Genomic DNA, 115,343 nt, shown 5'->3' with positions numbered 1-115,343 from the left:
ACTATTGCCGATTGTTCTGCGTCCGCGTTTGCTGTTCCAGCGTCTGGGGCTGTAGGCTGCTCCGGCTGAACAGCTTCCTTCGCATCATCGGGCTTAGAAGGTGGATTAGGGGTAACTGGCGCTTCCGGCTTATTCCCCTGTTCATTACTCGCTTGCTTGCTGTCTGGAGCCGTTGCATTCGCTTCAGTGCTTGCCTCCGCCTTCGCTTCAGCCTTTGCCTTCTCAACCATCTGCTGCATTTCCTGCTCCGTATATATCGGCTCATTCAATTGATCCGAGTCTGGGAGCTTCGCGGTCTGCTGTCCCATCGTCATTAATTGAAGCAATAAAGCACCTGCAACAATACCCGCTCCAAGCCCGGATAGAAAGCGTCGGTCCTTAAGCACGTACGCCCTCCTCCTGCTTGGCCAGCTGAATAATGAGCTGAACTTCGCCTTTATTCATATTGAGCTTACGGCAAACAACATCGATTGACTTGCCGCTGTCGTAGAGCTCGAACAATTCCGGATAACGCATACGAATTGTATCACGCGGTACAGGTACTTCTTCTGCAGCAGCAAATGGTTGGACAAATGCAGCATCCACTGCCTCGTGAGCAGCCGTCTGCGCCTGTCCGATCACTGGCTGTACCACTACTTTCTCTAAACGGGACTCCAGTTCTGCGCACCGATGCTCCAGATCAATAATTCGGCGTTCACGGATAGCAAGCTGTTCGGCATTATCCGTCTGTGCACGTTTCACAAGGTCGACCAGTTCACGGTTGTCCGACTCCATATTCTCCATGAACTGTTCGAGTGCGATTTCCATATTGGTCGTCGTTTGTGCCGGAGGTTGCTCTTCCTTTCTACGAGGAAGCGTCCACGACAGAACTAGTATAAATGCGCCCAATAACGCAACATATCCCCATGGCTGCATATTCATCTTCTCTCCTGCTTCTTGCCGAAGGATAGACTGCGGCAACTTGCTATATGACTGAACTTGATAATTTATAGAGAAACATCGAAACTCTTACCTTTATAAGGGTGCAAATCCGATGGCTTGCGTTGGGGCTCAGCACCATCATGTGCATCGGTTTGACGGTTGCCCCTTTGCCTCGAATCACCTCGCTGCTGACGCTCTTCCCCGCTTCGAATCGAACCTTTGTCCGCTTTCTCAGCCGCTGCGTTGCGATGACGCGCATGATCCGTCTCTTTCGTAAAGCTGTCAGCAGCAAAGGAATGATCCGCAGCCGGTTTATTAAGCGCTTGGCTATGCGTAATGCTCTTATCCGGCATATTGGACATGGATACTTGAAAGTCGATTGGACGATAGGACAAGCTGAGCCCTCCCTTCAAACGCCATTTGCTCTAACAGCTGCTTGCTAACTAGATCGAGATAATGCTGACATCTCCATCTTGCAGGCGGAAGCAGCAGCGTTGGGTTGAATCCTTTACAAATCGGGTATAGCGGCCTATGACGATTTTGGATCCGCCATAGCACACATTCGCAACATCAACTCGAGCGGAATCTGAATCCTCCAGCGCCTTCTCGATCTCAAAAATGCGCTCGCGTTTCATATCAATCTGATCATTCGTTTGCCTCTTAGTCGCGCCTAGCTTCACTCGCAGCGCAAGCTTGTCATCTGACAGCTGGCCGGAAGAGGCAAGTTGGTCGAGCAAACTTAAAGCCTTCTCGGTTTTGTCGATGCTGTCGACCAACTGTCGAACGGAAGTCCGAAGCTCTTGCAGCTCGGTTCGCAGCTCCGGCAGCACTCCTACCTCGATTACGGTTGACGTGGACGTCGTATTACCGATCGTCCGTGCAGCAACTCTTTCGCCTGCTTGTACCACACCGCCAACGATAAGACCTTTCGCTCCCGAACAGATAACCGACTTGCCCGCTTTGAGCTGCGAATGCATGATGCTTTGGCTGACGATAATATTCTCGCCCGCTTGCAGTCGCCCATCTTGCACGAATGACAATTTAATGTTGCGATTCGCTTTGAGATAACCTTTGTCGCTAGCCATTACACCGCCTGTTATTTCAATGGAACCTTCAGATTCCAACTCAGCGCCTTCGACACCGCCGATGACACGAATATCGCCTGAAGCCTTAACGCGGAAGCCTGTCAGCACATTGCCGCGAATGACGACTGTCCCGACGAAGTCGATATTGCCCGTACGATAGTCGACGTCACCGTTAACTTCATAAACAGGAAACACATTAATTTTATCATTATCCGTCTTCGTCATTAGACCATCAATTGCCGCATACATGGCAGTCTGCTCATTGTTGAGGACGACATTCTTGCCAACCTTGAAACGAGCTTCCTTCCCGTTCTTGCCAGGAAGGACAACGCCCGTTACACTCTTGCCCTCTTTACCTTCCGTAGCCGGGATTCGCTCGGCAATAAGCTGACCCCGCGCTACGTTGTTGATTCGGTTAACTTCTTTCAGATCAACCTTACCATCTGCGGATTCAACGGGACGATGCATCGACTCGTCATCCAGGTGATGAATAAGCTGAATCTTCCCGTTCTCCCCTTGTTGGGCAGGATCTCCTGCAGCGATCAGCGTCTGGTTATAGAAGTAAGCCTTAGGATCTTTCGCTATTTTATGTATGACATCATACTGCAAACCATAGATGACTCCATTGTTCTTAACATATTGCTCCAGCGCTTCAGGCGAACAGGTAAACGATTCATCTGCTCGATTAAATTGAATGAATGCAGAAAGCTTATCCGCAGAAATCTGAATGCGAATATGTTGTTCTAATTGACCTGCCTCGCTCAAGGCGACTCCTCCTCAATTACGTATTTTGGAGCAACTGATCTTTATTTTTAGCTAAAGCTCCGCGAAGCCGCAGGATCGCCTTGGAATGCAGCTGAGATATTCGGGAAGGCGATAGTGACATCACTTCTGCGATTTCGCTAAGAGACAACTCTTCATAGTAAAATAGGGAGATGACGGTTCTCTCTTTCGGAGTCAAACGCTCGATCCCTTTCATAAGCGACTCTTTCAAATAAAACTCATGAACCTTATAATCAGGGTTTTTCGCTTTCTCGTCAACCAGTAAAGATAACCGTGTTTCTGACTCTTCCTCTCGGATCGGATCTTCGAGCGAGCAGATCGTTGTGACTGCAATTTCTTGCAGCATCACATTATATTCATTTTCAGATACGTTCAAATACGAACTAATTTCGGCATCCGATACGGAGCGCAAATATTTTTGTTCCAGCAGCTGGTATGCTTCTTCGATTCGTTTCGCCTTATCGCGCACCGACCTAGGAACCCAGTCCCCTTGTCTCAGTCCATCGATGATGGAACCGCGAATACGCCATGAAGCATAAGTTTCAAATTGCAGACCGCGTTCATAATCGAACTTCTCAATTGCATCAATAAGTCCCATTACACCGTTGCTGTACAGATCATCCTTCGAAACGGTCTTCGGTAATCCGATTGCCATTCGGCTCTTCACATAGTCGACCAAAGGCAAATACTGCTCAATGAGTTGCTTCTTCGCTTCGATGTCCTTTTCGGTTTTCCATTTGCGCCATTTCTCGATGTTAGACAAATGAGGCGTCTTCGGCTCAATCATCGTCTCACCCTCCTGTCAGGTGACGTACTGCTTTGGCTAATTCCTCTGGATCTTTGTTCTGCGTCGATACCAGCTGAGGCGGTTTAAGCGGTTGAAACTGGTGCGATTGCGCGCCAGCAGCTGCTGTTGCAGCAGGCCGGCTATTCGAATCCGATTTGAGCAGCTCATGCAGCTCTTCCGATTCATCCGGTGTCACTGCTTCAAATTGGGTGCCGGCATCTTGTCTTCCGCCCTGCTCATCTTGTCGCAAGGAAGGAAGAGTAGGTTGCGGCATTGCCATTTTGAGCACAGCCCGGAATAGATAAGCCAAGAGGAAGAAAGCAGCAAAAGCGTAGATCCCCCTCAAAATGCTGACTGCAAACGTGTTCCCACTCAATGAGAACAATAGCGACATCATGCCACCTACAGCTCCAAATCCGACATTCCACCGCCATGTTCCAATCATTATTAAATCTCCTTTATACCAAACTGAACGCTTCGAATCGTCAAGACACCTGTTGCACTATCGATTTCAATCGTTCGACCGAAATTCGCTCCAGTATCCTCTGCATGAATTGGAATCGACACCTGCTCCAAAGCAAGCTTGCACGACTCCACATTGCGAGGTCCGATGCGCATCGAATCGTTTTGGGAAGCGAAGGCGAACATTTGCGCCCCGCCTGCCATCTTGGCAACCATGCGTGTAATTGAAGCGCCCGCATTCTCCATCGCTTGAATAAGTGCCGGAATTGCTGTATCTGCATATTTGGCGACATTGAAACTCGTTTCTCTCGCAATCTCTGAAGTAGGAAGCATAACGTGCGCCATACCTGCTACCCTTGCGACTGAGTCATAAAGGGTGACGCCTACGCACGATCCCAGCCCGCTTGTCCGAATCAATGCCCCATTCGATGCGATGTTCAGGTCAGCCATGCCGACCTTGACTGTTAACTGCTCCATCATTCAGATGTAACCCCTAGCGCTTGGAAGATTTTATTGAATGACTCGGGATCCGGAATGAGGAAGAAATGGCCCTCCAACATATCTCTGCCTTCGAGGAATGCTGTCTCGATCAGGAGTGCGGAATCTCCCATTTCCCCGAATTGCAGTAACCCGTAAGACAATATTGCTCCTGCCATATCCATCGCTATGGATGGAACCGTCGGCATCATCGACAGCCCCGTAAAGTCAGCGAGCGATGACAGGTAAGACCCTCCGAGAATGTTTCCGATCTCGCATAAAGCCGACAGCTCCATTTCGGAGTAACCTGCTTGCTCGCGAATTTCTAGCGATAACAACCGATGCATCATTCGTTTTGCCGATGGCTCTTCAATAATGAAGAACATATTGCCTGGTGCATCCCCTTCGACTCGCAGGAATACAGCAATCACAATCTGCTCAGATCCGCCGACGATCTCGGCAATTTCCTCGAAAGGCAGCAGCTTCACTTTGGGAACAGCCATATCAACCGGCTTGTCCAGCAGACGGGACAACGCTGTTGCTGCGTTGCCCGCCCCGATATTTCCGACTTCCTTCAATACATCCAGCTTAAATGCGCCTAACCCTTTAAAGTCGTTCACGATTAAACCTCAAGCTGCTCAAGCTGGAGAATTTCTTTGCGGTTTAGCACCTCGGACAGATTCAGCATGACAAGCAGTCGCTTCTCACCAATCTTCGCAATGCCGTGCAGATACTTCGCTTTGATACCGCCAACAACTTCTGGCGGTGTATCAATCGATTCCGTGTCGATATCGATGACGTCATTCGCTGAGTCAACAATAAAGCCAACTTCTAGTTCATTGGCTGCTACGATGATAATACGAGAATTGTCCGTTGTTACCGTTTCTTCCAGGCCGAAGCGCCCTCTCAAATCGATGACGGGAATGACGACACCACGAAGATTGATAACCCCTTTAATAAAAGCTGGAGCCTTCGGAACGCGTGTTATTGGCTGAATTCGTTCAATCGTGCGTACTTTGTCTACTTCAATACCGTATTCCTCTTGTCCAAGCGCAAAAACGATAACCTTCATTTCTTCTGCCATTCGTATTCCCTCCCTTATTTAATGAAAGCATTCGGATCTATAATGAGGGCAACTTGACCATCGCCGAGAATCGTAGCGCCCGAGATGGACTTAATGCTTGGCAAATACTTGCCTAATGATTTCAGTACGATCTCGCTTTGGCCAATGAACGAGTCGACAATAAGCGCAGCCAGCTTGTCGCCTTTGCGGATAACGACGATCTCATTCTCTGTTTCCTCTTCTTCACGGTAACCAGGCACATCCAGTACCCGGGCAAGCGATACGACTGGAATAACATTTCCGCGGAACTCGATCATTTGATTGCCATGAATCGTTGCAATCTGATCGCGCTGTATGATTCCGGTCTCTACAATCGAGGAGAGAGGAATCGCATACTTTTCTTCGCCCATCTTGATCAACATAGCCGAGATGATCGACAGTGTCAGCGGCAGTTGAATCGAGAATACCGTCCCCTGCCCCTGCTTCGACCGAATCGTAACATGTCCACCGAGTGATGTAATCTTCGATTTCACGACATCAAGGCCTACGCCGCGGCCGGAAATATCCGATATTTTATCAGCAGTGCTGAAGCCAGCCGCGAAGATGAGCATTTGCATCTGCTCTTCTGTTAGACGCTTCGCTTCCTCTTCAGTCAAGACTCCATTCTTCACTGCAATTCGACTCACCTTAGCACCGTCAATGCCATTGCCGTCATCTTCAACTTCAATGAACACATGGTTGCCGCTGTGATACGCGCGCAAGTGAACCGTTCCGGTTTCTGGTTTGCCTGCCGCCATACGATCGGCTGGCATTTCGACGCCGTGGTCAAGCGAGTTCCGCAGCAAGTGAACAAGCGGATCGCCGATCTCTTCGATTACTGTGCGATCGAGCTCCGTATCAGCGCCTGATACAATCAGATCGATTTTCTTATCAAGCTGTTTAGCAATGTCGCGTACCATCCGAGGGAATCGGTTGAATACCGATTCAACCGGAACCATCCGCAGCTTCAGAACGAGATCCTGCAGGTCTGTGCTGACACGCGCCATATGCTCTACCGTCTCGATCAGATCGCTGCGTTTGATTTCACTTGACAGCTGCTCCAGACGAACGCGGTCGATCAACAATTCCGAGAACAGGTTCATTAGCGAATCAAGGCGATCGATATCAACCCGGATCGTCCGGTTCACCGCTACTGCACCTGCAGATGCCTGCGCTTTCGCTTCTCCCGTTTCCCGTTTAGCCGCTTCCCGATTCGAGGGAGCAGCTGATGCATTAGCTTGCTGCGGAGCTGCTGCTTGGTTGCGTGAATCTGTCGTTGGCGCATAGAGTTGAAGTGATTCATCATCGAGCAGCACAACTTCTGCCAGCTCGATCTCCGATACGCCTTCAATCTGCGACTTCAGCGCTTCCACTTGCGTTCCAGAAATCATGAAGACGACGAAGGAACGGTCGAATTTCTCCTGCTCCAGCTCTTGAACCGATGGCTCAGACTTGATGACTTCCCCGTTATTTTCGAGAACGTCGAACACCATGTATGCGCGAGCGGCTTTCAACACACAGCTTTCGCGCAGCGTTACTTTTATGTAATAAACTTGATTGCCAGCCTCGATCGATTGCTTCAGGACCGAGAATTGGAAGATATCCAGCAAAGCGTTGCCCGCGTTGCCGGCAGCTGCAGCTGCACTGCCACCAGTGCTAGCGGCTGTCTCTGCAGCAGGCTTGTTCTTGTAGTCGCCTTTGACGATCGATTGCAGTGCAGCATTAATCGCACTTACGTCTGCTTTGCCTGTTCCGCCTCCGACAACGTCTTGAACCATCGCTTCCAATGCGTCCAATCCCTTAAACATCGTGTCGAAGATAAAGCTATCCATTGATAACTTGCTGTTCCTAACCAGATCAAGTACGTTCTCCATTTCATGTGTCAGAGACGCAAGATCTTCAAAGCCCATCGTCGCGGACATACCCTTAAGCGTGTGAGCCGAACGGAATATTACTTGCACGATGCTAATATCGTTCGGGTCACTTTCCAGCTTAAGCAAATTTTCGTTGAGCGCTTGCAGGTGGTCATTCGATTCGTCGATAAACATTGACAAATATGCGTTCATGTCCATGCTCGAGCACCTCCGTTGTTTACTTCGCTAACGTACAGTTCCTTCTATTACTCGTTAGAACGCCTTGCAACTGCTTGTACTAGAAAGCTTGAAATACGTGGCAGCGGTACGATATCCGTTGCCGAGCCATTCTCAACCGCAGCACGGGGCATTCCATACACGACGCAGGTTTCTTCTGCTTCTGCAATGGTCGTTACTGCGCCGCTATCGCGCAGCAGCTTCATGCCTTTGGCTCCGTCACTGCCCATACCTGTCATTAAGACGGCATGGCGCCGCAAATCACCGCAAGTGACTGCTGACTCAAACAGCACATCTACTGATGGACGATGCCCGCTCCGCAGCTCATCGTCTGTCAGATTGATATAATAACCGTTTCGGTCTTTCGCCAGTTCCATATGAACGCCACCTGGTGCAACGTACACCGTACCGCTAATTACCCGTTCTCCTTGCACAGCTTCAGTCACTCGAACAGAACTAAACGCATCAAGCCTCTGGGCAAGCGAACGTGTAAAGTTCGGCGGCATATGCTGCACAACGAGTACAGGAGCATTGAAATCAGCCGGGAGCGCACAAATAACTTCATGAAGTGCTCTTGGTCCCCCTGTGGACGTACCAATCAACACCACACTATCGAAGATAGGAGAGCCTCTACGCTTATCTCCTTTAACTGGCAGCAGTGGATTGCGTTCTGCTGACCCTGCAGACTTGCTCGTCTCCAATTCTCCGGCAGACTTAGCGATCGTCCCGCTCAATCCAGTGTGTGACTCGGTTGCAGCCTTCTTCCGCTGAACCGTAGACTCTGCGTTCTTCGACGTATTCGTCTGTTTACTCTCATTGTCAGCTGCTGTAGTCGAAGATGAATCTTGCTTTATAACAAGCCTGCCTTCCGAACGCTTTCGGTCGGCAGGCTTTGGAACTGCAGTCTTCTTCTCCGGTTTCGGCTTCGACTGTGCTCGGCTTACCAACACCGCGATCCGAAGCTTGTCCAGCAGCTGTTCGCCTACCTGATTAATATCAACAGAACCATCAATCGCAGGCTTGCGAATGAAATCAAATGCACCGCGATGCAGCGCCTTAATCGTATCCCGGGTATTCTCTTCGCTAATACCCGACAGCATAATGACGGGCAGCGGTTTTTCATTCATAATCCGCTCCAGCGCTTCAAGTCCGTTCATTTCGGGCATTTCCAAATCCATGGTTACAGCGTCCGGCTTATGCTTGACGACAGCTTCAATCGCAGCAACCCCATTCGCTGCCGTGGCGACGACTTCGAACTGTTCGTCGCTCACTATAAGATCCGAAACGATCTTCCTCATGAATGCTGAGTCATCAACAACAAGTACGCGATACAACGCCATCCCACACCTCCGTTACCCAAAGGATCATTTCATCAGTCTAATCATCTTATGTAGAAATCCTTTGACACCGCCAGCTGCCGTTTGAATCAAAGTCGGCATCTGGAGATATGCACGCGCAATGGATTGAATCCCTCTTGCTGCGTCACTAGCAGGATAAGCAAGCGAAAATGGCTTTTGCTCTCGAACAGCCTTGCTAACGCTCGGGTCATCGGCAATAATACCAAGCAGCGGAACCTCGATCCCCATAAACTTGCTCGCAGCCATTGCGATTTTATCAGCAGTGTACTGACCTTCACGCGCATCCAGCGCCCGATTAACGATCAACCTGAACGATGGAGAATGACCGAAAGATCGAACCATCTTCATTAAGGCATAAGCATCTGTTATTGCAGTCGGCTCTGGAGTCGTAACAACTATGGTTTCATGCGCCGCTGCAATGAAGCTTGCGGTTTCCTTCGACAAGCCTGCGCCAGTGTCAAATAGTAAGTAATCATATCGCCCTTGCAGCTTATCAAGCTGATCGATAAACTTGTTCAGCTGTGCGTCGGACAATGAAAGCAGCTCATTCATTCCAGAACCCCCAGCGACATAATGAAGTCCTTGGGGGCCGAGCTGAATAATATCCCAAATCGTCTTATCCTGCTTAAGCAGATGATAGATGGAGTAGGTGGCCGAATGGCCCATCAGAACATCGAGATTCGCCATCCCGATATCAGCATCGAATACGAGTACGCTTTTGCCATATTGTTGAAGAGCAAGGGCGAAATTCAAGCTGAAATTAGATTTTCCTACTCCGCCTTTACCGCTAGTTACTGTAATAATGCGCGTCCCGCGTCCTGCCTGTACCCCTTCGTTACTGCGAATTAAGTTTCGCAGCGCTTCTGCTTGATCATACATGCGCCGGTTCCCCCAGAAGCATTGCGACATACGCTTCTGCGCTGAAATTCGAGATATCGTCTGGTACTGTCTGCCCGCTTGTGACATATGCAACCTGCAGTCCATATTCCAGCATCAGATTAAGTATTGTGCCATACACTGTCGTTTCGTCCAGCTTTGTAAAGATAACCTGGCGAATGCCATAAGGGAGAAACCGATCCGCAATAATCCGCATATCGCTCGTCCGGCCAGTCAGACTCATGACGAGAAATACAGTTCCTTGTTCTTGCGTATTCAGCATGCTGTTCACTTCAGACACATGCAGCTCGCTTCTATAGTTGCGACCTGCGGTATCCATCAGAATGAGATCCTTATCTTCCAAGCTGCTGAACGCTCTCGGAACTTCATTAGGAGAGAAGACGACTTCCATCGGAACGTTCAAAATGTTAGCGTAAGTTCTCAATTGATCTACCGCTGCAATCCGATAAGTATCTGAAGTAATAAATCCAACTTTCTTGCCTGCCTTAAGCGTTTGTTCAGCTGCAAGCTTCGCGATTGTTGTCGTCTTGCCGACGCCTGTCGGTCCTACGAAATAAACATTACGCTCACTGCTGCCTATCCCGCCATGCTCATATGGCCTCAACCAGCCGGTAATGATCTCCGCTGCATGCTGCCACACGACCGAACTGTCGGACCATTCATCATGCGCTTCGGACATTTCAACCATCATGTCTCGCAGCTTATCAATCCATTCAGCTGCAACCTCCTGCTCCTCAAGCCGCTCGCATAGCAAACGCAGCGCTGCTGGCTGGGAATCGACGGCTTTCTGCCGAGACAGCTTCATGATCCACTCTTTCATATCACGAATCTCTGTCGTTAATAGATGCTCCAATTCAGTCCGATGAGGAGTGCTTTCTCCACCACCAGCAGGAACACGAGGAGCGGCTGGCATTGCGTCTTGTACGACAGGAGGAGCAGGATTGAATTGTCCCTGCTCCAGCTTATCCGAAGAAGCAGCCTGCTGTAGAACGAATGTTGCTCGTTCTACAGCTTGGCTGGTTTCCAGAGGATCAAGCACCGCTGTTGCCGATGCTCCCCTACTATTAGACTCATAAGCTGCCCCATAAGCCGCTGCTGCTGTTGCTGCCGGCCGCTGCGGCTTTTGAATACTGACTGAAGACTGCTGCTGGGTTGGGCGGGGTTTGCTTGGCTTGGAAGTTTCACCTTCAACAGCTGCAACAACCTCTGTTTTTCGTTTGCGAAACATGCCCATAAAGCCGCCGATCTTAATATCTTTAGTGCTGAGGATAACAGCATCGCTGCCAAGCTCGCTGCGGATAAGCGGAAGCGCCTCCGAAACCGTATCGACCAAATAACGCTTCACTCTCACAGATTCACCACCCCAACACTTTGTACTTCAATATTCGGCTCAAGCTCACTGTAAGAAAGAACCGGCACATCCTGCATCGTTCGTTCAACCAACTTGCGCAAATACATTCGGATCGTTGGCGAAGCGAGAACGACCGGCTGATTGCCTGATTGAATCTGCTTCGTCACTTGATCCGTCAACCGCTGATAGATCTGCTGCGTCGATACCGGATCAATAGATAAGAAGCTGCCTTGATCCGATTGCTGCACCGATTCGGCAATCTTCTTCTCAAGTCCAGGCCCGACTGTAATGACTCTCAGCATTTCGCCACTTGGCGAGAACTGCTGTGTAATTTGACGGGATAGCGACTGTCTTACATATTCGGTTAGCACGTCGGTATCCTTCGTGTAATTTCCCTGATCCGCTAGCGTTTCGAAAATCGTCACGAGATCGCGAATCGAAATTTTCTCACGAAGCAGCTTTGCCAATACTTTCTGAATATCGCCGACCGTAAGAACGTTCGGGATCAATTCGTCGACCAGCGCTGGATAATTTTCCTTGACGTTCTCAATGAGCGCCTTCGTTTCTTGGCGTCCGATCAGCTCGTGAGCATGACGCTTCACGATTTCCGTCAGATGCGTTGCTACGACCGACGGCGGATCAACGACTGTATACCCCGATAGTTCCGCTCGCTCTTTCATCGTCTCATCAATCCATAATGCCGGAAGACCGAAGGCAGGTTCTGTCGTCTCGATACCGATAACGGATTCATCATCGAAACCTGGACTCATTGCCAAGTAGTGATTCAACAGCAGATCCCCGCGAGCAACCAAATTGCCTTTGATCTTGATCACGTATTCATTGGGCTTCAACTGGATGTTATCGCGAATACGTATAACCGGTACGACTAGACCAAGCTCAAGTGCACACTGCCGGCGGATCATAATGATCCTGTCCAACAAGTCGCCGCCCTGCTGCGCATCTGCAAGCGGGATAAGACCGTATCCGAATTCGAATTCGATCGGATCCACTTGCAGAAGGCTGATAACGCTCTCCGGACTTCGCACCTCTTCGATCTGCTGCTCCTCGACCAGCATCTCTTCTTCGATTTGCTGTTTGTTCATATTCTTCTGCAGTCTCCATGCGCCAAAGCTGAGAGAGGCAGCAATTGGAAGAGTCGAAAGTGGCCCAATTGGTGTAAATAATCCTAGAAGGGTTACTGTGCCTGCTACGATGTAAAGCAGTTTCGGATATTTGAGCATTTGGGAGGATAGATCCTCCGCTAGATTGCCATCCGAGGAAGCACGCGTTACGATCATACCGGCTGCGGTGGAGATGAGCAGCGCCGGAATTTGACTGACGAGACCGTCGCCGATCGTCAAGATCGAGTATGTATGAAGCGCTTCGTTGAACGGCATACCGTGAATCGCCATACCGACAAGGAATCCACCGATCAGGTTGATGAACAAAATAACGATTGCCGCAATCGCGTCGCCTTTGACGAATTTACTCGCACCGTCCATTGCACCATAGAAATCGGCTTCCTTCTCGATTTTGGTGCGACGCTCTCTAGCTTGTTGTTCATTAATCATGCCCGCGTTCAGATCTGCGTCGATGCTCATCTGTTTACCTGGCATTGCATCCAATGTAAACCGTGCTGCAACTTCAGCGACACGTTCAGAGCCTTTCGTGATGACGATGAACTGAACGACTACGAGAATGAGGAAGACGATGAAACCGATTGCAATCTCTCCCCCTGCTACCCAGTTACCGAACGTACTGACGACTTCACCTGCTTCGTGTTTGCTAAGAATATTGCGGGTAGTCGATACGTTAAGCGATAACCGGAACAAGGTTGTAATCAGAAGGACAGACGGGAAAATCGAGAACTGCAGCGCATCCTTCGTATTCATCGAGAGGAGCAATATCATCAATGCAGCTGAAATGTTAATGATGAGAAGCACGTCCATAAGGACAGTTGGGACGGGAATAACCATCATGAGCACAATGCCGATGATGCCGATCAAGATGACCAGGTCCCTAGGTTTCATGACGCGTTCCCCCGTTTCAAGATGATTTCACTCGGCCTTTCAGCTTATATACATATGCCAGCACTTCCGCCACCGCTTGAAACAAATCCGAAGGAATCGAATCGCCGATTTCCGAACGGTCGTACAGCGCTCTGGCGAGCGGCTTGTTTTCCATCGTAATGACGCCGTGCTCCTTGGCTGTTTCCCGAATTCGGAGCGCAACATAATCCATCCCTTTCGCTATAACGACAGGTGCGTCCATCTTGGAAGCATCGTACTTCAAGGCAACAGCGAAGTGAGTAGGGTTTGTTATTACGACATCCGCTTTCGGTACTTCTTGCATCATGCGTTGCAGCGCCATCTTACGTTGACGCTCGCGAATTCGACCTTTGATGAGAGGGTTGCCCTCGGTGGTTTTGAATTCGTCCTTAATGTCTTGTTTGGACATCCGCAAGCTTTTGTTATGTTCATATTTCTTGTAGAGAAAGTCGCCGACTGCTAGAGCGACCAACAGAACGCCGATCTTGATCCCGAGCATTAATGTAATCCCGCCTACGAAGTTGAGAAGCCCCGTTACGGGCAATTGATCCAGATGAAGGATCTGCCCCCACTTGCTCTTCAGCGATTGGAATACGACCAAGCCGATAATTAGCAGTTTCAACATCGCCTTAAGGAATTCAACGACTGTACGCATGGACATAATGCCTTTAAGTCCCTTAAGCGGGTTCAGCTTACTGAACTTCGGCATTAGCGGATGACCTGTGAACAGGATTCCGACCTGCATATAGTTGGCGAGCAGCGCAACAAGTACAGAGATAGCGAAAATCGGTGATAGCATAATAAGCATTTCGTACATTAAGCTTGTCATCAATGACATGATATTGCCTGGTGTTGCCTCCATCGTAAGCCATTCATTGAATAGACTGCCGAACAGCCCTACGATCTTGGTCTTGTAGAAAGGCCCAATCATAACAAAGCTCATAAAGACGAATAGCAGGATGAATGCGCCCGGTAATTCGTGTGACTTTGCAATTTGGCCTTTCTTCCGAGCCTCATTGATCTTCTTCGGTGTTGCCTTCTCGGTTTTTTCTTGGCTGAACATCTGCAGATCCAGCTTGAACCGATATAAGACTCTGTCGTCCACGTTGCAGTCACCTCCTCATCGGTACCAGCTGCCGCCTTATAGGGCGGCACCTAGCCTGCATTCGGTCGCTGCAGCATCGATAATAACTGATGAAGCCGCTCGAACATCGTCGAGAATAAATGATCGAAGAAATTCGATAAAGATGGCACAACGAGCGCCAGTATAAACAGACCGAGTAATATTTTCATCGGCATCCCGATTACGAACACGTTGTACTGCGGCGCCGTCTTGGCAAGAAATCCGAGACCGACGTCGGTAAGAAACATCGCGACAAGAATAGGAGATGCGATCTGGAATGAAAGCATGAACGTCTCAGAAAAGGTCGATAATACAAAATCCGAAACCTTTCCTTCGTACATGTGCTTGAATAGATCATTGTCGAGCGGCAACCATTGATAACTGTCCATCAGAGCTGTAAGCAAATAGTGATGTCCGTTCAAGGTCAGAAACACCATAATCAGCACCATATGTTTCAAGTTGCCTAATACAGGTGTTGATACGCCTGTCATCGGGTCGATGATGTTGGACATTGCGAAGCCCATTGAGATGTCCATTAATGCGCCTGCTGTCTGAACGACCGTGAAGAACAGATAGACAACAAATCCGAGAAGCAGACCGACCAATACTTCACGAATGACGAGTAATGCATAAGCAGCGTCCAGATCGACCGTCTGTTTCACCCCGTATGTAAGAAATACGATGAGTGAGAGGAAGAAGCCGATACCGATTTTGAACGTAGCTGGCACCATTTTCATGGAAAATATGGGAGCTACGACGAAAAACGCTGTCATTCGACAAAATATCAGCAAAAAAATAGGGAACCCCTGTGCGATCAGCTCCATCCTTTCAACCAGCCTATCCGATGTATTTATACAAGTTGTTCAAGATGTTAAATGTGAAATCTACCAGCGTATTCATAATCCAAGGACCAAAAATAATAATGGATGCAAACACGGCTACAATCTTCGGAACGAATGCAAGCGTCTGCTCTTGAATCTGGGTCGTTGCCTGAAAGATGCTGACAAGCAAACCGACGCATAGGCCGATTACGAGCATAGGTGCACTCGCCTTAAGAATTGTGAATACGGCTTGGCTTGCCAGTCCGATAATAAAATCCGCACTCATAGCTGTTCGTTCCCCTCCGCTAGCTCATATTAAAGCTCATCAGCAGTGATTTGACGACTAAGTACCAGCCATCCACTAGGATGAAGAGCAATATTTTGAATGGCAGCGATATCATAACCGGCGGAAGCATCATCATGCCCATCGCCATTAATGTACTGGATACGACCATGTCTATTATGAGAAACGGTATGAATATCATGAAGCCCATCTGAAAAGCTGTTTTGAGCTCGCTGATCGCATACGCCGGAACAAGAACCGTGATCGGAATATCCTCATAACTCTTCGGTTTCTCGGTCTTCGTATACTTCATGAACAAGAGAAGATCTTTCTCTCTTGTCTGCGAGAACATAAACTTCTTCATAGGCTCTGCCGCTTTCTCGAACGCTTGGGTCTGCGTAATCTCACCTTTCAAATATGGCTGCAGCGCTACTTGATTCACTTGCGACAGCGTAGGCGCCATGATGAAGAAGGTAAGAAACATCGCAAGTCCAATCAACACTTGATTGGGTGGTGATTGCTGCGTTCCAAGTGAAGTACGGACGAAGCCGAGTACAATGACGATTCGTGTGAAGCTGGTCATCAGCATCAATATCGCAGGTGCGATACTTAGAACTGTTAACAGCAATACGATTGAAATTGCACTAGAGCCCGAACCTTCGGTCTCATCGCCGATCGAGATGCTGACATTCGGAATCGGTTCTGCATACGCATGCGATTGGAACATTCCCAACAATACTAACTGAACGAGAGCGGCTGCTATAATCCATTTCGTTTTCATTCGTCCATCAACCGATCGCTTTGATTTGGGGTACGCAGCAGAGTTTCGACTTGCTGCTTGCGCTGCGACTGCTCGTCTAGCTTGCGGCGGAGCATTCTCTCGAAATCCGGCCCTTCAGACAATTGCTCAGTTCCAGCTTTGTCATTCGCACGGTTGTTCTTCTTCAGCTTGCCGAATAGCTCAGACAAAGCCGCAGGGTTCCAGCTGATCGCATTGCTCTGCTCCATAAGACTAATAATGTAGGTCGCTTGTTCAGGATCGTCCAGCTTATCGATCAGCGTAATGTTCTCTCCTACACCAACTACGTATATCTTGCCGGCCAATTCGACCACCTGAAGCGATTTGTGCTGCCCAAGCGGCACACCCCCCAGCGTACGAAGCGCCCGGTTTGCTCCCCAGCCTCGATTGCGACGGGCTAGCAGCTTAATTAATAGAATGATAAGACCGATAATGACGGCTAATACAATCATGACAGTGATTAAGGTACCTGTATAATTCGTATCGAGATGAAGCGAGCTCTCCGTCGTATCCAGTCCTTCGGACGCCGCGGCAGCCTTCCCGGCCATGAATGGGAGGATGGCTGTCGCAAGCGCCGCGACACGAAGCTGGCTGTTATTCATAAGGCTTAAGTCCTATCCTAGCGTTTTCTTGATAGCTTCAATTACACGGTCCGCTTGGAAAGGTTTAACGATAAAGTCTTTTGCGCCAGCTTGGATAGCGTCAATAACCATCGCTTGCTGTCCCATAGCAGAGCACATAATGACTTTCGCATTCGGATCCAGCTTCTTGATTTCTTTCAGTGCTGCAATTCCGTCCATCTCAGGCATCGTGATGTCCATCGTTGTCAGGTCTGGTTTCAACTCTTTGTACTTTTCGACAGCAACCGAGCCATCTGGTGCTTCTCCTACTACTTCGTATCCATTTTTCGTCAAAATATCACGGATCATCATACGCATGAATGCTGCGTCATCTACGATTAAAATACGGTTAGCCATCGTTCACATTTCCCCCTAGGATGTTATTGAATTTTTTGCATACGGTCCCATTGACTAACGATATCCGTAACGCGGACACCGAAGTTCTCGTCAATAACGACAACCTCGCCCTTCGCAATCAGCTTGTTATTCACGAGGATATCAACTGGCTCACCAGCAAGCTTGTCCAGCTCGATGATCGATCCTTGCGACAACTCTAGAATATCTTTGATCTGCTTCTGGGTTCTACCCAATTCTACCGTTACTTTCAGTGGAATGTCGAGAAGCAAATTGAGATTCGTGTCGTCTGCTTGCACATAAGGTGCCCCTTGGAAATTGGCGAACTGAACGGGCTGCACATTCACGTTACGGTTCGGATGCTGTCCATATGTATTCGGGCCCTGCGGCGGCATTGCGTACGCCTGCTGTGGAGGTGCGTAAGACTCAGACGGCGCTGCTGGCGGTGCAGGTACTGGTTGCTGCGGTACAGGCGCTGCAGTCTGCACTGGAGCCGCTATAGCAGCCGCTGCTACTGGTGCTGGCGCTGCTACTGGTGCTGCGGTCACCGGTGCTGGTTCTGGAGTCTCATCCATTCCGCCCATTAGCGTTGCTACCATTTGCTTAGCGAATGATACCGGCAGCAACTGCATAATCGTAGAATCAATCAGATCGCCAATCATAAGACGGAACGAAACATTAATGAATTCATCGTCTTGCGGCAAAGTATTAACGCCTTCACCGTTGTCGACGTCAAGAATATTGATACCCGGCGGCGAAATATTGACAAATCGGTTGAAGATTGTCGACATCGATGTCGCAGAGGAACCCATCATTTGGTTCATCGCTTCTTGAACCGCACTAATATGAATTTCATTTAGTTCTCCTGGCGGAACATCGCCTTCACCGCCGAGCATCAGGTCTGCAATGACTTGCGCGTCATGCGTCTTGATAACAAGGGAGTTAATACCTTGGAAGCCATCAACATATTGAACCGATACAGCAACATGCGGCTTCGGAAATACTTCCTTCAGCTCCGAACGTTTAACGAGCGTAACTTGAGGCGTCGTAATCTCTACCTTTTTGCCTAACAAGGTTGATAAAGCCGTTGCTGCGCTGCCGAATGTAATGTTGCCGATCTCGCCAAGCGCATCTTGTTCAATCGTATCGAGAAAATTCGCAATGCCTACTACTGCGTCAACTGACGTCATCGGCTCAGGATCGCTGGATGATTGCCTCAGCAAAGCGTCAATTTCTTCTTGACTCAAATAATCTTTACTAGTCATTTTCTTCCTCTACTCCTTCGCTGACAATTTCGTCAACCTGTACCGCAATTCGATCCTTGATCGAACCGGGACTGCCGATGAACTTGATTTTGTTTCCAACCTTTACACTCAGTCCTTCGCCAACAGGTTTATTGAGCGTGATGACATCGCCCTGCGACAAGTTAAGGAACTCAAAGATGCTAATGGTTGATTCGCCCAGCTCCACTGCTATTGGCAGCTGTGCGCGATTTACGCGCTGCTCCAGCATCTCAACCTCTTCAGGGGAGCGTGACTTCTTCTGCGAGACAAACCAGTGATGCACAGACAGCTTCGGCATGATTGGTTCAATAACGACATGTGGGATACATAGATTGATCATCCCTGTTGTGTCGCCTATCTTTGTGCTTAACGAGATAAGAGCAATCGTCTCGTTAGGCGATACAATCTGCATAAACTGCGGGTTTGTCTCCAGCGCTTCCAACCTTGGGGACAAATCAATGATCGTCTTCCATGCTTCCTGAAGACTTTCGAAAGCGCGGCTGAAAATCCGTTCCATGATCGTCATTTCGATCTCGGTCAGCGCATTCATCTTGGAAGGGGCTGTTCCTTGACCTCCCAAGAGCCGGTCGAGCATCGCATAAGCAACGTTCGGGTGCACTTCAAGCACCATACGGCCTTCCAGCGGCTCTGCTTCAAAAATGTTTAGAATCGTCATTTTTGGAATCGAGCGAATGAATTCGTCGTATGGCAGCTGTTCTACGTCTACGACGCTAATTTGTACAAAGGTTCGAAGCTGCGCGGAGAAATAGGTTGTCAAATACCGCGCGAAGTTTTCATGAATACGCGTTAAGCTGCGGATGTGATCTTTAGAGAATCGAGTTGCGCGCTTAAAATCATAGGAACGCACTTTTTTCTGCGTATCCTCTTTCTTTAGTTCCTCTGCGTCCATCTCACCGGACGACAGGGCGGCCAGCAGCGCGTCAATCTCATTCTGCGACAACACATCAACCAAATCTCTCACCCCCTTACAGGAATACCGGTCTATCGACTAGATCTGGGACATTAAGAAGTTCGTAATGTCGACTTTTACCAGCTTCTGATCTTCGGGAAGCTCTTGGTTGATCAAATTCAGGAGCTTCGAAGCTAGCATATCTTGACCCTTCGAACCATTCAACTGATCGGCCGTCATATCCGCGATCACGCGGTTGATGATCGGACGAATTTGAATGTCTTTCACTTTCTCAAAAGCTTCTTTCGATTTCTTGCTGTCTAGCTGAAACGCAAAGCTCGCAATGACGATGTAATCGTTATCGAGCAGATTGCGCTTTATATCCTTCAATTCAGAAGTGACCTCCACTCGCTTATCAGCTGATAAGACCTCTATCTTCACAGGTTCTGACGATTTGGCCTCCTTGCTGCTATCGTCGAACATCGTATTCAATAAAATAATAACGACGATCGCAATTAACGTAATGGCTAACAGGATCGAGATTAACCACGGTACCATTTTTCTCATATCGAGGGTTCCTCCGTTTGCTCGCTCTTATAGGTCGTCGCCGCAATGACGCCAATCGTCTGAAGATAGCGCTGAACGAGCGAAATCACTTCCGAAGACTTTTCGAGAACATGTAGTTTCTTACCGGTCGTGAGTGTAATGAGCGTGTCAGGCATTTCTTCTATCGTCTCAATCAATAAAGCATTAATCGTGATGGGCATACCATTCAACCGAGTTAAGCCAATCATACGTTTCCTCCTACAGGTATTGCAGCGTCACGCGCAATGGCTCAGCCCACTAAGCGGCAAAGCTGCTTTCGTAAGCATTGGCTGCTCCCGAGGAGAGATCTTAGGACCCCTCCCCGGCCACTGCTCTATCGTTTCAGATTGACAACTTCTTGCAAGATTTCATCTGAAGTCGTAATGATACGGGAGTTCGCTTGGAAGCCGCGTTGCGCAACGATCATCTCGGTGAATTCGCTCGTCAGATCGACGTTCGACATCTCCAATTGACCTGCAATAATAGCGCCAGTTCCCGTTTCGGCATTGTTAGCTGCGCCAACTTCGATCTCGTCTATGTTAGCGTTTGGCGTTACACGGTACATATTGCCGCCGACTTTCTCAAGACCGGATGGGTTCGTTACTTTTACTACGCCGATTTTGAAATCAGTAGCTTCTGCCGTACCATCCGCATTAATCGAAATAATCGTGCCGTCTTGTGCGATCGAGAAGGACGTTACGCCTTCATCCAGAATGATTGGCTCGCCGCCCTCAGCCAGAACGAAGTAGCCATCTGCCGTTACGAGTTGACGATTCGCATCCAGCGTAAAGTTACCTGCGCGAGTGAGGTAAGGAACCGCTTGCTCATCGTTGGCGCGTACTGCGAAAAATCCGTCGCCGTCGATCCGTACGTCAGTCGGTACGTTCGTCGTCATTGCGCTGCCCGCTGTATGAATTGTATCGATCGCAGCAATCGCTACGCCGAGGCCGATCTGCTTCGCGTTCGTACCGCCTTGCACGCCTTCTTCTGGCGCTGTCACACCCGCAACGCTCTGGCTCAAAATATCTTTGAACATGACGCGGCCGCCCTTAAAGCCAACCGTATTCACGTTTGCGATATTGTTGCCGATAACGTCGAGCTTCGTTTGAAAGGCACGCATGCCGGATACACCGGAATACATCGATCTAAGCATCTACTAAGTCATCCTCCCATATCTAAGTACATTGAATTTCAATCGCTTCAGTCGATCCGCGATTGGTAGGCTTCCTAATCAGGTCCAGCCTAATGGTGCTTAATGAAGAATGACGGCGCTGTCTATCTGGGTGAATACGGTATTCGATAATTGCGAATGCTCCATCGCAGTTACAACCGTTCGATTCGGTACATTAACGATCAGTGCAACATCGGGCATTACGATTAAAGAATCGACAGCACCTTTGGATGCTGCTTGATCAACCGCACTTGCTAGCTTCGTCATCGTCTCTGGCTTGATGGAGATGCCGCGCTGCTGAATTCGCTGCGCTGCATGCTGACTGAATTTCAGTTGCAGCTGCTGCTCCTGCAGCATTTGCTCGAATGGCTTGTCCGACGTACGTCCTGTCGATGAGCTTCCCGATGATGAGCGCACATCTGCTGGACGTCCTGGCAGCGGAAATAACGAGCCAATCGTTACTGGATTACTCATCGTTGCCGCCTGCTTCCTTATGCTCCGACGGTACTGTCGACGATGCAGGTACATATGTAATCGTGGTCAAATCGTCAACCTTCACAGTCCGGTCGCCAACCTTCGCGTACTGTGAGCCATCCTTGATCGAGATCGCTTCTACAACGCCTGAATAGGTCGTCTGGACACCTTGATCCGAGAGTCCATCCCATTCAACGGTCATACCGATCAGGCTGGAGGCTGAACCAAGATTTTGCCGAAGCTTAGTCATCTCTTGAGACATGTTCATCAGCTGCTCTACCGAGGAGAACTGCGCCATCTGCGCAATAAAATCTCGGTCTTGGAGCGGCTGGCTTGGGTCCTGATTGCGAAGCTGGGTCACAAGAATTTTCAAGAAATCATCTTTGCCTAGCGTTGTATCTTTCGTCGTTGCAGCTGCCTTCTGTACGTTCGACGTGCTGTAGTTCGGCCACACTGCATTCGTAGCATTGATCGCTGCTCCTGCCACTGCTGTCACCTCCATCCCCGCTTGCTTTGATGTACGTCCGTTAAGCCCTTACGTTAATACCACGGCCGTAGCCTAGCTCTCGAATAACGGACTGTTCCGTCAGCTCTGCCTCGAATGCAGATTCCTCTGATTCATTCGCGCTAGTTGTTCCATTGCCGTTATTGGACTGCTGTTTGCCGGATCCGTTATTTTGCTGTTGAGCCATTTGGCTGTCAACCGATTGCTGGGATACTTCCAGCTTCTCGACATTCAAGCCTTGCGACTGAAGATTCGCACGAAGCATGGCCAACTGGTTGTCCAGCATATCTTTGGCTGCGCTAGAGTCGGTCAAGAATAGTGCGGTTAATTGACCGTTCTGCATCGAGATTCGTACATCGACTTGACCTAGGTGCTCTGGCGTCAACGTGAGTCTAGCTTCCGACATACCAACGGCGGTCTTCACTTCGAATTTGTTAACCATCAAGTTCGCCATCGTTTCAGCAAATTGTTGAACAGGAACTTGCTGTGTCACTTGAACCGTTCGTGTCATTGTGAGCGTTTGTGCAGTCTCAGGAGCTTGTGCACTTAAGTTGATGGCAACAGGCGTTTCTTCTACGGATACCGTTTCGTCAGATGACTGCTCATTCATTTGCTGTTGTCCAGCAACGACTTGCAGCAGATTCGGACTTACCGTATTGCGATTCAATTGATCTAGCAGCGACACAGCTTTGACCGTTACTGTCGTTTGGGACTGAGCGGGTGCAGTGACCTGCTCGTTCTTACTGGATGATTGAGGAACTGTGTTCAGTACCGTTTCATCCTCTTGTGGAGCTGCTTGCTCTGTCGATGGCGCTTTCACCTGCTGCATCGTTTGCTGCAGCACTTGAAGCTGCGAGCTCAGCCATTCCGTTGCGTTTCCAAGTTTCGCAGCGCCTAATTGGCCGCTTTCAATCGTCTGTTGAAGCTGTACAAGCGCTTGAGCAACATCTGCCTTCAAGTCTTCAACTTCAAATCCCGGAACTTGCGGCAAGGGCTGAACAGGCTGTTGACCGAGAAGCGTCAGCATCGCATTCAACTGGTCTAACATTTGTTGAAGCGTGTCCTGTGCATTCGTATCGTTCGCCTGCTGCTGGTCTGCATTATCCTGCAACCCTTGCAGCAGTTCACCGATCGCTGCAACAAGCTGCTCAGCTGTCATCGGAACAGCTGCTTCGGACTTCGCCGCATTGGTCAGATCTGCTGTCGCAGTCGAAGCTGCTTCCGTCTTGCCCGATGCTGTGTTCGTACCGGAGGAATCTTTCATACTACCCGCAAGCTTCTGTCTGAATTGACCTTTACCTGTTACGGCTGTATTGGAAGAATCAGCTGCATTGGCTGGAGACTTCGACTGTGCCGCTGGCACTGCTGGCGTTGATGCAATTGCCATATCCATTTGTTTCACCTCCTTCCATCCAACGAAAGCAAGCGAAGAGATTATTTGCCCGTCATCAGCTTCGAAACGAGCTGTGCAGTTACGCCATTGTTAAGAGCCGACATTTCTTGCAAAATACTAGCGCGAGTGCTGTCATCTACAGCATTCAAGATGCGTAGTACTTTGCTAGGACTCAAGTCTGCCATCTTGATGAGCAGATCCGCCGCATTCTTTGGCGTCATACTTGCGAATGTTTTCTGCAGCTGAGCATTATCCAGAACCGTCGTCGACGTCTGCGTGCTGGATCCGTTCGATTTCGCTTGACGATCCAACTGCGCTTGAAGGGCAGCGATCTGGCGATCTTTCGTCGATACGACATCTTTCAGCCCCATCGAGATGTCAGCCGCTTTTTGCGCATTCATCTTTTCAAGAATTTTGGACTGTTTATCCGCAGCCATCGATTCGAGTACGAGCACAGCTTCATCTGTGGACATACTCTGCAGAATCGGAGCTGCTTTACTAGGTGTCATAAGTGCATACATGTTAGCCAGTTCTGTAACCTTAGCTTGATACTGTTCATCATCCAGCTGCTTCTGTTCGTTCGCTTTCGTAAGCGATTCAATCTCGCTCTGCAGCTGTTTGATCTGGTCATCTGCGAGCGTTGCTTTGTCTTGTGCTGCTGTCAGCTCGCTCGTCTTGTCATTCAACTGCTTACGCAGCTCATCAATCTTCGCCGTCGACTTCTCAGCTGCCACCTGTTGGTCGGTAGGCGCTTCCTTCGCTTTTGGATCAGGAAGCACATCTGCCAAGTATGGAATCGAGTTGCCTGCTTCTAGCATTTTGTTCCTCATATTCTCGTTGAAAAGCATTAAAAACACGCCAAGCAATATGATCGTGAACAAAATCGGCGTCAAGAAGAACATAAATCGTTCAAATCCGCTGTAGCGCTCATTGTCCAAATCCATTTCCGCCAATTTCATCCCTCCCGAAGTCACGGTTTACGCAAGCTTCTAGCATCGGTTAAGGGGCTGCGATCATGAAACGGACGGTCGCCATTTCATCTAGCTCGTTCTGCTCTTGGAGCATCGATGCTTGCCGGAATCGATTGAATGCTCGTTCCTTCGCTTGCAGCCACACTTTCTCGTCTTTCATTTTGACTGTCAGATGGCTGCGGCTTTGCTCTACGACTCCATTCGCCAGGCGAACCTGTGCGTTTTTGGTCTGAATGCTGCTGTCCAAATAGTTCAAGTACTGCTGAACAGCTGCCAGCTCACCCAGCGGTACTGCGGATTGAGCCATCTCCATCTGCCTCTCCTCCCACAGCTTCCGCTCTTCCAATAATTGATCGAGCGACAGCTGCTCAAGCTGCAGCTTACCTAGCGCATCCGACAACATCCATTCCGCTTGACGCTTCTCGCTTTCCTTTAAACCTACTATCTTCTCATAGGTGTATAGAAACTTTGCCACTTATCGTTCATCTCCCGAGAAATTGTTGAATGAGCAGCTGTTGCGCTTCCTCCAAACCTACCTTCTCGTTTGTTTTCTGCCTAGTAAATGCACGTATATCATCAATTGCATGGATGGCTTGATCAATTTTTTCGTTAGAACCTATTTGATACGCCCCAATATTGATCAAGTCTTCCGAACTCTTATAAGTAGCTAGCAAACTTTTGAGCGAATTGGCCGCATCCTGCTGCTCTTCCGTCACGATTTCCTTCATGACGCGGCTGATCGAAGCAAGCACATCAATCGCTGGAAAATGCCCTTGATGCGCAAGCTCGCGGCTCAATACGATATGACCGTCCAAGATGCCCCGAACGGCATCTGCGATCGGCTCATTCATATCATCGCCGTCGACAAGCACGGTGTAGAACGCCGTAATCGAACCGTTCTGACCAGTACCCGCTCGCTCAAGAAGCTTCGGCAGAGCCGCGAACACGGATGGCGTATAACCTCTCGTTGCAGGCGGTTCACCGATCGCGAGGCCAACCTCGCGCAGCGCCATCGCATATCGCGTAACCGAGTCCATCATGAGCATGACATTCAAGCCGCGATCGCGAAAATATTCAGCAATCGTCGTTGCAATCAATGCGCCTTTCATCCGAACAAGCGCTGGTTGATCCGATGTTGCTACGATAACAACAGAACGTGCAAGCCCTTCGGGTCCGAGGTCCTTCTCAATAAATTCGAGCACCTCGCGTCCGCGTTCGCCGATCAGTGCGATGACGTTCACATCAGCGGATGTATTGCGAGCAATCATCCCAAGCAGCGTACTCTTACCAACGCCGGAGCCTGCGAATATACCAACACGCTGACCTTGTCCTACTGTGAGTAATCCGTCAATCGCGCGAACACCGATACCAAGCGGTTCCTTCACGCGTGGTCGCATGAGTGGATTGCTAGGTGTATTGTTCGTAGAGCTGTGCGGCATACGGCTTGGGATAAAGGAACCATCAAGCGGTTGACCTAACCCGTCGAGCACTTTACCAAGCAGTTCAGAACCAACTTGAACCGTCAGCGGCTTGCCAGTCCCAACAACGTCGCAGCCTGGACCAATGGCATCCAGTTCGCCAAGCGGCATCAGAATCACTTTATTATCGCGAAATCCGACGACTTCGGCTTTCAATGGCTTCGCGCCTTTGGTCGGATAGATATGGCATACATCGCCGATACTCGCATCCGGCCCTTCCGATTCAACTGTCAGGCCGATAACTTGTGTTACTTTACCGTTAACACGAACAGGATCAATCCGTCTCAAATGTTCGAGATACTTCGCCGTATTAAGCTTCGGAACGGTCATTGGCGCTCCCCCACTCGTCGCTTTCGAGCGCCAGCTGAGTCAGCTCGCGTTTGATCTCGGTAAGCTGCGTATCAATTCGAGCATCAATGCTGCCGAAACTGGAACGGATAACGCATCCATGATCTTGTACGGTTACATCTGGAAGAATATGAAGCTCAGCTTGAGAATCGATTGCTAAAGCAAGTTCTTCTCTAGCAGCTTGCATGAATGCTAGATGCTGCGGAGCAACACATAATGTGATGACACCTTGCTCTTTGCGTCTTGCCAGAGACTTTCGAACCAAATCAATCGCAAGCTCCGGACTCATCGAGAGCTGATGGCCGATAATTTTCTCAGCGATCGCACAGCTAAGCTCGACTAGGAACGGTTCCGCTTCTTGAATGATTTGATCTCTCATCTTATAGGATGAGCTTAGCAGCTGCTGGGCATCTTCGATCCGATGCTGCCATTCACGCTGCAGATCGCCAATCGCTTGAGCGCGTCCATCCTCGTAACCAAGGCTGAATCCTTCGTCTTGTGCACGGCGGATTACGTTCTCGTCTTCTTCGCGGCGTGATTGCCACCATTGTTCAATCTGCTGCTGGGCTTCTGCCAACATCGTATTGCTTTGCGTCGTCGCCTCTTGCACACGCTCTTCAGCGAACTGCTGGGCATCTAGCAATATTTCATCACGAAGCGATATCGTTTCGGCATCTGGCTGCGGAATCTCTTGTTGAAAATGTTCATTCACCGGTGCTGATGGCACATAGCGATTGAGCCATTCCAATTTGCGCAAGTCTTCAACCGATACAACATGCGAAGACTTAATCAAATTAGACAATGATATCATCTCCTCCACCGCGAGCGATGATGATCTCGCCGGCTTCTTCCAGCCTGCGGATCGTTGCTACGATGCGAGTTTGTGCTTCCTCGACATCACGCAGCCGGACAGGCCCCATGTATTCCATTTCTTCCTTGAAGGTGTCCGCCATACGCTTGGACATATTGCGGAAGATCGCATCGCGAACCTCTTCGCTTGCCACTTTGAGCGCAAGTTGCAGATCGGCGTTCTCCAGGTCGCGGATAATCCGCTGAATGGAACGGTTGTCGATATTGACGATATCTTCGAATACAAACATGCGTTTCTTGATCTCTTCAGCAAGTTCCGGATCTTGAATTTCGAGCGCATCGAGAATTGTACGTTCCGTACCGCGGTCTACGCCGTTGAGGATATGAACGATCGATTCGATACCGCCTGCTGTCGAGTAGTCCTGCGTAACGGTTGAAGACAGCTTTTGTTCAAGAACTCGTTCTACTTGCGAGATGACTTCCGGCGATGTGCTATCCATGAGTGCGATTCTTCTTGCCACCTCAGCCTGCTTCTCTTGCGGCAGCGACGACAAAATGCTGGAAGCTTGCTCTGCTTGCAAATACGAGAGTACCAATGCAATGGTTTGCGGGTTCTCGTTCTGGATAAAGTTCAAAATTTGAGTTGGCTCCGCTTTGCGGGCGAAGTCGAACGGTCTTACTTGCAATGTCGCGGTCAGTCGGCTAATCACTTCGACAGCCTTCTGCTCGCCGAGCGCTTTCTCGAGAATATCTTTGGCGTAAGCAATACCGCCCTGTTGAATGTATTCCTGCGCAAGGCAGATCTGATGGAACTCGGTTAGAATCAGTTCGCGCTCTGCGCTGTCGACTTTGCGAACATTTGCAATTTCGAGTGTCAGCTGTTCGATCTCTTCTTCTCGCAGCTGCTTGAATATTTCAGCCGATACTTCAGGTCCTAACGTAATCAGCAAGATTGCTGCTTTCTGTCTTCCGGTCAAACCCCCATATGCTCGCGCCATGCCGACCACCTCTATTCATCCACAAGCCAAGTCCGAAGGAGATTAACGAATTCTTCCGGCTTGCGCTTGGCCAGCGTCTCAAGATTTTTTCTCACCTGATGGTCGTTCGTCACATTCTCCAGATCAATTGTAGGATACTCGACTCGAACCGGCTCAGCCGCTGCTGCAGCTGCCATCAATTGTTCGTTCTGCTTACGTTTGCGTCTTACGAAGAACACAAGGCCAGCGATCAATGCTACTGCCGCTGCTCCGATACCCGCCATCCATGCATTGCTCAGCTTAGATGTTTGCGATACCCCACCATCAACTGCAAAGTCTTGCGCCATAACCGTTACACGTTGGCTTACAACCGCATCGCTCGAAACATCAAGGCCCGATTGCGCGAGCTGCGTGCGAAGAATTTGTTTGACGTAATTCGTAATTTGCGATTGCGCATCGCCTTTCAGCGAAGCTGAGTTCACGCCGACACTGATCGTCAAGTCTTTGATCATGAAAGGACTGGACTCCACAATGTTTCTGATCGTGCTGTATTCGTAGTTACGGATGCTGGACGATTCTTCGGAAGAAGCATTGCCCGAATCCGTTGCCGTATATCCTGGCACATCCGTCTCACCCGTACCAGGTACGCCGCCTGCAGCGCCGCTGTTGTTCGTCGACGATTTGTTCGTATCTTGAGAGCTGATCAGTGCGCCATTGTTGTTGTTATTTGCAAGTGGCTGCAACAAATTCTGCTCCGAATGCGTCTTATCAAAATTAAGACTGCTTGCGATATATACCGTTACATTGCCTTCGCCGATCATTGTGCTCAAGTATTGCTGAATGTTTTTCTTCAGTTCGCTCTCATACTTGCGTTGGATCGTGAACAGTTGATCTGCCGAGTCCGTGCTTGCGACTCCGCCACTCTGTTCAGAGGAAAGCAGTTGGCCTTCCGGGCTAGCAATCGTAATGTCATCGATAGCTAGTTTTGGTACCGCTGTCTTTACCAGATTGAAATATCCGTCGATTTCTTTCTGAGTCGGACGATAACCGTTCGTAAATCTCATCGAGATCGAAGCAATTGCCTTATCGCCTTCATCGTTCGCGAATACGCTTTCTTCTGGCAATGTAACGAGCACCTTCGACCATTCGACACCCTTCATGTTGTTCAGAAGCTGCTGTACCTCGCCGTTAAGCGCGTTCCGGTACTTCACGTCGAACATGTTGTCCGTTTCTCCCCAAGCAGAGGAGTTTTCCGCAATCGAATCAAAACCGAGCGAACCGTTGCGAACAAGACCTTGCGAGCCAACTTCGATTTTCACTCGTGATGCTGCTGCGCTTGGTACGGAAATGCTTTTGCCATCGCTTGAAAGCTTATAGCTGACCCCGCTGCTATCCAAGTAGTTCATAACGGCTGCCGAATCTGTAGAATCTAAGTTATTGAATGCAACCTCATATTGGGTTCTTGAAAATATGTAAGTTAATATAATGATCGATAAGATAATTAATGCTAAACTAGCGCCTAACCAAATTCGTTGCTTTTTCCCTGTCTGTCCCCACCATCGCGAAACTCCTTCGCGATACCGGGCGAATGTCTCGTTCACAATGTCACCTCACCCATTGCTGTAGCCGCTCAATCTCTCCGTCTAAACTTGCGTTCGCATAATCTCTTGATAAGCTTCAACTACGCGATTGCGAATTTGTGTGGTGAGCTGAAGGCTTAATTCTGCTTGCTGCGAGGCAATCATGACTTGCGACACGTCAGCCTGTCCTGCCATAAACTTAACCGTCTGTACTTGTGCGTTCTTCTCCTGTGCGCTAACCTCATCGATTGCTTGCTGCAGGAAATCGCCGAACGATTGTGTTACTTCAGCTGGAGTCGCTTGGACATTGGATGTAATCGTTTTACCAGACTGAACCGATTGAATCGGGATTGATGTGATTTGCTGAATCAAGGTTTATCCCTCCGTCATGTTTACTTTCCGATTTCAAGCGCTTTGGCAAACATGGCTTTGTTGGAGTTCAACGCCGTAACGTTCGCTTCATATGCTCTGCTAGCAGAAATCATATCAATCATTTCTTTTGCAATGTCAACGTTAGGCATCTGTACGTATCCATTCTCATCTGCATCTGGATGACTTGGATTATAAACAAGTTTGAAAGGTGTTTTATCCTCAACGATTTGGGTTACTTTTACACCAGGGGATGCTGCTCCACTAGTACTTCCGCTTGAACTTCCGCTAGTACCATTGAGCTGGTTCTTCAATGCTTCTGAGAAATTTGGACTAGTCGGCTCCATTACAACCATCTTCCGTGAATAAGGGACAAATTTGCCATTAATATATTTGGCGCGAGTTGTTTCTGCATTGGCAATATTGGAGGAGATAACATCCATCCGAAGTCGTTGTGCCGATAGTGCCGATGCATTCGCGTCAAAACCGCCGCTAAGCTTCACTTAATTAAGCCCTCCCATCAATTGCGGTTCGCATCATCGAAACATCATGGTTCACTTGCTGAATGTACAAATTGTACACGAGCTGGTTCTTTGCTAGCAGCGACATCTCTCGATCAATATCAACGTTGTTGCCGTTATTGTTTATCGAGCTGTTCTCGTCTGTTGCGACGATAGGAGCAGGCACTTCCGACGATTGCCCTATTGGAATATGCTTAGCATTTGTTCTGAAGCCCGATATCGACTTCTGATTAGTTCCCATAGCCTCTGTCAGCAGATCCTCAAACAATACTTCGGAGCGTTTGAAATTCGGAGTGTCGACGTTAGCGACGTTATCCGAAATGACCTGCTGTCTCAGCTCAGCCGAATGTACCGCTGATTCCAACACTCGAAATTCAGCGCCATTTAACAATTTCACCGATTGTCCCCCCCGCTTTCTTGTTCATGATCTCTTAACACTATTCAACCTGAATTGATGTATTCCTTCTTTCTTCGACACCAAAATATTAAAAATAATATGGGAAAGTGTCGAGTTTTGCCGACAAGATTATCTTCAACAAATTCCTATTTTTGTACAATAAGAAAAAAGCCCTATCTTTTGAATACAAAAGACGGGGCTTTCCTACTAACAGCTTATTTATTCAATTTACGTCTTTAATTTGTCTAATTCTACAAGTAGTTGAGGATTCAGTATTTTGATATACGTACCCTTCATCCCGAGAGACCGCGTCTCTATAACTCCCGCGCTCTCCAGCTTGCGCAGCGCGTTTACAATTACCGATCTCGTAATGCCGACTCTGTCCGCAATTTTCGAAGCTACGAGTAGTCCTTCTTTCCCTTCTAGCTCTTCGAAAATATGCTCCACAGCTTCCATTTCGCTAAACGAGAGTGAACCGACGGCAACCGCAACAACAGCACGGCTTCTCGCTTCCAGCTCCACCTCTTCTGCTCGTTCACGCAAAATTTCCATACCGACAATTGTCGAGCCGTATTCAGCAAGAATAAGGTCCTCGTCACCGAACATCTCCGCATCGCGCGTCAGTACGAGCGTACCGAGCCGATCTCCGCCGCCGATGATCGGAACAACGGTCATCGTCCTCTGTCCGGACAATAACGGGAATACTTCAACTACGCCAGGGTCCGGTTCCGCATTCGTTACCGTCTCCTGCAGCTGCAGAAATCGTTCATTGCTCTCGTTCGAGAAGCGAATCTCGCCGAGCGACATCATGCGCATATGATCATGCTCATAAGCGCCAATGGCCGCACAGCCGAGAATCTTTCCCTTACGGCTAACTACAAATACATTGCCTTGCATCGTTGCGCTCAGCACCTCCGCCATTTCGCGGAAATTGAGTGCTTTGCCGGCTGCCCGCTGGAGCAGCCTGTTCAACGTTCTTGTTTTTGACAGAAGAGTCATTGTTGTATCCTCCCGAACCAACAGCCGCTACAAAATATACTGGCTCAAATCGCGGTTTTGCGCGATGCTTCCCAGTTTCTCCCGCACATACTCAGGAGTGATCGTAATTTGCTCTAATTGAAGTTCTGGCGCTTCGAACGACAGATCCTCAAGCAGCTTCTCCAGAATAGTGTGGAGACGTCTTGCGCCGATGTTCTCCGTGTTCTTATTCACATCTGCTGCAATCGACGCCAGCTCGCGAATCGCTTCATCCGAGAATTCGATCGCAATGCCTTCCGTCTCGAGCAGCGCTGCATATTGCTTAATCAGTGCATTCTTCGGTTCCTTCAATATATTGACGAAGTCTTCAAGGCTTAAGGATGTCAGTTCAACCCGAATCGGGAAACGACCTTGCAGCTCGGGAATGAGATCCGATGGTTTCGCAACATGAAATGCACCAGCAGCAACGAACAGCACATAGTCCGTTTTCACGGGACCATATTTGGTCATGACAATCGAGCCCTCAACAATTGGCAGAATATCACGCTGCACCCCTTCACGGGAAACATCAGGACCTGCGCCCCTTGACGGACTTGCAATTTTGTCGATTTCATCTATGAAAATAATACCAGATTGCTCAGCACGCGCAACGGATTCGGAAATAACGTCATCCATATCGATGAGTTTATTAGCTTCCTCTTGGGTAAGTGCCTTGCGCGCTTCTTTAATCCGCAGCTTACGCTTCTTCGAACGCTTCGGCATAAACTGACCGAACAGCTCTTGCATGTTCATGCCGCCCATGCCTTCCCCATTCTGACCCGACAACATATCGAGCATATTCGGCGAATTGTCTTCAACTTCAATCTCGATCAGCTCGTTCTCCAGGAGACCGGCTGCAAGTTTTTCTTTAATTGCCTTACGTTGTTCAGCAGTGGAAGCATCATGTACAGGTTCATTGTCTTCTTCTTTCGTTTGTTGACCTCCGAAGAGCATCTCAAACGGATTCTTTTGCGTCTTGGCGCTCTTAGGCGATGGAACGAGCAAAGAGACGATGCGCTCATTCGCAAGCACCTCTGCACGGTCTTTAACCGCTTCAGTACGTTCAGCCTTCACAATTCGAATCGCTGTTTCAACAAGATCCCGTACCATCGATTCAACGTCACGTCCAACGTATCCAACCTCGGTAAATTTCGTCGCTTCTACTTTAACGAACGGCGCCTGCACCAGCTTCGCGAGACGGCGGGCAATCTCGGTTTTACCTACACCGGTTGGACCAATCATTAGAATGTTCTTTGGAACGATTTCATCGCGCAGCTCTTCAGCGAGCCGGCTTCTCCGGTAACGATTCCGCAGAGCGATCGCAACGGAACGTTTGGCTTGCTTCTGACCAACAATGTACTTATCCAGTTCCGAAACAATTTGCCTTGGTGTCAATGACTCGTTGCTCATACTAGCATCCCTCCGCCGGTTATTGATTGGTAGATACAGTTAGACTTCTTCAACAATAATGTTGCGGTTCGTGAACACACAAATATCTGCTGCTGTTTCCAGCGCTGCTCTTGCCATATCTTTCGCTTCCAGATGCGTCGCATGCTGCTTCAGCACTCTTGCCGCAGCAAGTGCGAAGCTGCCGCCAGATCCGATCGCAAGAATCCCATCATCCGGCTCAATAATTTCACCGTTACCCGAAATAAGCAAAAGTCCCGTATTATCCATTACGATCATCATTGCTTCCAGACGTCTTAGCACGCGGTCAGATCGCCATTCCTTAGCAAGTTCCACAGCTGCACGCTGCAAATTGCCGTGATGCTCCTCCAGCTTGCCTTCAAATTTCTCGAACAACGTAATTGCATCCGCAACCGATCCGGCAAACCCAGCAACGACTTGACCGCGATACAGCCTGCGCACCTTCTTTGCGGTGCTCTTCATTACCATGCTGTTACCGAACGTTACCTGTCCGTCGCCTGCAATAGCGCCTTGACCATTATGTCGCACTGCGCATATTGTCGTCGCGTGAAATTGCATCTCCATGAATGGACGACCTCCTTTAAAGGTTATTTGCTTTAGATGGTTTTGGTGGTGAAATCACGCTGCAAATAACCTACATCGTAAGCATGAAAACCTACTTCGAGAGTAATGACTTCGTTTTGTCAGAGTTATCAATCTTCTATGATTATTAACCCTTAATAACCTTACATCGCAGGAGTCAAACAATTAAGACAAATGCTCGCGTTTGAATTGCTCGATCGATTCAAGAGCACGATTGGCAATCGCATCGTTCTTGTCCCGTTTGCTCTTCATCCGTTTCTCCAGTGGAGGGAACAAACCGAAGTTCGCGTTCATCGGCTGGAAGTGCTTGAAGTCAGCCGTCGTAATATATTGCGCCATACTGCCAAGCGTTGTATCTGCAGGCAATACAAGCGGATCCAGACCGCGAGCAACACGCCCTGCGTTCAAACCAGCGATCATACCGGATGCAGCAGACTCCACGTATCCCTCAACGCCTGTCATTTGACCAGCGAAGAACAACGAATTGCGTCCTTTGAATTGATAAGTCGCTTCAAGCAATCTTGGGGAGTTGATGAATGTATTACGGTGCATGACACCATAACGTACGAATTCAGCATTCTCAAGCCCTGGAATCAAGGAGAAGACGCGTTTCTGCTCGCCCCACTTCAGATGGGTCTGGAAGCCAACCATATTATACAACGTCCCTGCGGCATTATCCTGACGAAGCTGAATGACTGCGTATGGAAGTTTGCCTGTATGCGGGTTAATTAGGCCTACTGGCTTCATTGGTCCGAACAATACAGTCTGCTTGCCGCGAGAAGCCATGACTTCAATCGGCATGCAGCCTTCGAAGTACACCTCTTTCTCGAACTCTTTGAGCTCCGCTTTCTCGGCTGTAATGAGCGCATCATGGAACGTATTGAATTCTTCTTCGGTCATCGGGCAGTTCAAGTACGCTGCTTCCCCTTTATCGTAACGCGAAGCCAGATATACTTTGCTCATATCGATCGAATCCTTCTCGATGATCGGAGCAGCAGCATCATAGAAGTAGAAATATTCTTCACCCAGCAGCGATTGAATGCTTTGGGACAAGGAAGGTGCTGTCAATGGGCCCGTTGCTATGACGACGATTCCGTCCTCAGGAATCGCAGTCAGCTCTTCATTGCGCACCTCAATAAGCGGATGCTCGCGAAGCGATCGCGTCACATCGCCGGAGAAGCCATCGCGGTCAACCGCGAGTGCACCGCCTGCTGGAACAGCATTGCGGTCAGCGCTGTCAAGAATAAGGGAGCCAATACGGCGCATTTCTTCTTTAAGTACGCCAACTGCATTCGTCAGTCCGTTCGCACGCAAGCTGTTGCTGCACACAAGCTCTGCGAATTTATCTGTATGATGGGCTGGCGTCCGTGTGACGGGACGCATTTCGTATAAGGTGACAGGAACGCCCTGCGACGCGATTTGCCAAGCAGCTTCGCTGCCGGCCAATCCAGCGCCGACGACCGTTACTTTGTTAACTGAAGACAATGTACAAACCTACCTTTCGGAATGAAAACGGCTGCCGCCTCTAATAGACGGACAGCACGTTGTAATCATGCATGCGTACAAGCTTTACGCTTGTTCTTGTTCGTGATCCTCATCGGTATCTTCCGCAACCTGTTCGCTATGATCGCAAACCGTACACTGCAACTTTACGCCTGCCTTGCTGCGCTTCTCGACCATTAGGCCGCCGCACGAAGGGCATGGCACCCCGGCTGGCTTATCCCATGATACAAAGTCGCATTCCGGATACAAGTTGCATCCGTAGAATACGCGCCCTTTCTTGCTGCGGCGCTCGATAATGCTGCCCTTGGCGCATTTCGGACATGTGACGCCGATGTCTTTGACGATTGGCTTCGTGTTGCGGCAGTCCGGGAAACCAGAGCACGCTAGGAACTTGCCGAAACGCCCCATTTTGTAAACCATCGGTTTGCCGCACTTTTCGCACAACTCATCGGACACTTCGTCTTGAAGCTCGACTTCCTTCATCTCGTTCTCTGCGAATTCAAGCCGCTTCTCGAACGATTTGTAGAACTCGGATAGTACCTTCACCCAGTTCTCCGTGCCTTCTTCGACTTGGTCGAGATCGCCTTCCATCTGTGCAGTGAACTCGACGTCAAGAATTTCTGGGAAGAACTCCTCCATCAGCTGGCTCACAAGTCCGCCAAGCTCGGTCGGGATGAATTTCTTCTCTTCAATCGCTACATAACCACGCTTCTGAACGGTTTCCAGCGTTGGCGCATAAGTACTTGGGCGGCCAATACCGAGCTCTTCCAGCGTCTTGACGAGACGCGCTTCTGTATAGCGAGGCGGTGGCTGTGTAAAATGCTGCTTCGGCTCAATCGAATCTGTCGTGATGAGATCACCAACTGCAAGTGCCGGCAAGAATTTATCATCATCGTTCGTTGTGCCGTCGTCATTGCCCTCGACATATACCTTCATGAAGCCGGCGAACTTTACTTTGGAGCCAACTGCACGGAATACCGTTTCATTAGCTGTAAGATCGACCGTCATCGTATCCAGGATAGCCGAAGACATTTGACTTGCAACGAATCGCTCCCAGACCAGCTTGTAGAGACGCAGCTGATCGCGGGTGAGGAATTCCTTCATTTGATCCGGCTCGCGCAGCACGGATGTCGGACGAATCGCTTCATGCGCATCTTGTGCGTTGCTGTTCTTCTTCAAATAAATACGCGGCTCATCCGGAAAATAAGACGGCCCGTACTTCCCTTCAATAAAACCTTTTGCTTCTTCCTGTGCGACAGGCGAGATACGCGTCGAATCCGTACGCATATACGTAATTAAACCGACCGTACCTTCTTTGCCAAGATCAACGCCCTCGTACAATTGCTGTGCTACGGACATCGTCTTGGATGCGCGGAAGCCAAGCTTCCTTGCCGCTTCCTGTTGAAGGGAGCTTGTAATGAAAGGCGGCGCCGGATTACGAAGCCGTTCCTTCTCTCGCACATCGGTGACCGTGAACGGTGCACCGTTCATCGCATCAAAAACGGCCTGCATATCAGCTTCGTTGCCGAGTTCACGCTTCTCGCCAGCGACCGAATAGAATTTAGCTTCGAACGGTGCCCCATTTTTGTTCAAACGGGCTGTGATCGTCCAGTACTCTTCCGGCACGAATGCTTCAATCTCATTCTCGCGATCGATAATAAGCTTCACCGTTACCGACTGAACGCGGCCAGCGGAGAGCCCTTTCTTTACTTTCTTCCACAACAGCGGGCTGATTTTGTAACCTACCAATCGGTCCAAAATACGGCGAGCTTGCTGTGCATTGACCAAATCCATATTGATTGGTCTCGGCGTCTTGAAAGCATCCTTAACAGCCTGTTTCGTAATTTCGTTGAAAACGACACGGCAGCTCTTCGCTTCATCCAGCTCCAAGTAGTGGGCTAGATGCCAAGCGATCGCTTCTCCTTCGCGATCGGGGTCGGCTGCGAGATAGACAGTTTTCACTTTTTTGCTCGCATCCTTCAATTCCTTCAGGACGTTGCCTTTACCGCGAATCGTTATATATTTCGGTTGGAAGTCGTTCTCGACTTCTACACCAGTCTGGCTTTTCGGCAAATCACGAATGTGCCCCATGGACGCTTTCACGATATATTTGCTGCCCAAATATTTGCCGATCGTCTTCGCCTTAGCAGGCGACTCGACAATAACGAGCGAATCCGCCATTAAGCGTCCTCCTCTCCCAGCAGTTTAAATAATGGAATATGTAGAGCCGTTCTGTAGATGTATCCTGCGAGTTATACATAAATTTATCAGAACGGCGTGCAAAAGTCCAAGCGGTATTCCAGTAGCCTCATGCAGCTCGTCTGCTGAACATGGATGATCGAGCAGCAGATCGTATACGAGCTTGGCATCTCCTGTCAGTTCGTCGGTTGATTTCAACGTTGAAACTGGCTCAGACAGATGCTGCAAACTTTCACTCGGATAACTGGTATACGGTAATTGCTTAAACCAATCCTCGACAGATAATATCGCATTTGCCTTACGATCGGCAAGCAGTTGATTCGTTCCGGCACTCTTAGGCGATGTAACTGGCCCAGGAAGTGCGAACAGCTCGCGATCAAATGCGAATGCCTGCTCTGCAGTGATGAGGGAGCCGCTTCTAGCTGCTGCCTCAATGACTACTGTTCCAGCAGACAACCCCGCAATAATGCGATTACGCAGAGGAAATAGGCCAGGATGGAACGCCATACCTAACGGCACTTCCGTCAGCAGCAGTCCATCTACGGCAATTTGCCTGAATAATGAGGCATGTTGTGGCGGATAGATGCGGTCAAGCGGTGTTCCGAGCACAGCTATCGTGCTTCCTGCTAGCTTTACAGACGCTTCGTGCGCTACCCCGTCGATTCCTCTTGCCAGGCCGCTTACGACCGTCAGACCGCGCGCAGCGAAGCCTTGCGCCAATTCCTTGGTCATATGTCTGCCATAAGCTGTAGGCGTGCGTGTACCAACGATAGAGACCGAATGCCGATGCATCAACTCGATCTTGCCAATCGCGTACAACACCCAGGGCGGCTCATCGATATTACGAAGCTGGTCAGGGTAATCGGCATCATCCATGGTGAGGATTATCGCCTTATGCTTCGAATAGCCCGACATGATAGAATCATACCCCGATTCGAAGTCCGAGAAACGTCGAGCTGCTTCAGCGGCAGCCTCAGGACGAAATCCTGCCGTCAACCATACATCTACGCTGTCAAGCATGGTACGGTTCCACAGCTCTGCATCCATCGCGCGCTTAATCGATCTCCAACCAACCCCCGGCATTTGATGCAGCATAATCAACAACTTGCGCTTCTTCTCATCGCACATTCCAATAACCCCCATAATGGAGGCCTACATTCCTTTCCTATTGTGCTCTAGCCGGAACGAGAATGCAAGCCGCCTAATCGACTTAAATGCAAAAAAGCAGCCATTCGTGCCCAAAAAGGGCCGAAAGGCTGCTTGCCTTATCGTTAGAAACACGCTTGCCGAAGCATAGACGTGTTTCTTAACCATATTCACTTCATTATTTACGCGTAATGCATTTCTCGAGCAGACCTTGCTCTTCGAGTACGGATACGAGCGTAGAGCCCATCTCAGACGGCGTAGGCGCAACTTTGATGCCGCACGCTTCCAACGTCTTGATTTTCTCAGCAGCCGTACCTTTGCCGCCGGAAATAATAGCACCAGCATGTCCCATGCGCTTGCCTTCTGGAGCCGTTGCGCCGCCGATGAAGCCAACAACTGGCTTCTTCATGTTCGCTTTGATCCATTCAGCAGCTTCTTCCTCTGCCGTACCGCCGATCTCACCGATCATGATAACAGCATACGTTTCTGGATCTTCATTAAACATGCTGAGCACGTCGATGAATTCCGTACCTTTAACCGGGTCGCCGCCGATACCTACTGCGGACGATTGGCCAATGCCGCGCGTCGACAGCTGGTGAACAGCCTCATACGTAAGCGTGCCGGAGCGCGATACAACGCCGACATGACCTTTCGTATGAATGTAACCAGGCATGATACCGATTTTGCACTCGTCAGGCGTAATAACACCTGGGCAGTTCGGTCCGATCAGACGTGTTTTCTTGCCTTCCATATAACGCGAAACTTTAACCATATCGAGCACCGGAATACCTTCCGTAATGCAGATAACGAGGTCCAGTTGTGCGTCTACTGCTTCAAGAATCGCGTCCGCAGCGAATGCTGGCGGAACGTAGATAACCGAAGCCGTTGCACCTGTAGCTGCTACCGCTTCAGAAACGGTATTGAATACAGGCAGCGATGCCGTCGTTCCGTTCTCGAGCGCGATATCAACCGTCGTGCCGCCTTTGCCCGGCGACGTGCCGCCGACCATCTGCGTGCCGTAATCGAGCGCGCCTTTCGCGTGGAACAGCGCGGTTTTACCCGTGATGCCCTGCGTGATGACTTTTGTATCTTTATTGATCAAAATGCTCATCGAAATTTCACATCCCCTGAGAAAAAATTCGGAATTAGTCGCTTGTTAGTCCTTATTTCACGAGCGCAACGATCTTCTGAGCGCCATCCGCCATCGAATCAGCCGCAACAATGTTCAGGCCGGATTCGCCCAGCATCTTTTTGCCGATCTCTACGTTCGTGCCTTCCAGACGTACGACGAGCGGACGATTCAGTCCGAGCTCTTTCGCAGCTGCGATTACGCCTTCAGCAATAACGTCACAACGCATAATGCCGCCGAAGATGTTAACGAAGATACCTTTCACTTGCTCGTCGGACAAAATGATTTTGAATGCTTCCGTTACTTTCTCTTTCGTAGCACCGCCGCCTACGTCGAGGAAGTTGGCAGGGTCGCCGCCATAATATTTGATAATGTCCATCGTTGCCATAGCCAGACCCGCACCGTTAACCATGCAGCCGATGTTGCCGTCGAGTGCGATGTAGCTCAAGTCATACTTGGACGCTTCGATTTCTTTCTCGTCTTCTTCTTCCAGGTCGCGCAGCGCCACGATATCAGGGTGACGGAACAGTGCGTTGGAATCGAAGTTCAACTTGGCATCCAGTGCCATAACGTTGCCGTCGCCAGTTACGACGAGCGGGTTGATCTCAGCGATCGAGCAATCTTTGTCAACGAATGCCGTGTAGAGAGCGATCATGAAGCTAGCTGCTTTGTTCACGAGCTCTTTAGGAATGTTGATGTTGAATGCCAGACGCTTCGCTTGGAACGGTTGAAGACCAATTGCAGGGTCAACAACTTCTTTGAAGATTTTCTCTGGCGAATGAGCCGCCACTTCTTCGATCTCCGTGCCGCCTTCTTCGGAAGCCATCAGAACGACGCGGCCTGTACCACGGTCAACGACAACGCCGACGTAGTACTCTTTCTTAATGTCGCAGCCTTGCTCGATGAGCAGGCGCTTTACTTCTTTGCCTTCTGGACCTGTTTGGTGCGTGACAAGCGTTTTGCCGAGAATTTCACTCGCGTAAGCTTTCACTTCATCCAGGTTTTTAGCGACTTTAACGCCGCCTGCTTTACCGCGACCACCTGCGTGGATTTGCGCTTTAACTACGACGACAGAAGTGCCGAGCGACTTAGCCGCTTCAACTGCCTCGTCAACGGTAAAGGCTACTTTGCCTTCCGGCACAGAAACCCCATATTGCTTCAGGACTTCTTTGCCTTGGTACTCATGGATATTCATTAACGAAATCCTCCAATCCGCAAACTGAATCAAGCAATGTTAATGTGAAAACAAACAATTATAGTTTATCACTAAACGTTAATTCTTACCTCTATTTTAATAAAAATAAAATCTACTCTTTTGATATGGAATCAATCTAGTTTTGAGATGATAGCCATTATCCAACCCTACCGTAGTGTATCCCAAAATGTCTGAATCGACGCGGGTTTAGCCTCTATTTTGAGGAGATGCAGCACCCAGTCGTTGACATGTAATTATTCTCCTATTATGATGATTATAAATGGATACAAATGGTACGGAACAGTAAGGAAGCACCTTCGTCCGAATATGGCGGAGGTGTTTTTTATTATGTATGCACAAATGTTGGGAGCAAGCGTAAGCGGTGTCGAAGGAATTATGATTACTGTCGAGGCTGATATTTCAGGCGGTTTACCCCAGCTTAATTTGGTCGGGCTGCCTGATAGCGCAATTCGGGAATCGTCAGAACGCGTCCGCGCCGCAATCCGCAACTGTGGATTTCAGTTTCCGATGAGCCGAATTACCGTTAATCTGGCTCCCGCTGATTTACGCAAGGAAGGCACCGCCTTCGACCTCACCATTGCTGGCGCTATATTAGTTGCAAGCGAACAACTTCCAGCTGAAGCTTTTCAAGGAATGATGTTGATTGGGGAGCTATCACTTAACGGCGAGCTTAGAGCTGTCACTGGTGTTCTCCCGATGGTGGAGCAAGCGATGCGCAGCGGTATTCGACGAGTCGTATTGCCGCTAGGCAATGCAGCTGAAGCCGTGTTAATTCATGGGCTTGAAGTGTATGCCATCAGTCATCTCAATGAACTAGGGGCATGGGGTCAAGGTGACAGCTGGAAGGACTTCTTGTTTAATGTGGCACAATGCTCCAGCAGCCATTCAACTGTCGGCGCGGATGGCAGTGGACAAGCAATCCTGGACTACGCAGATGTGCTTGGTTTGCATGGCGCGAAGCGAGCTTTGCTGATCGCGGCTGCAGGAAATCACAACTTCATGCTAAGTGGCCCTCCCGGAACTGGAAAGACCATGCTGGCCAAACGGCTGCCAACGATTCTTCCGCCATTATCCGATGAGGAAGCGCTTGAAGTTACGAAGATATACAGCGTTGCCGGCAAGCTAGGCAGCAGTCCTTCCTCGCTCATTCGCATGCGTCCCTTCCGCGCTCCGCATCACACCATATCGACCGGCGGACTTATTGGCGGTGGCACTATCCCACGTCCTGGTGAAGCAACACTCGCTCACCGAGGTGTTTTATTTCTAGATGAATTGCCTGAGTTTTCACGGCCAGCACTAGAAGTGCTGCGCCAGCCGCTTGAAGATCGAGAGGTCACTATTGCGCGTACACGTGCCGTTACCCGCTTCCCAGCCCGCTTCATGCTTGCAGCTTCGATGAATCCATGCCCATGCGGATATTGGGGGAATGAAACAGGAGATCGACGATGCACTTGCTCAGATACAGCAGTTCTGCGTTATCGGAGCAAAATTTCAGGACCGCTTATCGACCGTATCGATCTGCTTCTTGAGGTGCCTCGCCCTGCTTCAATTCAAGCAGCCAAAGCAGGTATGTCCAGTACAGAAATGCGGAATAGCGTTATGGCTGCAGTTGAACGACAGGCATATCGCGCGAAGGAAATCGGGGTAAAAAGCAACGGAGAATTAGCCGGCGCTTCTCTTCATCAAGCAGCTAAGCTGTCGATTGAAGCTTCAACCTTATTGCGTCATGCTTTCGATGCCCTAGGCATTAGCTTTCGTGCGCATGATCGACTTCTTCGGCTTGCACGAACGATTGCAGATGTCGATGGAAGTGCGGAGATCAAGGAGATTCATATGTCGGAGGCAATCCAATACCGACGCGCGGGAGAAACCATTGGAGAGTAAATCTAGAACACGGCTTTCAGGTGCGTAATATCAGATGCAGTTCCGTCTGCCGCTAATGTTATCGTCATGGCGTCTACGCGCACAGGCATGTTATATAGCTTGTGGGCTTGAATGTACGCTTCTGCTGCAATTCTGACTTTGTACGCTTTACGCGCATCAATCGATTCCGCCGCAGTTCCATAAGCCATTGACGAGCCTAGGGTCCTAGTCCGCACTTCTACAATCACTAGCGTTCCGTTATGTTCGGCTGCTATATCCAGCTCGCCGGCTTTGCATCGCCAATTACGCGCATGAATCCGATAACCGGCAGCCGCCAAATAGGCGGCTGCCGCTTCCTCACCAAGCCGTCCTATCTCCACTCGGCTTCGTTTCCGATTAATCATCCCATCCTCCTGCCCGCTTATCCGAACGATAGATGAAGCTTAATATTTCAGCAACAAGCGCATATAATTCCGGCGGAATTTCCTGATTAAGATCGATCTTGGAGAGCACTTCAACGAGCGATGCGTCCTCCTGGACGGGAACGCCGTTCTCCGCTGCCTTCTCCACAATCGCATTAGCCAGATATCCTTTGCCTTTCGCCACAACGACAGGCGCCGAACGCTCACCTGGCTCGTATTTGAGAGCAACCGCTCTGCGCACCGATTCCGTTGTCTGTTCTTCTGCGGACGCAGATGCAGTTGGAGTCGATCTTGGCTTGTCTTTCATATCTTGATATCGACTCCTTTATAAGGTGTGCCGCCATAAGAGGGGATGTCCGGCATAAGCAGATCGCTAATTAACTCATCGGATTGATCACCGCTAGCAGTTGCATGACGCATTGTCGGCCTTACATTAAAGGTAAGCAGCTGATAACCTGCGTTATTCAAAGCATTCGCCACTGCCCCACGTTCGCCATCCGCAATGAGATTCATGACAGGGTGATCATTCCAAATATTCAAGTTCACGATCTTATCGACCACATGAACATCAACAACCGTATCGCCAAGCACCTTCAGATGCAGGTCAAACAAAAGTCGGCAGTTCGCGGCATCCAGTTCATTTTTAGCTCCTCTTCGTGTCTGCACATGGACAGAAGCTGTCTGGCTGCCATTCTCATCCTGGATCGGGATGAACAACGTAACATGTGTCAGTACAGAGCCGTTCCGTTCTGGCGCAAGCATCAGTTGCTGACCGGTTATATGATGAATGAGCTGTTGGGCAGTTTCACGCAACTGAGGTGGCGCGTCATCCATCGCGGCAAGCGACAACAGCGTACTCTTTAACGTTTCGGAAACGGCGTTCTCCGTCGGCCGAATGCCGTTCTGCAATGGCGCTGGCATTCCATCATCAGTTAGCTGAGGCGAGTGAACATGTGGTGTAGATGTTGTTCGTCCCTGTGCAGATGCAGCTTGTGCCTGGGCTTGCTGCTGGCCATTATTGCTACGCTCAGCAGCATGATCAGCTGTTCCGCCTTCAACAGTTGCTTCAACCTCATCTGCACCGACGGTCACTGTCGCTGTTGGTATGCCTGTGGGACGTGCAGGGGCTGCTCCTAAATCTAATGCACTCGGCTGCTTCATCATCGAGACTTGTTGATCCGCTGGTTCTTGATTAGAACGTGCTACAGGAGCTGCCGCAGTCTTATTATCATTCGTACTAGACGCTAGCTGCTTAGCGGTCTCATGCAGCAGCTCCTGCTCATGGTTAACCCCGAGCAGCTGCAGCATTTTACCAATCCATCCGTTAGTGTCGCTTCCTATGCTGGAAGGGGCTGCTTGACCTTGTCCAGTCGCAATCGTGGTCTCGGCAGATGCTTTCGCCAATATGCTATCCGTTTGGCCTGCGGATCCGCTTACAGCCGTTCTATTCATTGGCATCTCAATGGTATCGCCAGGCAGCTCCATCGCTTCATATGCTGCCGCCTTCTGTAAGGCAATCAGATTCGCAGACGGTCTCGACGCTTGCGCAGTCAATGCGTTCTTCGCACCTGATACGTCACCTGCATGATTGGATTCCGCATCTGCCGCAGCAGTATTCGTTGATCCATTAGCTGTTGATTTCATGTCCGCTAGAATAACCTTTAATCGTGCCAATGTATCGCCTACAGCATTCTCATGCTCATGTGCACCACTTGTGACCGCCTGCTGAGATGGTATGCTCTCCAGCTGCATCTCCAGGTCTGCCAACAGCTGATGCACTGGCTTGCCATACATGATTTGTCGCATTCCTGCAACCGTTTGCTCCGTAACCGGCATGCCCCGCCTCAGCGCAACAGCTGCTGCACGCATCCATTCCTCAGGGTCAACCCCCTTCGGCACCGACTCGACAGCCTTCTTCAGCGCCTCTATCACATCTCGCGTCAGCGGTATGCCATCCCGTTTGAGATCCCGAACGAGATCCATCGCCCACTTCGTCTCCGGCATCCCAGCTGCCTTCACAAGCTGACGAATCGTTTCATCTGTTGCTTGGTCAGCCGCTGTTTCAACTGGCTTCAGCACAATGGACTCCGATGTCGACTCAGGCTGTACCTTCAGCATCGCCGTCTGTCCCGGAGCGAGTGGTGTCTCCAGCTTCGCACGCACCTGAACCCCGTTAATTTGAACAATAGCATCCTTGCTATCGCTCTCCACCTTCATGACGACGCCTCGTACGACTTGACCTGGTTTCAGCTCCACCTTCCGGGTATCGCCGCTCTTCACATCACCTAGCAGGCCTCTCATCATTTGTGTAATGTTGTTGTTCAAGGTGTCAATTCCCCTCAATCTTCACGTATCTATATGAACGATATATCGGCATACGATGTGCAAGAGTTTATGGATAAAAAAATCGCCCCGATTGACATTTACTTCATTCGAAGTATGCCATTCGAGACGATCGCTTAATTATTCGTTTGTACATTAGAATAGAACCTGCTGCTCCATCTCCGCCATAATGTTGCCCAAGAACGATCTCCGATGCAACGGCGTAGGGCCAAGCGTTAGCAAGCTTTCCCGATGAACCTTCGTCGCATACCCTTTATGTATGGCAATTCCATAGCCTGGGTAGAGCATTTCCCATTCTGTCTTACACAATCGGTCCCGAGTCACTTTCGCCATAATCGAAGCCGCTGCGATAGACTGACTCGTCGCATCGCCTTTAATAATCGCCTGCTGAGGAATGTCCAGATCAACTTTCTCCGCATCCACCAGCAAATGTTCGGGATCTGCTCCCAGCGTCTGCACAGCACGTTTCATTGCAAGTCTGGAAGCCTGCTTAATATTGATTCGGTCAATTTCAGCCGCATCAATTCGAGCTACAGACCAATATAGCGCATGTTCAACGATAACATCGTACAGTTCTTCCCGCTTTTTCTCCGAGAGCTTCTTCGAATCATTAATGCCTTCTAGAATTAATCCAGGAGGCAGCACGACGGCTGCAGCGACGACGTCACCAAATAAGCAGCCGCGTCCAACCTCATCAATTCCTGCAATGAGTGTGCACCCTTGCTCCCACAACTGCTTCTCATATTCCAGCATACCCGCATCTCCCATGACGGTTATTTCTGCCGTAGTTCTTAATCCCCTAGTAAGTAGAAGCCGACTCAAGCGTCAATCGACCAAGCTTACCTGCACGCAGCTCGCGCAAAATAATACCGGATGTCTTCTCTAGATCGACACGACCGCCGCTAATGAGACAGCCGCGCTTGCGTCCAATCGCCTCCATAATGCGAACGATATTTTCGGCTTCTTCGGTATCTGTTGGACGCTCTTCCTCAATGCCATATCGTTCAACGAGCGTATCCCAGTATCGATTAATGAGCTCGCGCGTGGCATAAAAAGCAATATCTTCGATATCAAGAATCTGCTCTTTAATTGCACCTGTCATCGCGAGCCGGTAGCCAACGATTGGATCTTCGAACTTCGGCCATAGAATACCTGGCGTATCCAGCAGCTCCATCTCTTTACCGACCTTAATCCATTGCTGACCTTTCGTAACGCCTGGGCGGTCACCTGTAATGGCAATGTTACGACCAGCAAGACGGTTAATCAGCGTTGATTTCCCTACGTTCGGGATACCGACGATAAGCGCTCGTACTGCGCGAGGGTTTATCCCTTTCGCGATCTGTCGGTCGATCTTCTCCTGCATCAATTTTCTAGCAAGATCAGGAATTTCCCCAACACGCGTTCCCGTCGATGCGTCAACCGCAATACACTCGTGGCCTTCATATTTGAAACGCTCAATCCACGCTTCCGTTTCTCGCGGATCTGCAAGATCACTCTTGCCAAGCACGATCAATCGAGGTTTATTCAGTAAAATATCATCGATCATCGGATTACGGCTGGACAGCGGAATTCGTGCATCCAGCAGCTCAACGGCAAGATCGATCAGCTTCAGCTTATCTTGAATTTGTCTCCGGGCTCTCGTCATATGCCCCGGGAACCATTGAATACTCATTATGTCACCTCATAGCCAACATGCCTCGCAGACCTCTGCAATCGCAGCGTCCACGAGGCATGTCATTCATTATCTGATACGATTGTATCACGTTCGAATCTTAATGATGTTTAACAATCTTCGCTTTATCCATCGGCCAGAAAATAACGTCACTCCGGCCAATTACTTCATCAAGCGAGACGAAGCCGATCATTCGGCTGTCTTTACTTTCAGGACGGTTATCGCCTAGGACGAAAATATGACCTTTCGGAACTACCGACTCCGTAAAGCTTTCATTCGGGAAGTTCTGCGAAAACTGGCTGTTATTATAGTCATGGCCTTCCGCGTGAGCTTGATCGATCGCTTCCTTTATGTATGTCTCATCCACTTTCTCGCCATTCACATACAAATCGTCGCCCTCATAACGGATCGTGTCGCCTTCTACACCGATAACACGTTTAATGAAATTGCGACCTTCCTCTGGAACGTGGAATACGATAACTTCACCACGCTTAGGCTCACGGATTTTGTACAAAATTTTATTGACGATCACGCGTTCACCAGTCTGGAAATTCGGCTGCATGGACGGTCCATCGACAATGAAGGGCATAAACAGCAACCAGCGAATGATGAGCACGAGTATGACCGCGATTGCAATCGCTTTAACCCATTCAAAAATCTCTTTGCCGAACTTGCTCCCAGCAGCAACTGCTGTCGCCTGACCAGCTTGTACACCGCCATCCTCAAAATCGTGCGTTGTTTCCGTAGCTTCTGACGAAGCATGATGCTGTTCTTCTTGGCCTTCGATTCGATTGTTGTCCATATGCTCACCTTCTTCGCTCAATCTTATTTATATCGCTTGCGAACATGACCTGCCGCAACTGACATCATAATTATACCCATGAAACGCGAAGAGGAGCTTGTTATTGGCAAGCCCCTCTTCAACCATCCGATTAACGGATTTCTTTAATTCTTGCTGCTTTACCGCGCAGTTCGCGCAGGTAGTAAAGTTTCGCACGACGAACTTTACCACGGCGAGCCACATCGATTTTATCGATCTTCGGCGAGTTCACCGGGAACGTTCTTTCCACGCCTACGCCGTAAGAAATCTTACGAACCGTGAACGTTTCGCTGATACCGCCACCACGACGCTTGATAACGACGCCTTCGAAAAGCTGGATACGCTCGCGCGAACCCTCGATGACTTTAACGTATACCTTCAGCGTGTCGCCTGGACGGAAGCTAGGGATGTCTTTGCGCAGTTGCTCTTGCGTAATCGCTTGTACAATATTCATCTTGTATTCACTCCTTCCCCACAGACGTTCTTATAAACTCACCGACTCCGTAATGCAAGTCAGGTCATGGCTTATAGCGGACCGTCCGACTTTCGCACAACATTTAAAATTATACCACAGTATGTGCTATAACACAACAATATATCTAATCTTTGTGGGCACCATCAACATCTGGTTGAGCCGCTCGTTCCATGAGGCGCTCTTCACGTTCGCGAACGCCCTGCAGCCAGGAGCGCTCCTTATTCGTCAAATCCGCCTGCTCAAGCAAATCCGGACGTCGCTTGAACGTTCTTAGAAGCGATTGCTCACGCCGCCAAGCCTCGATCTTGCCATGATGGCCTGATAGGAGTATCTCCGGCACTTCCCAATCACGGAACACAGCAGGACGCGTGTAATGCGGGTATTCCAACAGGCCTGTGCTGAACGAATCGGTTACTGCCGAATTCTCATTCCCCAACACGCCTGGCAGCAAACGGGCCACGCTATCGATGACGACCATTGCTGGCAGCTCGCCGCCTGTCAGCACATAATCACCAATGGACAGTTCGTCTGTAACTAGATGCTCGCGAATTCGCTCGTCGTAACCTTCATAATGGCCGCACACGAAGATCAGATGTTCTTCGCTCGACAGCTGCTCTGCCTTCTGCTGCGTGAACGTCTCACCCTGCGGACACATGAGAATAATGCGCGGACGTGGGCCATCAGCAGGAACGAGGCTTTCAACTGCTGCAAACATCGGCTCCGGCTTGAGCACCATCCCGCCGCCCCCGCCATACGGGTAATCATCGACTGTGCTGTGTTTGTCCGTTGAGAACTGTCTGAAGTTGACGGCTTGCAGCGACACAATGCCCTTCTCTCGCGCTTTACCCAGAATGCTGGAGTTAAACACGCCGTCGAACATTTCTGGGAACAATGTCAATACATCGATACGCACGGCGTTAAATCAGCCCTTCCAGCAGTTTCACCTTAATCACCTTAGAGGCTACGTCCACATTGATCAGTACATCGTCAATGACCGGCAGCAGCACTTCACGGGCTTTGCCACGCTCATCCTTGCCTTTAACAACCCATACATCGTTGGCGCCTGGCGTCAGGATTTCAGTAACCTTGCCAAGCTCTACATCCTCGTCTGTCACAACGGTACAACCAATAATTTGGTGGTAATAGTATTCATCCTCCGGCAGCTCCACCAGATCGTTCTCCGAGACCTTCAGCGCCCAGCCTTTATATTTCTCAATATCATTAATATTGTCATAGCCCTTCAGCTTTACAATATATACATTCTTCTGCAATCTGGCGCTTACAACCTCTACTTTAATACTTGGAGCGCCTTTCTCCTCATCAACAAGCGTCAAAATGCTTCCCTTAGCGAAACGCACCTCTGGAAAATCCGTCTGCGGCCATACCTTCACTTCACCGCGAATGCCGTGCGAATTGACCAGCTTGCCTACTGTGTACCATTTGTCTGCCATTATCCATTCGTTCCTTTCTAAACAATAACGTTATCTGCTTCTACCTAAAAAGGCGGCTATTCAGCACAAGAGATGAACTCATGTTCAATAGTCGACTTTTTAAGAGGTCGTTCAAAAAGCACGCTTGTCATCACGCACTTTAAGAAAAAATTCGTCTTTATTGTTCCCATCGCGATGGGAAACTTGTAAACCCTTAAATGGCTATGTATTAAAAAAGGATTAGGACATTCATCCTAACCCCTTAAGGTGGCTTGTACAATTATGAGTCGATGTCGATCGTAATCCGGCGACCGGACTTCACCGCAGCAGACGACACGACAGTGCGCAACGCTTTTGCGATTTTGCCCTGTTTGCCGATTACTTTACCGACATCGGAAGGATTGACGGACAAGCCGAATACGAGATTACCTCGCGCGTCTTCCTTCTCACTGACGCGAACGTCATTCGGATGATCCACTAAAGCCTTAGCTATGACAAGAATTAATTCTTTCATCTTCAGGCCCTCCACCATTCAACAGTTATTTCTGTTGCTTGAGTTCATGGAATTTCTTCATGACGCCTACTTGCGAAAGCAAGTTGCGAGCCGTGTCAGATGCTTGCGCACCGTTCTGCAGCCATTTCAGTGCTTTCTCTTCATCGATGTTCACTTGTGCCGGTTGTGCAACCGGATTGTACGTGCCGATTTCTTCGATGAAGCGGCCGTCACGCGGGGAACGGGAATCAGATACGACTACACGATAGAAAGGGTTTTTGTGAGCACCCATACGTTTCAGACGAATACGAACTGCCATTTTGTTTCACCTCCTTACAAGAATCAACTGCTTAGACCATTAGCGAGGGAATTTCATCCCTTTGCCCATGAGCCCTTTCAAGCCTTTCATACCTTTGCCGCCTTTGCCCATCATGCCGGAAAATTGCTTCATCATCTTGCGCATCTCTTCAAACTGCTTGATGAGACGATTGACTTCTGCAATGTTCGTGCCGCTGCCGGCAGCAATCCGTCTGCGACGGCTGTAATTCAAGAGGTCTGGATTCCGCTTCTCATCCGTCGTCATCGAGCGAACGATCGCTTCAACGCGGTTGATCTGCTTATCATCAACTTTCATGTCTTTCATGCCCTTGACCTTGTTCATACCTGGAAGCATATCGAGCAGCTGATCCAGTGGTCCGAGCTTACGAACCTGCTCCATCTGTTCGAGGAAATCCTCGAAGGTGAACTCGGCGTTGCGCATCTTCCGTTCCATCTCCGCTGCTTTATCAGCGTCAATGCTCGATTGCGCTTTCTCGATCAGCGAGAGCATGTCGCCCATGCCGAGAATACGAGATGCCATACGCTCCGGGTGGAACGGTTCAAGCGGCTCAATCTTCTCGCCCATCGAGACAAACTTGATCGGACAGCCTGTAACGGCCTTGACCGACAACGCTGCACCGCCACGCGTATCGCCGTCCATCTTCGTCAATACGACGCCTGTCAACTCAAGCTGGTCATGGAAACTCTTCGCGACGTTGACCGCTTCTTGACCTGTCATAGCGTCAACGACGAGAAGCACTTCATCCGGCTTCACTTCGGCATGGATTTGCTTGAGCTCTTCCATGAGCGCTTCGTCGATCTGCAGTCGGCCTGCTGTATCGACAATGACATAGTCATGACTGTTCGCTTTCGCGTACTGAAGACCTTGACGTGCAATCTCTACCGGAGACACATCGTTACCGAGCGTGAATACCGGAGCCTTGATCTGCTCGCCCAACACTTGAAGCTGCTTAATTGCAGCCGGGCGATAAATATCACCAGCGATGAGCAGCGGCTTATGATTGCCCTTCATGAGCATCATCGCCAGCTTAGCTGTGGTTGTCGTCTTACCGGCACCTTGCAGACCCGCCATCAGAATGACAGTCGGCGGTTTGCTAGCTTTCGCAATCTTCGTTGCCGATCCGCCCATGAGCTCGATGAGCTCTTTATGAACGATGTCAACGACGACCATGCCTGGTGTGAAGCTCTTCTGAACTTCAACGCCAACAGCCTGCTCCTTCACCTTGGCGACAAAATCTTTGACGACCTTGAAGTTTACGTCCGCTTCGAGCAGAGCCAGCCGGACTTCGCGCATTGCTTCGTTTACGTCGTCCTCCGACAGCTTCCCTTTGCCCCGCAATTTGCCGAACACATTCTGAAGCCTGTTCGTCAAGCTTTCAAACGCCATGATGATTCACCTGCCTTCACTATTTGTTTCTCGCTTGCTCCGCCTGCCGAAGCGCTTCTGCAATCTGCTTCAGTGTGTCGGTATGCGTTCCGTCCTGAGGCATCGTCTCGATATGCGCTTCAAGCTCATCCAGCGCGCCTTGCAGCGCTTGATGCCGGCTGAGCAGACCAAGCTTCGCTTCGTAATTCTCAAGGACGGTTTCTGCACGCTTTATATGTTCGTAAACCGCTTGGCGGCTAATGCCGACTTCAGCAGCAATCTCGCCAAGGGTGAAATCCTCAATAAAATATTGCATTAGAAACGTTCGTTGCTTATCCGTCAGCAGCGGCTCGTAGAAATCAAACAGCATATTCATGCGATTCGTCTTCTCGAGCGCATCCGTGTTGGCGCTGGTCACGAGTACGTCCCCTTCCGTCAAGTATAATCACTTGACACTCACTTAACTTCTCCTATCATACAAGGCGGAAGTACAGGTGTCAAGCTTTTATACTTGTCAGTGCAGTCTAATATTTCGGATAACCTCTTAACTACCTTTATTGCTGTTCTTCTTCGTCACCCTGAACGTCTTTGCTTTGAATCAAACCAGCGAACAACGCATGAACGAATTGTTCGGAATCGAACACTTGAAGGTCGTTCATCTTCTCACCTAGGCCAACAAGCTTCACAGGCAGGTTCAGCTCATTGCGGATTGCGATGATAATCCCACCCTTCGCCGTTCCATCAAGCTTCGTAAGCACCAGGCCTGTTACGCCGCTCTTCTCGCCGAACAACTTCGCTTGACTAAGTGCGTTCTGACCAGTCGTCGCATCAAGCACGAGCAGTACTTCATGCGGCGCGCTAGGCACTTCACGCTGAATAACGCGGAAGATTTTGTTCAACTCGTCCATCAGGTTACTCTTGTTCTGCAGGCGTCCAGCGGTATCGCAGAGCAGTACATCGACACCACGCTGCTTAGCGGCTTGCACGGCATCATACATAACTGCGGCCGGGTCGGAACCCGCGCTTTGCTTGATGACATCAACGCCTACACGTTGTCCCCATACTTCCAGCTGCTCGATCGCCCCTGCACGGAACGTATCGCCTGCAGCCATAAGGACGCTTTTTCCTTCGGACTTGAACTTATGAGCCAGCTTACCGATCGTCGTCGTTTTGCCGACGCCATTAACGCCAACGAATAGAATGATTGTCAGACCGCTCTCTGCCATGTGCAGCTCTGGATCGTCTTTGCCCTTCAAGATTTCAACCAGTTTCTCGGATAGAATAGGCTGAAGTTCGGAAGCATCTTCGATCTTGCGGGCTTTCACTTCAGCACGCAGGCTGTCGATCAGGCCCACGACCGTGTTCACGCCAACGTCAGCACTGATTAGAATTTCTTCGAGCTCTTCGAAAAACTCTTCATCGATCTTCTTGCGGCGCGTAATCAGCTCTTCCACACGCTCGACGATGGCCTTACTCGTCTTGACTAGACCCTCTTTAAAAATATTCGTGACTGCTTCAGTCTTGGAAGCAATCGATTCCTTCAACCGTTTAAAGAAACTCATATTATGCCGTTCCTTTCCTATTCACATATCGGTAATCGTTAAGCAGTCGCAGATCCGTCCTCCATGAACGACTCATCCTCAAGCCGAACGGATACTAGCTTCGATACGCCGCCTTCTTCCATTGTAACCCCGTACAGCACATCTGCTTCTTCCATCGTACCTTTGCGGTGCGTTACGACGATAAACTGCGTCAAGTCTGAGAACTCGCGCAAATATTGGGCAAAACGTGCAACGTTCGCTTCATCAAGCGCTGCTTCAACTTCGTCAAGCACGCAGAACGGAACCGGCTTCACCTGCAAGATAGCGAACAACAGCGCGATAGCCGTAAGGGCACGTTCACCGCCGGAGAGCAGTTGCAAGTTCTGCAGCTTCTTCCCTGGCGGCTGTGCCACGATATCGATACCGGTATCGAGCACACGGTCTGGCTCAGCAAGAATAAGATCTGCGCGTCCGCCGCCGAACAGCTTGCCGAATACAACAACGAAGTGACCGCGGATCGCCTCAAAGGTGGAGCGGAATCGCTTCGCCATCTCGTCGTCCATCTCTTTGATAACCTGGTACAGCGTCGTCTTGGCATCAATCAAGTCGATGCGCTGCGCATCAAGGAATTCAAACCGTTCCTTCACACGCTGATACTCTTCGATTGCGCCTAGGTTAACATCGCCGAGCGATGTTATCTGCCGCTTCAAATCGCGAACTGCGTTCTGTGTTGCGGCAACATCCTCAGGTATCGGATAGCGTTCCTTCGCCAGCTCGTAGCTGAGCTCATATTCTTCACTCAGCTTGCGCAGCAAGTTGTCAAGTTCGACGTCGAGACGGTTAACTGCGATCTCCGTCTGCCGCATCTTGTCTTCGGTTTCCCGCAGCAAGGCACGCTGCTCCTTCGTCTCGCTCTCGCCGTCCTCAAGACCTTTAATCATATCTGCGCGTTGGGCACGCATGAGATCGGTACGCTCTGAACAATTATCCTTCTTCAGCTTCAGCGAGTTAAGCTGTTCGATCTGGCTGACCGACTCGGCAGCATGGCGCTCATCATCTTCGTTAAGCTGTTGATGCATGCTTCGCAGCGAGGACATCTCCTGCTTCGCGCGATTCACATCTGAACGTAATCTCGCCGCTTGATCTTCGAACGAGAATTTCTCCTGCTCGGCTTTCGCCACCGCGATTTTCAAGTCGGTTAGCTGTCCTTGCAGCTCTTCACGCGCTGACTCGGAAGCTTTGCGGCGTGATTCAGCCGCTTGAATATCGACCTGCAGCTTCGCTTCCCGCACGGATAACTCTTCGAGCCGCACACGAGCGGCATCTGCAGTTGCTGCGAGATCGCGCTGTTCCTCCGCTTGTCCCGAACGGTCTGCGCTGTAGAGCTGAAGCTGTTCCGTCAACTGCTGCAGCTGCTTGTCTAGCTGCAATAGTTCTGCCTTCAACTGCTGCTCCTCAATACGCAGCTGTTCGCCTCGCTCACGCAGTTCCTCGATATTCTGGCTGCGGATCGACTGTTCCTTGCGCAGATCTTGCATCTTCTGCCGGAGCTTTTCGGACTGCGTTCTGCATTCAGCAATCTCGTCATCCATCTGCTCAATCTGACGCTGACGGCCGAGCAAGCTCGCCCCCTTCTTCTGAAGGCTGCCCCCTGTCATCGAACCGCCGGCGTTAACAACGTCGCCATCAAGCGTAACGACACGGTAACGATATTGACATTGCGAAGCGATTTTATTCGCCTGTTCGAGATTTTCCGCGATAATGACATTGCCGAGCAAACTCGAGACAATGCTCTCATATTGGCGATCAGTCGAAACAAGGTCAGCGGCAATGCCAACAAAACCGTTAATCGAGGCAGCATTGCGACGATCGGATTCCGGCACATTACGGCCGCGAATAACATCGAGTGGCAGGAATGTAGCACGGCCAAGCTGCCGGGACTTCAGGAAGCTGATCGCTGCACGTGCGGTGCTCTCATTCTCCATCACAACATGCTGCAACGCGCCGCCGAGTACGGTTTCAATCGCCGTCTCGTACTTCTCAGGTACACGAACGAGTTCCGCAACCGCACCATGAACGCCATTCAAGCCGCCCTGCTGCTTGCGGGATGCCTTCAGCACTTCCTTGACGCCGTGCATAAAGCCATCAAGCGCATCCTGCATTTCTTTCATCGTATCGCGACGGGATACGAGCGCATCGAGACGCTGCTCCCACTTGCGTACTGTCTGCTGCGTTTCTTCATAAATTTGATACAGTGATTGCGATTGCTCGCTTTCATCTGTGTACTTTTGTTTCGCTTCCTGCAGTGCTTCCAGCGTGGACTTCAGACGAGCCGAGAGCTCATTCCGTCTTTCCTTGAGTTCTTCCTGCTGCTGCTGCCACTTCGCTTCCTCATCACCGATTCGCTCGATTCTGCGCTGGACGTTATCCTTCTGCTGCTCCGTATATCGAATCTCGTTACGAGCTTGCGCCATTGCACTGAGTACATCAAGCAATTCCGTCTTCAGCGACTCTTCAGCCTCAGTGCCCGCTTCTCCGACCGTGCCAGCCAACTGCGATTCTTCCTCTAGAAGTTGACGATGCAGTCTTGCAATCTCTTCTTCGAGCGACGCCGACTTCGCACGGAAATCAGCCTCTTCCTTCATTAAAGATGCAATCCGTTCATCAAGCGCTGTCATCGATTCTTCCAACTGGCGCTTGTTCTGCTCCAAGTTGCGCTTGCGTTCCTTCAATACTTCGCCATAACCTTCGCATTTCTCGTAATCTTCGCTAAGTTGGAGCATCTGCTCGTGAAGCTGATCAAGCTCCTGCTCGATCTCGCGCAATCGCATCCGATCCTTCTCGAGAAGCGCATCATGTCTGCTGACCACGGAGGCATACGAAAGCCGCTCACGTTCGAGATCGGCGAGCTTTGCTGTAGACGTATTCCATGACGCATGCACGGTCTCGATCTGATGAACATACATCGAAATCTCTTGGGTTTTCAGTTGTTCGCGCAATTCTTTGAAACGAATCGCTTTCTCCGACTGCTTCCGCAGCGGCTCAACCTGATCTTCCAGCTCGGATACCAAGTCATGAATACGCAGCAAGTTCTGCTCCGTCTCATCCAACTTCCGCTGCGCATCACGTTTGCGTGACTTAAACTTTACAATGCCGGAAGCTTCCTCGAAAATGCCGCGGCGATCTTCCGACTTCGTACTTAATATTTCTTCAATCCGACCTTGTCCGATAATCGAGTAGGCTTCTTTGCCGATACCGGTATCCATGAACAGCTCGGTTATATCTTTCAGCCGGCATGGCTGCTTATTGATCAAATATTCGCTGTCACCGCTTCGATGTACACGTCTAGTAACGGTAACCTCTTCGTATTCGAGCGGCAGTGCATTGTCGCCATTATCTAGCGTCAACGATACCTCACCGATGTTAACCGCCTTACGAGCATCTGATCCGGCGAAAATAATATCTTCCATCTTGCCGCCGCGCAGGCTCTTCGCGCTTTGTTCGCCAAGCACCCAGCGTATGCTGTCCGAAATGTTGCTCTTGCCGCTGCCGTTAGGACCAACGACGGCTGTAATGCCGCGTACGAATTCCAGTTCTGTTTTATCGGCAAACGACTTAAAACCTGATAGTTCGATCCGTTTCAGGAACATGTTCTCGGATTCACCTCATCGACTATTGTACCATAATGCAGTGGAAAGGTCAGGAGTGAGCTGTGCTACGCCTTTCTGAGGTAGTTCAAAAAGACCGCTTTTGATTACGAAGCTTCACAAGAAGTGATTTCGACATCAGGTGCTGAAAACCGAACTTTTTGAACACGCATTTAAGGTAAAAAACACAACAAAGCGCTGCAACAGCATCAATCATTTCCGCTGTGCAGCGCCTATCCTTCATTTACTTTTGCTGCTCAAGCTGCGTGCAGGCCGCTTCCGCGGAACGCTGCTCAGCTTCCTTCTTCGTTCGTCCAACGCCTACTCCATATGTCTGCTCGCCGATACGAACCTCAACGACAAACTCGCGATCATGCGCAGGTCCGCGTTCTTCCGCGATGCGATATTCAACAGGACCAAGCGCGCCATGCTGCGCTTTCTCCTGCAGCTTCGACTTGAAGTCTTTCACGAGCAGTGAACCGTTCTCTTCGATATGCGGGAAAACCTGCTCCGAGAGAAACGTCCGTACTCGTTCGAACCCCTGATCTAGATATATCGCGCCGATGAATGATTCGAACAGATCGGCTAGAAGTGCCGGCCGATGACGGCCGCCAAGCTGCTCCTCGCCGCGTCCGAGCATGACGCACGCGCCAAGCCCGAGCAATTCCGCGAAGCGTGCAAGCGAAGGCTCACACACGATCGAAGCGCGCATCCGCGTAAGCTCGCCTTCGGGTCGGTTCGGATACGTAAGGAACAAATGCTCGGAAACGAGCAATTGGAGTACGGCATCGCCGAGAAACTCGAGCCGCTCGTTATCCTCAATGGGCTTGCCACGATGCTCGTTCACATACGAGGTATGCGTGAACGCTTGCTTCAACAGCCGTGGCTGACGAAAACGAATCTGAAGCCGGTTCTGCAGTTGATCTAGTGCATCATGCCTCATACGCTCTCATCACAATCGTCGCATTGTGACCGCCGAAGCCGAAGGAGTTGGACAACGCCGTCCGCACGTTCGCTTTACGCGGCGTATTCGGTACATAATCGAGGTCGCATTCTGGATCCGGATTGTCCAGGTTAATCGTTGGTGCAATGATGCCGTTCTTGATCGTCAGGCCGAGTATGACAGCTTCAACACCGCCGGCAGCGCCGAGCAGGTGACCCGTCATCGACTTCGTCGAGCTGATCGCAACTTTATAGGCATAGTCGCCGAACGCTTTCTTAACAGCAAGCGTCTCGGAACGGTCGCCGACTGGCGTCGACGTACCATGCGCATTAATGTAATCAATTTCTTCTGGAGCGATCGCAGCATCCTTCAGCGCGCGCGTCATGCAGCGTGCTGCGCCGTCTGGATCCGGCTCAGTCATATGGTGAGCGTCACCGCTCATGCCATAGCCGATCACTTCGGCATAAATGCGTGCGCCCCGCTTCTGTGCATGCTCAAGCGACTCAAGTACGAGTACGCCAGAGCCTTCGCCCATGACGAAACCGTCGCGGTCGATATCAAACGGCCGGCTTGCTTTCTCTGGTTCGTCGTTCCGTACGCTCATCGCGCGCATGGCGCAAAATCCAGCCATCCCCGTTGGTCTGATTGTCGCTTCAGCACCGCCGCAAATCATAACTTCGGCATCGCCGCGTTGAATCATTTTGTACGAGTCGCCAATGGAGTGGGTTCCCGTTGCACATGCCGTAACTGCCGTGCTGTTCGGACCTTTCGCCCCTGTTGCCATCGACACTTGTCCGGACGCCATATTCGCGATCATCATCGGAATAAAGAATGGGCTGACGCGTTTCGGACCTTTCTCAAGCAGGATGTTATGCTGATCTTCCCAAGTACCTAGACCACCGATACCGGAACCGATCATAACACCAACACGCTCAGGATCAGCATTCTCGCCGATAGCAAGACCTGCATCCTCGACCGCTTTCTTCGATGCAGCTACTGCGAACTGCACGAAACGATCCATCTTGCGCGCTTCTTTCTTATCAGCATATAGCTCAGGGTTGAATCCTTTGATCTCCGCTGCGATACGCGTCGGATATTCGGATACATCGAACGCTTCAACAAGCGATACGCCCGACTTCCCTTCCATCAAATTACCCCAGAATTGTTCCAAATCGTTACCGAGCGAGGTCATGACCCCCATGCCTGTGACGACAACTCTCTGTTTCATTGTGTTCACCTCTACGGACAGCGATATTGATAGCAGCGCTAGACGCTGCCACCGTTGTGCGAATGTATATATAACGAAAAGCTTTATCTTCGTGACTATTCCCTATGCTTGGACTCTCAAAAAAAAGACTATATGATGGAGAGAAGTCCCGTTGCAATAACGGGACTTACGAACCTTACGTATGAGATTGTATGTAATTTACTACTTCTCCCACAGTGGTGATCTTTTCTGCGTCTTCATCAGAAATCTCCAAGTCAAACTCGTCTTCCAGCTCCATAACCAGCTCAACGACGTCGAGCGAGTCTGCGCCGAGGTCATCCTTGAAGCTCGCTTCTAGCGTAACTTCTGATTCTTCTGCGCCGAGGCGGTCAACGACGATGCGTTTAACGCGATCCAGTACTTCGGACATTCCGGTTCACCTCCTCTTTGGTATTATACGAGAATTGCGGACAAAATGCCAGCGTAACCGTTTCATTTGTACCCGTAATGAAAGGTTTACAAATGTTACATGTACATGCCACCATCAATGTGAATGGTTTGTCCTGTCATGTAGGACGCAGCATCAGAAGCCAAGAAACGAACAGCTTGTGCGATATCGTTCGGTTGACCCATGCGAGCAAGCGGAATTTGTCCAGTATGATGGGCTTTCGCCTCATCGGACAATTTATCCGTCATTTCCGTCTCGATGAAGCCTGGCGCGATGCAGTTCACAGTAATGCCGCGGGAAGCAAGCTCGCGCGCTGCCGACTTCGTCAGGCCGATGACGCCAGCCTTCGCAGCAACATAGTTTGCTTGACCCGGGTTACCGAGCGAGCCTACAACAGAAGAAATGTTAATGATGCGGCCTGAACGCTGCTTCATCATTTGGCGCGAAACGGATTTAATCCCATTGAACACACCTTTAAGATTCGTCTCAATGACTTGATCGAACTCTTCTTCCTTCATGCGCATGATTAAATTATCTCTAGTAATGCCGGCATTATTCACCAGAATATCCAGTTTTCCGAACTCTTCGATCGTCTTTTTCACGATTGCTTCGAATTCCTCGGACTTACCTACATTTCCTTGCACGAGAATCGCACGGCGGCCAAGCGCCTCGATCGCATTAGCTGTCTCGACTGCAGCGGCTTCACTGCCTGCATAGTTAACTGCAACATCAGCGCCTGCTTCTGCGAGTGCAATGGCGATTGCGCGGCCAAGACCACGAGATGCGCCCGTGACGAGCGCCGCCTTACCTTCCAGACCTGCAAACATGTTCAGACCCTCCTTCTACGAATCACTACCTGCAAGGCGTATGCTTATATCGTAAGCATACGCCTTGCCAGTATATACGCCAGTCTTACGCAACCGGATTTACTGCAGCTTCAAGTGACTGAACACTGTTGATAGAAATAATCTTTACATTGCGGTCGATTTTTTTGATCAAGCCTGCAAGCACATTGCCAGAGCCAATCTCTACAAATGTATCAACGCCAAGCGCGATCAGCTTCTGTACACTGTCTTCCCACAGTACCGGCGAGTAAACCTGCTCAATGAGCAATTGGCGAATAGCAGCGCCTTCGGTGACAGGTTCAGCCGTTACGTTCGCAATTACGGGTACCGATGCATCTGCAAAAGATACCGTCTCAAGCGTATCCGCAAGCTTCGCTGCCGCTGGCTTCATAAGCGAAGAGTGGAATGGACCGCTTACTTCTAGCGGAATTACGCGTTTCGCGCCAGCTTCCTTGCCGCGTTCAACAACAGCTTGTACGCCTGCTGCCGTGCCGGATACAACGATTTGGCCCGGGCAGTTGACGTTAGCCAATTCCACAGCGCCTGCATCTGCTGACACGGTGCTGCACAATGCAGCTAGCGCATCACGTTCAGCGCCAAGAACCGCTGCCATTGCACCAGTGCCGCCCGGCACAGCTTGTTCCATATATTCACCGCGAGCTCGTACGGTACGTACAGCATCGGAGAACGACAGAACACCTGCTGCTACGAGCGCACTGTACTCGCCAAGGCTGTGGCCCGCTACATAATCAGGCGTCAGGCCGCGGCCTTTGAGTGCTTCGAGCAGTGCCACACTGACTGTTAGCAAGGCTGGCTGCGTGTTTGCCGTCTGTTTCAGCGCATCATCTGGTCCGTTGAAAATAATATCCGTCAAAGCGAAGCCGAGCGCTTCGTCCGCTTGTTCAAAAACGCTGCGCGAGCCTTCGAACGATTCGAATGCGTCCTTGCCCATGCCGACGGCTTGAGCGCCTTGGCCTGGAAAAACGAATGCAATTTGGGACAAACTAAAACCTCCTTTTAAATATCTTCTACCCGCCCAAACCCTCCCTTCAAAGGGAGGGCCCCAGAGGACAGCTGCCCTCTGGACTCCCGCAGGACTGGTCTTGATTGGGTTGGTGCGTAAGCCCGCTTGATGTGGTTGTTGATGTTCGTCCCTGATCGGGACAACCAACAACCACATCAAGCTCCATTGGTTCATACCTATTGCCGTTAGAACGTCTGCTCACCTTGATTCGGCGCACCTGTGGCGACTTCCTGCTGCAAGCCGCTTGTCGTCCCTGTCGGGACACGCTCTACCTTAGGTGCTCCTGCCTATGTTGACGCGATGGCCTAAGCGGCCGCTCCGTTAGTTAAAAGACTATGTAGGCCCCTTCGGGACCGTGGGAGTGAGGCATATGGATCCCTGCGGGATCAACCATATGCTTGAGAACTAAGGGCGAAACAACAGTAAAAATAGATAAAAACAAAAACCTAAATCATAAAAGCAATCCCAAGACCTACTGTGTTACCAGTTCAGCACGGAAGCTCCCCAAGTGAGGCCGCCGCCGAAACCTACGAGGACAAGCGTGTCGCCTTTGTTGACTCGGCCTTGTTCGACTGCTTCGGCCAGTGCGACTGGGATCGATGCAGCGGACATGTTGCCGTATTTGTCAAGGTTGACCATGCACTTGTCTTCTGGCAGATCAAGGCGGTTGATCGCCGAGTTGATGATGCGAATGTTCGCCTGGTGAGGAACGAGGAGGTCGATGTCGCTCTTCTCGAGGCCCGCTTTGCGGAGCGCCTCTTCGGCCGCACTGCCCATAATGCGAACGGCGAATTTGAATACGTCGTTGCCTGCCATATGGATGAAGTGCTTCTTCTCATCAATTGATGCTGCTGTTGCCGGCAGTCGAGATCCGCCGCCGCTGATGCAGAGCAGCTCGCCGCCGCTTCCGTCCGCGCCAAGCTCGAACGATTTGAAGCCCCGTCCTTCTTCAACTGGACCAAGAACAACAGCGCCAGCGCCATCGCCGAACAAGATGCATGTGTTGCGATCCGTATAATCCGTAATACGCGACAGGCACTCTGCACCTACAACCAGTGCATGTTTGTACATACCCGTAGCAATCATGCTCGAAGCAGTTGCCAGGCTGTAAATAAATCCTGAGCAAGCTGCCGACAAGTCAAACGCAGCAGCTTTCTTCGCACCGAGTTTATCCTGCAGCAAGCATGCCGTCGATGGGAAGAACATATCTGGCGTAATCGTTGCAACAATAATAAGATCGATATCTTCTGCTGTCAGCCCAGCTGCACGCAGCGCTTCCTGCGATGCACGAAATGCCAAATCCGAAGTAGCTTGGTTTGGCGCAGCAATACGACGCTCCCGAATGCCGGTACGCGTGACGATCCACTCGTCATTCGTTTCGACCATTTGTTCGAGCTCAGCATTCGTTAATACGCGCTCCGGCACGTATTTGCCTGTTCCGATAATACCGACCGATGGCGTATTCAACATGGTAGTCCCTCTCACTTCCCGCTAATTTCGTTAGCCATGCATGTAGTAACGTCGCTAATCAGCGCATTGCGCGTCTGACGTATAGCATTCTTAACCGCTTTGGCATCGGAAGAGCCATGCGCCTTCACGACCAATCCGTTAACTCCGAGCAGCAGCGCGCCGCCATGCTCTTTGTAGTCCATTTTCTTACCCAGCGAACGCAAGCCCGGCATCATAATGGCTGCGGCCAGCTTCGTCAGCATGGATCGCTTGAACTCCGTCTTGAGCGTTCCCATGATCGTACTCGCCGTGCCTTCCATTGCCTTGAGCATAATGTTCCCTGCGAAACCGTCGCATACAAGAACATCACAATTGTGATGGAGTACGTCACGAGCCTCAACATTGCCGATAAAATTAAGCGGGGACGCCTCCAGCAGATCGAACGCAGCCTTCGTCAGCTCATTGCCTTTACGCTCTTCCGTACCAACGTTAAGCAGGCCTACACGCGGCTGGCTGAGACCGTCCACTTGTTTCCGATAGATGCTGCCAATCGTTGCATATTGCAGCAGATGCTCTGGCTTAGCATCCATGTTCGCGCCAAGGTCCATTGCGAGGACGCCAATGTCATCCATCGTAGGCATCAGCTGCGCCAGCGCTGGACGCTCGATTCCCTCCATCCGGCCAACTACGAGCAAGCCTGTTGTCATAAGCGCGCCCGTGTTGCCAGCAGAGATCATTGCATCAGCTTTGCCTTCACGCACCAGCTGGCCTGCGATAACCATGGACGATTGCTTTTTGCGGCGAACAGCCCTTACAGGCTCTTCATCCGGGCCGATCACTTCTTCCGCATGTTCAATTGTTACGTTGGACGGTTTATTACCTTGTATGCACGCCTCAATGGCAGCTGTATCACCAACGAGAACTAGCTGAATGTCTGACCATTCGGCTGCGGCATTCAATGCGCCTTGAACAATAAGTCCTGGCGCGTGGTCTCCACCCATCGCATCAATAACGATCCGCACGTTCTATTCCTCCCTCACCGATGTGCTCTCCCGCGGACCGATAGATGACAAAGTTCCCTTGAAACACCATCTCTTCTCCAACGTATGTGAACACTTCAACCTTTGCTTTGCTTTTCTCCCCAGAGATAGAGCGTACATAGGCTTTCGCTATACATTTCTCACCAAGCTTGACCGATCGGATAAACCGGATATCGGCCGTTGCTGTGAGCGCAATTTCATCATCAATAACTGCAACTGCCAGCGAATTGGCTTGTGCGAACACATGGTGCCCCCTCGCTATACCCGTCCGGGAAAAGACATGCTCGTGCATAATTTCGAACATCGAAATCCCGCTTCGATCAAGCTGCAAATCAACAATATCGCCGATTACTTCATGCAGCGGCAGCGAGCGGACCGAATCATAGGATCGCTCAGCCATCAGCTTCAGCCTTTCTCTCAGCTCTGGGATGGCGAGTTCTAGCCGGTCAAGTCTGATCGTCTGGATGCTGACCTTCAGCAGACGTGTCAATTCACGGTCCGTGATGAACGGATTCTCTTCGATCAGCTTCGAAAGCTGCTGATGACGCTGACGTTTGGGTAAACGTTCGATGGCTGGCACCTCCTTTACTCTGTAATCGTGCATGGTTGTTCATTATAAATTATTCGCGAAATCGCAAAAATGAAATCAGCTATTATAACCTGGTACTAAATTAGTATATGAGAAATCCTTTATCGAGGCAACTCTGAGATGAGCGACCGCGTTTAGAGGAAGGTTTTATCGCCAATAAGAATCTTACTTTTCCTTGATATTCGGTTCATTACAATTCTTATGTGGAGAGAAATCCTTTATCGAGGCAACTCTGAGATGAGCGACCGCGTTTAAAGGTAAGATTTATCGCCAATAAGAATCTTAATTCTCCTTAATATTCGGTTAATTACAATTCTTATGTGGAGAGAAATCCTTTATCGAGGCAACTCTGAGATGAGCGACCTCCAGTTTTGCGGAGCAAAACAGCTTCGAAAGGATAAGGTAAGATTTATCGCCAATAAGAATCTAACTTCCGATTAATAAAAAGACGGCGCTATGCAATGCCGATTCAGTTCATGAGCAGAACCGATCAACTTCGCAAGCGCCGTCAGATCATCTACACCATTAAACACAAAGTCCACTCGGTGTTGAAAAAAATAGCACTTCATCGCGAGATGAAGCACTACGAGTGGGAAACCGGCTTATTGCGAAATGATCTCTTTCGTTTTGTAATACCCGCACACTTTGCATACGTGGTGAGCAAGTTTCAATTCTCCACATTGCTCGCATTTCACCATACCTGGCACCGCCAGTTTAAAGTGCGTACGACGTTTGTCGCGGCGAGTTTTGGAAGTTCTTCGTTGTGGTACTGCCATGTTTCCCACCTCCTTCACAGAATTACAGCTGCAGAAGCAGCTCGTTATTTGTTGTCGTCAATGAACAAATCTTTAAGAGCAGCAAGTCGAGGATCAATGGATCCACGGTTACAGCCGCATTCATGTTCATTCAAGTTCTGCCCGCATTCAGAGCATAGTCCCTTGCAATCGCTGCTGCACATCGGCACGAAGGGCAGCTCTAGGAGCCACAAATCTTCAACGTACGGCTTCAGGTCGATGGCATCACCGATCACTTCTATCGTATCATCATCCGATTCTTCATCTTCAGGCGACAGCTCAGCGACCTGTTTGAACTGTTCATGGAACGGCACGTCCACCTTAACGGCGGCCGGGTTCAAACAGCGGGAACAAGCCATCTCAAGCTCGGAAGTCAAATGTCCATCAACGTGAATCAAGCCGTCTACTGCTGTAATGTTAAGCTCGACCTGCATCGGACTTGCCGACAGCACATCTCTGCGACCTTTCAACAGCGAATCAACCTGAACCGTCTCTTGGATAATAGGAAGCTTCCCTTTGGTTAACACTTCTTGAATACGAAATTGCATGAGATCACCCCAAACAAACAAAGATTATTATATCGACTCGACAATGGTTTTGTCAACATTTTCAGCGCATGATATGATGGTGCAAGAAACTTGTACTTTCTTGAATTTCAATGATAAGTATCCGAATCGGAGGATCTCCATGCGTACGGTCGGTATTGTAGTCGAATACAACCCTTTTCATAATGGACATTACTATCATGTACAGCAATCTCGAAAAATAACGGGCGCTGACGCTGTCGTTGCCGTCATGAGCGGTCATTTCCTTCAGCGCGGCGAACCTGCGCTGTTAGACAAATGGACGCGCGCGGAGATGGCGCTCCGTGGTGGCTGCGATCTCGTGCTGGAGCTGCCAGTAGCCTATTCGACACAGTCGGCAGAATGGTTCGCGCGCGGCGCAGTAGCCGTTCTTGATGCGACTGGTGTCGTTGACACGTTGTGCTTCGGCAGCGAATCAGGCGACATCGATTCGTTCTGTGCGGCAGCCGATATTTTGCGTGAAGAACCTGTATCATTCAAGCAAGCACTTCATGACCGGTTAGCGGAAGGCGTGCCTTACCCCGCCGCTTACGAATGGGCATTGTCTGCTCATGCAGCAGAGCAGGGAATTCCTCCTCTCGCAGTGGCGCAGCCTAACAATTCGTTAGGACTGCATTATACACTCGCCATTAAGCGATTGGGAAGTGCCATTACGCCTTATACGATCCGCAGAGAGAAATCTGGCTATAATGATCAGAAGCCTTCCGATGAATCCATCGCGAGTGCAACCGCCATTCGTAAGCTGCTGCTTGAAGCTGGCGATTTGGATGCTGCCCGACCATTCGTACCGAGCACAACACTTGCCCTTATGCAGCGTGAACGAGATAATGGCCTCATCGCCGCAGATTGGCGGTTGTTCGAGAAACAGCTGTTTCATGCGATCTTAACGCGCTCCATCGAAGAACTCGGAGACATTCACGAAATGACTGAAGGGCTGGAGCATCGACTGCTTCACACTTTAAGACAGCTGGACGAGATTCGTTTTGAGCCGTTGCTGGAGCAGCTCAAGACGAAACGATATACGCGAACGAAGCTGCAGCGTGCGCTGCTCGCCGTATTGCTTGGACATAAGAAGAACGAGCTGACACCCGACAAGCTTGCAGACGGACCCGGTTACATTCGCGTACTTGGTTTCACGTCTAAAGGCCAATCTCTGCTGAAGAAAATGCGCACAGCGTCACGTTGGCCGGTACTGACGAGCGCCGCAGGCGCCCCTGAACAATTGCCCTTCTTGCCGCTCGACATCCGCGCAACCGCCGTCTACGCACTAGCAAGGAATGCGAATGCAGCATCACGCGACCTGCTGCGTGACTATTACGAGCAGCCGATACGTATCACATCGAATGCAGATCCAATTAACGAATAACACGAGGATAGCCATGACAACCTAGCCGGTTGTCATGGCTATTTGTGCTAACTAACAGATCAAATGGTCTATCATGCCGCCATAGCACGTACAATGTACGGATTGCCCGTCTCCCATGTTTGGGGTCGGAGCCGACCGTCATTGAAAGGAGACTGCCCATGCGCCGCACCATTGTGCTTGCGATCGTCTCCATCCTGCTCGTAGCAGCTGTCATTCGCCAGCCAGACGCAACCTTCCAGGCATCGCTGCAAGGACTTACGCTGTGGTGGACGATCGTATTTCCTGGCCTAATGCCATTCTTAGTGCTGTTCGAACTGATGAGCGCATTCGGCGTCACCACGCTCGCCGGACACTTGATGGAGCCGCTGACGAGGAAGCTGCTGCGGCTGCCTGGTCCAGCGGGTCTTGCAATTGCTGCCGGCTGGTCAGGCGGCTATGCTGTTGGCTCTGAAGCGGCAGCAACACTTCGCCGCAGCGGCGAAGTATCTCGATCAGAAGGCCAACGTCTTCTCGCTTTGGCACATATGCCAAATCCGTTATTCATGATCATCGTCGTCGGCGTCGGGTTCATGAAGCAGCCTGCGTACGGCTTCTTAGCTGCGATCGCGGTATGGACGAGCAGCCTTATCCCGGCCCTAGTGCTATCGTTCAAAGATCGCCTCACGCCTCAAACACGTCACGATATGGCTAAGAAATCGACAAGTGCAGTTCCTTCTGCCGCTCCGCGCAAACTGCTATCGAGAGCGGCTTCTGCGATGCAGGCAGCGCATGACCGCGATGGACGCTCGTTCGGTCAAGCACTCGGAGATGCTACGATCAGTGCCGTTCAGAAGCTGCTCGCCGCAGGCGGGATCATCATTATATGTGCAGTAGTCGTACGACTACTGGAGCCGCTCTGGGACGCAGCAAGCCTGCTGCTCCATCTTCCGCACTGGGTGCTGGCAGCACTAATGGAAAGCCACCTGGGCGCTTATTCAGCCTCCAGTTCGTTCAGCGCGAATGTGAGCGCCGCGCTTCCGATTGCCGCGACGGCTGCTGGTCTCGCCTGGAGCGGACTTGGCGCAATCGCGCAGACGAGCGCCGCGATTCAAGGAACCGATCTGCGGCTGCTGCCCTTTATTGCCTCGCGCGTCGTTCATGCTATTCTTGCTGCCGTGCTTGTCCTGCTGCTATGGCGGCCATTCAGCTCACTCATCAAACAGCACGGGGGCGCAATGTCAGCGGCTAATTTTGACCAAACAGCCCTTATCCCGGACAGCGCAAACCGATGGATCAACGACGTGTTCATACACGCCTCGGACCTCACATCGTTCTGGCACTACATCCCTGCCGCACTCCTGGCATTCGCGTTATTGATCGTGTCCGCTGCCCTAGTGTCACTGCCCTTGCGAATCAAGATCAAACGTTGACTTTAGACTGTTCTATTGAACTGGATAATCAGCCTTGAATAGAGTGCACCTTCTCCTCGAGTTTCGTTCTCACGAACGGCGGAACAAGCTCAGACACGTTGCCTTTGAACCGTGCAATCTCTTTCACAATGCTGGAGCTTAAGTACGACCATTTGGGATTCGTCATCATGAAGATCGTCTCGATGTCCGGCTCGAGCAAATGATTCGTAGACGCCATCTGCAGTTCATACTCGAAGTCGGATACGGAGCGAATGCCGCGAACGATCGTACCCGCCTGCTTCGACTTCATAAAGCGGACGAGCAGATCACGGAAGCTGTCGATCTGAACGTTCGGAAACTCGCGCGTTACTTCTTGCAGCAGCGCTTTACGCTCTTCGACGGAAAACATCGGACTCTTGCTCGTATTGTTCAACACAGCTACGATCAAAGTATCGTATTGTTTCGATGCGCGCGCGATAATGTCCAGATGACCGTACGTGACCGGATCGAAGCTGCCAGGGTATACGGCGACGCGATTGTTGGTTTCTAGTTGACTGTTACTCATCTGCACTTCCCCCATCTTCAGGCTGATAGGAATAAATCGTAACAGCCGTCTCTCCGTACTTTGCATATTTCCGTTGAATGAAACCGCCGAACTGCTCGGGATACAAGTGCGAAGATTCATGCTCTACTACAATGATCGCATCTTGTTCTACCAGATTATGCGATGCGATGCTCTGCAGCATTTCGTCCATGTTCGTCATCTTGTACGGCGGGTCCAGGAATATGTATCGGAACTGCTCGCCCCGCTTCGCCATCGCTTTCACTGCACGATCTGCATCGTTGCGGTAAATTTCGCTTCGGTCCGCTAAGTTCGCAGTATTCACATTCTGCCGAATCACATCGATGCTTACTTTCTCCCGATCGACGAAAATCGCCTTGTCCGCCCCTCTGCTCAGCACCTCAATGCCAAGCCCTCCTGTACCTGCGAACAAATCAAGTGCGAGACCTCCGTCAAAATAAGGACCGATCATACTGAAGATCGCCTCTTTGACCTTGTCGGTCGTTGGTCTCGTATTCATGCCTGGCACCGCTTTGAGCGGACGCCCTTTGGCTGTTCCTGCAATCACTCTCACGTTGTTGCCCCCTTACAATGAAACCTCTCTATCAATCAATCGGCTATATCGTACCACATTTGAATGTTTGTAATAAAGCGATTGAATGGAAGATGACAATGCGGTGATTTATCGCAGGTGGAGGCATATTACACGCTAAACATGTTGAAACCTCTACTGCATACAAACAACAGCCGCTCGAACCAGATTCGAACGGCTGTTGTTTGTTTTTTCGCTACATACGTTCCGATACGACCTTGCCCTGCATGAATTGAATCAAATAGTCAGGGCCGCCAGCTTTCGAGTCTGTTCCTGACAAGTTGAAGCCGCCGAATGGATGAACGCCGACCAATGCGCCTGTACACTTCCGGTTGAAATACAAGTTGCCTACATGGAACAGGTCCCGTGCGAGCTCAAGCCGCTCTCTGCGGTTGGAGTAGACCGAACCCGTCAAGCCATATGGCGTATCATTCGCGATCGCCAGCGCGTGGCCGAAGTCATCCGCACGAATGCATGCCAGAACTGGCCCGAATATTTCATCCTGTGCAAGTGACGCTTGAGAGTCTACATCTGCAATAATCGTTGGTTCTACGAAGTATCCCGCTCCGTCGTCCATTCCTCCGCCTGAAAGCAAGCGGCCTTGAAGTTTCCCTGCTGTTACGTATTGACGAATCTTATTGTACGCGGCGCGGTCGATTACCGGCCCGACATCGGTGCCATACAGCGCCGGATCGCCGATGGTGAGCCGTTTCGTCAGCGCCGTTACACGCTCCGTCACTTCCTCGTATACATCCGCATGTATGATCGCTCGTGAGCAAGCCGAACACTTTTGCCCCGCATAGCCGAATGCCGACTGAACGATGCCTAACGAAGCAGCAGCCAGATCCGCGTCCCGATCGACGACGATCGCGTCCTTCCCGCCAAGCTCCGCGATAACTCGCTTAATCCACCGTTGTCCAGGCTGCAGCCTTGCAGCCCGCTCCACAATTCGAAGTCCAACTTCCATAGACCCTGTGAAGCTGACGAAACGCGTAAGCGGGTGATCAATCAGCACATCGCCGATTTCACTGCCGGAGCCCGGAACGAACTGAATGACGTCCTCAGGCAGCCCCGCTTCATGCATAAGCCGTACAAAACGAGCCGCAATCACAGGCGTTGCCGATGCTGGTTTGAGCACGACCGTATTGCCCGCAACAACGGCTGATGCCGTCATCCCTGCCATGATCGCAAGCGGGAAATTCCACGGCGGAATTACAATTCCGACTCCAAGCGGTACATAGGTCCATTCATTATCTTCGCCTGGAATGCGAACAAGCGGCTGAGGGGCGCATAGCCGTTCTGCTTCTCTCCCGTAATATTCGAGAAAATCGATAGCTTCCGCCGTGTCGACGTCTGCCTCCACCCATGTCTTGCCTGCTTCTGCAACAAGCCATGCCGAGAACTCATGTTTCCTTCGGCGCAGCAGCGCTGCCGCCTTATACAGTGTCCGCGCGCGAGCAGCCGGGTCCACTCGCTTCCAATGTTCAAAAGCAGCCGCGGCGATATCAACCGACTCGGCCGCACGTTTGCGGTCAGCCTGTGCGACAATGCCTAATGTCTCTCCGTGCCTTGCAGGGTTGATCGAATGCTTCATATTCTCTGGAACAATCTCTCTTCCCCCGATTAGGAGCGGGTACAGCTGACCGTAACCTCTTTTGATATCATCCAGCGCTGTCTCGAGCAGACGGCGGTTGTCTGCCAAGCTGAAATCCGTCATCGGCTCATTGCAAAATGGACCCATCATCACTAGCCGCCTCCCAATTGTCGTAAGTTGCCGCCTGTACACCTGGAATGACGGCACAAGTTCCTGTCTATATATAAGCAACCACCTCTAAATTCATGACAGCTTGCTTAAGTTCGCTTTTTGATCACGAAGCAACACAGGAAGGGAATTCGGCATCAGGTGCTCGAAATCGAACAATCGAACACGTACTTAAGGATCAGAGCTTTCAATGAAAGGACAAATGCATACAGGAAGGAGCTGGCGAGGATGGAAATCGGCATTCGTCTGTTTCGCTCGGTCATCCTCGGGCTGGCCGGCAACCCTGCAGCGGCGGCCCTCTCGCGCAAATATGGAATGAAGCTGGGCGCAGCCCGCTTCGTCGCCGGACAAACACGGGATGAGGCGCTCAATCGAGCACAGGAATTGAACGCTAAGCAGCTGGTCGTTACGATGGACCATCTGGGAGAAGGCGTCCGTACTGATAACGAGGCAGATGGATATAAAACCGAATATTGCGCGCTCATTGCTGCCATGAAGGAACGCGGCATTCAAGGAAATGTTTCTTTGAAGCCAACTCAAATGGGTTTAGCTCTCCATGAGGAACGGACATATGAACGAATTCGGACCATAGTGAAGACAGCGGCTGGCTGCGGTATGTTCGTCCGCTTGGATATGGAGGACAGTCCGTATACCGATAAGACGCTTCGCATCGTTGCGAAGCTTCGCACAGAAGGGCTGACGAATGTCGGACCGGTCATCCAAGCTTATCTGAGACGAAGCGATCATGATCTGAAGTCGCTGACTTCTTCACGAGTTAACGTGCGGTTAGTGAAAGGCGCATATAAAGAGCCTGCGCGGATTGCGTACCCGAAACGCGGCGACGTGGATTCTAATTTCAAACGGCTTATCCGTTCGCGGCTGGACAGCGGCGTCTATACTGCAATCGCTACTCATGACGAGAAGATCATTGATTGGGTCAAAGCCTACGTTAAGCGGCGCTGCATCCCGAATTCGGCTTTTGAATTTCAAATGCTGTACGGCATCCGAACGCCGCTCCAATTATCGCTTGCCGAGCAGGGCTACACGGTTCGCAGCTATGTACCTTACGGGACGATGTGGTATCCGTATTTTGTCCGGCGGCTGGCTGAACGGCCGGCCAATGTCGGGTTCGTCGTTCGCAGTCTGTTGAAAAGGCGCTAACACAACTCTACTTGCCAAGAGGAGGTGCGCATCGATGACTCGTGCTTCGCAATCCGCTGGCCAATTGCCTCATATCGCGATTATACCTGCCCCATTCGACTGGGGGGCGAGCCGTCGCGGTGCCTCACATGGACCTCAGGCTATCCTATTGTCTGGCCTTGAACGGAAGCTTCAGAATCTGGGACTGTCATACGTCGTGGAGTCGCCGGACTATCTGCCGGATGTGTCATTGGATCATCGAAGCGAGCAGCACTTGCGCTACTGGGGCAAAATCGCAGCGGTGAACGAAGCGATTGCGCAGAAAACGGCACAAGCAGCTGCTGCAGGGCAGTTTCCGCTGCTGCTCGGCGGCGATCATAGCATCGCGATCGGCTCAGTCGCCGGCGCTGCAAGAGGCCGCCGACGGCTCGGCGTGCTCTGGATCGACGCGCATGGCGATCTGAATACGCCGGGCACGACGCCGTCGGGCAACATTCACGGCATGTCGCTCGCATGCTCGCTCGGCCATGGCGACAGCCGACTAACATCGATCGGCGGCAGCTATCCGAAGGTACAGGCCGATCGGACGGTGATTGTTGGCGCGCGAGAGTTGGATGAAGGCGAGCGGCAGTTGATTCGGTCGGAGGGCATCCACTGCTTTACGATGCACGACATTGACCGCCGCGGCATGGCCGCGGTGATGGATGAAGCGATCGCCATCGTCTCGGACGGTACGGACGGGGTGCATCTCAGCTTCGATATCGACTCCGTCGATCCCGGCGAAGCACCAGGCACCGGCACGAAGGTGCGCGGCGGGCTGATGTACCGCGAGACGCATCTGGCGATGGAGATGCTGGCGGAGTCCGGCATCGTCACCTCCGCCGATGTCGTCGAAGTGAACCCTCAGCTCGATAACGGCCACCGCACAGCGCGGCTTGCCGTGGAGCTGATTGCTTCCTTGCTTGGCGAGCGGATTTTGTAACGGATGGATGAGCACGGGGCTGGCTGAGGAAGTGGCACAAACATTTTTGGAAGCTGAGGTATAAAAAGGTGCGGAAAGGTAATCCTACAATTATCGGCGTCGAGAGATGCCGTAGACAACCGCGGAGAAGACTTACGTTTCCCCATAAGCTCTTCGTCCGGTTTCTCCTCTCCCATGAAAGACCCTCGCTGAAAGGCGAGGGTCGATTTTTTTTGTGGAATCTTCCCGTTGTCGATCTAAACCACAAAATCAACGAACTCCGGTGCGCGAAGCATCCCATCTCTGCTCCAATGTCGCGTTCTAACTTGAGCCTTAAGATGGGGTTGAATGTATACAAAATCACGATCTTCTGCACACTTAATCTGCTCGGCTATACTAAAGAATGCCTTACGTGCAACAGGAGGAACAGCTAATTCGATTACACCAACTGAATGGCCTTGATAGTGAGCCAGCCAACCAAACTGGTTCTTGCGGTATCCCACCAAATCAACGTTAACGTAAGTGTAGTTAATGATCTTCAGCCAATCCGAGCTCCGCTTACCTACGTATTTCGAATTCCTGTTCTTAGCGACAATCCCCCCGAGATTCCGCTGCTGCATGAGGTCGAATAATGCCTTGCCGTTCTCCTCTACACACAACATAAGGCTGTAAAATGCGTTAGGCTGCAATATCCTGTGCAATAACAGCTTCCGTTCCCACAAAGGTCGGAGGCGCATATCTTCACCGTTGTAATAAAGGATGTCAAAAACATAATAATGAACGGGCTTAGTCTTTGAATTCTCGCGTATCCTAGCCGGTTTCGCGGCCCTGAATCGCTCCATGAGCAATTCGAAATCGAACTTTCCATCTTCGTCTGACCTTGCTACCTCTCCATCCAGAACAACGTCACACGCCTCAATCACAGGTATATTATGTAATTCAGGGTATTGTCTTGTGACTTCGTAATGATGTCGCGTATACAGTGTCACCTTCCCTTTATTCAACGATAAGAGTAAACGATGTCCATCTATTAAAGGTTCAAATACATATCGCTCATCATCAAATGGATGATCAGCTTGTTCAAGCAGCATGGGTTCGTAGAAAGTCATGATACATCCTCCGTATATAATCGGTGATATACAATTGTATCATTTCATTTACAGAAAATAATTCTGAAACCAATGCATATATATCCAACACATGCCACAAATTATTAATGCAAGATCACTTCTAGGGAGTTGACATATATGGCTAGAAACAATCAGTTGGTTGTACCACAAGCTAAAGCAGCACTGGACAGAATGAAAGTCGAAATCGCGCAAGAACATGGAATCGCTTTTTCGCCTGACGGCTACAACGGTAACCTGGTGACACGCGATGCAGGTACGATTGGTGGCAATATTACGAGAAGACTAGTTCAAATGGCCGAACAAACTTTGGGTGGACGAATTTAAACAATGAAGAAAGCCCCGTCAGCATACGCCGGCGGGGCTTCGTCATTGTTAGGATCGACCTCTATCTCAACCTCATTTATACAGCAGCCGTCGCAGTCGCGCTCCCAATTCGTGTCGCCTCTGGCACCTCGATCAAACGGCCGCTTCTCACATCATAAATATAGCCATAAATCGGAATCTCTTGCGGTACCAGCGAATGATTGCGGATGCGCTCCACGTCGTCTACAACGCTCTGTTCCAAATCATTAAATGTCAAAAATTCGATATAACGAGCCGCTTTGGATCCTGGACCTTGTCCAACATCCTTCCAGCCTTGCTCCGTCAATTGCGCCGTCTCCAGACTGTTCTCGAGCAAGCCGCGAATCGTTTCGTTCGTGAAAGTTTCCATGCCGCAGTTGGTATGGTGAATGACGAACCATTCTTTCGTTCCAAGCAATTTATAGGAGATAACAAGAGAGCGAATGGCATCGTCACTGGCGCGTCCTCCTGCATTGCGGATTACATGGGCGTCACCTTCGGCTAACCCTGCAAACTTCGCTGGATCCAATCTAGCATCCATACAGGTCAAAACGGCAAATCGCCGAGCTGGCGGGATTGACAATTCCGACTTTTCACCGAAAGATTCGGCATACGCTTCGTTTGCGGCCAATACCTCTTTCAATACATCGCTCACACTTCTCATCCCCTTAATTAAATTATTCCAATGAAATTACTAAGAATAAATGTAATTGAAAAATATGGAACTGTCAATATCGATAGATTCCTGACCGTTAAATACACAATTATCTTTTGAAATGCGCTGCAACCTTATGGTTATGGTTACGTCCATTATTATTGACCAAGTAGTTAGATTACCTACCTATCAGCAAACATTAGGGAGCGTAGTTATGCGATATACTAAAGGACTCGTTGTCCTGTTAACGTTAATTTCTTTAACGATTGCCGGATGTGCCTCGAAGACCGCGGCTGTCATCGATGATACCCTATCTCTAGCTGGTTCAGTGAACGATCAAGGTGAAGCCGAACAGAAGAAACAAGAAGATCAACCCGCAGCCGTAAACGCCAGTCGAATAACAGAATGCGGTACTGTTCAAGTCGGGACAGGCGAACAGAAGCAGCCCATGCCCTTGCGCTGTGTACAAGGTCAATACGCAATCGACGATGATCCCGAGCATCCGCGTTCGATCATTCCGGAGCAGCCTTTGGCTGATCTCGATTATGATATTCCATCCGATTTGAAGGATGAGCTAGCTGTATATTGGATGAACCAAGGATACGGAAACCAAAATGTCTTGCTGCTTGCTCCCAAGGATTGGATCGTTCAATCGGCAGATGTCGGAGCGAACGGATCGACGAGCGTACAGCTTGCAGACCCGGAGGATGACAAAGAGTTCGTCCAATATTTTGACAACGGGGGCTGTCAGGGCTGCTTGATCGGCAATATCGGCACCTACTTCCCATCGCTTAAAGATTGGGCGGATGAACAAGGGTTCCCCGCGCAGGACATGCCAGAGATAACGGAGAGTTCGTTGATCAACCCGAATCTTATCGCTTTCAAGAAGAAACCTGCCTCAAACGAATATGAATGGCGCGGCATTGCCTTCCAGGAGCATGGCGAGAGCAGCGGAGTGTTCCGGGTGGAGGAGGCGCAGCTGAAGTCAGCAAGCGGGATGGCTGAAACGATAGTCGGACTGTTCGGTACCCTGCAGAAGCCATCCGCTGAGACGCCTGATATGAATAGTTAGGGCACGACAGTATCGATCTGGGTAACGACCACGGCCACTTTATAATTGATCAAGGAGTACCTCCGCAGTCTAGGATGGACTCTTTGTTGATGGATTGGCCTTTTATTCACCCTTTACGCAACCACTCCATCATCAGGTCGAAAACCTTGACAGGATGGATAGGACTGCCGCTTCGATGCTGTAAAGCGAGGATATTGTTAACCGCTAATTCAAGTGTCGCTTCTTTGTCCACTGCATCCATAAATACAACCCGACTCGGCATAGTGGCATGCAAGTATTGATAATATCGACGTCTATGCTCATTCGCTGATGAAATCCACTCGAAATTGTCTCGATCTCGGAATGGATCGTTTTCTTTGCGTTGATATAATTGCTGTATGTCCGCATCTAGAATGATGTAGAGGTCAGCAAAACCGATCTCTCCGCTCTGTACCCTGCCACTATAGAACGCCTCTAACTCGTCCAAAGGCATGCAATCCCGGTATCCCTGCGACCAATTGAACCACAACGGTTTCATAGGATCAGTATCAAGGATCAACATGAGGTTATCCCCCTTGGTCTCGATCGCATTCCAGCGTTCTACCTCTCGCTCTAAGTAATAGATCGCTGTATCACCCGGCGAAAGTCCCGGAATGGGTTCCACAATAATCTCGTCTTGAATAATGAAGCCGCAACGTTCGCCTAGCGACCTACACAAAGTACTCTTGCCGACCGCGCTTGGTCCTTCTATGCATATTCTCATGTTCTACAAGTTCGCATCCTTTGAAGGTTTATTGTCTCTATCGTCATAACACCTGTACCATTGTTTCGATCTCTATCTCCTAACTTCCTGTTTGCACAAAAGGATGTTCTGCGCGACATTGCTAAATCATTAAGCCGAATACCAAAAAAGGCCGCGATCGCTGCACCAGTCTGGTCAACGATCGAGGCTCTATTACTAACGAACATTACTTGATAAACACAGGTTCAAGAATAGCAGCCTCTGCTCTTTCACTGCCATCATTATAAAGTTTGAAGCTAATGCTGGTTATATAGCGAAGCGGAATGTTTATCGTTTGTGTGCGTGTCGCTTTACTAACGGAGTACGTCTTATATTTACTTATTTTACCACCGTCATCCGTTAAGTAGACCTCGAGCTTTACAGGCTTGGAAGCAATCTTGCCAGCCTTGCTCTTGCCCAGATACAGCGTACCTTGGAATCTGCGGTATTTCTCATCGAGTTTAAGTGTGAATTCACTTTGCGATTTCGTTTTGTCGAGAAGCGTGCCGAGTGTCGTTGACATGTAATTTCGATATGTCGCACCTGATTGACTATTGGTCAGCACTGTGCCCTCAAACACAACATCTGCAGTGGCACCCGACGTATTAATCTGTTCGACCGCAATCGTATTTGAATTTGGCGTACGATCATTGAAGCGAGTCGGGTAATACGTTTCCCCTGCGGCGTTCAATGAGACCGAATCACCGCTGCGTTTAAACGTATATCCGAGCTCTGGCAGGAGCGCGCTTGGGAAGTATGTAACGCCGTTATCCTTCGAATCGTTCGTATTATCGATATAAATAGGCTTATTCGTCGATGTAATGCTCATTCTCACGCCATCCACATACACATTATTCACGCGATTATAATCAACGCTGATCTTCACCGCCGCATAGGCTGACGCTGTGCCGAAGATCAAACCGCCTGCTAGAAATCCGATAATAAACTTCTTCATAAGTTCATCTCCCCCATGTAATGAATGATTGACCCTGTGCCAACCTTGCAGCAATCATTATCGATATAATATGCCTGCTTAATCTGCCTATGCTGCTGAGTTATGCTGGATATCCGTTCGCAATCTCCATAAATGCTGCCGCTTGAAAACTTCGATAGCCCCTGCTTCAGTATACCTTTCGTTCACGATAGGGAAATAAAGGGGGTACTTCTTTATTTTACAACGTAATTACCAATAACGGCATCCCTATTTGAAACCGATCGCCCCAATCCCCTACAATAGAAAGGTACAATTCCATTCCGCACGGCAAGAAAGGATGATTCCCATGCTGACATTCGAACAGAAGCTTAATAACTATGCAGACATCATTGTAAAAATCGGTGCGAACATTAGGCCTGGCCAATCGCTAATGCTGAACGCATCGATTGAATCGCCGGAGCTGGCGCGGCTTGTTGTGAAGAAGGCCTATGAGGCTGGCGCTTATCAGGTGAAAGTCGTTTGGATGGATGACGTTGTCTCGCGCATCCGCTATGATCTGGCTCCTGAGCAATCGTTCCTCGAAGTGCCGACTTGGTCAGCCGGCGAGAAGCTGGAGATGGCGGAGAAGGGTGCCGCAGCCGTTACGATCAGCTCCGCCGATCCTGACCTGCTGAAAGGCGTGCCGCAGGAACGCATTCGAAACGCCGACCGTGTGCAGCGCCAAGCGAATGAGAAGTACCGCCAACTGTCGCAGGCGTTCAAGTTCAGCTGGTCGCTCGCAACGGTTCCTTCCGCTGCATGGGCAGCCAAAGTGTTCCCGAACCTTCCGCAGGAAGAGCAAGTCGCCAAGCTGTGGGATGCTATATTCACAATGGTTCGCGCGGATCAGCCTGATCCGATCGCGGCTTGGGAGTCGCATATCCAGCAGTTGCGTTCGAAAGCGAACTATCTAACGAAGAAACAATATAAATACCTTCACTACTCAGCGCCAGGCACCGAACTTACGATCGAGATGCCTGCTGATCATGTATGGCTCGGCGGCAGTAAGGCCAACGGCCAAGGCGTATGGTTCGTGCCGAACCTGCCAACAGAAGAAGTCTACTCTGCCCCGCTCCGCACAGGCGTCAACGGCATCGTCTCCAGCACGAAGCCGCTCAGCTACAACGGCAACATTATCGATCGCTTCTCGTTCACCTTCGAGAACGGACGCGTCGTAAGCGCATCGGCCGAGCAAGGCCATGAGGCGCTGCAGGGGCTGCTCGATACCGACGAAGGCGCCAAATACCTTGGCGAGATCGCGCTCGTACCTCATCGTTCGCCAATCTCGGAATCGAATATTTTGTTCTACAAAACGTTGTTCGACGAGAATGCATCCTGCCATCTAGCTGTCGGCAGCGCCTACGCCTCTTGCGTCAAGGGCGGCGCAGATCTTTCGCAGGAACAACTCCTTGAGCGCGGCCTGAACCGCAGCATGGCGCATACCGATTTCATGGTCGGATCCGCACAGCTGAACATCTACGGGGTTATGAACGATGGAACTAGAGAGCCGATTCTTGTGAACGGCAACTGGGCATTTTAGCCAAATCGGAGACCGAAGATATGAATATCCTCCTTCCGTTCGGACATTCTACAATAGGATGTATCCTATGATACCCAAATTGAATGTATTGGAAGGATGGCTGGTCCCGTGTCAAACGCAATTCGCGATATCATGTCGACAGATGTGTTGACGTGTACACCTCAAAACAACTTATATGAAGTAGCTGTAAAAATGAAGGAGCATGACATCGGGATTATCCCGATCGTGGAAGGTCAGAAGCTTGTTGGACTCATCACGGACCGCGATCTTGTCATACGAGGCTGCGCAGCGAAGCTGCCCGACTCCACGGCTGTATCACAGATTATGACGACTCACGTTGAGACGATCTCGCCGAATGATCAGATAGAAGGCGTGGCGCAGCGAATGGCCGTTAATCAAATTCGGCGCCTGCCGGTTGTCGAGAACGGCAATTTGATCGGCGTGGTCTCCATCGGCGATCTTGCGCTTCGCGAAGCACATGATCAGAAGGCACTGCATGCATTGAGCAGTATCTCCGAACATGAACATCGCGAGCCGCCCGCTGTGCACTAACGACGCACTAAGCGTCTATTTCGAGTCATTTTCGGTCTTCAACCTTAAATAACGAGTGCAAATATAAGCTCTTCTGCTAGTCGGAGTTCAACTCCATTAGCAGGGGAGCTTTTTTCAATATATAGAGCGGTTCAACTTGTTTCACTCCTGCTTTCTTTCAGCGCATGTTCAGCCACGACTCATAACCAATTCAGAAGACGATGCGACAATAGCGATACCTCAATAACCTTTACAATTTGCTAATGAAAGAAGGAAATCGCCTTGAAGGAATGGAGCCGCGCTCGAAAAATATGGGTGGGCACCTCGCTGGTGCTCGTCCTCACTGTCGGAACAGTTGTTTATAAGCTGGCCGATCGATATTTGATCGAACATGTAGAAGCAGTCGTTACGACGACTAATGCAGGCACGACAGTCGAATCCGCTCACGCTACTTACGACGATATGAATTACAACAGCGATAACGAATCGATAAGCATTAAGAAGGTACAGACCGGCTCGGGCAGCGACATGATTACGTATTTCGTTGCCGATGTCACGCTGAAGAACGGGACCACGCTGCAGACCGCACTGGCCGACAACAAGTTCGGCCGCAATATTACGGAGAATACATCGACCATTGCCGAGAACAACAATGCCATTCTTGCGATTAACGGCGACTACTACGGCTTCCGCAACGACGGCGTCATTATTCGGAATGGCACGCTCTACAGGGACGAACCGGTACGCGATGGCTTAGCCATGTTCCAAGACGGAACGATGAAGAGCTATGACGAGAAGACGGTCTCCTCCTCTGACTTGCTTGCGCAAGGCGTTACGAACACCTTCTCGTTCGGACCTATTCTGCTGAAGGATGGGCAAGTAACGAGCGACTTCGAGCATGTCGAGATCGACACCAACTTCGGCAATCGTTCCATTCAAGACGCTAATCCGCGCACTGGTATCGGCATTATTGCACCTAACCATTATGTACTCGTTGTGGTCGACGGCCGTTCCCGCAATTACAGCCGCGGCATGACATTGAACGAATTCGCCTCCTTATTCCAGGAGCTCGGCTGCACAGATGCTTATAACCTCGATGGCGGCGGCTCATCTACGATGTACTTCATGGGCAACGTCATCAACAATCCGCAAGGCAAACAGCAGGAGCGGGGCGTCAGCGATATTATCTATGTCGGGGCATAAAACGCATAAACCGCATCAGTCCGTCACCTAGAGTCCATGTAAGGAGGAGAGAACATGACTGTACTCATCCCATCCTATGAGCCGGATGAACGGCTCATAGGGCTCATTCATCAGCTTGTTGCTGCCGACAACCGAGACATTGTAATCGTCGATGATGGCAGCGGAGACAACTATAAGCGTATCTTCGCAAGCGCGAAGCAGCTGGGCTGTACGATTCTGACCCATGAACGCAATATGGGCAAAGGTCGTGCGCTCAAAACCGGCTTTCATTATATTAAGAAACTAAGCAGCAAAGATGGCGTTATATGCGCAGACAGCGACGGCCAGCATCTGCCGGCGGACATTATGCGTATCGCGGATGTCGTGGACAGGCTGCCGCACCATATCATACTGGGCAGCCGCCAATTTACTGGCGAGGTGCCGCTGCGCAGCCGCTTCGGCAACACGGCGACACGCCAGATTTACAAGTTCACAACCGGCACGGCCATTCACGATACGCAGACGGGGCTTCGCGGATTTTCGAACGATATGCTGGACTGGCTCTGCTCGATTCCCGGCGAACGTTTCGAATATGAGATGAACATGCTGCTGCAAGCGCGTTCTGCCGGCTACAGCCTAACCGAGATTCCGATCGAAACCGTCTATCTAGAAGAAAATAAGTCATCGCACTTCCGTCCGCTCGCAGATTCATTTGCCGTATACTTGCCTATTATTAAGTTCAGCGGAGCCTCGCTGCTCAGTGCGCTGCTTGATTACGGACTGCTGCTGCTCATCCATATGCTGACGGCTAACTTGCTGCTCGCAGTCGTCGGCGCAAGAATATGCAGTTCGCTAGCGAATTACACGATGAATCGCCGGTTCGTATTCGCAGAAGACGGACCTTCGGAGGTTCGTCGCTCGATGCCCAAATATTTTGCGCTTGTCGTTCTCATCCTCACGCTCAATTACGGACTAATGTATGGTCTGAACGAGATGGCGCATGTCCCGCTTCTCATCTCCAAGCTGGTGACCGAAGGCGTACTGTTTCTTCTCAGCTTCTGGTCGCAGCGCAAATTCGTTTATCCCAAATCTACTGGTTCAACAAGCAAGAAGCCTGCCGACTGTTAAGTCGCAGGCCTCTATTCATTAGCATCCCCAGAACCAGAAGGCGGCTGAATGCTCCGTATCCACGCTAGTATCGTTTCGTAATAGGGCTCATCTTTATAGTGCGCCGTATAGATTTCTTCAAATCCGCTTACGTCCGTGCCAAGCTGCTCCTCAACGATCCTCTTATACCATGGCAGCACCGTTGTCGCCAGCATCGACCTTTTCTCCTTCAACAGCGCCTCATCCGACAGCCCATATGAACGGTAATGGTCCAAGATGCTCAAATAACCTTCGATAAAATACTTCCCATAATTGTACCCGGTCGGCTTATTGCCCGCATACCCGAACATCGCTTTGTTCACAATGGCAAAGTTCGGATTATGACGCAGCGCCTCGAGCTGAAGATAGATATGATTGAAGCCCGAGCCGATAAACTTCGACTTTTCTTCAATCTGGCGATAAGCCTCACGCTGAATCATAATCGAAGAGATAAAGCCCGAATGAATGGAGGCTGTTTCAATGAACGCTTCCAGCCCTTCCAGCCGATGGACTTGACCGTCGTCGCCAAGCACATTCAAGAAATAGACCGAACAGTCGCGATTATTCTGAATGAGATTCAACATTGGCATGATCGTCAGGTCGGTGAAAAAATCATCATCGCCGTGCAGCAGCACGTAATCGCCCCGCGCATCATCCAACAGCTTGATAATGTTTCGCTCTGCCCCGATGTTGTCGTCATTGCGCCAATAACGCAAATTCATATTCGGATAAGCTTTGGCAAAAGAGTCCAGCACCTGCTGGGTAGCATCTGGCGATGCGTTATCGGATACGACAACCTCAAATAATGAACAGTCGCCAATCTGATGAACGATCGAATGGAGACATCGATTCAAGTCAGCAGCACGATTATAAGTCGGAATGCAAATCGATAACACCGGTCGCTCCCGCCTTCTGCGCATAACCGCATCGACGTCCTCTTTCGTTTTTACCGATATCCAATCGACAGCGTGAGTGTCGAACATTTTGATGACACGGGCAGGCATTCCCGCTGCAACACAATAATCAGGAATATTACGCGTCACAACGCTGTTCGCGCCGATGACTGAGCCTCTGCCAATCTTAACCGGACCGCTTATTACGCAGTTCGCGCCAACCCACGTACTCTCGCCGATAATCGTCTCGCCTTCTGTTTCGGTAATGCCCTGATAAGCGATCGGGACACCAATATGCCGGTATTCATGCTGCGTATCCATGATGAAGGACTGGGGGCCAATCATCGCGAAACGCTCGATTAGAATCCGATTCGCCGCCGACATACACACGTTTTTGTTAAACTGGCAGTAGTCGCCGATTATTATTTTGGGCCGATCACCCGTTACTTCGGTGCAAATATTGAACCATGCGCCAGTCCTGACAAACACACCGCTGCCAATCGCCATTTCTTTGCGTCCATGCGTGGCACAACCTGCCTCAATGATCGTGTTCTCGCCAAGGAAGTAGAAGCCTTGATAGGGGCTGTTATTGTCCTGAGAAGTTTCTGACGACGTTCCCACTGACTCTGCCTCTGACCTCTCTGGTTCTTTACGTTCCTCCTCGCTCATCCGACCGGCCCCGTTTCCTTACAGAATGACATACGACACCCATGGGTCTGTCGGAAAACGGCGGATCGCCGAATCACGAATCGGCAGCATCTCAAGCAGCGCGGAAGTCTCGCCAGGGAAAGAAGCGCAGTTCAACTCATCGAAGCAGATGACAGCCCCTTTGCCCATCCTTGGGAGGAACACTTCCAGCGCTTTCTTCGTTGGCTCATATAGATCGAAATCCAGATAGAGCAGCGAGACGAGCAGATGCTTATTCCGTTCCACATACGCGTCTGCTGTCGCCATGAAATCTCCTTGCACGAGTTCCATATTCGGGATATGCGACAAATAGCGCTCCGCCGTATATTTCTCGATGGAACGCTGCAGCTGGTCAATCGTCTCGCCTTTCAAATCGCCGGCTTTGAATTCGTCGTCCGGCTCTTGATCCTCTTCGGATACAGACGGAAAACCTGCGAACGTATCGAAGCCGATGATTTTGCGCGTATGATTGGATGGCTCATAAATGTTGGACAGCTGCGCCCATGTGAACAGCCCGCCGCCATTGAACACGCCGCATTCGACGATGCTCCCTGTTACGCCGAGCACATGCTTGAATATTTCGTGGCGGCACAGAAATTTGGCCAGACTGCGCTTCGTTGCAAAACGCGGAAATGCCTCTAGCTTATTAAATACGGACAGCTGCGACTGCTCGAACGTCTCCTCCGTTAATCGGTACGCCTCGAAATCGGACGGCCGATGATGCTTGCCGATCATCCCCATCGGCTTGAACGAATCTGTCATTGCCCGCATGCTCCTCTCACGATGTCCTGAAATCGTTCATAATGAAAACCCGACCGCTCAAGCAAATACGAATGACTCCCCACTTCCCGGCAAAATACGTCCGGCAGGCCGAATCGCCGCAGCCGAACGCCTCCGCCAAGCTCTGCCAGCACCTCTGCCGAAGCCGAGCCTAGTCCGCCGATCACGCTGTGCTCCTCGACGGTAACGAGAGGAATGCCTCGCCCCGCATACTTGTTGATGATTTCGGCCGGGAACGGCTTTACGGTCGGCACGCTCACGAGCGCAGCCTCCACAGGATCAGCTTCTTCACGCAGCCGAAGCACCCATTCCTTGGCACGGCCGAGTGCGGTGCCCGAAGCGAGAACTGCAATCTGCGAGCCCGCTATGAGTTCAATCGGTTCCCCAAGCGCAATTCGCGTATCCGGCTCATGTACGCGTGCCTCGCCAGACTTGCCAAGTCGGATGTACATCGGACCTTGATGGTCGAAGCTTGCCGACGTCAGCTCGCGCGCTTCGATATCATCGCCCGGACAGCATACCGTCATATTCGGCAGCGCACGCATAAGCGCGACGTCCTCCAGTCCATGATGCGTCGGTCCCTGACCGCCATAGGCAAAGCCCGCACCGACGCCGACAATACGGACGTTCGTGTTCATGTAAGCCGCGTCCACTCGAATCTGCTCATAAGCGCGCATCGTCACGAACGGAATGATGCTGTACACATAGACGATATGGCCTGCGAGCGCAAGACCTGCGGCAATGCCCACTGCATTTTGTTCAGCGATGCCAGCATTAAGAAATCGGGAAGGATATCGCTCGCGGAACGACTCCCAGACGGAGAACCCAAGGTCAGGTGTAATAACGAAAATGCGCTCATCCGTCTCTGCCCGCTTCAGCAGCTCGCGTACGAAAGCATTCCTCATCTCATCCCTTCCCCTCCCTGCCGCCAAGCTGTTCGACCGCAGCCTGCCACTGTGCATCGTTCGGCGACTTATAATGCCACTCGAGTGTATCCGCCATGAAGTCAACGCCATTGCCCTTCACTGTTCTAGCGAGCACAACAGTTGGGCGGCTCTCGACGCTCTGATGATCCAATGCATGAATTAATGCATTCCCATCGTGCCCATCAGCCTCTATGGCTTCCCAGCCGAATGCACGCCATTTGTCTGCTAGAGAGGCATAGGGCGACAATGGCTCCGTACGATCGAAGCCTTGCCAGCCGTTGCAGTCGACGACTGCTATCAATTGATTCAGCTTAAGCGACGAGGCTACTAGTGCAGCCTCCCAGATTGAGCCTTCATTGCATTCGCCGTCACCGAGCACGACATAAGTACGACTGCTGCGCCCTGCCTGCCGGTCTGCAATCGCAAATCCCGTTCCGATCGAGAGACCATGGCCTAATGATCCGGCGGAAGCATCAATGCCGGGCGCTGCTTTACGATCCAAGTGCCCTGGCAATTGGCCGCCGTCCACCGAATAGCTGTCCAGGACATTTCTCGGAAAGTAGCCCCGTTCTGCAAGCACGGCATAGAGGGCTGTACTCGCATGTGCTTTGGAGAACACCAGTTTATCTCGCTCTGGTGCATCTGGCTGATTCGGATCAACCCGAAGCACATGGAAGTAGAGGGCTACCATTATATCTGCGGCGGATAACGCTGCACCGACGTGAGAGGAATTCGAACGATATGCCATAGTCACGATAGCCCGTTTGACCGCTACGCTGCGACTTTGTTCCAACGCATCCGCATAAGAAGCGACCGTTCGCTTAATCCCGTCGGCGAGCGCTGTTCGCGGGCGCCAGCCCGTCTCGCGCTGCAGCTTGGCGGTGTCCGCTTCCATCATCATGACTTGATCATCGCGATAAGGGACTACACCGTATCGGATAATCGGCACCCGTCTGCCGTCTGGCGTGTACTCGATATGCGAATGCTCTAGATCCGAGATATCATCAGACGAAGCTTGCGGCACGCCTAACGGCAGGCCGCGAGGCAGCTGTGCAGCCACCTCTTCTCGCACATGCTCAGCGATATCGCGAATCGTTCGACTGACGCCAGAGCCAAGATTGTACACGCCAGGAGCTGGGTCTAGCCTGCGGCCGAGCTTGCGTTCCCGATGCTGACTCTCCTCCGATACAGCGGCTGTGGTGGATGCCAGATGCTTATGTCTAGCCGCTGTCGATTGCTCAGCCAGTAAGGTGAAGGAAGCCGCTGCATCATCGATATATACATAGTCCCAGCGCTGCTCGCCAAGCGTCATCGCAGGGCTTTCACCTGCCATTAGCTGCCGAACTAATCCCGGAATAAGCCAATTGTCATTATCGTCAGGTCCGTAAACGCTGAATATGCGCACCCAATAGCCGTTCAGCCCGTGGAGTGTCGCTTCCTCCAGCGCTTGCCTGCCTGCTGTGAGCTTGGCACGTCCATAAGCTGTTGTTGGCGCTTCTATCGCCCCTTCATCAGCGCGGCCTTCCATCTGACCATATTCCGCTTGCGAGCCGGCGCCAATCCAGCTGTTGCAGCCAAGACGCGCAGCCAGCCTTACAGAATCAGCTGCGGCCTCAACATTCGCTGTCTGCCATGCATCATTGCGAGCAGCACCGGCAACTCCCGCCCAGCCAAGCTGCAGCCAGCAGTCGAATCGTTCGCCCGCTGCCGCAGCTGTTTCAAGCTGCCCTTGCCAACTCGATGGTTGCAGCAAATCACCCTCGATCAACTGCAGCGCTTCTTCGCCGCGCGGCAATCGTGCTGCGGCTGAACCTGGTCGAATAATGGCATAGACCTGCCATCCTTTGCTCAGCAGCTCTCGGCATACGGCAGCACCAATGAAACCGGCCGCACCCGTCACAACTGCCGTGCGACGCTCGGTTCTCCTATCCATCTCTCGCGTCTGCTGCTGTTCCATACACGACCCCTCACTTCAAAATATCGAGCATCGAAACGATTCGTTGCGGTGCGTTCGACAGCTTCTCGACCGCTTCGCGGATTTCTGTCATATAGCCATAACTGAACACAATGAGCGTATCGACCGGTTCCTCCGACAAACGATTAATTGGAGCAATTGGCACGCGGGACTTAGGCGCAAGCAGTCCATGCAGCCCTGTATTCGCATCGCATACGTAGGCAATACGCCAAGCCGAAGTCATAGCCGCCATCGTCATGACGCCTCTTCCGCCACCGCCATACCCTGCAACTTTACGGCCTAGCGATGTTTCCTCCTCAACGAAAGCATCCAACCTTGCAATCCCCTGATCCAGCTCTTGTTGAAACGTATCATAATCGATCGTGGTGGCCTCCGTTAGCACGACTTCCGATTCCGGCGAATGCGCGGCATCCATCACTGCTGCTGCAATAAGCAAGGAATTGCCGCGCCGCTCACGCTCGGGCAGCAGCTCCGTTGTCAGCAACCGGAAACCGCTGTTCGCCAGTGCACAGCGGAGTGTTTCCGCTGTCCAATAGGTGTAATGCTCGTGCTCGAACAAGCAATATTCTCTTCGCTCCGCAATGCGCGATAGATCGTGCACCTCGAGCACCAGCAGACCGCGGCCGGGATGCAGCGTTCTGCGCGCCGCCTCGAGCGTACCTGACGGATCCGGCAGATGATCGAATGTATAGGTCATGAGCAGTACATCAGCAGGCTGGAACGCTTCTGGCAGAAGCGCCGCTGTCTGCGGCATGAACAACGCCTCCATCACCGGCACGCCGCGTGCACGGCTCACTCGGCACAACTCCGCAGAAGGCTCAATGCCGAACACTTCGGCGCCAGCACGTTGGAAGCATGCCAGCTGGGCGCCATCTCCCGAGCCGATCTCAATTACTTTGAAGCCTTGCTGCAGTCCAAATCGGTCACGCACCGTGTCCGCCAGCCGCTGCATGAACCGCGCAGCAAATGGCGATTGACCAACTGTATACCCATAATCGACGTAGTAGGGAGAGAGGTCACGCTCGCCTACCGTTTGCGATATGCCGCATGCAGTGCAGCGATACACATCAATATCAGCCAAGTAAGGGGAACCTCCGTAATCCGGCGGACGAAGCTCCTCCGTCAGCGGCATCGCGGGCATATGCACCCATCTGACCAGCGGCCCCTCCCCGCATACGCGGCATTTATGTCCCGAGCATCCCGGGTCGTTCGCAGCCATCCCCACGCCGCTCACCGTCGAATCAGTCGGCGTAAGCTTCTGCTGGTTACCCGATTGATCTACATCCGCTGCTTTATTGTTCATCGCCCGGATCCCCGCTTTCCGTTGCTGCTCGGAGCATGGCTGCCGCCGCTTCATATTGCCTGATTTGACGCATAGCGATCTCACGCATCGGCGCACCCTTGAACCATCGTTCATACCAGGACGCCGTATGATCAATGGCTTCATCCGTATGCCATACCGGCTGCCAGCCAAGCCTTATTCGCGCTTTCGTGCTGTCAAGACGTAGAACTGGCGCTTCGTATGGCCCTTCCAACGGTGTACCTGCATCCGGAACGGACGGCGGCTGTGCTCCCAGCTTGGCGGCCATCCTCCCTGCTAGCTCCTGCACGGTCATGTCTTGGTCGGCTGACGGCCCGAAATTCCAAGCCTCCGCATAGTTCGAGCCGTTCAAATAGAGCCGCTCTGCAAGCCGCATGTAGCCCGATAAGGGCTCCAGCACATGCTGCCAAGGGCGTATCGCATCAGGCCGGCGCAGCCGAATCGATTGGCCGGATTGCACCGCCCTCACCATATCTGGCACGATGCGGTCTTCAGCGAAGTCCCCTCCGCCAATCACATTGCCCGCACGCGCGGTTGCTATCGACGCGTTTCCGCTGCCATCACTGAAATAAGAATGACGGTACGCTTCCACCGTCAGCTCCGCACATGCTTTACTGGCCGAGTAAGGATCCATACCTCCTAGCGGATCCGACTCAACGAAACCATTTCCGGATGCGGTCCCTGCATAACATTTGTCTGACGTTACAATGACAGCTGCGCGGACAGAGGGCTGCAGCCTTACACTGTTCAACACGTTCGCCGTACCGTTCACATTGATCTCGAACGTCTCAGCAGGTTCTGCGTAAGAACGCCGAACAAGCGGCTGCGCAGCCAGATGAAACACGATATCCGGCTTTGCATCGCGGACTGCCTGCTGCAATCTGTCTCCGTCCCGTACGTCGCCGCGTACCCACGGCATGTCATGCTCAAAGCCGCATAGCCGATACATGGCTGGCGCTGATGGCATCTCGTCACTATAACCGACAACCTCAGCGCCAAGCATGCGCAGCCATAGTCCAAGCCACGTTCCTTTGAAACCGGTATGCCCGGTTATTAACACCCGCTTGCCCTGCCACAACTGCTGCTCTCCGCTCACCTGCTGTCCTCCCAGCTTTCTTAACGCATGCAATTTGCCATCGCCATCAACAAAAGCAGTGCCCTAACTTCCCCATATCCGCCAAGGCGCATTGCCCGAACGCCACTGCTCTTCCAGCAGCGCTCTATCTCGCATCGTATCCATCGACTGCCAATACCCGGCATGCTGATAAGCCATCAGCTGTCCCTCGCTTGCGAGCCGTTCCAGCGGCTCTTTCTCCAGCATCATTTCGTCCCCGTCTATTCGCTCCAACGCACCCGGCTCAAGCACGAAGAATCCGCCGCTTACCCAATGGCCATCCCCACGCGGCTTCTCCGCGAACGTCGCTACGGAATGATCAGCGCCAAGCGCAAGTGAGCCGAACCTTCCGACCGGCTGAACCGCTGTCACCGTCGCCAGCTTGCCATGCGTGCGATGATGAAGAAGCAGTTGCTGCAGGTCGATATCCGCTACGCCATCGCCGTAGGTCAGCATAAAGGTTTCATCCTCTAGATAAGGAGCCGCCCGCTTCAACCGTCCGCCTGTCATCGTATCGAGTCCCGTATCTACGAGCGTCACTCGCCACGGCTCGGCCTGATGCCGATGAATGGTCGTTACCGTCCGTTCGCCCCCGCGAAAGTCGAATGTGACATCCGATTCATGCAGAAAGTAATGCTCGAAGTACTCCTTTACAACGAATCCTTTATATCCGAGGCAAATGATGAAGTCCGTAAACCCTTGATGCGCGTAAATTTTCATAATATGCCATAAAATCGGCTTGCCGCCGATCTCAATCATTGGTTTCGGCTTAAGATGCGATTCCTCGCTGATCCGCGTGCCGAGACCGCCGGCCAATATGACGACCTTCATGCTTAAGCGCCTCCCTGCCGTTTGCGGCATATTGCAACGATGTACATTGGTTTGCCGCTGCGGAACTGGTGGAATGGCTGCAACTCGCTGCCCGCAGAAGAAATTCGATACTGCTCATCGCGATCTACGGTCATCTGATTCGTATCCCGCAGCCAGCGCATGGCAGCAAACTGCGAGTCATCGATCCAATTCTGTCCGTAGAGCGCCTCAATCGTATACTCGCGCAGAAGATCGCCAAGCAGCTCGCCAATGCTGTACTCGAACTGATGATGAGGATTAAAAGGAGCCTCTTCCCAATAATTCGATGCATTCGTCACTTCGCGATTCGGCGTCGAGACAATAAGCAGTCCTCCAGAGCGAAGCACGCGAGCCGATTCCCGCACCCATGCATATCCGTCCTCGACATGTTCAATCGTCTCGAACGATACAACCGCATCGAACGTGCCATCTGCGAACGGAAGCCGCAGCACGTCTCCTTGCATATACACGATGCCCGGTTTGCCATAATCCCGCTGTGCTGCTCGGATCGTCTCGACATCGATGTCGATGCCGATGACCGATGCAGCACCAGACTCGAGCAGCATGCGCGAACCATAACCAGCACCGCATGCCGCATCCAGCACATGCAGACTGGACACATATCTCGCTGCGGCTGTATAACGCACCATATGCTCGTCGTATACATCGCGGAACTGAGTTTTCACTTCTGCATTCACAACTAGGCGTTCGCCCGTAAAAGCGATATCATTCTGTTCCTTGATAGCTGCGTCGCTAGATGCTTCTTGCTGTGAACTTTCTCGGCTGCCTGCAGCAGTTGCAGGAGGGACGACTGCTGATTCTGATTTCGTCTCTGTCTGTTCCTGTTCTTCCTGTTCTTCCTGTTCTTCCTGTTCTTCCTGTTCTTCCTGTTCTGGCCGCTCCGCAGCTTCTTCATCCCTCGTCTGCTTCGCCGGAATCGATGTAGTCCGGCGGCCCATCAGGACGAAGTAAGAAGCCATCCGCTCATTATCGGACGTCTCGATATCCCGCAGAGCAGCCGTCATTATGCCTTCCTGATCTCGCTCAGCTTCCGGCTCCAATGCAAGCGCAGGCCGCAAGCCGCCGATGCCCGCTCCCGCCATAACCGCTGCCGCTTCATTCATGGTGTGCAGCAGCGAGGCGTCAACCGCCTCCCCTTCCGCTATCCGGTTGCTGTATCGGTAAAACTGTCGGTTCGCATATCCTGCCGCTATCCAACCGCCAACACGAAGCTTACGCGTAACAGCTGCCATTAGCTGAGGCAATGCTGCGTACGCATGCGCATCGCCGATCAGCACCATATCGAGCGTTCCATCGGGAATCGACCACTCATTCGGCCGACCGGAACGGAAGACCGTAATGCCGACCGCGCCTGCAATACGCGCAGCCGCTTCGTTCCTCTCTGCCCCATACAACTCTGAGCCTGGAAAACGATATTTGATCGCGAGCAGCGTACCGCCGCAGCCGCAGCCGATTTCCATTACGCGAAGCGGGTTCTTCTGTTTGAATTCGCCCTCGACCATCCCAAGCAGGTCCGTGCGAATATTAAGAGCGAGAGCTGGCCGAAACCCCCAAATGCTCATGAACTGGTCCGAATTTACATGCAGCAGCTCTTGAAACTGCTTCATATTCTCGCCGAACGATACGCTCCCGTAATGATGGATGAATGTATCATTGCAGAGCAGCAAGCGGTAGCCAGCAAGCCATATACGCAAACTCAGATCGTCATCCTCGTAATTCCCAATCCCGAAACGCTCATCCAGCGGACCGACCTTCTCGTAAGCCTCCCGTTTCATAAGCAAACAGTAACCGATCAGCTTGAGCCGCTCTTCCCATTTGGATGAATCAGAATGGTTGAACGATTCCGCGAACGACTCCATCGCATCTCCGTCCTGATAAGGCACCGGAATGCTCGTTAAGTAAGAGGCTGCATTCGTTACAGGACCTACTGCGCCTATTGCCGGATCGCTCAGCAGCGCTGCCTTCAGTCCGTCCAGCCAACGCGGCGTGACGAGCGTATCGTTATTGAGCAGCATCAGCAGCTCTCCTACAGCCTGTTCTAACCCCTGATTGCATGCTCTTGGAAATCCAGCGTTGTCCGCATTAGCAATGAAGCGGATATCATCCTGTTGTTCCAACCAATCTTGCGTACCGTCGCTTGATCCATTATCTACTGCAATGATCTCGAAGCTTCCCTGCGTCGTATGCCGGCGGATGCTCTCGATGCACTGCTGCGTATATTCCAGCTTGTTGTACGTTACTAGAATAATGCTCGTCAGCATGGGGACTCCGTTCCGCCGTTCGGATCATCGGGCTGAGGTGCAGATTCCCCGATCGGCTCCTGATTGTTCTCTGCCGTCTGCGCGATCCCAAGCGCCTGCTCCAACCGCAGCTTATTGTCCAGCAGATTGACATCATCAGGCAAATAAGCAAGGGCCTTCTCATTGTGCTTATAGGCGTTCTCGATTTGTCCCAGCTTGGCATAACAAATGCATAGCTGAACATGCGGCATCCACGTCCAGCAGACGAGGTTGAGCAGCCCCATATGATATTGCGGTTTCGGCAGCGTCAGCGCCAGCTCATACCAATGGACCGCCGCATCGTATTGTCCTCTCTCCTCGAAGCTGTATCCGATCGAGCAGCAATGATCCGCCCTTGGAACCGCGAATTGCAAGGCTAACAACAGCGACTGCATCTTCTTCTGCTTCTGATTCAGATGATGGTAGCACTCTGCCAGTTTGCTGTAGGCGAACATGCGATCCTCCGCCGTCTCGTTCTCATTACGTACAAACTGCTCGTATTGCTCTGCCGCCTCCGTATACATCTGCTGGTCGACAAGCTCATTGGCATAATACAGCTGGTTGCGGCTCTCGAGCTTCGCGCCTCCCTGCAGCAGCTTCTTCTTGAAAATCTCCATGTTCCTCGCAGAGTGATCGCCCATCCGCTCATGAGAGATCGCCACTTCAGAGACGTACACTTTGCCTTCTGTCACGTCCAAATATTCATGTATCGGGTTGTACCAGCGATAACCCTTCTCTCGCCTGACAATCCGATTGCGGCGGGCGCCAGCAGCCGGATTGCCTGCCTTATCGAAAGCTAAATGGTACTCCATAATAATCGAATCTATGTCGTCAGGCATTTTGGCTACCAGCTTTTTGAACGCCTCGCGGTCCTTCTCCAGCATAATGTCGTCAGCATCCAACCACATCATGTGCGAGCAGGTCGCCTGCTCGAATGCGAAATTGCGTGCCGCAGCGAAATCATCAATCCATTCAAAATCGAAAATACGGTCCGTGTACCGTGCGGCAATCGCTTTGGTCGCATCGGTCGAGCCCGTGTCAATGATGTTGATCTCGTCCACAAGATCAGCCACCGAATCGAGGCATCTCGCCAGCACCCCCTCTTCGTTTTTCACGATCATGCACAAGCTTATCGTTATCACGGGAGACCTCCTTGCATGCATAGACTGTTTGCTATCGTATGCCGATCCAATATGGTCTGTATGGACGCATATGCCCATATGCACAAAAAAATATGCGCCCCGAGGGACGCATATCTTTTGCAGCTGTGAAGGTGTTGAGCTTACACGGAGCTCGAAGCGATGCCGTAGAATGTTTCTGGGCCGTTGCGTGCGCCTGTCAGTACAGCCAGCGGGCCGCCGGAAATAAAAGCACTGTACACCGTTTCAGCCGCCGCAGGTGCAAGCAAGTCCTGCACGTTGAAGCTAACTTCACTGGAGCCGTTCAGCACGTCCAGCGCGATAGCCGATTGCAGCGTGTAGATCGTCGTGCCGCCTGTTACGCCGCGAACGATTTCGATTGTAAACGTATTGCCAAGCGCACCGCCGCTAATACCAACCGTTCCCGCAAGCGTTACGATTGGGTTAGCTACGTTTTTCGTTTGCAGACCGATGATGCCGAACAACTGAGGAACAGTCGTCAAGCTAACACCGATCGAGCCAGATGCATTCGCATTCATGGAACTTCTCATATCCAAAAAAGTACCCATAGCGATTCACCTCCTGTAATTCAAGATACAATACAGTATGGTGGTTCTATCGTTTTGGTTTGGACAACTTGCTCAGGATAATGGTTTATTTTGTAAAAGCTTCCGACTCGGCGCTTGGCATCTCGCTTTGCCTCCGACGAAGGCCGATCAGCAGCATGACAGCGGGAATACCGAACTGAAAGATTAGTATATAGTTTCTCATAAAATACTTGCCTAACCATAGATGGGTCGTATAGTTCCGCTCAAAGAGAGCGATGACGAATAGAAGTACGCCGATGACCCATGTGCATTTACATCTACGTTCCCGCAGGACGGCGCTTTGTTCGACGTAGGTGTATCTGCTCTTTCTGCCCTCTCAGTAAAAAGAGATAGGCGCATTTCTGCACCTATCTCCGCTTCTTCTGCCTTGCTATCCAACCCGTCCGAGCTACTCCGCATCTCCGCCTTCGCTCTCAGCTCCCTCAATTTGCTTTATCTCAAACCACTCGCCATCCACCATAAACCGTCCGCGGTAGCTGTCGATTCGGTCAACTGTTCCGATCACCTTCGTCTCTTCGTAAGGATGATACATCCGCAGTTCAATCGGCTGCCGCAGCTGGTAAGACTCTGTCATTAGCCGCTCTATCTGCTCCCACTCATGCTCGTCGAGCTCGACCGGTGCGCGGCGCTTCAATTCTTTGGCGCTGTTGATCAACTCCAGCTTATGCTCAGGCAGCATCATCCGGCTCGATTCCCACAGGCCGTTGCCTTGAAGTTTTTTGCTCATTTGTAATGACCTCCGATTTTGCCGGAACGATCCCGCGCTTGACCCGCGTGCGTCATTGAAACGGCGCGCATAATGACCGTATCCCCATACTTCTCCTTCAGCGCATCTGTGGCCCGCTCCAACGCCATGAAGCGCTCCCGATCATCGAACAGCGACAGCTGGTACTGCTCACTGTTGCTGAATTGTCCGAGTGTTACGCCTACCTTGCGGACCGGATTGCCGTCCCAATGCCGCTCCAGCAGCCGGACTGCCTCTCGGTAGACATGGTTGGTCACATTCGTCGGATCTGCCATCTTGAACTGGCGGAAGAAACCGGTCGGCCTGTCGAAGTCCGCCCCTTGGCAGCCGACCGCAATGACCTGACCCATGAAACCTTTGCTGCGGCACCGCTGGCACACCAGCTCCGTCAGCTCCAGCACAACGACCTTAATCTCCTCAAGCGTGCCGTAATCCCGAGGCAGCGTCATCTGATGCCCGATCGACTGCGGCGGCGATTCATGCGTACCCGGCGTCACGGGACTGTCGTCCACACCGCTCGCGATCCGCCAGTATAACTCCGCGTTAATGTCCGAGTTTTTGCCGAACTTGCGTCGCATCAGCTGCTTTAATCGATCCAGCGGCGTCGCCGCAAGGTCTCCAATCGTCTCAATGCCCATCGCGTGAAAATGGTAAGTCATCCGATTGCCCGCCATAAACAGCTTGCTGATCGGCAGCTTCCAGAGCGATTCCGCCAGTCGTTCCTTCTCCAGCACGTAGAGGCCCGAAGCATTCTTCTTCGCAAAGTTGTCGCATGCGGTTTTCGCTAATATTTTGTTCTCGGCAATGCCGAAGCGGCAGTAGATGCCCGTCTCCGACAGCACCTGCTGCTGCATGTGCCGCGCCATCGTTTCTACATTGCCGCCGAATAAATGCAGGGAGCCCGTCACATCAATAAACTGCTCGTCGATGCTGTAGGGCTCCACCAGATCGGTGTATGAACGGTAAATATCCGAGATTTGAAGCGACACTCGAATATATTCCGCCATCCGCGGGCGCACGACGATGAGCTCCGGACATTTCGCCACCGCTTCCCCTACCCGTTCGGCCGTCGTTACCCCCTTCGCCTTAGCGAGCGGGCAGGCGGCAAGCACGATGCCCGAGCGTCGCTCCGGGTCGCCGGCAACGACAATTGGTTTGCCTGCGTAATCGGGATTTTGCGATTTCTCGACGCTGGCATAGAACGATTGACAGTCTGCAAGCATTACCGTACGTTTAACAGCCATCGCGTTTCACCGGACAAAACGTCCTTCCACGGACGCAGGGTGCACCGCCATCGGCCACTTTCCGTGCAACCGGCATTCCAACCCCTCCTGTACAGAAACGTATGTTCCCCTATCGCTCTATATTATATACAGAACATGCGTTCCTATACCAGCCTATTTTTGTTCACAAAATATGACATCACGCCTGCCGCGGACGCAAAAAAGCCGCCATATGGGCGGCTTGAACGCAGGCTGCAGCGCTGGAATACAGTGCTGCAGCCTGCGGAAAATGTGGCGCTCAATTTAAACGAAGCGCACCAGGTAGTAGTTCTTCTTGCCGCGGCGCAGCACGACGTATTGACCGTGAAGACGCTGCGATGCGCTGACGACAGCTTCGATGCTCGTCGTTTTCTCGCCGTTGACGTACACGGCGCCGCTCTCGATGTCTTGACGCGCTTGGCGCTTCGATGGCGCGGCCTTCGATGCGATCAGCAGGTCGATCAGCAGCGGCTCTTCGCCTGCTGCATGCTCAACTGTCGGCATGCCTGCCAGCGCTTCAACGAGCTCGGACTCGTTAAGCTTCGTCACATCGCCGGAGAACAACGCCTCCGTGATGCGCTCTGCGCTCTCCACTGCTGCGTCGCCATGCACGAGACGCGTTACTTCGCGAGCGAGCTCGCGCTGCGCTGCACGCTTCTCTGGACGCTCGTTAAGCTCCGTCTCAAGCGCTGCGATCTGCGCGCGATCGAGGAATGTGAAATATTTCAAGAACTTAATAACGTCGCTGTCGTCCGTGTTGATCCAGAATTGATAGAACGTGTAGACCGACGTTTTCGTCGAATCAAGCCATACGGCGCCGGATTCGGATTTGCCGAACTTCTTGCCGTCGCTCTTCGTAACGAGCGGCATCGTAATGCCGTATGCGTCGCCGCCGCCCATTTTGCCGATCAGGTCGAGACCTGCCGTGATATTGCCCCACTGGTCGCTGCCGCCGATTTGAAGCGCGCAGTTGTGCTCCGTCCGCAGACGATAGAAGTCGTAAGCCTGCAGAATCATGTAGCTGAATTCCGTGAACGAAATGCCGTTCGCCAGACGCGAATCAACCGAATCCTTCGCCAGCATGTAGTTGACGGTGAAGTTCTTGCCGATGTCACGCAGGAACGTAATGATATCGAGCGGCGCGAGCCAGTCGTAGTTGCTCACGAGCTTCGCAGGGTTGTCCTGCGCATCGAAGTCGAGGAAGCGGGACAGTTGACGCTTCAGGCTATCTGTCCACTGCGCTACCGTATCGTCGGAATTGAGCGAGCGCTCCGTCGAACGACCGCTTGGGTCGCCGATCAGACCCGTACCGCCGCCGACCAGCGCGATTGGATTATGGCCCGCTTGCTGGAAGCGGCGAAGCATCAGAATCGGGAGCAGGCTGCCGATATGCAGGCTGTCTGCTGTAGGATCAAATCCGCAGTACAAGACGACGCGGTCATTGGTCATCTTCTCCAGCAATGCTTCGCGGTTCGTCGTCTGGTGAATGAGGCCGCGGTATTCGAGTTCCTCTAGGAAATCAGCGGCAATGCCCTTAACAGTCGGTTGAGTCATGGTCATAATCTTCCCTTCTATCATCTCATCTTAATATTGGCGAATATCGCAAAAAAGACCCGTTCCTGTCAGTTAGACAGGGACGAGTCATCGCGGTACCACCCTATGTTGAACATGCGCGGGGCATATTCCACTCTTGTCGGATAACGGTCGACGACCGTCTTGACCTTCCGCATACGCGGGTTCGGACATAAGAAGCTCCAGGACGTAATTCGCATTAAGCGCATGCACCGGCTCGCACCACCCGCCGGCTCTCTGATGCATAGGCTGACTTAAGCTACTGAATTCCCTTCGTTGCTTGTACGTATCAGTCCTTTTTATACCATTGATTAAGGTCTCATGTCAATCGCATGATCTTGAATCGGCAGCTCAGGTTCGCTGAAAGCCTCCTCCACTTCCTCTTCCGGACGAAAAGATGCGGCTGCCGCAAGCTCCAGCTTATCAAGCAGAAATCCGTACTCGTTCGTCATCTCGAACGTATTCGGAAGCGGCAGCCGCTCGAAATACGGGACGACGTCGACGGCCATCGTGAACCAATCCCCCGGCTCTGCCGGTTCTACGGCTTGATCCGGCCAAGCGTCAGCCAGCGCAGGACTGTAGGGGCGTTCCGCACCGGGCTTCAGTTGGCCGCCGAGCAGCCGCTCCTTATAAGGCACTTGAGCGGGATGCTCGCGCAGTCGTTCGAACAAATGCGGCGCAAAATCAGCGCGTGAACCTGTATGGCGTACGCTGCGGGCAAAGGCTGCTGCTCCATCGCCGATGCGAGGTACAGCGAACAGAAGCGCATACAACCTTTTGCCGATTTCGATCCGTTCATGAATGCTGCTGAATCGTTCGATAATAAGCCCCGCCAGCCGCAGCTCTTGCGGTTTCTGCCCATGAGCGTATGGCAGCAGAATGGCATTGAGCTGCAGCAACGATTGCACACCGAAGAACAACGTGTCGATGACGCGCTTCCGATAATACGGATGCTGAACAAGTCGGCGCTCGATGTAATGCTGTTCATTCACGATTAGAGCCACCGTGAGCACCGTGCTATTGCGCGTTGTCCAGAACTGCTCCCACACCGGCTGCATGAAGCCGGATACCCGAAGCATCGGCAGCAAATGAAATAAAGGGCGGCGGAAGCGCACGCTATGCTCATACAGCAGGAGCTGCGGATAGGCATCACCGAATATAAGTGCATTAGCCCGCTCTAGAAAAAGAAAAATGTCGTCCCGCTTGCGCTCGCTTAGCAGCCGGGGCAGCCATTCCCCTTGCAGATCCGTCATATTCCAGCCGCCATTGCGCGACACCATATGCGCCAGCATCGCCCAATGCAGCTCGGGACGCCGTTCATACATCGCTAGATAAGCCATCGTGCGTGTTACATTGTTTCGATTAAGCCGCGCCGTCTCTCCGCGAATGTAGTCCAACAGCGCCCGATCAGCGGCTTTCAAGCTGGCTTCAGTCGGAATCGGCAGTCCGGCCTGCTGCTCTAGCTTGCGCCACGACGATGCAAGCGCCGCGACCAGTGATTGTTCCAGCGGCAATGCAGAAGCTGAAGCCGACATCGCTTGGGACGCCGACATGGCCCGCCATTTGCCGACCGCATAGCGGATCGCATAGGCTACAGCGTCTATTGGCAGCCGCAGCACACGAAGCACTGCTGCTGCCGCTTCGGAACCAAGACGCCGCGCCAAGCAGCCTTGTGCTAGGCGGGCAGCGCGGCGGCGGTGAGCGTTCGTCACGCGCATCCTTCCTCTCCCGATTGACTCTTCGATCTATACACGCTGCAAATTGTGACAGTTGTACTGTTTGTATTATTTGTCAACTTTTACACTTATAAACACCAATCCGATATGCGCACACCTCGTAATCGATGTATAATAAGCGATAACGATGATCAGAACTGCGAAATCCAGCGTAGGAGGAGACCGCTAATATGTGCGGACGCTACACCTTAACCGTATCGCTTGAAGAAATGATGCTTCGGTTCATGATTGGGCAAACGAATGTGCCTTATCACCGGCCGCAATATAATGTCGCTCCCGGCCAGCTCGTGCTCGCCATTATTAATGACGGGGAACAGAACCGGCTCGGCGAGCTGAAGTGGGGCCTTGTGCCGCCTTGGGCAGACGATCCGAAAATTGGTTCGAAGATGCTTAACGCCCGCGCTGAAAGCGCAGCGGACAAGCCCGCCTTCCGTGAAGCCGTACGACGCAAGCGATGTCTCATCCCAGCCGACAGTTTCTATGAATGGAAGACGCGCCAAGACGGTACCAAGCAGCCGATGCGCATCGTCATGCGCGACCGTCAGCCGTTCGCCATGGCTGGCTTGTACGAGACTTGGGTTGCCGCAGACGGCGTGAAGCTGAGCACCTGCACCGTGCTGACGACCTCTCCGAACGAATTGATGGAGCCGATCCATAATCGAATGCCGGTCATGCTTCGTCCCGAGGATGAACCGCTATGGCTCGACCGCACAATAACTAATCCCGCTGACCTGCAGCATCTATTCCAGCCATTCGACGAATCGCTGATGGAAGCTTATCCAGTATCTGCAGCAGTCGGCAGCGTCCGCAACGACTTCGCGGAATTAATTGAGCCAGTGGAAGCATGATGAGACTGCGGCTGTCACGCCCCTTATAGGCCAACAACATGAAGCAAAGGCGACCTCAACAGAGGCCGCCTTTGCTTTATTTATTTTCAAACAAAAAATAAGTGAAATAACTTAAAGCGCATTTGGCTGGTACATCTTTGAATACAAATGGATTGCCGTTATTTGTTATTCACTTTCCGTTACCCTTGCCGTTGCCGTTGCCGTTGCCATTACCGTTGCCATTGCCATTGCCGTTGCTGTTGCCGTTGCCATTACCATTGCCATTGCCGTTGCCATTGCCATTGCCGTTGCCGTTGCCGTTGCCGTTGCCGTTGCCGTTGCCGTTGCTGCCAGTGTTATCAACGAGAAGCAGCTGGCCAAAATGTTCTGTCGTTTGCCACGAGGCGTTGGATATGTCGCTCCAGACTCTTACAGTATCACGGATGCCATCATTATTCGAATCATCGTTAACCTGGAAGTCAAATCCGATAATTTGTCCTGCGGTTGCCTTTGGAAGTGCAATGCGGGCTTCTACAACATATCCGTTCTCGACTAGCTTGACCGCAGACGTCAATTGAGACGCTTTTGCGCCGCTGCCGCCGAATGATTGAACATTTTTGAAATTAATACGATACTGACCGTCGTCATGTTCATACGTCCCAGATTTATGGTTGTTTCGATCCACGTACAACTCTATCGAGTCTTGTTCCCATGCATTAGGATTTTTATCGTTCAACACAGGGTCGATGACTGTAGCAAGAACGTAGAGATACTGAGCATCCCACATCACTTTCGCCGTGCCGACTGCACCGCCTTGGCCACTTACTTGCCTGCTCGTAGTAATCGTCTTCGCCCTGCTCCATACATTGACGTCTTCTATGCCATCGATGATGATTGCGCCAGACGCTTTCTCAGCTTGTTCTGTTCGAATGGCTGTATCGATCAGATTGACTAATCCGAAATTGGACGTATTCATATAAGAAAGCCCGGTTGAGTCATTCCAAATCTTCACATTCTCCCGAGTACCGTCGTCATTCGCGTCATCATTGATTTGGAAATCGAATCCGATCGTCTTGTCCTCGACCGCATCTGGTAAAGCAATTCGTGCTTCTACATCGTAGCCCGTCTCAGTGAGCTTTACTGCAGACATCAGCTGGGATGTGTTTGCGCTACCGCCAAACGATTGGACATTCTTAAAGTTAATGCGATATTGCCCGTCATCTGCTTCATAACTCGCAGTTTTATGATTGTTGCTATCGAGGAACAGCTCGATCGAATCCTGTTCCCAGACATTGGAGCTCTTGTCGCTCAGAACAGGATCCGTCACATGTGCCATCACGTATAAATAATGGTCATCCCACATCACCTTGGCCGTGCCGCTTGCTCCTCCGCTGCCCGTGACACTTCGGTTCGCCTCAATCGTATTCGCCTTCGACCATTCAGCCGGATCCTCGACGCCATCAATTGCAACGCTGCTCGGCGCTTTGACAGCGTTTATGGATTGGATACCATCGTCAAGCGTCAGCCTGGCGTAACGGGCAGTGCTGGAATTCTGAGTGTTCGAATAATCGCTCCAAGAGGTTACGGCGTTATCCTGATCCGCATCCTTCAAGCGAACATCGAAGCCTTTGCCTACATTCATGTCGCCGCCCGTAATCGGGATAGCTGCTTCAATGATATAACCGCCGGTCTTCTCCGTTACCGTATACGTAATACCGTCCGCCGCTGCGCCAGAGCGCTTCAATACATACGCTTTGTCGTCCGCCTCGATGCTTGCGGAATGCGAATTGTTGTCATCAAGGAACAGCTCGACTGAATCATTGGCATTAAGGGTAGCATCGTTCACTTGTACCGTTGCGTACAAATGCGTCGGATCCCACAGCAGCTTTAGGGTGCCGTTCACCTTGCTGCCTTCGATTTGCTGTGCAGGCTGATTCAGCCACAACAGCTCTTGCAGGTGATCAATGACTGGCGTGCCCTTCGCAATCCTTACCGCTTTCGGATCTCTTGGAAGAGTCGGCAGACGAGTAGGATCGACAAGAGCCCAATACGAATATTTGGCTTGCATGCGTTCGTCAAACGGCAGCGGCCAGTTATTCCGTACAACCGGGAACGTGCGCAGCCAGGTGTTCAAATCGTCTTTGCCCCAGAAGACGACGGCCGTAAGGTCGTCGGCATGCTTTTTGAATACGTCGAACAATTCCTTATAGCGGTACGCTTGCTTGATCGCAAGGTCTTCGGAGAGCGTATCGTACTTATCGTTATCGCTCGTATAAACGCTCATATCGAGCTCCGTAACTTGCTGCTCAACGCCGAGATCCGTGAACTTCTCGATCGTTTCGTCGATCGCCTGGATCGTCGGATTCGCAATGCCGATATGCGTCTGATGGCCGACGCCGTCAATCGGAACGCCTTTATCCTTCAGCCGCTTGACCAGGTCGTACAAATCCTGGCGTTTGACGGGATTATCCGTGCCGTAATCGTTAATATACAGCTTGGCATTAGGATCAGCCGCATGCGCGTATTCGAATGCCTTCTCGATGAATTCTTCGCCTGCGATTTGGTACCACTTGCTGTTGCGCAAGCCGCCCGGTTTATTGTCGCCTGGCTCAATGACTTCGTTCACGACATCCCAAGCGTAAATTTTGCCCTTATAGTGACCCATAACCGCATCGATATGAGCCTTCATCCGAGCAAAAAGCACTTCTTTGCTGGCCAAGTTTCCATTCGCATCCTTAAACACCCAATCCGGCGTCTGCGAATGCCAGACCAATGTATGACCGCGCAATGCAATGCCGTTATCGAATGCGAAATTAGCGATTTTATCGGCCCGCGCAAAGGTGAAATTGCCTTCTGTCGGTTCCGTCGCATCCCATTTCATTTCGTTGCCGGCCGTGATGCTGTTGAAATGCTTCTTGATCAACTGAGCGCCTGGACCATTCACATCATTGATCTCTTCGGCAACAATGGCTGTGCCCAGCTTGAAATCGTTTGTGAAAGAATCTTTAAGATTCGGAATATCTTGCTGAATCGTAATCGGGACGATATCTGGCGCTTTCTCAATCGAGAAATCGTCCACGTAGAAACTTAAGGTCGGGTAGTTGAACGACTCCATATAAACTTCAAACTTATCGATCGGGTTTTTCACTGTGTATTGTCCCGTAATTTTGGTCCAGCCGTTCGCGTTGGCTTGAGCCGAAGTGACCATCTCGTAATTATCTTTACCCTCTGTCGTTCGCTGAACGACGATCGAGACAGGAGTATCGGCAGTACCGACTGGCAATCGAACCCACGCCGTAAGCGCATACGTTTTACCTTGCTGAATAACAGGCGTTACGTTCAACTGGGCTCCGTTCCAGCCCTCCTGCCTATTCGAAACAAGCATGCTATGAGTGCCCGAATGAGCCGTTGACGTCTCGGACGTCAACACCTCGTTGCCGCCGCGCGCATACCAGCCTTGCAGGGTGCCGTCTTCAAAGTTTGTCGTAATCGAAGTCGGTCCGGAGGGCTCTGCGGGGCTCGTCTGCGTAATTGTAATATGGTCGACATAGAAAGAATCCAGCGTTGCCAACTCAAAATATAGCTGCAGAGCCGTCACATCGCCAGTGTATGTGTAGCTCCCTGACAACTTGGTCCATTGATCCGCTGTAACTGGCTGAGCATATGCCACGGATTCAAAATTGGTATTCGTTTCACCTGCAGCGGTGCGGGCAACCGTGAGGTTGGCTGTCGTAGCAGCAGTGCCGATCGGCAGCTTAACATATGCCTCGATTTGATATACTGCCCCTGGCTGAAGAACGTTGAGCATGTTATAGCCTGGCCCGTTCCAAGTCGCCTTGCGCGCCGAGGACAACAGCGCATGCGTACCGCTCTGCCCCGCATCTGCCGCGACCGTCAGCGTATCCCCCCTAGCTTCCCAACCTTGTGTCGTGCCGTCCTCGAAATCGAACGAGAGCGACGTCGTCTCCGCTTTCGCTTGCTTAGGCATCGCATTAAACATCGTCACTACTAGAGCGACTGCCATAAACAGCGAAGTGAAGCGCTTCCAACTTTGCTTCTTCATTAACACACCTTTCCTTTCGATGTATATTCCATTAAGCACTCCGAACGGAGCGCGTCATGGTCTCGCAACATAAAGCACGATCACTGAGTTGGATTTGCTGTGCGCAACAAAAGCCGAGAATCGTGCCAGCGGTACGTTACCCTATTGAAAGTTTACCGATAGTTAATTCGAGAGAAAATCTGTCAACGATTAGTAAATTACCTTTGAAAGTATTGTTTTCATATAAAAAGACGCCCAAAATCGGGCGTCTTCAATGACTGGACAGGCTCAAAAAACCGCGGCATATCGTTTTTAGTTTCACAACGCCTTCGCTTCTCTATGTGAAATCTTCTTCCCTGCGGTGCCGGTGCCGGCGCTTTCGCTGTTTCCTTTCCTCGGAAACTGCAGCTCATAGAGCTGTTTGTACCGCCCAGCCAATTGGAGAAGCTCGGCATGGCTGCCGCTCTCCACGATCTGACCCTGCTCAAGAACGTAGATGCAGTCAGCCTGCTGAATCGTCGATAGCCGATGCGCAATGACGAGACAGGTTCGGCCCTTCAGCAGTTGCGCTAATGCCTCTTGTATATGCTGCTCAGACTCGGTATCAAGCGAAGCGGTCGCTTCGTCGAGAATAATGATGCGCGGATTCTTCAGAATCGCCCTTGCGATCGAGATCCGCTGCTTCTGACCGCCGGACAACTTCACGCCGCGCTCGCCGATCATCGTCTCGTAGCCTTGCGGGAACGAAGCGATGAAGTCTGTCGCATTCGCCGCTTCCGCTGCAGCATGCACATCTTCATCCGAAGCTTCTAAATTGCCGTATCGAATATTGTCCATAATGGAGCCGTTGAACAAAATAATATCCTGCGAGACGATCCCGATCTGCTCGCGCAGCGAAGGCAGCGTAACCGCCTTCAGATCAAAGCCGTCAATCGAGATCGATCCTCCCTGCGGATCATAGAACCTCGCGATCAAATGAGCAATCGTCGACTTGCCGGAGCCCGAAGAACCAACAAGTGCTGTAATCTGTCCCGCTTCAAGCGTCAGATCAAATGTGGATAGAACGCCCGAATCATTGTTGTAAGCAAAATCAACCTTGTCGAACACGATGCGCCCATCCACTTGCGGCAGACGAACCGCATCCGGCTTCTCTACCACTTCCGCCTTCGTACCCAGAATCTCCATAATCCGCTCATAGCCTGCCGCCGCTTGTTGAATCGTGTTCATGATGCGGCTGAAGTGGCGGATCGGATTTTGCAGCAGCCGCAGATAAGCCGTGAACGCAACAATCGTACCGACGGTCATGTGCCCCTTCATGGCAAGCCATGCACCGAATACGAGCACAATCGCCAAACCGATAAAGTTGAGAAAATCGATAATCGGTTCATACGCTGCGCGTAAGCGGACGACTTGAATGTTCGCATCCATATTGCGCTGCGTCCGTTTGGCGAACCGTTCCTCCTCGTATTGCTCCGCTGTAAACGATTTGATGAGTCGAATGCCCGTCAACGCGTTCTGGAGATGGTCACTCACATCCGCCACCGATTCTTGCACAGTACGGAACGAGGCGCGCATCCGCTTGCCGAACAGCCGAGTCGTGAACAGCATGCAGGGGAATGTCGCCAGCAGGAGCAGCGTCAGAAGCCAGTCGATCCAGAGCATATAGAGCGCTATCGCGGTGAAAGTGAATAAATCCGTTACCAGCTGCATCATGCTGGACGAAATCATTTGCTGAAGAATATTAACATCGTTGGTAACGCGGGACATGAGATCGCCAGTGCGATTACGGTCGAAGAAGGCAACATCCATACTCTGCAAGTGACGGTACAAGTCGTTGCGCAGATCGTAGAGCACCTTCTGCCCAATCGAGGCGATTAGCGAAGTACTGAAGTAACCCAGCACACCTAACAGCGCAGCCGAACCCAGAATACCGATTGCAATGAGATACAGCTTGCTATAGGCCTGATCCGGAATGATATGGTCGATCGTAATGCGAGTCAATTGCGGGATAGCGAACTGCAGCAGCGAAATCGCGGTTAAGCAAACGATCGAGACGACAAGCGCCTTCCACTGTAACCTGACATGGGCAAAAATACGGACGAACATCCCGAAGATGCTTGCAGGCTTCACCTTCTCGCCTGTTCCGAATCGTCTCATCCCACCCATTCCGCCACCTGGACGGACTGAGTTATGCATCGGACCCGGCCCGTTCAATGTGACGTCTCCCTTCCCTGTTCCGTGCCTTCCGTAATATGCCTTAAGGAGAGCAGCAGGCCATGCAAAATCGTGCGCAGCGCCTGTGCCTTATCCGGGTCCGCAAGCGCTGCCCGCTCTGCCGCCTTCAGCAGATGGAGCAGCTCCTTGCCCTTCGGCGTCAGTCGGCGGTTACGCCGTACTCCTTCTGGCCGCCCTTCTTCTTCCTCGGCAAACCCTGGCTCCTGTCGTTCCTCTCCCGGTGAGCCGCTCTCCTCGTTGTCCCGTTCCTCGAGCAGATAGGCGCGCCCTTCGTCTGTAATCTCGAACACTTTCTTGCCCTCGATCTTCGACGAATTGACGAAGCCCTGATCCCGCAGCATCTGCAGCGTCGGATAGATCGAGCCAGCGCTCGGCTTATACGTGCCGCCAGACTGCTCTTCCAGCGCCTTCATCATCTGATAGCCATGCATATTCTCCTGCTGCAGCAGTTCGAGCAGCGCATACTTGACGCCGCCGCGGCTGAAATACCGTCTGCCCGAACCATTCGTCTCCCGCTCATTGCCCAAATGCAAAAACAATCGCTCTTCCTGCTGCCATACCGATGACATGTCGCAATCGCCTCCAATTAACGATATATCGTATTGTTAATGATTTTATTCTATGCGATATATCGTTATCTGACAATCCCTTCCTTGGCGTTCCATATAACTATGGCAAAAGAAAGTTACGGCGCTCACGATGCTCACAAAGACAAAACAAGCCCCAGCAAACCGTTGGCGGTTTGCTGGGGCTCGTCCTGATTTAATTATTTCAGCTGAAAGCCTTGGCTGGTCAAATAGGGATGCATATGCGCACGCGGCGGCTTTCCGTTGAATTTGCGATACATTTCAAGTGACCAGGTTGTCTGCTGCCCTCCGCCTTTGCGAGATGCATAATAACGACGTGTCACCTCATCGTAAGCGCGGATGGCATCGTCGATCCCATCCTGACGATATACTTCTTCGTGATAAACACCCTCCAGCGGCAGTCGCGGACGAAGGTCAGGCTCCTGATCGGATACGCCGACACACATGCCGAATACAGGGTACACGAGCGGCGGGAGCTGAAGCAGCTCGGTTACCTGCTGCGGATTATTGCGAATACCGCCAATGTAGACGATGCCATAACCAAGCGATTCGGCTGCAACAGCGGCATTCTGCGCAGCGAGAGCTGCATCGATCGTACCGAGCAGCAGCACCTCAACGTTAGTCTCCAGTGCCATATCCTCATGCAGCCGGACAGCCGTCTGCGTTTTGTTCAAGTCAGCGCACCAGACTAGAAATACCGGGCAATCGATAATATACTGCTGGCTGCCGCACAGCTCGGTCAACCGCTGCTTCTTAACCGGATCCTTTACTGCAATGACGCTATATGCTTGAATGTTCGAAGAGGTTGAAGCAGCCTGTCCTGTACGTACAATTTGCGTGAGATGCTCTTCGGGAATCGATGCTTCCTTATACCGTCGAATGGAGCGGTGGCGCTGTAATAAAGCGATCGTTTCGTTCATCTTTCCATCTCCTTCTCTCTGAACGTATCGTTAGCATAACACAAAAAGGCGCATAGCCATGGTTTCTCCAAACCAAGCTATACGCCTCCAGTTTACTGGCGAGCGCTGTATGGGAATGTATGGTTGCATAATGAACAATTCCAAGTATTCCACTAAACAATACAAATTTAGCATACGTCGAATGACTCGTCAAACGGAGACAAACAGCAAAACAGCCCCATCCATTATGGAGGGGCTGCCTCGTGGCATCATCATAAAAGAATGATTAGGCAGTCCTAACGAAAAGTAGCCCACAACTTAAGCAGATGAAACGTGTTGTTCGGATCAATTTTCTGGCTCAGGATGAATGTAATAATTTGATCTTCCTGTGCATCCGTCAAATTTTCCGACAACGCCGCCGCAGCTGATTTTACAAGCTTGCGAACCTTCGCGCGGTCTTGCAGATCGTACTTGTTAACATTCGCAAGCATTGTCTTCATTCGGTCCTTGACGACCGGGTTCTTCATCTTGAATTTAACCCGCTCGACCAGATCGGGCCGAATACCGAATTTCTGATAGCTCATGGGAAACACCTCCAGCCGGCGGAACGGCAACCGACCGCCGCATGTGGCAATCGCTTATACATATGCCGTTCGTCCCCAGAAGTTGCCTCTCCAAATGTGAAACAAACCTTATACCTACGCTTGGGCCATCAATCAAGCTTCTCGCCTTGAAACAGCGGATCCTGCAGCAGTCGGCTGCGCATTGTGGCCCTCTCTGGGTTCGTCCAGAAATCTGCCTCACCGGCTAGCTCTGCCGCATCGTCCCTCGCTTCCTCCAACACCTCATAATCGGCTACCATGTCGGCCAGCTTAAAGTCCGGAACACCGCTCTGCTTCGTACCGAAGAAATCGCCTGGTCCGCGCAGCTCCAAGTCACGGCGGGCAACCTCGAACCCATCGTCGGTTTCGGTCATGACCTTCATCCGCTCGCGTCCGTTCTCTGACTTCGGATCTGCAACGAGGATACAATGCGATTGGTGTTCACCGCGGCCAACCCGGCCGCGAAGCTGGTGCAGCTGCGACAATCCGAAGCGCTCAGCGTCGATGATGACCATCACCGTAGCATTGGGCACATCGACGCCGACCTCAACGACAGTAGTCGCAACGAGCACCTGCGTCTCATTCGCCCCGAACGCCCGCATCGCTTCGTCCTTCTCGGCAGACGTCATCCGTCCATGCAGCAGACCGACTTTCAGCTTCGGCAGCGACATCGCGATCGTCGCATGCATCTCGATTGCATTCTGCACATCAAGCTTCTCCGATTCTTCGATCAGCGGACAAATGACATACGCTTGACGCCCTTGCGCGACTTCACGCTCGATGAACTCGAACACCCGCTCCATTGCGCTTGGCTTCGTCCAATGCGTCTTAATCGGCTTGCGCCCCTTCGGCCGCTCCTTGATCGTCGATACGTCCATATCGCCGAATGCTGTTATAGCGAGCGTACGCGGAATCGGCGTCGCTGTCATTGTCAGCACATCCGGGCTCCAGCCCTTCCTTCGCAGGACGCTTCGCTGGTTGACGCCGAACCGATGCTGCTCGTCGGTCACAACAAGGCCAAGCGAACGGAACATGACATCATCTTGAATAAGCGCATGCGTGCCAACCGCGATATGAATAAGACCCATTTGCAAGCCTGCAATGACATCACGGCGGCGGCGGGCAGTCAGACTGCCAGTCAAGAGCGCCACTTCGATGCCTGACCCTTCAAACAGCCGCTGCAGCGATCGTAGATGCTGCTCTGCCAGAATCTCAGTAGGCACCATCAGCGCACCTTGATGACCGTTCTTCGCTACCGCATACAGCGCCGTAGCAGCGACTACCGTCTTGCCGGAGCCGACATCGCCCTGCAGCAGCCGGTTCATGCTGTGCTTTTGCCGAAGATCATGCGTGATCTCGTTAATCACCTTCTTCTGCGCATCTGTCAGCTCGAACGGAAGCGTTGCCGCAAACTCTCGAATCGTCGCGCTTTCGATCGGGAACGCCATTCCTTCAGAACGCGACCGCTGCAACGAACGGTATGCCTGCAGCTTGAGCTGAAACCAGAACAACTCCTCGTAGACGAGCCGTTTCCTCGCAGCCTGCCCTTCCGCTGTCCCATCGGGTTGGTGAATGCGCATAATAGCCTCGCGAAGCGGCATAAGCCGATGCTTCGCCACAATATCCGCCGGCAAGCTCTCCTCGATCAGATCGCCAAACTGCACCAGCGCCTGCGCAATCGTCTTGCGCATCCACGCGTTCGTCAGTCCACCGCCAACCGAATAGACCGGTTGCAGCGTTCCTGTACGGGCTTTACCGCGATCCGGAAATTCCGAATCCGAGACGGTCATCTGATGACGATGGGCTTCCCACTTGCCAGTAATCGTAATCTCACGGCCAAGCGTCAATTGATCCTGCAGGAAAGCGCGATTGAACCAAACGGCTTTCACTAGAAAATGCTCAACCTCAACTAGACACGTCAGCCGCGCCTTGCCTCGGCCGAATCGCGCCAATAGCGGCACACTTCGAATAATGCCTTGAACAGTAACTTTCTCCCCGTCTTTGGCTTCCGCCAAATCCCGCAGCCGGTAATCCTCGTACCGGAACGGATAATAGTCCAGCAAATCGGCAACCGTACGGACGCCAAAGGCGTGAAGCTCGCTTTCCTTCTGCGCGCTCACGCCCTTAACTTGCCGGACCGGAATTAGATCCAGCTTCATTCCTCTCACACCCTATGCATAAAAAGACCTACTGTACCTGGACCGGCATGCGTGCCGATAACAGGGCCAAGTTCGTAATACGTTGTGCCTTGTACGTTAAAATGTGATTTCAGCAATTCATTCATTTCTTGCGCGCCTTCGATACGTTCAGCATAAGCGAACGTTACCGTAACAGGCTCCTGACCGTTGAACTTCTGATTAAGAAGCTCGACGATGCGAAGCATTGCTTTCTTCTGTCCACGCACTTTATCGATCGAGGATACAACGCCGTCTTCGTCGAGCGTCAAGATCGGCTTAATGTTAAGCAGGGAGCCGATGACGGCCGAGGCCTTGCCAATTCGGCCGCCTTTCTGCAAATATTCAAGCGTATCCACGAGAAAATAAATAGTCGTCTCGGAGCGCAGCTGTTCAAGCACAGCAATGATCTGCTCCTTCGAGCTTCCTGCCGCCGCCATCTCTGCTGCTTTCAGAACGAGCACACCGATGCCGATTGATGCGGATTTGGAATCAAACACGGTAATATGCGATTCGCCGTCCTCAATCTCTACCATGGTGCTGCCGATGACAGCAGACTGATAAGTGCCGCTAAGAGCAGCAGCTAGATGAATCGATATAATATGGGCATCTGGCGTTTCCGTCAGAATGCGCTCGTACAATTCCTTGAACGCAATCGTCGATGGCTGGGACGACTTCGGCAGTTGGTCGGATACCGCCAGCTTCTTATAGAATTGATCCGTCTCAATGGTCACCGCATCCAGAAATGTCTCATCGCCAAATGAAAGCTGAAGCGGCACCATCTCGATCCCAAATTGCTTCCGTATATCAGCAGGCAAATCTGCCGTACTGTCCGTCACGATTCGAATCGTTGTCATACGCGCCTCCTCCTTCTTCCTCTGATTAGTAGTGTTCCATAACCGTAAGTCTCGCTGTCATTCAACCGCGAATACGTAAGGATACAGCGGTTGACCGCCCTCAAGCACTTCAACCTCTACATCCGGATGCTCCGAGTTCAGCCATTGCTTCAGCTCGCTCGTAACACTGGCGTCTGCATCCTCGCCAGTTAGCACCGTAATCAGATCGCCGCCCTCTTCAAGCATGCCGCTAAGCAGCGTGCGGCAAGCATCATTAAGATCCGACGTCGATACGACGATGGCTTTCTCTTGAATGCCGATAAAATCACCTTCACGAATCGCAATGCCGTCGATCGACGTATCGCGAACCGCCTGCGTAACTTGACCCGAACGTACTGATTCGGACGCGCGTTTCATCAGCTCGCTATTCCGCTCGATCGATTCATCTTCCCGGAATGCGAGCGCCGCAGCGAGCCCTTGCGGTACCGTACGCGTCGTAATAACCGACACGCTGCGACCCACCAGCTCCGCCGCTTGCTCAGCAGCGAGAATGATGTTGCCGTTGTTCGGCAGCAGGAAGATATGTTCGGCCGGCAGCGCCTCGATGGCCTTCACGAAATCTTCCGTGCTCGGATTCATCGTCTGACCGCCCGACAATACAATGTCGACGTTATTATCGAGCAGAATTTCGGCGATACCTTCGCCCATTGCGACAGCGATAATGCCGAACGGCGCGTACTCGTGCACCTGCTCCGGCGAAGTCGTCTGCGGAGCAGCTCCGCCAGTCAATACTTCTGCGGCAGCAAGCGCTTCGCGATCAGGCAGGATGTCTGATTCCGCATGCCCTTCTTCGCCCAACAAATCACGATGCTGCTCGCGCATATTCAATATGTGAATATCGATTAGCTCACCGTAAGGCAGCGCCAGATTCAGCACATCGCCGGGCTTGCGAGAATGAACATGCACCTTAATCACATCATCGCTCTCAATGACGAGAATCGAATCGCCATCCTTCGCAAGCGCGTCCTTGAAACGCTGCTCGTTGAATACGGGTGCAGATTTCGCTGCCTTATTACGATCGATAAAAAATTCCATGTCGTACAAGAACTCAATATCTTCCGTCGCTAAACGGGATTGAGCGGAATGCCCCATAGCTGGACGTCCAGCCGCTGTACTGCGAAGTCGATCGGCCATTCCGACGTCCTCCGGCAGCGCTGCTTCCGTAACGAATGAAGCTTCAGATGCTTCATGCTGCGGCGCATCCAATGTGGACAACACGCGCGCAAAGCCTTCGTATATATAAACAAGACCTTGACCGCCGGAATCGACGACGCCAACCTGCTTCAGCACCGGCAGTTGCTCCGGCGTACGCTGAAGCGCCTCGTTTGCTTTCTCGTAAACCTCACGCATTAGCTCGTCCGCAGTATTAGTCCGGCGCGAGATCG

The 115,343-nt window shown here is 51.3% G+C and carries 111 protein-coding genes and 1 other annotated feature (2 of these 112 cut by a window edge); of the genes, 12 read left to right on the top strand and 99 right to left on the bottom strand.

The annotated features are described in order from the left end of the window. The 45 genes from H8B09_RS05850 to sucC all read right to left on the bottom strand — a co-directional run. A protein-coding gene (locus H8B09_RS05850) for a superantigen-like protein SSL4 (RefSeq protein WP_191202477.1) crosses the window boundary here: on the bottom strand, positions 1-386 show its 5' portion. It extends 244 nt beyond the left edge of the window; only the first 386 of its 630 coding nucleotides appear in the window; it begins with the start codon at positions 384-386; the stop codon falls past the left edge of the window. Beyond that, positions 379-921 carry a hypothetical protein gene (locus H8B09_RS05845; RefSeq protein ID WP_224753268.1) on the bottom strand — a complete coding sequence of 181 codons (543 nt, stop codon included), beginning with the start codon at positions 919-921 and terminating at the stop codon, positions 379-381. The genes H8B09_RS05850 and H8B09_RS05845 overlap by 8 nt, the downstream gene beginning before the upstream one ends. Positions 922-986: 65 nt before the next feature. After that, positions 987-1,316 (bottom strand): hypothetical protein, encoded by a 330-nt coding sequence (locus tag H8B09_RS05840; RefSeq protein ID WP_191202475.1) that lies wholly within the window; start codon positions 1,314-1,316, stop codon positions 987-989. Between the two features lie 48 nt (positions 1,317-1,364). Beyond that, positions 1,365-2,771: a flagellar assembly protein A gene (locus tag H8B09_RS05835; RefSeq protein WP_191202474.1), complete on the bottom strand. Its 1,407-nt coding sequence runs from the start codon at positions 2,769-2,771 to the stop codon at positions 1,365-1,367. Between the two features lie 16 nt (positions 2,772-2,787). Continuing rightward, a complete protein-coding gene (locus tag H8B09_RS05830) occupies positions 2,788-3,576 on the bottom strand; it encodes a FliA/WhiG family RNA polymerase sigma factor (RefSeq protein WP_191202473.1) in 789 nt (262 codons plus the stop codon). A 4-nt stretch (positions 3,577-3,580) separates the two neighbouring features. Then, entirely contained in the window at positions 3,581-4,021 is a 441-nt protein-coding gene (locus tag H8B09_RS05825; protein ID WP_191202472.1) for a hypothetical protein, read from the bottom strand. 2 nt (positions 4,022-4,023) lie between these two features. Beyond that, positions 4,024-4,518: a chemotaxis protein CheD gene (locus H8B09_RS05820; protein WP_191202471.1), complete on the bottom strand. Its 495-nt coding sequence runs from the start codon at positions 4,516-4,518 to the stop codon at positions 4,024-4,026. Then, the gene (locus H8B09_RS05815) at positions 4,515-5,135 is read right to left on the bottom strand and encodes a chemotaxis protein CheC (RefSeq protein WP_191202470.1); all 621 of its coding nucleotides are present in this window, start codon (positions 5,133-5,135) and stop codon (positions 4,515-4,517) included. The genes H8B09_RS05820 and H8B09_RS05815 overlap by 4 nt, the downstream gene beginning before the upstream one ends. 2 nt (positions 5,136-5,137) lie before the next feature. Continuing rightward, positions 5,138-5,599 carry a chemotaxis protein CheW gene (locus H8B09_RS05810; RefSeq protein ID WP_191202469.1) on the bottom strand — a complete coding sequence of 154 codons (462 nt, stop codon included), beginning with the start codon at positions 5,597-5,599 and terminating at the stop codon, positions 5,138-5,140. A gap of 14 nt (positions 5,600-5,613) precedes the next feature. Continuing rightward, positions 5,614-7,689 carry a chemotaxis protein CheA gene (locus tag H8B09_RS05805; protein ID WP_191202468.1) on the bottom strand — a complete coding sequence of 692 codons (2,076 nt, stop codon included), beginning with the start codon at positions 7,687-7,689 and terminating at the stop codon, positions 5,614-5,616. A gap of 47 nt (positions 7,690-7,736) precedes the next feature. Further along, positions 7,737-9,047 (bottom strand): protein-glutamate methylesterase/protein-glutamine glutaminase, encoded by a 1,311-nt coding sequence (locus H8B09_RS05800; RefSeq protein ID WP_191202467.1) that lies wholly within the window; start codon positions 9,045-9,047, stop codon positions 7,737-7,739. A 24-nt stretch (positions 9,048-9,071) separates the two neighbouring features. Next, on the bottom strand, positions 9,072-9,944 hold the full coding sequence (locus H8B09_RS05795; protein ID WP_191202466.1) for a MinD/ParA family protein: 873 nt from the start codon (positions 9,942-9,944) through the stop codon (positions 9,072-9,074). Then, entirely contained in the window at positions 9,937-11,313 is a 1,377-nt protein-coding gene (gene flhF / locus H8B09_RS05790; RefSeq protein WP_191202465.1) for a flagellar biosynthesis GTPase FlhF, read from the bottom strand. The genes H8B09_RS05795 and flhF overlap by 8 nt, the downstream gene beginning before the upstream one ends. Further along, the gene (flhA, locus tag H8B09_RS05785; protein ID WP_191202464.1) at positions 11,310-13,343 is read right to left on the bottom strand and encodes a flagellar biosynthesis protein FlhA; all 2,034 of its coding nucleotides are present in this window, start codon (positions 13,341-13,343) and stop codon (positions 11,310-11,312) included. Before flhA ends, flhF begins: the two co-directional genes overlap by 4 nt. Before the next feature lie 16 nt (positions 13,344-13,359). After that, a complete protein-coding gene (gene flhB / locus H8B09_RS05780; protein WP_191202825.1) occupies positions 13,360-14,424 on the bottom strand; it encodes a flagellar biosynthesis protein FlhB in 1,065 nt (354 codons plus the stop codon). A gap of 92 nt (positions 14,425-14,516) precedes the next feature. Then, on the bottom strand, positions 14,517-15,308 hold the full coding sequence (gene fliR, locus H8B09_RS05775; protein WP_191202463.1) for a flagellar biosynthetic protein FliR: 792 nt from the start codon (positions 15,306-15,308) through the stop codon (positions 14,517-14,519). 13 nt (positions 15,309-15,321) lie between these two features. Then, positions 15,322-15,591, bottom strand: coding sequence for a flagellar biosynthesis protein FliQ (gene fliQ, locus H8B09_RS05770; RefSeq protein WP_191202462.1), 270 nt, complete (start codon positions 15,589-15,591; stop codon positions 15,322-15,324). 19 nt (positions 15,592-15,610) lie between these two features. Beyond that, positions 15,611-16,369, bottom strand: coding sequence for a flagellar type III secretion system pore protein FliP (gene fliP, locus H8B09_RS05765; protein ID WP_191202461.1), 759 nt, complete (start codon positions 16,367-16,369; stop codon positions 15,611-15,613). Next, entirely contained in the window at positions 16,366-16,989 is a 624-nt protein-coding gene (locus H8B09_RS05760; RefSeq protein WP_191202460.1) for a flagellar biosynthetic protein FliO, read from the bottom strand. Before H8B09_RS05760 ends, fliP begins: the two co-directional genes overlap by 4 nt. A 12-nt stretch (positions 16,990-17,001) precedes the next feature. After that, positions 17,002-17,364, bottom strand: a complete 363-nt coding sequence (locus H8B09_RS05755; protein ID WP_160394151.1) for a response regulator — start codon at positions 17,362-17,364, stop codon at positions 17,002-17,004. Between the two features lie 23 nt (positions 17,365-17,387). Beyond that, complete coding sequence (gene fliY / locus H8B09_RS05750; protein ID WP_191202459.1) at positions 17,388-18,626, bottom strand: flagellar motor switch phosphatase FliY; 1,239 nt, start codon at positions 18,624-18,626, stop codon at positions 17,388-17,390. Further along, positions 18,619-19,617, bottom strand: coding sequence for a flagellar motor switch protein FliM (gene fliM, locus H8B09_RS05745; protein ID WP_191202824.1), 999 nt, complete (start codon positions 19,615-19,617; stop codon positions 18,619-18,621). The genes fliY and fliM overlap by 8 nt, the downstream gene beginning before the upstream one ends. A gap of 36 nt (positions 19,618-19,653) precedes the next feature. Further along, positions 19,654-20,121 (bottom strand): flagellar basal body-associated FliL family protein, encoded by a 468-nt coding sequence (locus H8B09_RS05740; RefSeq protein WP_191202458.1) that lies wholly within the window; start codon positions 20,119-20,121, stop codon positions 19,654-19,656. Further along, positions 20,118-20,348, bottom strand: coding sequence for a flagellar FlbD family protein (locus tag H8B09_RS05735; RefSeq protein ID WP_191202457.1), 231 nt, complete (start codon positions 20,346-20,348; stop codon positions 20,118-20,120). Before H8B09_RS05735 ends, H8B09_RS05740 begins: the two co-directional genes overlap by 4 nt. A 125-nt stretch (positions 20,349-20,473) precedes the next feature. Beyond that, on the bottom strand, positions 20,474-21,292 hold the full coding sequence (gene flgG / locus H8B09_RS05730) for a flagellar basal body rod protein FlgG (protein WP_191202456.1): 819 nt from the start codon (positions 21,290-21,292) through the stop codon (positions 20,474-20,476). 99 nt (positions 21,293-21,391) lie between these two features. Continuing rightward, complete coding sequence (locus tag H8B09_RS05725; protein ID WP_191202455.1) at positions 21,392-21,784, bottom strand: TIGR02530 family flagellar biosynthesis protein; 393 nt, start codon at positions 21,782-21,784, stop codon at positions 21,392-21,394. Then, entirely contained in the window at positions 21,777-22,271 is a 495-nt protein-coding gene (locus tag H8B09_RS05720) for a flagellar hook capping FlgD N-terminal domain-containing protein (protein ID WP_318152539.1), read from the bottom strand. The genes H8B09_RS05725 and H8B09_RS05720 overlap by 8 nt, the downstream gene beginning before the upstream one ends. A 40-nt stretch (positions 22,272-22,311) precedes the next feature. Continuing rightward, positions 22,312-23,682, bottom strand: a complete 1,371-nt coding sequence (locus H8B09_RS05715) for a flagellar hook-length control protein FliK (RefSeq protein ID WP_191202453.1) — start codon at positions 23,680-23,682, stop codon at positions 22,312-22,314. 41 nt (positions 23,683-23,723) lie between these two features. After that, positions 23,724-24,641, bottom strand: a complete 918-nt coding sequence (locus H8B09_RS05710) for a MotE family protein (protein ID WP_224753267.1) — start codon at positions 24,639-24,641, stop codon at positions 23,724-23,726. A 40-nt stretch (positions 24,642-24,681) separates the two neighbouring features. Further along, positions 24,682-25,128: a flagellar export protein FliJ gene (gene fliJ, locus H8B09_RS05705; protein ID WP_191202451.1), complete on the bottom strand. Its 447-nt coding sequence runs from the start codon at positions 25,126-25,128 to the stop codon at positions 24,682-24,684. 7 nt (positions 25,129-25,135) lie between these two features. Beyond that, positions 25,136-26,461: a flagellar protein export ATPase FliI gene (gene fliI, locus H8B09_RS05700; protein WP_191202450.1), complete on the bottom strand. Its 1,326-nt coding sequence runs from the start codon at positions 26,459-26,461 to the stop codon at positions 25,136-25,138. Further along, positions 26,442-27,281 carry a FliH/SctL family protein gene (locus H8B09_RS05695; RefSeq protein WP_191202449.1) on the bottom strand — a complete coding sequence of 280 codons (840 nt, stop codon included), beginning with the start codon at positions 27,279-27,281 and terminating at the stop codon, positions 26,442-26,444. The genes fliI and H8B09_RS05695 overlap by 20 nt, the downstream gene beginning before the upstream one ends. Next, entirely contained in the window at positions 27,274-28,287 is a 1,014-nt protein-coding gene (fliG, locus tag H8B09_RS05690; protein ID WP_191202448.1) for a flagellar motor switch protein FliG, read from the bottom strand. Before fliG ends, H8B09_RS05695 begins: the two co-directional genes overlap by 8 nt. Before the next feature lie 11 nt (positions 28,288-28,298). Next, positions 28,299-29,867, bottom strand: coding sequence for a flagellar basal-body MS-ring/collar protein FliF (gene fliF / locus H8B09_RS05685; protein ID WP_191202447.1), 1,569 nt, complete (start codon positions 29,865-29,867; stop codon positions 28,299-28,301). Positions 29,868-29,909: 42 nt separating this feature from the next. Further along, entirely contained in the window at positions 29,910-30,218 is a 309-nt protein-coding gene (fliE, locus tag H8B09_RS05680; RefSeq protein WP_191202446.1) for a flagellar hook-basal body complex protein FliE, read from the bottom strand. A gap of 20 nt (positions 30,219-30,238) precedes the next feature. Further along, entirely contained in the window at positions 30,239-30,718 is a 480-nt protein-coding gene (gene flgC, locus H8B09_RS05675) for a flagellar basal body rod protein FlgC (RefSeq protein WP_191202445.1), read from the bottom strand. A 4-nt stretch (positions 30,719-30,722) separates the two neighbouring features. Beyond that, the gene (gene flgB, locus H8B09_RS05670) at positions 30,723-31,133 is read right to left on the bottom strand and encodes a flagellar basal body rod protein FlgB (RefSeq protein ID WP_191202444.1); all 411 of its coding nucleotides are present in this window, start codon (positions 31,131-31,133) and stop codon (positions 30,723-30,725) included. A 228-nt stretch (positions 31,134-31,361) separates the two neighbouring features. Beyond that, positions 31,362-32,132: a GTP-sensing pleiotropic transcriptional regulator CodY gene (gene codY / locus H8B09_RS05665; RefSeq protein WP_191202443.1), complete on the bottom strand. Its 771-nt coding sequence runs from the start codon at positions 32,130-32,132 to the stop codon at positions 31,362-31,364. A 27-nt stretch (positions 32,133-32,159) separates the two neighbouring features. Beyond that, positions 32,160-33,560: an ATP-dependent protease ATPase subunit HslU gene (hslU, locus tag H8B09_RS05660; protein ID WP_191202442.1), complete on the bottom strand. Its 1,401-nt coding sequence runs from the start codon at positions 33,558-33,560 to the stop codon at positions 32,160-32,162. A gap of 39 nt (positions 33,561-33,599) precedes the next feature. Further along, entirely contained in the window at positions 33,600-34,142 is a 543-nt protein-coding gene (gene hslV, locus H8B09_RS05655; RefSeq protein WP_191202441.1) for an ATP-dependent protease subunit HslV, read from the bottom strand. A gap of 183 nt (positions 34,143-34,325) precedes the next feature. Continuing rightward, entirely contained in the window at positions 34,326-35,645 is a 1,320-nt protein-coding gene (gene trmFO / locus H8B09_RS05650) for an FADH(2)-oxidizing methylenetetrahydrofolate--tRNA-(uracil(54)-C(5))-methyltransferase TrmFO (RefSeq protein ID WP_191202440.1), read from the bottom strand. An 84-nt stretch (positions 35,646-35,729) separates the two neighbouring features. Next, the gene (gene topA / locus H8B09_RS05645; RefSeq protein ID WP_191202439.1) at positions 35,730-37,844 is read right to left on the bottom strand and encodes a type I DNA topoisomerase; all 2,115 of its coding nucleotides are present in this window, start codon (positions 37,842-37,844) and stop codon (positions 35,730-35,732) included. 24 nt (positions 37,845-37,868) lie between these two features. Continuing rightward, positions 37,869-38,990: a DNA-processing protein DprA gene (gene dprA / locus H8B09_RS05640; protein ID WP_191202438.1), complete on the bottom strand. Its 1,122-nt coding sequence runs from the start codon at positions 38,988-38,990 to the stop codon at positions 37,869-37,871. Positions 38,991-39,186: 196 nt separating this feature from the next. Then, positions 39,187-40,119 (bottom strand): succinate--CoA ligase subunit alpha, encoded by a 933-nt coding sequence (gene sucD, locus H8B09_RS05635; RefSeq protein ID WP_110043060.1) that lies wholly within the window; start codon positions 40,117-40,119, stop codon positions 39,187-39,189. A gap of 52 nt (positions 40,120-40,171) precedes the next feature. Beyond that, entirely contained in the window at positions 40,172-41,332 is a 1,161-nt protein-coding gene (sucC, locus tag H8B09_RS05630) for an ADP-forming succinate--CoA ligase subunit beta (protein ID WP_191202437.1), read from the bottom strand. Between the two features lie 348 nt (positions 41,333-41,680). Between sucC and H8B09_RS05625 the strand changes: the two genes are divergently transcribed. Further along, positions 41,681-43,237: a YifB family Mg chelatase-like AAA ATPase gene (locus H8B09_RS05625; protein WP_191202436.1), complete on the top strand. Its 1,557-nt coding sequence runs from the start codon at positions 41,681-41,683 to the stop codon at positions 43,235-43,237. A gap of 2 nt (positions 43,238-43,239) precedes the next feature. On the opposite strand, the gene H8B09_RS05620 is transcribed toward H8B09_RS05625, so the two are convergent. From H8B09_RS05620 to H8B09_RS05500, 25 genes are all read right to left on the bottom strand, one after another. Beyond that, a complete protein-coding gene (locus tag H8B09_RS05620; protein ID WP_224753266.1) occupies positions 43,240-43,620 on the bottom strand; it encodes a YraN family protein in 381 nt (126 codons plus the stop codon). Next, positions 43,613-43,945 carry an EscU/YscU/HrcU family type III secretion system export apparatus switch protein gene (locus tag H8B09_RS05615; RefSeq protein WP_191202435.1) on the bottom strand — a complete coding sequence of 111 codons (333 nt, stop codon included), beginning with the start codon at positions 43,943-43,945 and terminating at the stop codon, positions 43,613-43,615. The genes H8B09_RS05620 and H8B09_RS05615 overlap by 8 nt, the downstream gene beginning before the upstream one ends. After that, complete coding sequence (locus H8B09_RS05610) at positions 43,942-45,963, bottom strand: TP0910 N-terminal domain-containing protein (RefSeq protein WP_191202434.1); 2,022 nt, start codon at positions 45,961-45,963, stop codon at positions 43,942-43,944. The genes H8B09_RS05615 and H8B09_RS05610 overlap by 4 nt, the downstream gene beginning before the upstream one ends. 153 nt (positions 45,964-46,116) lie before the next feature. After that, the gene (gene rnhB, locus H8B09_RS05605) at positions 46,117-46,734 is read right to left on the bottom strand and encodes a ribonuclease HII (protein WP_191202433.1); all 618 of its coding nucleotides are present in this window, start codon (positions 46,732-46,734) and stop codon (positions 46,117-46,119) included. A gap of 46 nt (positions 46,735-46,780) precedes the next feature. Then, a complete protein-coding gene (gene ylqF, locus H8B09_RS05600) occupies positions 46,781-47,653 on the bottom strand; it encodes a ribosome biogenesis GTPase YlqF (RefSeq protein ID WP_191202432.1) in 873 nt (290 codons plus the stop codon). Between the two features lie 100 nt (positions 47,654-47,753). Further along, a complete protein-coding gene (gene lepB, locus H8B09_RS05595) occupies positions 47,754-48,455 on the bottom strand; it encodes a signal peptidase I (RefSeq protein ID WP_191202431.1) in 702 nt (233 codons plus the stop codon). Between the two features lie 130 nt (positions 48,456-48,585). Then, a complete protein-coding gene (gene rplS, locus H8B09_RS05590; RefSeq protein ID WP_006036563.1) occupies positions 48,586-48,927 on the bottom strand; it encodes a 50S ribosomal protein L19 in 342 nt (113 codons plus the stop codon). A 145-nt stretch (positions 48,928-49,072) separates the two neighbouring features. Next, a complete protein-coding gene (trmD, locus tag H8B09_RS05585) occupies positions 49,073-49,861 on the bottom strand; it encodes a tRNA (guanosine(37)-N1)-methyltransferase TrmD (RefSeq protein ID WP_191202430.1) in 789 nt (262 codons plus the stop codon). 4 nt (positions 49,862-49,865) lie between these two features. Continuing rightward, positions 49,866-50,399 (bottom strand): ribosome maturation factor RimM, encoded by a 534-nt coding sequence (rimM, locus tag H8B09_RS05580; protein WP_191202429.1) that lies wholly within the window; start codon positions 50,397-50,399, stop codon positions 49,866-49,868. Between the two features lie 259 nt (positions 50,400-50,658). Continuing rightward, a complete protein-coding gene (locus tag H8B09_RS05575) occupies positions 50,659-50,892 on the bottom strand; it encodes a KH domain-containing protein (protein WP_191202428.1) in 234 nt (77 codons plus the stop codon). A gap of 25 nt (positions 50,893-50,917) precedes the next feature. Beyond that, positions 50,918-51,190, bottom strand: coding sequence for a 30S ribosomal protein S16 (gene rpsP / locus H8B09_RS05570; protein ID WP_191202427.1), 273 nt, complete (start codon positions 51,188-51,190; stop codon positions 50,918-50,920). 39 nt (positions 51,191-51,229) lie between these two features. After that, positions 51,230-52,597, bottom strand: coding sequence for a signal recognition particle protein (ffh, locus tag H8B09_RS05565; RefSeq protein ID WP_191202426.1), 1,368 nt, complete (start codon positions 52,595-52,597; stop codon positions 51,230-51,232). A 19-nt stretch (positions 52,598-52,616) separates the two neighbouring features. Beyond that, entirely contained in the window at positions 52,617-52,952 is a 336-nt protein-coding gene (ylxM, locus tag H8B09_RS05560; RefSeq protein ID WP_397376048.1) for a YlxM family DNA-binding protein, read from the bottom strand. Between the two features lie 178 nt (positions 52,953-53,130). Next, complete coding sequence (ftsY, locus tag H8B09_RS05555; RefSeq protein WP_191202424.1) at positions 53,131-54,138, bottom strand: signal recognition particle-docking protein FtsY; 1,008 nt, start codon at positions 54,136-54,138, stop codon at positions 53,131-53,133. Positions 54,139-54,176: 38 nt separating this feature from the next. Next, complete coding sequence (smc, locus tag H8B09_RS05550; protein WP_191202423.1) at positions 54,177-57,767, bottom strand: chromosome segregation protein SMC; 3,591 nt, start codon at positions 57,765-57,767, stop codon at positions 54,177-54,179. Positions 57,768-58,008: 241 nt separating this feature from the next. Then, positions 58,009-58,707, bottom strand: coding sequence for a ribonuclease III (gene rnc, locus H8B09_RS05545; protein ID WP_191202422.1), 699 nt, complete (start codon positions 58,705-58,707; stop codon positions 58,009-58,011). After that, complete coding sequence (gene fabF / locus H8B09_RS05540; RefSeq protein WP_191202421.1) at positions 58,697-59,935, bottom strand: beta-ketoacyl-ACP synthase II; 1,239 nt, start codon at positions 59,933-59,935, stop codon at positions 58,697-58,699. Before fabF ends, rnc begins: the two co-directional genes overlap by 11 nt. Before the next feature lie 175 nt (positions 59,936-60,110). After that, positions 60,111-60,344, bottom strand: coding sequence for an acyl carrier protein (locus tag H8B09_RS05535; RefSeq protein WP_110043041.1), 234 nt, complete (start codon positions 60,342-60,344; stop codon positions 60,111-60,113). Between the two features lie 95 nt (positions 60,345-60,439). Next, positions 60,440-61,189 carry a 3-oxoacyl-[acyl-carrier-protein] reductase gene (gene fabG, locus H8B09_RS05530; protein ID WP_191202420.1) on the bottom strand — a complete coding sequence of 250 codons (750 nt, stop codon included), beginning with the start codon at positions 61,187-61,189 and terminating at the stop codon, positions 60,440-60,442. Positions 61,190-61,274: 85 nt separating this feature from the next. Continuing rightward, positions 61,275-62,210: an ACP S-malonyltransferase gene (gene fabD / locus H8B09_RS05525; RefSeq protein ID WP_191202419.1), complete on the bottom strand. Its 936-nt coding sequence runs from the start codon at positions 62,208-62,210 to the stop codon at positions 61,275-61,277. A 501-nt stretch (positions 62,211-62,711) separates the two neighbouring features. Then, positions 62,712-63,698, bottom strand: a complete 987-nt coding sequence (locus tag H8B09_RS05520; RefSeq protein ID WP_318152556.1) for a beta-ketoacyl-ACP synthase III — start codon at positions 63,696-63,698, stop codon at positions 62,712-62,714. A gap of 14 nt (positions 63,699-63,712) precedes the next feature. Beyond that, positions 63,713-64,702, bottom strand: a complete 990-nt coding sequence (gene plsX / locus H8B09_RS05515; RefSeq protein ID WP_191202417.1) for a phosphate acyltransferase PlsX — start codon at positions 64,700-64,702, stop codon at positions 63,713-63,715. Further along, entirely contained in the window at positions 64,686-65,324 is a 639-nt protein-coding gene (gene fapR, locus H8B09_RS05510; protein WP_191202416.1) for a transcription factor FapR, read from the bottom strand. Before fapR ends, plsX begins: the two co-directional genes overlap by 17 nt. A gap of 587 nt (positions 65,325-65,911) precedes the next feature. Further along, entirely contained in the window at positions 65,912-66,085 is a 174-nt protein-coding gene (gene rpmF / locus H8B09_RS05505) for a 50S ribosomal protein L32 (protein ID WP_006036546.1), read from the bottom strand. 44 nt (positions 66,086-66,129) lie between these two features. Next, on the bottom strand, positions 66,130-66,651 hold the full coding sequence (locus H8B09_RS05500) for a YceD family protein (protein ID WP_191202415.1): 522 nt from the start codon (positions 66,649-66,651) through the stop codon (positions 66,130-66,132). 139 nt (positions 66,652-66,790) lie between these two features. On the opposite strand from H8B09_RS05500, the gene H8B09_RS05495 reads away from it, so the two are divergent. Both H8B09_RS05495 and H8B09_RS05490 read left to right on the top strand, forming a co-directional pair. After that, on the top strand, positions 66,791-68,053 hold the full coding sequence (locus tag H8B09_RS05495) for a nucleotidyltransferase (RefSeq protein WP_191202822.1): 1,263 nt from the start codon (positions 66,791-66,793) through the stop codon (positions 68,051-68,053). 158 nt (positions 68,054-68,211) lie between these two features. Further along, on the top strand, positions 68,212-69,462 hold the full coding sequence (locus H8B09_RS05490; protein WP_191202414.1) for a nucleoside recognition domain-containing protein: 1,251 nt from the start codon (positions 68,212-68,214) through the stop codon (positions 69,460-69,462). A gap of 28 nt (positions 69,463-69,490) precedes the next feature. Here H8B09_RS05490 and coaD read toward each other — a convergent pair whose 3' ends face one another. From coaD to pruA, 3 genes are all read right to left on the bottom strand, one after another. Beyond that, complete coding sequence (gene coaD / locus H8B09_RS05485; protein ID WP_191202413.1) at positions 69,491-70,006, bottom strand: pantetheine-phosphate adenylyltransferase; 516 nt, start codon at positions 70,004-70,006, stop codon at positions 69,491-69,493. Then, positions 69,999-70,577: a 16S rRNA (guanine(966)-N(2))-methyltransferase RsmD gene (gene rsmD / locus H8B09_RS05480; protein ID WP_191202412.1), complete on the bottom strand. Its 579-nt coding sequence runs from the start codon at positions 70,575-70,577 to the stop codon at positions 69,999-70,001. The genes coaD and rsmD overlap by 8 nt, the downstream gene beginning before the upstream one ends. A gap of 214 nt (positions 70,578-70,791) precedes the next feature. Further along, complete coding sequence (pruA, locus tag H8B09_RS05475) at positions 70,792-72,339, bottom strand: L-glutamate gamma-semialdehyde dehydrogenase (protein ID WP_191202411.1); 1,548 nt, start codon at positions 72,337-72,339, stop codon at positions 70,792-70,794. Positions 72,340-72,585: 246 nt separating this feature from the next. On the opposite strand from pruA, the gene H8B09_RS05470 reads away from it, so the two are divergent. Next, a complete protein-coding gene (locus tag H8B09_RS05470) occupies positions 72,586-73,518 on the top strand; it encodes a proline dehydrogenase family protein (RefSeq protein WP_191202410.1) in 933 nt (310 codons plus the stop codon). A gap of 34 nt (positions 73,519-73,552) precedes the next feature. Then, positions 73,553-74,479: an arginase gene (gene rocF / locus H8B09_RS05465; protein WP_191202409.1), complete on the top strand. Its 927-nt coding sequence runs from the start codon at positions 73,553-73,555 to the stop codon at positions 74,477-74,479. A 236-nt stretch (positions 74,480-74,715) separates the two neighbouring features. Here rocF and H8B09_RS05460 read toward each other — a convergent pair whose 3' ends face one another. Beyond that, entirely contained in the window at positions 74,716-75,567 is an 852-nt protein-coding gene (locus H8B09_RS05460; protein WP_191202408.1) for an ATP-dependent DNA ligase, read from the bottom strand. Positions 75,568-75,705: 138 nt separating this feature from the next. On the opposite strand from H8B09_RS05460, the gene H8B09_RS05455 reads away from it, so the two are divergent. Continuing rightward, on the top strand, positions 75,706-75,912 hold the full coding sequence (locus H8B09_RS05455; protein WP_191202407.1) for an alpha/beta-type small acid-soluble spore protein: 207 nt from the start codon (positions 75,706-75,708) through the stop codon (positions 75,910-75,912). 76 nt (positions 75,913-75,988) lie between these two features. Here the strand turns inward: H8B09_RS05455 and H8B09_RS05450 are convergent, their stop codons facing one another. After that, a complete protein-coding gene (locus tag H8B09_RS05450) occupies positions 75,989-76,585 on the bottom strand; it encodes a beta-class carbonic anhydrase (protein WP_191202406.1) in 597 nt (198 codons plus the stop codon). Between the two features lie 214 nt (positions 76,586-76,799). Between H8B09_RS05450 and H8B09_RS05445 the strand changes: the two genes are divergently transcribed. Next, positions 76,800-77,657, top strand: a complete 858-nt coding sequence (locus H8B09_RS05445) for a DUF4850 domain-containing protein (RefSeq protein WP_191202405.1) — start codon at positions 76,800-76,802, stop codon at positions 77,655-77,657. Positions 77,658-77,763: 106 nt separating this feature from the next. Here the strand turns inward: H8B09_RS05445 and H8B09_RS05440 are convergent, their stop codons facing one another. Both H8B09_RS05440 and H8B09_RS05435 read right to left on the bottom strand, forming a co-directional pair. Further along, positions 77,764-78,399, bottom strand: coding sequence for a nucleoside/nucleotide kinase family protein (locus H8B09_RS05440; protein ID WP_191202404.1), 636 nt, complete (start codon positions 78,397-78,399; stop codon positions 77,764-77,766). A 205-nt stretch (positions 78,400-78,604) separates the two neighbouring features. Next, positions 78,605-79,372, bottom strand: coding sequence for a hypothetical protein (locus tag H8B09_RS05435; protein ID WP_191202403.1), 768 nt, complete (start codon positions 79,370-79,372; stop codon positions 78,605-78,607). Between the two features lie 325 nt (positions 79,373-79,697). Between H8B09_RS05435 and H8B09_RS05430 the strand changes: the two genes are divergently transcribed. The 4 genes from H8B09_RS05430 (at position 79,698) to H8B09_RS05415 (ending at position 83,771) form a co-directional block, all read left to right on the top strand. After that, positions 79,698-80,930, top strand: a complete 1,233-nt coding sequence (locus tag H8B09_RS05430) for an aminopeptidase (RefSeq protein WP_191202402.1) — start codon at positions 79,698-79,700, stop codon at positions 80,928-80,930. A gap of 132 nt (positions 80,931-81,062) precedes the next feature. Next, entirely contained in the window at positions 81,063-81,482 is a 420-nt protein-coding gene (locus H8B09_RS05425) for a CBS domain-containing protein (RefSeq protein WP_224753360.1), read from the top strand. 261 nt (positions 81,483-81,743) lie between these two features. After that, positions 81,744-82,664, top strand: coding sequence for a phosphodiester glycosidase family protein (locus tag H8B09_RS05420; protein ID WP_191202400.1), 921 nt, complete (start codon positions 81,744-81,746; stop codon positions 82,662-82,664). 54 nt (positions 82,665-82,718) lie between these two features. Further along, on the top strand, positions 82,719-83,771 hold the full coding sequence (locus H8B09_RS05415) for a bifunctional glycosyltransferase family 2/GtrA family protein (protein WP_191202399.1): 1,053 nt from the start codon (positions 82,719-82,721) through the stop codon (positions 83,769-83,771). An 11-nt stretch (positions 83,772-83,782) separates the two neighbouring features. Here the strand turns inward: H8B09_RS05415 and H8B09_RS05410 are convergent, their stop codons facing one another. From H8B09_RS05410 to H8B09_RS05345, 14 genes are all read right to left on the bottom strand, one after another. Next, positions 83,783-85,351 carry a glycosyltransferase gene (locus H8B09_RS05410; protein ID WP_191202398.1) on the bottom strand — a complete coding sequence of 523 codons (1,569 nt, stop codon included), beginning with the start codon at positions 85,349-85,351 and terminating at the stop codon, positions 83,783-83,785. Positions 85,352-85,369: 18 nt separating this feature from the next. Next, positions 85,370-86,131, bottom strand: coding sequence for a TylF/MycF/NovP-related O-methyltransferase (locus tag H8B09_RS05405; RefSeq protein ID WP_191202397.1), 762 nt, complete (start codon positions 86,129-86,131; stop codon positions 85,370-85,372). Next, entirely contained in the window at positions 86,128-87,054 is a 927-nt protein-coding gene (locus H8B09_RS05400; RefSeq protein WP_191202396.1) for a transketolase family protein, read from the bottom strand. The genes H8B09_RS05405 and H8B09_RS05400 overlap by 4 nt, the downstream gene beginning before the upstream one ends. Before the next feature lies 1 nt (position 87,055). Then, on the bottom strand, positions 87,056-89,032 hold the full coding sequence (locus H8B09_RS30350; protein WP_224753264.1) for a thiamine pyrophosphate-binding protein: 1,977 nt from the start codon (positions 89,030-89,032) through the stop codon (positions 87,056-87,058). Between the two features lie 10 nt (positions 89,033-89,042). Further along, complete coding sequence (locus tag H8B09_RS05390; protein ID WP_191202395.1) at positions 89,043-90,353, bottom strand: class I SAM-dependent methyltransferase; 1,311 nt, start codon at positions 90,351-90,353, stop codon at positions 89,043-89,045. After that, on the bottom strand, positions 90,343-91,467 hold the full coding sequence (gene rfbG / locus H8B09_RS05385; RefSeq protein ID WP_191202394.1) for a CDP-glucose 4,6-dehydratase: 1,125 nt from the start codon (positions 91,465-91,467) through the stop codon (positions 90,343-90,345). The genes H8B09_RS05390 and rfbG overlap by 11 nt, the downstream gene beginning before the upstream one ends. 63 nt (positions 91,468-91,530) lie before the next feature. Further along, positions 91,531-92,316: a glucose-1-phosphate cytidylyltransferase gene (gene rfbF, locus H8B09_RS05380; protein ID WP_191202393.1), complete on the bottom strand. Its 786-nt coding sequence runs from the start codon at positions 92,314-92,316 to the stop codon at positions 91,531-91,533. A gap of 2 nt (positions 92,317-92,318) precedes the next feature. After that, positions 92,319-94,616: a methyltransferase domain-containing protein gene (locus tag H8B09_RS05375; protein WP_191202392.1), complete on the bottom strand. Its 2,298-nt coding sequence runs from the start codon at positions 94,614-94,616 to the stop codon at positions 92,319-92,321. Continuing rightward, on the bottom strand, positions 94,610-95,776 hold the full coding sequence (locus tag H8B09_RS05370; RefSeq protein WP_191202391.1) for a glycosyltransferase: 1,167 nt from the start codon (positions 95,774-95,776) through the stop codon (positions 94,610-94,612). The genes H8B09_RS05375 and H8B09_RS05370 overlap by 7 nt, the downstream gene beginning before the upstream one ends. Before the next feature lie 140 nt (positions 95,777-95,916). Beyond that, complete coding sequence (locus H8B09_RS05365) at positions 95,917-96,342, bottom strand: hypothetical protein (protein WP_191202390.1); 426 nt, start codon at positions 96,340-96,342, stop codon at positions 95,917-95,919. A gap of 427 nt (positions 96,343-96,769) precedes the next feature. Then, positions 96,770-97,108 carry a YolD-like family protein gene (locus tag H8B09_RS05360; protein WP_191202389.1) on the bottom strand — a complete coding sequence of 113 codons (339 nt, stop codon included), beginning with the start codon at positions 97,106-97,108 and terminating at the stop codon, positions 96,770-96,772. Beyond that, positions 97,105-98,370, bottom strand: coding sequence for a DNA polymerase IV (locus H8B09_RS05355; RefSeq protein ID WP_191202388.1), 1,266 nt, complete (start codon positions 98,368-98,370; stop codon positions 97,105-97,107). The genes H8B09_RS05360 and H8B09_RS05355 overlap by 4 nt, the downstream gene beginning before the upstream one ends. Before the next feature lie 282 nt (positions 98,371-98,652). Further along, the gene (gene tyrS / locus H8B09_RS05350; RefSeq protein WP_191202820.1) at positions 98,653-99,942 is read right to left on the bottom strand and encodes a tyrosine--tRNA ligase; all 1,290 of its coding nucleotides are present in this window, start codon (positions 99,940-99,942) and stop codon (positions 98,653-98,655) included. Positions 99,943-100,017: 75 nt separating this feature from the next. Beyond that, positions 100,018-100,246, bottom strand: a binding site (T-box leader). Positions 100,247-100,271: 25 nt separating this feature from the next. Then, a complete protein-coding gene (locus H8B09_RS05345; RefSeq protein ID WP_224753263.1) occupies positions 100,272-101,678 on the bottom strand; it encodes a DUF2515 domain-containing protein in 1,407 nt (468 codons plus the stop codon). 188 nt (positions 101,679-101,866) lie between these two features. Here H8B09_RS05345 and H8B09_RS05340 point away from each other — a divergent pair, with 188 nt between their 5' ends. Beyond that, a complete protein-coding gene (locus tag H8B09_RS05340; protein WP_191202387.1) occupies positions 101,867-102,544 on the top strand; it encodes an SOS response-associated peptidase in 678 nt (225 codons plus the stop codon). A 169-nt stretch (positions 102,545-102,713) separates the two neighbouring features. Here the strand turns inward: H8B09_RS05340 and H8B09_RS05335 are convergent, their stop codons facing one another. The 8 genes from H8B09_RS05335 to H8B09_RS05300 all read right to left on the bottom strand — a co-directional run. Then, positions 102,714-106,586, bottom strand: coding sequence for a sugar-binding protein (locus tag H8B09_RS05335; protein ID WP_191202386.1), 3,873 nt, complete (start codon positions 106,584-106,586; stop codon positions 102,714-102,716). 297 nt (positions 106,587-106,883) lie between these two features. After that, positions 106,884-108,779, bottom strand: a complete 1,896-nt coding sequence (locus H8B09_RS05330) for an ABC transporter ATP-binding protein (RefSeq protein WP_224753262.1) — start codon at positions 108,777-108,779, stop codon at positions 106,884-106,886. Further along, a complete protein-coding gene (locus tag H8B09_RS05325) occupies positions 108,776-109,369 on the bottom strand; it encodes a PadR family transcriptional regulator (protein ID WP_191202385.1) in 594 nt (197 codons plus the stop codon). Before H8B09_RS05325 ends, H8B09_RS05330 begins: the two co-directional genes overlap by 4 nt. A gap of 197 nt (positions 109,370-109,566) precedes the next feature. Beyond that, positions 109,567-110,307, bottom strand: a complete 741-nt coding sequence (gene nfsA / locus H8B09_RS05320; RefSeq protein ID WP_191202384.1) for an oxygen-insensitive NADPH nitroreductase — start codon at positions 110,305-110,307, stop codon at positions 109,567-109,569. Positions 110,308-110,582: 275 nt separating this feature from the next. Beyond that, a complete protein-coding gene (locus tag H8B09_RS05315; RefSeq protein WP_191202383.1) occupies positions 110,583-110,870 on the bottom strand; it encodes a stage VI sporulation protein F in 288 nt (95 codons plus the stop codon). Between the two features lie 128 nt (positions 110,871-110,998). Beyond that, positions 110,999-113,047 (bottom strand): ATP-dependent DNA helicase RecG, encoded by a 2,049-nt coding sequence (recG, locus tag H8B09_RS05310; RefSeq protein ID WP_191202382.1) that lies wholly within the window; start codon positions 113,045-113,047, stop codon positions 110,999-111,001. 5 nt (positions 113,048-113,052) lie between these two features. Next, on the bottom strand, positions 113,053-113,919 hold the full coding sequence (locus tag H8B09_RS05305; protein WP_191202381.1) for a DegV family protein: 867 nt from the start codon (positions 113,917-113,919) through the stop codon (positions 113,053-113,055). Between the two features lie 57 nt (positions 113,920-113,976). Then, a protein-coding gene (locus H8B09_RS05300; RefSeq protein ID WP_502572606.1) for a DAK2 domain-containing protein crosses the window boundary here: on the bottom strand, positions 113,977-115,343 show its 3' portion. It continues 436 nt past the right edge of the window; the window shows 1,367 of its 1,803 coding nt (coding positions 437-1,803); its start codon lies beyond the right edge, outside the window — the gene reads right to left on this strand; its stop codon occupies positions 113,977-113,979.

Source organism: Paenibacillus terricola, from assembly GCF_014779765.1.
Lineage (GTDB): Bacteria > Bacillota > Bacilli > Paenibacillales > Paenibacillaceae > Paenibacillus_T > Paenibacillus_T terricola.
The sequence above is the reverse complement of the archived record's forward strand: the minus strand, read 5'-3'. Positions and strand labels throughout refer to the sequence as shown.

Coding starts and splice junctions, on each gene's coding strand:
- H8B09_RS05845 (WP_224753268.1), bottom strand. CDS start 921: ATGAATATGCAGCCATGGGGATATGTTGCGTTATTGGGCGCATTTATA.
- H8B09_RS05830 (WP_191202473.1), bottom strand. CDS start 3,576: ATGATTGAGCCGAAGACGCCTCATTTGTCTAACATCGAGAAATGGCGC.
- H8B09_RS05825 (WP_191202472.1), bottom strand. CDS start 4,021: ATGATTGGAACATGGCGGTGGAATGTCGGATTTGGAGCTGTAGGTGGC.
- H8B09_RS05820 (WP_191202471.1), bottom strand. CDS start 4,518: ATGATGGAGCAGTTAACAGTCAAGGTCGGCATGGCTGACCTGAACATC.
- H8B09_RS05810 (WP_191202469.1), bottom strand. CDS start 5,599: ATGGCAGAAGAAATGAAGGTTATCGTTTTTGCGCTTGGACAAGAGGAA.
- H8B09_RS05805 (WP_191202468.1), bottom strand. CDS start 7,689: ATGGACATGAACGCATATTTGTCAATGTTTATCGACGAATCGAATGAC.
- H8B09_RS05800 (WP_191202467.1), bottom strand. CDS start 9,047: ATGGCGTTGTATCGCGTACTTGTTGTTGATGACTCAGCATTCATGAGG.
- H8B09_RS05795 (WP_191202466.1), bottom strand. CDS start 9,944: ATGTATGATCAAGCAGAAGCGCTGCGAAACTTAATTCGCAGTAACGAA.
- flhA (WP_191202464.1), bottom strand. CDS start 13,343: ATGAAACCTAGGGACCTGGTCATCTTGATCGGCATCATCGGCATTGTG.
- flhB (WP_191202825.1), bottom strand. CDS start 14,424: ATGTTCAGCCAAGAAAAAACCGAGAAGGCAACACCGAAGAAGATCAAT.
- fliR (WP_191202463.1), bottom strand. CDS start 15,308: ATGGAGCTGATCGCACAGGGGTTCCCTATTTTTTTGCTGATATTTTGT.
- fliQ (WP_191202462.1), bottom strand. CDS start 15,591: ATGAGTGCGGATTTTATTATCGGACTGGCAAGCCAAGCCGTATTCACA.
- fliP (WP_191202461.1), bottom strand. CDS start 16,369: ATGAAAACGAAATGGATTATAGCAGCCGCTCTCGTTCAGTTAGTATTG.
- H8B09_RS05760 (WP_191202460.1), bottom strand. CDS start 16,989: ATGAATAACAGCCAGCTTCGTGTCGCGGCGCTTGCGACAGCCATCCTC.
- H8B09_RS05755 (WP_160394151.1), bottom strand. CDS start 17,364: ATGGCTAACCGTATTTTAATCGTAGATGACGCAGCATTCATGCGTATG.
- fliY (WP_191202459.1), bottom strand. CDS start 18,626: ATGACTAGTAAAGATTATTTGAGTCAAGAAGAAATTGACGCTTTGCTG.
- H8B09_RS05740 (WP_191202458.1), bottom strand. CDS start 20,121: ATGAGAAAAATGGTACCGTGGTTAATCTCGATCCTGTTAGCCATTACG.
- H8B09_RS05735 (WP_191202457.1), bottom strand. CDS start 20,348: ATGATTGGCTTAACTCGGTTGAATGGTATGCCCATCACGATTAATGCT.
- flgG (WP_191202456.1), bottom strand. CDS start 21,292: ATGCTTAGATCGATGTATTCCGGTGTATCCGGCATGCGTGCCTTTCAA.
- H8B09_RS05725 (WP_191202455.1), bottom strand. CDS start 21,784: ATGAGTAATCCAGTAACGATTGGCTCGTTATTTCCGCTGCCAGGACGT.
- H8B09_RS05715 (WP_191202453.1), bottom strand. CDS start 23,682: ATGGATATGGCAATTGCATCAACGCCAGCAGTGCCAGCGGCACAGTCG.
- H8B09_RS05710 (WP_224753267.1), bottom strand. CDS start 24,641: ATGAAATTGGCGGAAATGGATTTGGACAATGAGCGCTACAGCGGATTT.
- fliI (WP_191202450.1), bottom strand. CDS start 26,461: ATGACCGTTCCGAAGCTTAATACGGCGAAGTATCTCGAACATTTGAGA.
- fliG (WP_191202448.1), bottom strand. CDS start 28,287: ATGGCGCGAGCATATGGGGGTTTGACCGGAAGACAGAAAGCAGCAATC.
- codY (WP_191202443.1), bottom strand. CDS start 32,132: ATGACTCTTCTGTCAAAAACAAGAACGTTGAACAGGCTGCTCCAGCGG.
- hslU (WP_191202442.1), bottom strand. CDS start 33,560: ATGAGCAACGAGTCATTGACACCAAGGCAAATTGTTTCGGAACTGGAT.
- hslV (WP_191202441.1), bottom strand. CDS start 34,142: ATGGAGATGCAATTTCACGCGACGACAATATGCGCAGTGCGACATAAT.
- topA (WP_191202439.1), bottom strand. CDS start 37,844: ATGGCGGATTCGCTCGTTATTGTCGAGTCGCCTGCTAAGGCGAAGACG.
- dprA (WP_191202438.1), bottom strand. CDS start 38,990: ATGTGCGATGAGAAGAAGCGCAAGTTGTTGATTATGCTGCATCAAATG.
- sucD (WP_110043060.1), bottom strand. CDS start 40,119: ATGAGCATTTTGATCAATAAAGATACAAAAGTCATCACGCAGGGCATC.
- sucC (WP_191202437.1), bottom strand. CDS start 41,332: ATGAATATCCATGAGTACCAAGGCAAAGAAGTCCTGAAGCAATATGGG.
- H8B09_RS05625 (WP_191202436.1), top strand. CDS start 41,681: ATGTATGCACAAATGTTGGGAGCAAGCGTAAGCGGTGTCGAAGGAATT.
- H8B09_RS05620 (WP_224753266.1), bottom strand. CDS start 43,620: ATGATTAATCGGAAACGAAGCCGAGTGGAGATAGGACGGCTTGGTGAG.
- H8B09_RS05615 (WP_191202435.1), bottom strand. CDS start 43,945: ATGAAAGACAAGCCAAGATCGACTCCAACTGCATCTGCGTCCGCAGAA.
- rnhB (WP_191202433.1), bottom strand. CDS start 46,734: ATGCTGGAATATGAGAAGCAGTTGTGGGAGCAAGGGTGCACACTCATT.
- ylqF (WP_191202432.1), bottom strand. CDS start 47,653: ATGAGTATTCAATGGTTCCCGGGGCATATGACGAGAGCCCGGAGACAA.
- lepB (WP_191202431.1), bottom strand. CDS start 48,455: ATGGACAACAATCGAATCGAAGGCCAAGAAGAACAGCATCATGCTTCG.
- rplS (WP_006036563.1), bottom strand. CDS start 48,927: ATGAATATTGTACAAGCGATTACGCAAGAGCAACTGCGCAAAGACATC.
- rimM (WP_191202429.1), bottom strand. CDS start 50,399: ATGGCAGACAAATGGTACACAGTAGGCAAGCTGGTCAATTCGCACGGC.
- H8B09_RS05575 (WP_191202428.1), bottom strand. CDS start 50,892: ATGAAAGAATTAATTCTTGTCATAGCTAAGGCTTTAGTGGATCATCCG.
- rpsP (WP_191202427.1), bottom strand. CDS start 51,190: ATGGCAGTTCGTATTCGTCTGAAACGTATGGGTGCTCACAAAAACCCT.
- ffh (WP_191202426.1), bottom strand. CDS start 52,597: ATGGCGTTTGAAAGCTTGACGAACAGGCTTCAGAATGTGTTCGGCAAA.
- ylxM (WP_397376048.1), bottom strand. CDS start 52,952: ATGAATATGCTGTTTGATTTCTACGAGCCGCTGCTGACGGATAAGCAA.
- ftsY (WP_191202424.1), bottom strand. CDS start 54,138: ATGAGTTTCTTTAAACGGTTGAAGGAATCGATTGCTTCCAAGACTGAA.
- smc (WP_191202423.1), bottom strand. CDS start 57,767: ATGTTCCTGAAACGGATCGAACTATCAGGTTTTAAGTCGTTTGCCGAT.
- rnc (WP_191202422.1), bottom strand. CDS start 58,707: ATGAGGCATGATGCACTAGATCAACTGCAGAACCGGCTTCAGATTCGT.
- fabF (WP_191202421.1), bottom strand. CDS start 59,935: ATGAAACAGAGAGTTGTCGTCACAGGCATGGGGGTCATGACCTCGCTC.
- H8B09_RS05535 (WP_110043041.1), bottom strand. CDS start 60,344: ATGTCCGAAGTACTGGATCGCGTTAAACGCATCGTCGTTGACCGCCTC.
- fabG (WP_191202420.1), bottom strand. CDS start 61,189: ATGTTTGCAGGTCTGGAAGGTAAGGCGGCGCTCGTCACGGGCGCATCT.
- fapR (WP_191202416.1), bottom strand. CDS start 65,324: ATGCACGATTACAGAGTAAAGGAGGTGCCAGCCATCGAACGTTTACCC.
- rpmF (WP_006036546.1), bottom strand. CDS start 66,085: ATGGCAGTACCACAACGAAGAACTTCCAAAACTCGCCGCGACAAACGT.
- H8B09_RS05500 (WP_191202415.1), bottom strand. CDS start 66,651: ATGCAATTTCGTATTCAAGAAGTGTTAACCAAAGGGAAGCTTCCTATT.
- H8B09_RS05495 (WP_191202822.1), top strand. CDS start 66,791: ATGCGTACGGTCGGTATTGTAGTCGAATACAACCCTTTTCATAATGGA.
- H8B09_RS05490 (WP_191202414.1), top strand. CDS start 68,212: ATGCGCCGCACCATTGTGCTTGCGATCGTCTCCATCCTGCTCGTAGCA.
- coaD (WP_191202413.1), bottom strand. CDS start 70,006: ATGAGTAACAGTCAACTAGAAACCAACAATCGCGTCGCCGTATACCCT.
- pruA (WP_191202411.1), bottom strand. CDS start 72,339: ATGATGGGTCCATTTTGCAATGAGCCGATGACGGATTTCAGCTTGGCA.
- H8B09_RS05470 (WP_191202410.1), top strand. CDS start 72,586: ATGGAAATCGGCATTCGTCTGTTTCGCTCGGTCATCCTCGGGCTGGCC.
- rocF (WP_191202409.1), top strand. CDS start 73,553: ATGACTCGTGCTTCGCAATCCGCTGGCCAATTGCCTCATATCGCGATT.
- H8B09_RS05460 (WP_191202408.1), bottom strand. CDS start 75,567: ATGACTTTCTACGAACCCATGCTGCTTGAACAAGCTGATCATCCATTT.
- H8B09_RS05455 (WP_191202407.1), top strand. CDS start 75,706: ATGGCTAGAAACAATCAGTTGGTTGTACCACAAGCTAAAGCAGCACTG.
- H8B09_RS05445 (WP_191202405.1), top strand. CDS start 76,800: ATGCGATATACTAAAGGACTCGTTGTCCTGTTAACGTTAATTTCTTTA.
- H8B09_RS05440 (WP_191202404.1), bottom strand. CDS start 78,399: ATGAGAATATGCATAGAAGGACCAAGCGCGGTCGGCAAGAGTACTTTG.
- H8B09_RS05435 (WP_191202403.1), bottom strand. CDS start 79,372: ATGAAGAAGTTTATTATCGGATTTCTAGCAGGCGGTTTGATCTTCGGC.
- H8B09_RS05430 (WP_191202402.1), top strand. CDS start 79,698: ATGCTGACATTCGAACAGAAGCTTAATAACTATGCAGACATCATTGTA.
- H8B09_RS05425 (WP_224753360.1), top strand. CDS start 81,063: ATGTCGACAGATGTGTTGACGTGTACACCTCAAAACAACTTATATGAA.
- H8B09_RS05415 (WP_191202399.1), top strand. CDS start 82,719: ATGACTGTACTCATCCCATCCTATGAGCCGGATGAACGGCTCATAGGG.
- H8B09_RS05410 (WP_191202398.1), bottom strand. CDS start 85,351: ATGAGCGAGGAGGAACGTAAAGAACCAGAGAGGTCAGAGGCAGAGTCA.
- H8B09_RS05405 (WP_191202397.1), bottom strand. CDS start 86,131: ATGACAGATTCGTTCAAGCCGATGGGGATGATCGGCAAGCATCATCGG.
- H8B09_RS05400 (WP_191202396.1), bottom strand. CDS start 87,054: ATGAGGAATGCTTTCGTACGCGAGCTGCTGAAGCGGGCAGAGACGGAT.
- H8B09_RS30350 (WP_224753264.1), bottom strand. CDS start 89,032: ATGGAACAGCAGCAGACGCGAGAGATGGATAGGAGAACCGAGCGTCGC.
- H8B09_RS05390 (WP_191202395.1), bottom strand. CDS start 90,353: ATGAACAATAAAGCAGCGGATGTAGATCAATCGGGTAACCAGCAGAAG.
- rfbF (WP_191202393.1), bottom strand. CDS start 92,316: ATGAAGGTCGTCATATTGGCCGGCGGTCTCGGCACGCGGATCAGCGAG.
- H8B09_RS05375 (WP_191202392.1), bottom strand. CDS start 94,616: ATGCTGACGAGCATTATTCTAGTAACGTACAACAAGCTGGAATATACG.
- H8B09_RS05365 (WP_191202390.1), bottom strand. CDS start 96,342: ATGGGTACTTTTTTGGATATGAGAAGTTCCATGAATGCGAATGCATCT.
- H8B09_RS05360 (WP_191202389.1), bottom strand. CDS start 97,108: ATGAGCAAAAAACTTCAAGGCAACGGCCTGTGGGAATCGAGCCGGATG.
- H8B09_RS05355 (WP_191202388.1), bottom strand. CDS start 98,370: ATGGCTGTTAAACGTACGGTAATGCTTGCAGACTGTCAATCGTTCTAT.
- tyrS (WP_191202820.1), bottom strand. CDS start 99,942: ATGACTCAACCGACTGTTAAGGGCATTGCCGCTGATTTCCTAGAGGAA.
- H8B09_RS05345 (WP_224753263.1), bottom strand. CDS start 101,678: ATGCGCGTGACGAACGCTCACCGCCGCCGCGCTGCCCGCCTAGCACAA.
- H8B09_RS05340 (WP_191202387.1), top strand. CDS start 101,867: ATGTGCGGACGCTACACCTTAACCGTATCGCTTGAAGAAATGATGCTT.
- H8B09_RS05335 (WP_191202386.1), bottom strand. CDS start 106,586: ATGAAGAAGCAAAGTTGGAAGCGCTTCACTTCGCTGTTTATGGCAGTC.
- H8B09_RS05325 (WP_191202385.1), bottom strand. CDS start 109,369: ATGTCATCGGTATGGCAGCAGGAAGAGCGATTGTTTTTGCATTTGGGC.
- nfsA (WP_191202384.1), bottom strand. CDS start 110,307: ATGAACGAAACGATCGCTTTATTACAGCGCCACCGCTCCATTCGACGG.
- H8B09_RS05315 (WP_191202383.1), bottom strand. CDS start 110,870: ATGAGCTATCAGAAATTCGGTATTCGGCCCGATCTGGTCGAGCGGGTT.
- recG (WP_191202382.1), bottom strand. CDS start 113,047: ATGAAGCTGGATCTAATTCCGGTCCGGCAAGTTAAGGGCGTGAGCGCG.
- H8B09_RS05305 (WP_191202381.1), bottom strand. CDS start 113,919: ATGACAACGATTCGAATCGTGACGGACAGTACGGCAGATTTGCCTGCT.